This window comes from Pectobacterium sp. 1950-15, from assembly GCF_037136835.1.
Taxonomy (GTDB): domain Bacteria; phylum Pseudomonadota; class Gammaproteobacteria; order Enterobacterales; family Enterobacteriaceae; genus Pectobacterium.
In genome coordinates, this window is the sequence record NZ_JBBBQR010000010.1 from 57672 (window position 1) to 173014 (window position 115343).

Annotated in this window: 101 protein-coding genes and 1 other annotated feature (2 of these 102 cut by a window edge); of the genes, 67 read left to right on the forward strand and 34 right to left on the reverse strand. The window is 52.6% G+C overall.

The window, feature by feature from the left end; translation table 11 throughout:
- Both WCT94_RS12840 and WCT94_RS12845 read right to left on the reverse strand, forming a co-directional pair.
- A protein-coding gene (locus WCT94_RS12840) for a hypothetical protein (RefSeq protein ID WP_336869861.1) crosses the window boundary here: on the reverse strand, positions 1-724 show its 5' portion. Its footprint begins 146 nt before the window's first position; the window shows 724 of its 870 coding nt (coding positions 1-724); it begins with the start codon at positions 722-724; its stop codon lies off the left edge, out of view.
- 86 nt (positions 725-810) lie between these two features.
- A complete protein-coding gene (locus WCT94_RS12845) occupies positions 811-1284 on the reverse strand; it encodes a hypothetical protein (protein WP_336869862.1) in 474 nt (157 codons plus the stop codon).
- 692 nt (positions 1285-1976) lie between these two features.
- On the opposite strand from WCT94_RS12845, the gene WCT94_RS12850 reads away from it, so the two are divergent.
- The 9 genes from WCT94_RS12850 to ahpF all read left to right on the forward strand — a co-directional run bounded on the left by WCT94_RS12850 (position 1977) and on the right by ahpF (position 12291).
- Positions 1977-2444: a hypothetical protein gene (locus WCT94_RS12850; protein ID WP_336869863.1), complete on the forward strand. Its 468-nt coding sequence runs from the start codon at positions 1977-1979 to the stop codon at positions 2442-2444.
- 197 nt (positions 2445-2641) lie between these two features.
- Complete coding sequence (locus WCT94_RS12855) at positions 2642-3394, forward strand: hypothetical protein (protein WP_336869864.1); 753 nt, start codon at positions 2642-2644, stop codon at positions 3392-3394.
- A gap of 55 nt (positions 3395-3449) precedes the next feature.
- The gene (locus WCT94_RS12860) at positions 3450-4151 is read left to right on the forward strand and encodes an ABC transporter ATP-binding protein (protein ID WP_336869865.1); all 702 of its coding nucleotides are present in this window, start codon (positions 3450-3452) and stop codon (positions 4149-4151) included.
- Positions 4144-5382: an ABC transporter permease gene (locus WCT94_RS12865; protein ID WP_336869866.1), complete on the forward strand. Its 1239-nt coding sequence runs from the start codon at positions 4144-4146 to the stop codon at positions 5380-5382. Before WCT94_RS12860 ends, WCT94_RS12865 begins: the two co-directional genes overlap by 8 nt.
- On the forward strand, positions 5375-6841 hold the full coding sequence (locus WCT94_RS12870) for a TolC family protein (RefSeq protein ID WP_336869867.1): 1467 nt from the start codon (positions 5375-5377) through the stop codon (positions 6839-6841). The genes WCT94_RS12865 and WCT94_RS12870 overlap by 8 nt, the downstream gene beginning before the upstream one ends.
- Positions 6834-8099 (forward strand): efflux RND transporter periplasmic adaptor subunit, encoded by a 1266-nt coding sequence (locus WCT94_RS12875; protein WP_336869868.1) that lies wholly within the window; start codon positions 6834-6836, stop codon positions 8097-8099. Before WCT94_RS12870 ends, WCT94_RS12875 begins: the two co-directional genes overlap by 8 nt.
- A 176-nt stretch (positions 8100-8275) precedes the next feature.
- Entirely contained in the window at positions 8276-9925 is a 1650-nt protein-coding gene (locus tag WCT94_RS12880; RefSeq protein ID WP_336869869.1) for a DUF4153 domain-containing protein, read from the forward strand.
- Positions 9926-10035: 110 nt separating this feature from the next.
- Entirely contained in the window at positions 10036-10599 is a 564-nt protein-coding gene (gene ahpC, locus WCT94_RS12885; RefSeq protein ID WP_010287114.1) for an alkyl hydroperoxide reductase subunit C, read from the forward strand.
- A 129-nt stretch (positions 10600-10728) separates the two neighbouring features.
- On the forward strand, positions 10729-12291 hold the full coding sequence (gene ahpF / locus WCT94_RS12890; RefSeq protein ID WP_336869870.1) for an alkyl hydroperoxide reductase subunit F: 1563 nt from the start codon (positions 10729-10731) through the stop codon (positions 12289-12291).
- Between the two features lie 545 nt (positions 12292-12836).
- Here the strand turns inward: ahpF and queG are convergent.
- Entirely contained in the window at positions 12837-13976 is a 1140-nt protein-coding gene (queG, locus tag WCT94_RS12895; RefSeq protein WP_336869872.1) for a tRNA epoxyqueuosine(34) reductase QueG, read from the reverse strand.
- A 170-nt stretch (positions 13977-14146) separates the two neighbouring features.
- On the opposite strand from queG, the gene WCT94_RS12900 reads away from it, so the two are divergent.
- The 12 genes from WCT94_RS12900 to WCT94_RS12955 all read left to right on the forward strand — a co-directional run bounded on the left by WCT94_RS12900 (position 14147) and on the right by WCT94_RS12955 (position 27713).
- Positions 14147-15028 carry a hypothetical protein gene (locus WCT94_RS12900; protein ID WP_336869874.1) on the forward strand — a complete coding sequence of 294 codons (882 nt, stop codon included), beginning with the start codon at positions 14147-14149 and terminating at the stop codon, positions 15026-15028.
- A 92-nt stretch (positions 15029-15120) separates the two neighbouring features.
- The gene (gene nnr, locus WCT94_RS12905) at positions 15121-16653 is read left to right on the forward strand and encodes a bifunctional ADP-dependent NAD(P)H-hydrate dehydratase/NAD(P)H-hydrate epimerase (RefSeq protein ID WP_336869875.1); all 1533 of its coding nucleotides are present in this window, start codon (positions 15121-15123) and stop codon (positions 16651-16653) included.
- Between the two features lie 48 nt (positions 16654-16701).
- Positions 16702-17184, forward strand: a complete 483-nt coding sequence (gene tsaE / locus WCT94_RS12910; protein ID WP_336869876.1) for a tRNA (adenosine(37)-N6)-threonylcarbamoyltransferase complex ATPase subunit type 1 TsaE — start codon at positions 16702-16704, stop codon at positions 17182-17184.
- Positions 17181-18851 carry an N-acetylmuramoyl-L-alanine amidase AmiB gene (amiB, locus tag WCT94_RS12915; RefSeq protein WP_336869877.1) on the forward strand — a complete coding sequence of 557 codons (1671 nt, stop codon included), beginning with the start codon at positions 17181-17183 and terminating at the stop codon, positions 18849-18851. Before tsaE ends, amiB begins: the two co-directional genes overlap by 4 nt.
- 51 nt (positions 18852-18902) lie before the next feature.
- Positions 18903-20912 (forward strand): DNA mismatch repair endonuclease MutL, encoded by a 2010-nt coding sequence (gene mutL / locus WCT94_RS12920; RefSeq protein WP_336869878.1) that lies wholly within the window; start codon positions 18903-18905, stop codon positions 20910-20912.
- A complete protein-coding gene (miaA, locus tag WCT94_RS12925) occupies positions 20905-21846 on the forward strand; it encodes a tRNA (adenosine(37)-N6)-dimethylallyltransferase MiaA (protein WP_336869879.1) in 942 nt (313 codons plus the stop codon). The genes mutL and miaA overlap by 8 nt, the downstream gene beginning before the upstream one ends.
- 112 nt (positions 21847-21958) lie before the next feature.
- The gene (gene hfq, locus WCT94_RS12930) at positions 21959-22258 is read left to right on the forward strand and encodes an RNA chaperone Hfq (RefSeq protein WP_336869880.1); all 300 of its coding nucleotides are present in this window, start codon (positions 21959-21961) and stop codon (positions 22256-22258) included.
- Between the two features lie 94 nt (positions 22259-22352).
- A complete protein-coding gene (gene hflX / locus WCT94_RS12935) occupies positions 22353-23633 on the forward strand; it encodes a ribosome rescue GTPase HflX (RefSeq protein WP_336869881.1) in 1281 nt (426 codons plus the stop codon).
- A gap of 96 nt (positions 23634-23729) precedes the next feature.
- Positions 23730-24992, forward strand: coding sequence for an FtsH protease activity modulator HflK (gene hflK / locus WCT94_RS12940; protein ID WP_180742962.1), 1263 nt, complete (start codon positions 23730-23732; stop codon positions 24990-24992).
- Positions 24993-24995: 3 nt separating this feature from the next.
- Positions 24996-25988 (forward strand): protease modulator HflC, encoded by a 993-nt coding sequence (gene hflC, locus WCT94_RS12945; protein ID WP_336869882.1) that lies wholly within the window; start codon positions 24996-24998, stop codon positions 25986-25988.
- Between the two features lie 126 nt (positions 25989-26114).
- A complete protein-coding gene (locus WCT94_RS12950; protein WP_010285804.1) occupies positions 26115-26315 on the forward strand; it encodes a DUF2065 domain-containing protein in 201 nt (66 codons plus the stop codon).
- Between the two features lie 99 nt (positions 26316-26414).
- Complete coding sequence (locus WCT94_RS12955) at positions 26415-27713, forward strand: adenylosuccinate synthase (protein WP_015841843.1); 1299 nt, start codon at positions 26415-26417, stop codon at positions 27711-27713.
- A 107-nt stretch (positions 27714-27820) separates the two neighbouring features.
- Here WCT94_RS12955 and mpl read toward each other — a convergent pair whose 3' ends face one another.
- Positions 27821-29206, reverse strand: coding sequence for a UDP-N-acetylmuramate:L-alanyl-gamma-D-glutamyl-meso-diaminopimelate ligase (mpl, locus tag WCT94_RS12960; RefSeq protein ID WP_336869883.1), 1386 nt, complete (start codon positions 29204-29206; stop codon positions 27821-27823).
- 169 nt (positions 29207-29375) lie between these two features.
- On the opposite strand from mpl, the gene fbp reads away from it, so the two are divergent.
- Positions 29376-30380 (forward strand): class 1 fructose-bisphosphatase, encoded by a 1005-nt coding sequence (gene fbp, locus WCT94_RS12965; RefSeq protein WP_010285800.1) that lies wholly within the window; start codon positions 29376-29378, stop codon positions 30378-30380.
- 103 nt (positions 30381-30483) lie between these two features.
- On the opposite strand, the gene ruvX is transcribed toward fbp, so the two are convergent.
- The 7 genes from ruvX to metK form a co-directional block, all read right to left on the reverse strand.
- Positions 30484-30903 carry a Holliday junction resolvase RuvX gene (gene ruvX / locus WCT94_RS12970; RefSeq protein ID WP_336869884.1) on the reverse strand — a complete coding sequence of 140 codons (420 nt, stop codon included), beginning with the start codon at positions 30901-30903 and terminating at the stop codon, positions 30484-30486.
- Positions 30903-31466, reverse strand: a complete 564-nt coding sequence (locus WCT94_RS12975; RefSeq protein ID WP_336869885.1) for a YqgE/AlgH family protein — start codon at positions 31464-31466, stop codon at positions 30903-30905. Before WCT94_RS12975 ends, ruvX begins: the two co-directional genes overlap by 1 nt.
- 83 nt (positions 31467-31549) lie before the next feature.
- Entirely contained in the window at positions 31550-32509 is a 960-nt protein-coding gene (gshB, locus tag WCT94_RS12980) for a glutathione synthase (RefSeq protein ID WP_010285797.1), read from the reverse strand.
- Between the two features lie 11 nt (positions 32510-32520).
- The gene (rsmE, locus tag WCT94_RS12985) at positions 32521-33255 is read right to left on the reverse strand and encodes a 16S rRNA (uracil(1498)-N(3))-methyltransferase (protein ID WP_336869886.1); all 735 of its coding nucleotides are present in this window, start codon (positions 33253-33255) and stop codon (positions 32521-32523) included.
- A gap of 117 nt (positions 33256-33372) precedes the next feature.
- Positions 33373-34071 (reverse strand): deoxyribonuclease I, encoded by a 699-nt coding sequence (gene endA / locus WCT94_RS12990; RefSeq protein WP_336869887.1) that lies wholly within the window; start codon positions 34069-34071, stop codon positions 33373-33375.
- 96 nt (positions 34072-34167) lie between these two features.
- Entirely contained in the window at positions 34168-34680 is a 513-nt protein-coding gene (locus WCT94_RS12995; protein ID WP_180742953.1) for a SprT family zinc-dependent metalloprotease, read from the reverse strand.
- 249 nt (positions 34681-34929) lie between these two features.
- Positions 34930-36081 carry a methionine adenosyltransferase gene (gene metK, locus WCT94_RS13000; protein ID WP_336869888.1) on the reverse strand — a complete coding sequence of 384 codons (1152 nt, stop codon included), beginning with the start codon at positions 36079-36081 and terminating at the stop codon, positions 34930-34932.
- Between the two features lie 717 nt (positions 36082-36798).
- Here metK and speA point away from each other — a divergent pair.
- Entirely contained in the window at positions 36799-38781 is a 1983-nt protein-coding gene (speA, locus tag WCT94_RS13005) for a biosynthetic arginine decarboxylase (RefSeq protein WP_336869889.1), read from the forward strand.
- Positions 38782-38840: 59 nt separating this feature from the next.
- Here the strand turns inward: speA and WCT94_RS13010 are convergent, their stop codons facing one another.
- Together WCT94_RS13010 and WCT94_RS13015 are read right to left on the reverse strand one after the other, a co-directional pair.
- Entirely contained in the window at positions 38841-39386 is a 546-nt protein-coding gene (locus WCT94_RS13010) for a helix-turn-helix transcriptional regulator (RefSeq protein ID WP_319849570.1), read from the reverse strand.
- Between the two features lie 678 nt (positions 39387-40064).
- On the reverse strand, positions 40065-40817 hold the full coding sequence (locus tag WCT94_RS13015) for a M48 family metallopeptidase (protein ID WP_336869890.1): 753 nt from the start codon (positions 40815-40817) through the stop codon (positions 40065-40067).
- 409 nt (positions 40818-41226) lie between these two features.
- On the opposite strand from WCT94_RS13015, the gene tkt reads away from it, so the two are divergent.
- The 7 genes from tkt (at position 41227) to WCT94_RS13050 (ending at position 49843) form a co-directional block, all read left to right on the forward strand.
- Positions 41227-43221: a transketolase gene (gene tkt / locus WCT94_RS13020; protein ID WP_336869892.1), complete on the forward strand. Its 1995-nt coding sequence runs from the start codon at positions 41227-41229 to the stop codon at positions 43219-43221.
- 314 nt (positions 43222-43535) lie between these two features.
- The gene (gene epd / locus WCT94_RS13025) at positions 43536-44552 is read left to right on the forward strand and encodes an erythrose-4-phosphate dehydrogenase (RefSeq protein ID WP_319849568.1); all 1017 of its coding nucleotides are present in this window, start codon (positions 43536-43538) and stop codon (positions 44550-44552) included.
- Positions 44553-44624: 72 nt separating this feature from the next.
- Complete coding sequence (gene pgk, locus WCT94_RS13030; RefSeq protein WP_336869893.1) at positions 44625-45788, forward strand: phosphoglycerate kinase; 1164 nt, start codon at positions 44625-44627, stop codon at positions 45786-45788.
- A 139-nt stretch (positions 45789-45927) separates the two neighbouring features.
- Positions 45928-47004: a class II fructose-bisphosphate aldolase gene (fbaA, locus tag WCT94_RS13035; protein WP_336869894.1), complete on the forward strand. Its 1077-nt coding sequence runs from the start codon at positions 45928-45930 to the stop codon at positions 47002-47004.
- A gap of 216 nt (positions 47005-47220) precedes the next feature.
- Positions 47221-48096: a small-conductance mechanosensitive channel MscS gene (mscS, locus tag WCT94_RS13040; protein WP_336869895.1), complete on the forward strand. Its 876-nt coding sequence runs from the start codon at positions 47221-47223 to the stop codon at positions 48094-48096.
- Between the two features lie 205 nt (positions 48097-48301).
- Positions 48302-48916 (forward strand): arginine exporter ArgO, encoded by a 615-nt coding sequence (gene argO / locus WCT94_RS13045; protein ID WP_336869896.1) that lies wholly within the window; start codon positions 48302-48304, stop codon positions 48914-48916.
- 201 nt (positions 48917-49117) lie between these two features.
- The gene (locus WCT94_RS13050) at positions 49118-49843 is read left to right on the forward strand and encodes an oxidative stress defense protein (RefSeq protein WP_336869954.1); all 726 of its coding nucleotides are present in this window, start codon (positions 49118-49120) and stop codon (positions 49841-49843) included.
- A gap of 119 nt (positions 49844-49962) precedes the next feature.
- Here WCT94_RS13050 and WCT94_RS13055 read toward each other — a convergent pair whose 3' ends face one another.
- Positions 49963-50856 (reverse strand): LysR family transcriptional regulator ArgP, encoded by an 894-nt coding sequence (locus WCT94_RS13055; protein ID WP_015841813.1) that lies wholly within the window; start codon positions 50854-50856, stop codon positions 49963-49965.
- A gap of 239 nt (positions 50857-51095) precedes the next feature.
- Between WCT94_RS13055 and rpiA the strand changes: the two genes are divergently transcribed.
- On the forward strand, positions 51096-51755 hold the full coding sequence (gene rpiA, locus WCT94_RS13060) for a ribose-5-phosphate isomerase RpiA (protein ID WP_263058102.1): 660 nt from the start codon (positions 51096-51098) through the stop codon (positions 51753-51755).
- 294 nt (positions 51756-52049) lie between these two features.
- The gene (serA, locus tag WCT94_RS13065) at positions 52050-53282 is read left to right on the forward strand and encodes a phosphoglycerate dehydrogenase (protein ID WP_336869898.1); all 1233 of its coding nucleotides are present in this window, start codon (positions 52050-52052) and stop codon (positions 53280-53282) included.
- Positions 53283-53335: 53 nt separating this feature from the next.
- On the opposite strand, the gene WCT94_RS13070 is transcribed toward serA, so the two are convergent.
- Entirely contained in the window at positions 53336-54337 is a 1002-nt protein-coding gene (locus tag WCT94_RS13070; RefSeq protein WP_336869899.1) for a zinc-binding alcohol dehydrogenase family protein, read from the reverse strand.
- Positions 54338-54464: 127 nt separating this feature from the next.
- Between WCT94_RS13070 and WCT94_RS13075 the strand changes: the two genes are divergently transcribed.
- Together WCT94_RS13075 and WCT94_RS13080 are read left to right on the forward strand one after the other, a co-directional pair.
- Positions 54465-55376 carry a LysR family transcriptional regulator gene (locus WCT94_RS13075; protein ID WP_336869900.1) on the forward strand — a complete coding sequence of 304 codons (912 nt, stop codon included), beginning with the start codon at positions 54465-54467 and terminating at the stop codon, positions 55374-55376.
- A 251-nt stretch (positions 55377-55627) separates the two neighbouring features.
- A complete protein-coding gene (locus tag WCT94_RS13080; protein ID WP_336869902.1) occupies positions 55628-57331 on the forward strand; it encodes a methyl-accepting chemotaxis protein in 1704 nt (567 codons plus the stop codon).
- A gap of 75 nt (positions 57332-57406) precedes the next feature.
- Here WCT94_RS13080 and ettA read toward each other — a convergent pair whose 3' ends face one another.
- Positions 57407-59074: an energy-dependent translational throttle protein EttA gene (gene ettA, locus WCT94_RS13085; RefSeq protein ID WP_336869903.1), complete on the reverse strand. Its 1668-nt coding sequence runs from the start codon at positions 59072-59074 to the stop codon at positions 57407-57409.
- Between the two features lie 367 nt (positions 59075-59441).
- On the opposite strand from ettA, the gene sltY reads away from it, so the two are divergent.
- Positions 59442-61367: a murein transglycosylase gene (gene sltY, locus WCT94_RS13090; RefSeq protein ID WP_442955489.1), complete on the forward strand. Its 1926-nt coding sequence runs from the start codon at positions 59442-59444 to the stop codon at positions 61365-61367.
- Between the two features lie 72 nt (positions 61368-61439).
- The gene (trpR, locus tag WCT94_RS13095) at positions 61440-61787 is read left to right on the forward strand and encodes a trp operon repressor (protein WP_336869905.1); all 348 of its coding nucleotides are present in this window, start codon (positions 61440-61442) and stop codon (positions 61785-61787) included.
- Positions 61788-61790: 3 nt separating this feature from the next.
- Here trpR and yjjX read toward each other — a convergent pair whose 3' ends face one another.
- Positions 61791-62330, reverse strand: coding sequence for an inosine/xanthosine triphosphatase (yjjX, locus tag WCT94_RS13100; RefSeq protein WP_336869906.1), 540 nt, complete (start codon positions 62328-62330; stop codon positions 61791-61793).
- Positions 62331-62380: 50 nt separating this feature from the next.
- Here yjjX and gpmB point away from each other — a divergent pair, with 50 nt between their 5' ends.
- Positions 62381-63031, forward strand: a complete 651-nt coding sequence (gene gpmB, locus WCT94_RS13105) for a 2,3-diphosphoglycerate-dependent phosphoglycerate mutase GpmB (protein ID WP_336869907.1) — start codon at positions 62381-62383, stop codon at positions 63029-63031.
- Here the strand turns inward: gpmB and robA are convergent.
- Complete coding sequence (gene robA, locus WCT94_RS13110) at positions 63020-63907, reverse strand: MDR efflux pump AcrAB transcriptional activator RobA (protein ID WP_336869909.1); 888 nt, start codon at positions 63905-63907, stop codon at positions 63020-63022. The two genes, gpmB and robA, sit on opposite strands and share 12 nt — an antisense overlap.
- Positions 63908-64112: 205 nt before the next feature.
- On the opposite strand from robA, the gene creA reads away from it, so the two are divergent.
- Positions 64113-64595, forward strand: a complete 483-nt coding sequence (gene creA / locus WCT94_RS13115; RefSeq protein WP_225085844.1) for a protein CreA — start codon at positions 64113-64115, stop codon at positions 64593-64595.
- A gap of 63 nt (positions 64596-64658) precedes the next feature.
- Here the strand turns inward: creA and arcA are convergent, their stop codons facing one another.
- Positions 64659-65375, reverse strand: coding sequence for a two-component system response regulator ArcA (arcA, locus tag WCT94_RS13120; protein WP_010300511.1), 717 nt, complete (start codon positions 65373-65375; stop codon positions 64659-64661).
- 765 nt (positions 65376-66140) lie between these two features.
- Between arcA and WCT94_RS13125 the strand changes: the two genes are divergently transcribed.
- The 6 genes from WCT94_RS13125 (at position 66141) to thrC (ending at position 71937) form a co-directional block, all read left to right on the forward strand.
- Positions 66141-66827 carry a tRNA/rRNA methyltransferase gene (locus tag WCT94_RS13125; RefSeq protein ID WP_336869910.1) on the forward strand — a complete coding sequence of 229 codons (687 nt, stop codon included), beginning with the start codon at positions 66141-66143 and terminating at the stop codon, positions 66825-66827.
- A 10-nt stretch (positions 66828-66837) separates the two neighbouring features.
- Positions 66838-66993: a hypothetical protein gene (locus WCT94_RS13130; RefSeq protein WP_336869911.1), complete on the forward strand. Its 156-nt coding sequence runs from the start codon at positions 66838-66840 to the stop codon at positions 66991-66993.
- A 45-nt stretch (positions 66994-67038) separates the two neighbouring features.
- Positions 67039-67107 (forward strand): thr operon leader peptide, encoded by a 69-nt coding sequence (gene thrL, locus WCT94_RS20835; RefSeq protein ID WP_014916714.1) that lies wholly within the window; start codon positions 67039-67041, stop codon positions 67105-67107.
- Positions 67046-67161 (forward strand) — a sequence feature (Thr leader region). (Overlaps the previous gene by 62 nt.)
- Positions 67162-67252: 91 nt before the next feature.
- Positions 67253-69712, forward strand: a complete 2460-nt coding sequence (gene thrA / locus WCT94_RS13135) for a bifunctional aspartate kinase/homoserine dehydrogenase I (protein ID WP_336869912.1) — start codon at positions 67253-67255, stop codon at positions 69710-69712.
- 2 nt (positions 69713-69714) lie between these two features.
- Entirely contained in the window at positions 69715-70644 is a 930-nt protein-coding gene (thrB, locus tag WCT94_RS13140) for a homoserine kinase (RefSeq protein ID WP_010300501.1), read from the forward strand.
- 3 nt (positions 70645-70647) lie between these two features.
- A complete protein-coding gene (thrC, locus tag WCT94_RS13145; RefSeq protein WP_180776748.1) occupies positions 70648-71937 on the forward strand; it encodes a threonine synthase in 1290 nt (429 codons plus the stop codon).
- Between the two features lie 72 nt (positions 71938-72009).
- Here the strand turns inward: thrC and yaaA are convergent, their stop codons facing one another.
- On the reverse strand, positions 72010-72783 hold the full coding sequence (gene yaaA / locus WCT94_RS13150) for a peroxide stress protein YaaA (protein ID WP_336869913.1): 774 nt from the start codon (positions 72781-72783) through the stop codon (positions 72010-72012).
- 302 nt (positions 72784-73085) lie between these two features.
- Here yaaA and tal point away from each other — a divergent pair, with 302 nt between their 5' ends.
- Complete coding sequence (gene tal, locus WCT94_RS13155) at positions 73086-74039, forward strand: transaldolase (RefSeq protein WP_015841794.1); 954 nt, start codon at positions 73086-73088, stop codon at positions 74037-74039.
- A 76-nt stretch (positions 74040-74115) separates the two neighbouring features.
- Here tal and WCT94_RS13160 read toward each other — a convergent pair whose 3' ends face one another.
- A complete protein-coding gene (locus tag WCT94_RS13160) occupies positions 74116-75204 on the reverse strand; it encodes a GGDEF domain-containing protein (protein WP_336869914.1) in 1089 nt (362 codons plus the stop codon).
- Between the two features lie 389 nt (positions 75205-75593).
- Here WCT94_RS13160 and mog point away from each other — a divergent pair, with 389 nt between their 5' ends.
- Entirely contained in the window at positions 75594-76181 is a 588-nt protein-coding gene (gene mog / locus WCT94_RS13165) for a molybdopterin adenylyltransferase (protein WP_180741480.1), read from the forward strand.
- Between the two features lie 120 nt (positions 76182-76301).
- Positions 76302-77639: an MFS transporter gene (locus tag WCT94_RS13170; RefSeq protein WP_336869916.1), complete on the forward strand. Its 1338-nt coding sequence runs from the start codon at positions 76302-76304 to the stop codon at positions 77637-77639.
- Positions 77640-77791: 152 nt separating this feature from the next.
- On the opposite strand, the gene satP is transcribed toward WCT94_RS13170, so the two are convergent.
- Positions 77792-78367, reverse strand: coding sequence for an acetate uptake transporter (satP, locus tag WCT94_RS13175; RefSeq protein WP_336869917.1), 576 nt, complete (start codon positions 78365-78367; stop codon positions 77792-77794).
- A 483-nt stretch (positions 78368-78850) separates the two neighbouring features.
- Between satP and dnaK the strand changes: the two genes are divergently transcribed.
- From dnaK to nhaR, 4 genes are all read left to right on the forward strand, one after another.
- On the forward strand, positions 78851-80758 hold the full coding sequence (gene dnaK, locus WCT94_RS13180; protein ID WP_336869918.1) for a molecular chaperone DnaK: 1908 nt from the start codon (positions 78851-78853) through the stop codon (positions 80756-80758).
- Between the two features lie 107 nt (positions 80759-80865).
- Positions 80866-82002 carry a molecular chaperone DnaJ gene (dnaJ, locus tag WCT94_RS13185; RefSeq protein ID WP_319849424.1) on the forward strand — a complete coding sequence of 379 codons (1137 nt, stop codon included), beginning with the start codon at positions 80866-80868 and terminating at the stop codon, positions 82000-82002.
- A 215-nt stretch (positions 82003-82217) separates the two neighbouring features.
- Positions 82218-83414, forward strand: a complete 1197-nt coding sequence (gene nhaA, locus WCT94_RS13190; protein ID WP_336869919.1) for a Na+/H+ antiporter NhaA — start codon at positions 82218-82220, stop codon at positions 83412-83414.
- 32 nt (positions 83415-83446) lie between these two features.
- Positions 83447-84361, forward strand: coding sequence for a transcriptional activator NhaR (gene nhaR, locus WCT94_RS13195; RefSeq protein WP_336869920.1), 915 nt, complete (start codon positions 83447-83449; stop codon positions 84359-84361).
- A 37-nt stretch (positions 84362-84398) separates the two neighbouring features.
- On the opposite strand, the gene rpsT is transcribed toward nhaR, so the two are convergent.
- Positions 84399-84662: a 30S ribosomal protein S20 gene (gene rpsT, locus WCT94_RS13200; protein ID WP_010681770.1), complete on the reverse strand. Its 264-nt coding sequence runs from the start codon at positions 84660-84662 to the stop codon at positions 84399-84401.
- A gap of 425 nt (positions 84663-85087) precedes the next feature.
- Between rpsT and ribF the strand changes: the two genes are divergently transcribed.
- From ribF to WCT94_RS13250, 10 genes are all read left to right on the forward strand, one after another.
- Positions 85088-86029: a bifunctional riboflavin kinase/FAD synthetase gene (gene ribF / locus WCT94_RS13205; protein WP_319849421.1), complete on the forward strand. Its 942-nt coding sequence runs from the start codon at positions 85088-85090 to the stop codon at positions 86027-86029.
- 31 nt (positions 86030-86060) lie between these two features.
- The gene (gene ileS, locus WCT94_RS13210) at positions 86061-88874 is read left to right on the forward strand and encodes an isoleucine--tRNA ligase (protein ID WP_336869921.1); all 2814 of its coding nucleotides are present in this window, start codon (positions 86061-86063) and stop codon (positions 88872-88874) included.
- Positions 88871-89386 (forward strand): signal peptidase II, encoded by a 516-nt coding sequence (lspA, locus tag WCT94_RS13215; RefSeq protein WP_319849564.1) that lies wholly within the window; start codon positions 88871-88873, stop codon positions 89384-89386. The genes ileS and lspA overlap by 4 nt, the downstream gene beginning before the upstream one ends.
- Positions 89386-89859, forward strand: a complete 474-nt coding sequence (gene fkpB, locus WCT94_RS13220) for an FKBP-type peptidyl-prolyl cis-trans isomerase (RefSeq protein WP_256598989.1) — start codon at positions 89386-89388, stop codon at positions 89857-89859. The genes lspA and fkpB overlap by 1 nt, the downstream gene beginning before the upstream one ends.
- Entirely contained in the window at positions 89840-90790 is a 951-nt protein-coding gene (ispH, locus tag WCT94_RS13225) for a 4-hydroxy-3-methylbut-2-enyl diphosphate reductase (RefSeq protein WP_336869922.1), read from the forward strand. The genes fkpB and ispH overlap by 20 nt, the downstream gene beginning before the upstream one ends.
- A gap of 337 nt (positions 90791-91127) precedes the next feature.
- A complete protein-coding gene (gene dapB, locus WCT94_RS13230; protein WP_336869923.1) occupies positions 91128-91949 on the forward strand; it encodes a 4-hydroxy-tetrahydrodipicolinate reductase in 822 nt (273 codons plus the stop codon).
- A gap of 445 nt (positions 91950-92394) precedes the next feature.
- A complete protein-coding gene (gene carA, locus WCT94_RS13235; RefSeq protein ID WP_039324200.1) occupies positions 92395-93543 on the forward strand; it encodes a glutamine-hydrolyzing carbamoyl-phosphate synthase small subunit in 1149 nt (382 codons plus the stop codon).
- A 14-nt stretch (positions 93544-93557) separates the two neighbouring features.
- Positions 93558-96782, forward strand: coding sequence for a carbamoyl-phosphate synthase large subunit (gene carB, locus WCT94_RS13240; RefSeq protein WP_336869925.1), 3225 nt, complete (start codon positions 93558-93560; stop codon positions 96780-96782).
- 156 nt (positions 96783-96938) lie between these two features.
- Positions 96939-97628: a helix-turn-helix transcriptional regulator gene (locus WCT94_RS13245; RefSeq protein WP_336869926.1), complete on the forward strand. Its 690-nt coding sequence runs from the start codon at positions 96939-96941 to the stop codon at positions 97626-97628.
- Positions 97629-97725: 97 nt separating this feature from the next.
- Entirely contained in the window at positions 97726-98094 is a 369-nt protein-coding gene (locus WCT94_RS13250; protein ID WP_225181921.1) for a VOC family protein, read from the forward strand.
- A 97-nt stretch (positions 98095-98191) separates the two neighbouring features.
- Here the strand turns inward: WCT94_RS13250 and WCT94_RS13255 are convergent, their stop codons facing one another.
- Positions 98192-98806 carry a LysE family transporter gene (locus WCT94_RS13255; RefSeq protein WP_181829350.1) on the reverse strand — a complete coding sequence of 205 codons (615 nt, stop codon included), beginning with the start codon at positions 98804-98806 and terminating at the stop codon, positions 98192-98194.
- A gap of 203 nt (positions 98807-99009) precedes the next feature.
- On the opposite strand from WCT94_RS13255, the gene WCT94_RS13260 reads away from it, so the two are divergent.
- The 3 genes from WCT94_RS13260 to folA all read left to right on the forward strand — a co-directional run bounded on the left by WCT94_RS13260 (position 99010) and on the right by folA (position 100825).
- Positions 99010-99783, forward strand: coding sequence for a threonine/serine exporter family protein (locus WCT94_RS13260; RefSeq protein ID WP_271878972.1), 774 nt, complete (start codon positions 99010-99012; stop codon positions 99781-99783).
- A complete protein-coding gene (locus WCT94_RS13265) occupies positions 99774-100244 on the forward strand; it encodes a threonine/serine exporter (RefSeq protein WP_039483391.1) in 471 nt (156 codons plus the stop codon). Before WCT94_RS13260 ends, WCT94_RS13265 begins: the two co-directional genes overlap by 10 nt.
- Before the next feature lie 98 nt (positions 100245-100342).
- Positions 100343-100825, forward strand: a complete 483-nt coding sequence (folA, locus tag WCT94_RS13270; RefSeq protein WP_010299774.1) for a type 3 dihydrofolate reductase — start codon at positions 100343-100345, stop codon at positions 100823-100825.
- A gap of 87 nt (positions 100826-100912) precedes the next feature.
- On the opposite strand, the gene WCT94_RS13275 is transcribed toward folA, so the two are convergent.
- Positions 100913-101818 carry a LysR family transcriptional regulator gene (locus WCT94_RS13275; RefSeq protein WP_336869928.1) on the reverse strand — a complete coding sequence of 302 codons (906 nt, stop codon included), beginning with the start codon at positions 101816-101818 and terminating at the stop codon, positions 100913-100915.
- A 111-nt stretch (positions 101819-101929) separates the two neighbouring features.
- Here WCT94_RS13275 and WCT94_RS13280 point away from each other — a divergent pair, with 111 nt between their 5' ends.
- Positions 101930-102454: a DMT family transporter gene (locus WCT94_RS13280; protein ID WP_336869929.1), complete on the forward strand. Its 525-nt coding sequence runs from the start codon at positions 101930-101932 to the stop codon at positions 102452-102454.
- A gap of 139 nt (positions 102455-102593) precedes the next feature.
- Positions 102594-102788, forward strand: a complete 195-nt coding sequence (locus WCT94_RS13285) for a hypothetical protein (RefSeq protein ID WP_336869931.1) — start codon at positions 102594-102596, stop codon at positions 102786-102788.
- A 38-nt stretch (positions 102789-102826) separates the two neighbouring features.
- Here WCT94_RS13285 and apaH read toward each other — a convergent pair whose 3' ends face one another.
- From apaH to lptD, 6 genes are all read right to left on the reverse strand, one after another.
- Positions 102827-103684: a bis(5'-nucleosyl)-tetraphosphatase (symmetrical) ApaH gene (apaH, locus tag WCT94_RS13290; RefSeq protein WP_336869932.1), complete on the reverse strand. Its 858-nt coding sequence runs from the start codon at positions 103682-103684 to the stop codon at positions 102827-102829.
- Between the two features lie 2 nt (positions 103685-103686).
- Positions 103687-104064, reverse strand: coding sequence for a Co2+/Mg2+ efflux protein ApaG (gene apaG / locus WCT94_RS13295; RefSeq protein ID WP_180741499.1), 378 nt, complete (start codon positions 104062-104064; stop codon positions 103687-103689).
- Between the two features lie 12 nt (positions 104065-104076).
- Complete coding sequence (rsmA, locus tag WCT94_RS13300) at positions 104077-104895, reverse strand: 16S rRNA (adenine(1518)-N(6)/adenine(1519)-N(6))-dimethyltransferase RsmA (protein ID WP_180741500.1); 819 nt, start codon at positions 104893-104895, stop codon at positions 104077-104079.
- The gene (pdxA, locus tag WCT94_RS13305) at positions 104888-105889 is read right to left on the reverse strand and encodes a 4-hydroxythreonine-4-phosphate dehydrogenase PdxA (protein ID WP_336869933.1); all 1002 of its coding nucleotides are present in this window, start codon (positions 105887-105889) and stop codon (positions 104888-104890) included. Before pdxA ends, rsmA begins: the two co-directional genes overlap by 8 nt.
- The gene (gene surA, locus WCT94_RS13310) at positions 105889-107184 is read right to left on the reverse strand and encodes a peptidylprolyl isomerase SurA (RefSeq protein WP_336869934.1); all 1296 of its coding nucleotides are present in this window, start codon (positions 107182-107184) and stop codon (positions 105889-105891) included. Before surA ends, pdxA begins: the two co-directional genes overlap by 1 nt.
- An 89-nt stretch (positions 107185-107273) precedes the next feature.
- A complete protein-coding gene (gene lptD, locus WCT94_RS13315) occupies positions 107274-109682 on the reverse strand; it encodes an LPS assembly protein LptD (protein ID WP_336869935.1) in 2409 nt (802 codons plus the stop codon).
- A gap of 149 nt (positions 109683-109831) precedes the next feature.
- On the opposite strand from lptD, the gene djlA reads away from it, so the two are divergent.
- Positions 109832-110707 carry a co-chaperone DjlA gene (gene djlA / locus WCT94_RS13320; protein WP_336869936.1) on the forward strand — a complete coding sequence of 292 codons (876 nt, stop codon included), beginning with the start codon at positions 109832-109834 and terminating at the stop codon, positions 110705-110707.
- 81 nt (positions 110708-110788) lie between these two features.
- On the opposite strand, the gene rluA is transcribed toward djlA, so the two are convergent.
- The 3 genes from rluA to WCT94_RS13335 all read right to left on the reverse strand — a co-directional run.
- The gene (gene rluA / locus WCT94_RS13325) at positions 110789-111442 is read right to left on the reverse strand and encodes a bifunctional tRNA pseudouridine(32) synthase/23S rRNA pseudouridine(746) synthase RluA (protein ID WP_336869937.1); all 654 of its coding nucleotides are present in this window, start codon (positions 111440-111442) and stop codon (positions 110789-110791) included.
- A 168-nt stretch (positions 111443-111610) separates the two neighbouring features.
- Entirely contained in the window at positions 111611-114514 is a 2904-nt protein-coding gene (rapA, locus tag WCT94_RS13330) for an RNA polymerase-associated protein RapA (RefSeq protein ID WP_336869938.1), read from the reverse strand.
- Between the two features lie 185 nt (positions 114515-114699).
- A protein-coding gene (locus WCT94_RS13335) for a DNA polymerase II (RefSeq protein WP_336869939.1) crosses the window boundary here: on the reverse strand, positions 114700-115343 show its final stretch. Its footprint extends 1723 nt past the window's final position; the window shows 644 of its 2367 coding nt (coding positions 1724-2367); its start codon lies off the right edge, out of view; its stop codon occupies positions 114700-114702.

Below are 115343 nucleotides of genomic sequence, written 5' to 3' on the forward strand. Positions count from 1 at the left end.
GAAAGTCTGGTTCCTCAGAATGCAATGTAATCTCGCTGGAGGTTTCAATAATGAAGTTTTGATTTCCAGACGGTGTGTAGACAGAGAATTTACCGGAGAAAGGCTGACCTTCATTTACCGTCCCCTGACCGAAATTGTTCACAACTTCTTCTAGAAATTCAAAATTTGTTCGATGATCGAACGAAAAGCCAGGATCGAGTGCATAGCGTAGAAATCCAGAATCCAGTGATGTTTTAGCGATTCCATCACCGGTTAGTATGCGTGCAGCTGTTGCAGTATCCGTTTCGGTAAATTTAAAGGTCTGCATGCGCCCACGGGTATCATACATTCCCCCACTATTGACGTTGGCACTTACGCCCCCAAACATACGATAGTCACCCAGATCTCTCGCCAGAGCGTCCACATACCCCAAGTCTGTTCCTTGTTGTTGAGCCTGAGCATACAACTCGGACAGCATACTGCGATCCTCATTGGTGAGGAAGTTAACAGAGGACATCTGCATCGTAGCTTCGTTTAATTGTGTCTGCACTGACGGAATTGTATCTGTACCACCAAACAAGCGAGACATCATAAGCCCTTTACCACTTATTTGGGCTTGCTTGGTCGATAATATCTCATCCTTCGTGCTATTTACCGTTGTAGGCAAGGGGCGAACTGTTTTTTGGTCATCGCCTGATATATTTTTTATCTGAGCGTATGCCGCTGTGGATGTATTGATAATCATAATGGAAATTACCCCTTGCCTGTTTTTAAAGGAAGCTAGAAATATATCGCTACCGTCAATTATAACGATGTGAATAATTAATTAGGCTAATAAGTATATTCCCAAGTAATGCTCTCTTTTTGTAATGGCTGTAGATTCTCTCCGGGTTTTCCCGTCAGTTTGTGCTGAATTTGAATTCGTATACCGTGGTCAAAACGTAATTCATTGAATTGAGCGGTTGTTCCTGATGTACCTTTAGGGACAATAATACATTTTGTTGGTGATGTCTGATAAGGTAGATAATAACATATGTCGACACTTTCAGTATATGCAGTGGGGTAGGACGCTACGCTATAATTTACCTGGGTCAGCTTCTTAGTTTTGCTCAATGTCCCAGAGGGAAACTTTGTTGCACTCGCATAAAACTGGTTCAACGCAGGGGTACTTGAGCCATCGGAATAAACAAATCTTATTTGTGCTGATAGTGGTGTTTCACTGATACTGCCAGTGGCGGCCATTAAAGGGAACGCTGTTACACTGGCAGCAATTAGTAGGGACAAAGAAACGAATTCCTTCTTCATGATTTCTCCTGGGTATTCTTACGTTTTTTTACTCATTACAGTGCTTTTCTGCATCAGGCATCATGGCGGTATTTTTTGCTATCGATATCAGGATGTCAGTCTCTTGGCAGCCTTGTTATGGGGCAATAAATGTCCAACCATTGTGTTAGCAGATCCGGTACTTTGTTAATGGTTCCTATATGACGATTTCCTTCCAGCCAGTGTATTACTGCGCGGTCGGGGCCCTATACGAAATCCGCATTCACTATCCATTATTAACGGAATAAGAAAAGTAAAATTTAATGTTTATAAAAAATAAATCTAAATGATGAACGCTAAAGTGTGTCGGAATTCGGATTCAATTTTTGAATTGGTGTTGCTTTTTAATAATGTGATCGAGAAATTATTATTTTGATCATTGTTTTTTCTGTGTGTTTTTATTTGTTGTGGTTAGTTTTTATTCCTGCTAAGAATTTATGATGTCGACGGATTTATATGGAAATAAATTAAAGTTTTTTCCACCTTTGCCGTTAAATTTCACCACAAAGGTTAACGTTGTTTTTTAGCGATCCTCTGAAGTTATGGTGGGGGAAATAATATTACGTCGCCACTGGAATGGATTTGTGGCGCAGATTCAAGGTCTGTGCCGCATCTGAGCTGGGCGGATGTTCCGTCATACAAGCAAAAAACATTAACACATGGAGAAAAGTGCGATGACTTTTAAAAAGGTGCTTCTGGCTAGTATTGTGACTTCTATGTTTGCTGCTGGAGCTGCTTACGCGGGGCCTCCAGTGACTGTGACTTTCAAAAACTTGGGCAACGAAACCGCGACATACAAAGTTATTACTAACAATGAAGTCAGTACTAACGCCAGCGCCAGCCCCAAACCTGCTACGACTGTTCCTGCTAAGGGGTCTGATATTTATCGGGTTCAGAATGTCATCAGCCCTGATGCTAATGCAGCAATTGTTCGTTATACCATGGGTAGTAAAACGTGCGTATTCGGTACTACCTTCGTAAATACCATCATTCCTGGTGGCCTTTTCAATCCTGGCGGCCCTAAAAAGGCGCCAAAATGGAATAAATCAGCTGAGGGAAGCGGTGGGGCTGTCTGTACTGCAACGATTACTTCGCAGAGTTTATCCACATATGCGTGGAATGTTGAATTCACAATGAAATAATCAGCAGGCGATGTATTTTTGTTGATAGGCGAGAGGTCATGCTTTGTATAAAACCTGTCGCTAGCGCTATTGTTATGTATGTCATGGGGACGTCATGTGTCATTGACGTCCCTTTTTTTGACTTGCTCAGCTTTGCTGGTATAGCAGCGCGGTATGTTCAATGTCATTGCATCGCTGCTTTTAAATAGGGGCAGATTATGGAAAAAATAAATTCACTTGATGCTGTATCCAGCCGCTATATCCCGGCCAATACGGTTGGAAAAAGCGCTGTTGATGCAACGACTGTGGCATCGGTTCAAGAGAATAATGCAACAGCGACGAACAATGAGAGCACTCAGGTATCCGCACTCGCTCGTCAGTTAAGCGACGCTGCTGTTCGGGCTGCCGCCCGAGATGCAGGAACCGATCGTGATGGTTTAGGCGATATCGCCAGATCGGTCACTGAGAAGCTGTTAGGCGCGAGCTATGATATGAACAAAGCTGCTCACGATGCCGAAGTGCCTAAAACAGAAGACCCCGATTTATTAGCTCGGGCCAAACAAGCGACCAGCTTCGTGAATGGTGATGGTGTAAACCCGTTCAGGGGAATGTCCCGCGAGCAGTTAGCGTTGATCGCCTACGATGAAAGTGGTGATTTCACCGTCAATGAAAGACGTGCGGCCTGGTTGGAGTCTTATGATCAAGAGCAGCAGTGGAAGCGTGCCGCGATCGCCAAAATGGATGAGGAGTATAACCGAACTGGACAAGTCTCTTCTGGTACATTGTCAGAGATTCTAAAGCATTACAAATCCTTACCAGCAATTGAAGAAGCACAATTGCCCAAAGGATACGATACGCAACTATTGTCTCAGATTCAAGCTTCGGAAAGCGATGGCTTACCTCAGAGCGTAAAGGACTTGCAAGTATTTCTGGATCGTATGACGGAGAGTTTGGCTTTTCCTAAAGCATAAACAGTAGGATAATCCGATTCATGTGATGCTCTAGGGGATCGGCAAAGAGGCAAGGATGTCTGATGCAAGAATAACGGATCTGATCTGTTTACAAGGTATTTCACACACCTACAGTATCGGTGCTTCCTCTCAATCGGTGCTGCACAATATTTCACTGTCTATTCCTACCGGGCAAAGCTGCGCGATTGTGGGCGCATCGGGTTCCGGTAAAAGCACTTTGCTTAACATCATCGGCTTGCTCGATCAGCCTGTCTCGGGGCGTTTATTGCTCGCAGGGCAGGATATGTCTCAGGCAAGTGCTGATGAACGTGCGATCGTGCGTAATCAGGTCATTGGCTTTGTCTTCCAGAGTTTTAATTTACTGCCGCGCCTGGATGCGTTGGATAACGTTGCGCTTCCTCTGACCTACCGCGGCGTCTCGCGTCAGGTCGCTCGCCAAGCCGCACAGATACAGCTGGCGCGCGTCGGGCTTGCAGAGCGAACCCACCATCGGCCTGCCGACCTGTCTGGTGGTCAACGTCAGCGGGTGGCTATTGCGCGTGCGCTGGTCGGTGAACCTGCACTTCTGCTGGCGGATGAGCCGACCGGTAATCTCGACAGCCAAACGGCTGACGACATCATCACGCTCTTGCTGGCATTGAACCGCGAACAGGGGACGACGCTGGTGATGGTGACGCATGACGAAGGTATGGCCTGCCGTATGGCCCGGCGCATTCATGTGCAGGACGGCCGAATCCACGAGGCGAACCATGTCTGATCCTCGCTCACGGATGGAAGCGGGGCAAGGCCACTATGGTCCTTCGCTACAACAACGTCTGCTTGAGCCATTGAACAGCCTTATTCTTCTGGGACGGCGTGCCGTTCTGGCCCTCCTTGGGATTGCCGTGGGCTGCGGATCTGTTGTCGCTTTGCTGAATATCGGGCACAACGCGGAAGCCGAAGCCATGGGCGTATTCAGAGGGATGGGCAGCGACCTGCTGGTGGCCACCGTGCAGAATCGGCTAGGTAGCCATGCTACCGACTCGGCTCCGGCAGATTTGGATATCCCGGTTTTGCGACAACACCTACCTGATATTAAGGCGGCAACCGCATTAATTGTTACCTCCACCGAAGCGCGGCTGCGCGGGCGTTCACTGAGTACCATGGTGGTGGGCAGCCGAGCTGAATTGTCGGACGTTTTAGGGCTGACGCTCGCGCAGGGCCGCTACCTGAGTGATTTCGATGAGCAAAGTACCTATATCGTGTTGGGGGCGAATGTTGCGGAACAATGGGCATCGCAGGGGGGCATCGCTGCCTTGGGTGAACGCGTGCAGGTGGGAGGATACCTGTTTGAGATCGTCGGAATCCTTCAGCCGCAGGGGCACAACCCTCTGGTTCCCGTCTCGGTTGATGACTCTATCCTGATGCCGATCTCCGGTATGCGGCGTGTCATGCCTGCCCCACAAATCATCAGCGTGATTGCACGTAACCACAACAGCGATACGCTGATGCAAACAGGCTCACAGTTAAAGGATTATTTGGTCGCTCTGATGCCGAAGCTTGATATCGATGTGCAAATCCCACAGCAGCTACTGGAGGGAATGGCACAGCAGTCGCGGATGTTTTCATGGCTGCTGGCGGGGCTGGGGGGGATTTCCCTGCTGGTAGGCGGGGTTGGGGTGATGAATGTCATGGTGATGAATGTGTCTGAACGACGCCGTGAAATTGGTGTTCGTATGGCGCTGGGCGCGCGGCCGCGCGATATTGCGGGTTTGTTTTTGCTGGAGGCCGTTGTGCTATCCGCCTGCGGAGCTCTGATCGGGGCGGTGTGTGGTATCGCGGCGGCGTGGCTGTTTGTCTTTTTTTCAGACTGGTCAGCCTTTTCACTTTCGGCATTGTCACTTCCTCTCGGCATTGGCAGTTCATTGGCGATTGGCCTGTTTTTTGGGCTTAACCCTGCGATGAGCGCCGCGCGGCTTGAACCTGTACAGGCGCTACGCGATGCGTAAATCTATCCTGTGTTTACTGTTTTTGTTTTCTGCTCATGAAGGATATGCGGAAACGGCGTTGAATCCTTCTCAGGCGACGCGACAGGGGCAGGCGACAGTCAGTACGTCGCTGAATGCACAAACGATCGATCTCACGCTGAGTGATGCCATTTATCTTGGCTTGCGCGACAATCGTGCGATCCGTAGCGCCTATCTGGATCGTATCGCGCAGAAATTTGATCTTCGGGTCGCGGAGGATCGTTTTACCCCCAAGCTGTCGCTGACGGGCAGCTACCTTTCCAACCGTAACCAAAGCGATCGTTACCGGCAGGGCAATCTGACGCCGACATCAACTCTGCTCACGCCGTATGGCACCCGCTTCAGCCTCGGCTGGACCTACCGCCACACGCAGGCTGATAACGCCGGGTTGTCGCGTAACGATGGTGCCAACATTACGGTGATTCAACCTTTGCTGCGCGGCGCAGGTAAAGACGTCACGACCGCGCCGGTTCACATTGCGCGGCTGTCTGAGCAATTAAATCGTCTGGCGCTGAAATCCACCGTTTCACAGACGATTACGCAGATTATTGCTGCCTATCGGGAGGTGTTGCGCTCGCAGGAGCAACTGCAAATCGCGCGTGATGCGCTGGCGCGTGCGCGCCAGCTGGTAGACGTTAACCGTGCAATGATTGCCGCCGGGCGCATGGCCGAATTTGAAATTGTGCAAACCGAAGCTGAAGTGGCCACGCAGGAACTGGCGCATGAAGAAGCCAGAAACCAGCTGGATACCGCTCGCCTTGCGCTGTTGCAACTTCTGGCACTGGATTTAAATACGCTGATTGTGGCAACGGATGCCATGCAGGCACAGCGCGTTGATGTTAACGCCGCACAGGCGCTGAAGCAGGCCGAAGCCTCCCGACCGGCCTATCTGGCGCAGATTATCGCCAATGAGCAGGCGGCGCTCGGTCTGGCGGTTGCACGTAACGATCGCCTATGGGATGTCTCGCTGATTGGGGGCGCGAGCCAGGTGCGCGATCGTGCAGCACAGAGCAGTACCTCACGTACCTGGGAGAATTATGTTGGCGTTCAGGTGGAGATCCCTATCGGCGATCTGAGTACCCGTCAGGCGGAGGTTCAGGCGCGAGTGAATGTGCGTAACCAGCATATTCAGCTGGATGAAGTCAGGCAGCAGCTTGAACGCGATGTCACCAATGCGGTGCGTGATATCGGTACGCGCTGGCGGCAGTTTGAGATTTCCCAGCGTGCGCGGGATTTGTCGCGCCGCAAGCTGGAGATTGAACGAGAAAAGCTCACGGTTGGGCGTTCCAGTAACTTTCAGGTGCTGAGCTTTGAGAACGATTTACGCAACGCTGAAAATGCCCGTCTCAATGCACTGATCGGCTATCTCAATGCGCAGGCTGAACTGGATGAGACGCTGGGCACCACATTACAAAGCTGGGATATCGCACTCAATGATTAGGCATCACTTTCTGTCTCGCCTGCGTCGGCGTCACTTTAGGGTACTGCTGCTGATCGTCGCGTTTGGCATGCTCATCTGGCTGCTGGCAGGGCGTACGAGCGAGCAGGAAAACGCGCCTCAGGGGCAATGGTTTCCCGTTCAGCCCCAGTTGCTGGAAAATCAGCTCGGGCTGGTTGGACGCATCCAGGCCGCGATGCAGACCACGCTGGCAGCGCCTTTTGAAGGTGTTATCCGTGAGGTGCTGGCACGCGAGGGACAACGCGTCGAAGAAGGGCAAACATTACTGATACTGGATCCCGGACAAATTGAGATTCAGCTGCGTCAGGCTCAGGCCGAAGTGCTCAAGACACAGCGTGAGGTACAATCACTCAGACAGTGGGAACAAAGCACAGAGGTGTCGCGAGCGCGGCGCACATTAAGCTCAGCCCGGTCAACGTTTAGCAATACGCAAGCCAATCTTCGGGACACACAGGCGCTGTTCGAACGCGGCATCGTCGCGCGTATGGAAGTTGACACGCTGAAGCAGCAAATTCGTTCACAGGAACAGGACGTGATTGCGGCGCAAGAAGAGCTGCGAACGGTGCTGGCGCGGGGGAACGGCGAGGATCGCAAGATTGCAGAGATGGAACTGACGAATGCACAGGTGCGCTATCAGGCGCTGGCTGCGCAGGTTGAACGGCAAATCGTCAAGGCACCGTTTAGCGGTGTTGTCGTTCGACCTGCTACGCCTGATAACGGCAAGCCTGTGGTCATCCAACCTGGTTCGCTGGTCAGCCAGGGGACGCCGCTGTTTGGGGTCATTGCTCAGGAGCGTTTTCAGGTGGTGACTCGGGTAGAAGAGACCGACCTGCATCAGCTGCAAGAAGGCATGGTGGTTAATGTGACCGGGGATGGCTTTGCCGGACAAACGCTGACAGGCAAGGTCGCGTCGATTGATATGCAGGCTGATGCGGCCGATATGTCAGGCAGTGGCGCGTACTATAATGTGGTGGTATCACTCGATACGCCGTTAGCGGACTTAAGGCAAAATATTCGTCTGGGGATGAGCGCGCGGCTGGCTATTATTGTCTATCGTAACGAGCAGGGCATCGCGGTGCCTGCACAGGCGGTGCGTACTGACGAGAATGGCCGTGCCTATGTAATTTACCGTCCCACCGCTGACGCTTCGCCAAAGAAAATCAACGTGACGCTGGGGAAAACCGTGGCGCAGGGCGTAGAAATCGCCGGGCTGGAAGCGGGCGAGGTGCAGATTCCTTAGTCACTTATTTGAGTATGGTCAGCCATGAGAAAGGCACTACGGACACCACGTTAGCATTGAATGCTATACGTGTTTCACCAAATATCTGAAGGATACGAGCACCCAGAACCGCGGACTGCGGTAATTCGATGCTAAAGTAGATGGCTCATTTATTTGTATCGCTAAAAGGATTTGCCATGCCTGTCAGTTCCCCATCGTTAAGGTTTTATCTGGTTATTGGCCTGCTCCAGGGGCTTTTATTTGTCGCTGTGCAGGAAATGAAAAGCGGCATTCTTCAAACGATGTTGATCACAATGGCGGCGGTTGGCGGAATCAGTCTGCAATTGCTGGAGCGCACGCTCTTGGTGAATAAGACGTGGCTTTGGGCCGGCGTGCTGACTGTACTGATGACGGCGATTAGCGGTTGGGTTCTTTATGACGGCGGGGGAAACTACCTGCCTGATTCCTGGCTACTGTCTGGCATCCTACTCGGTTATATCAGCTGCACTTTCATGCGCAGTTGGTCAACACGTGAAGGGCGATGGCCATCCTATAAAGCACTCTGTAAAGATGCCTGGAGCAATATTTTTACTGTATTGATGGCTTTGCTATTAGTCCTGGTGGTTGTGTTGCTGCTCGTACTGTGCGGCATGCTGTTCAATATGTTGGGTTTTCGGCTGGTGAGTAAAGTACTTAGCCATCATCGATTTTATATGCTGTTCTTACCGATGGTGTTTTCTGTCGGTATTTATATCGGAATGACCAAAGAAGCGGTAGTCGTGCTGCTGCGTGGGATTCTGCTGTCGGCTTGCCGCTTCCTGCTGCCGTTTAGTGCGCTGATTACCGTAGTTTTCACCCTGACGCTGCCTTTTAGCGGTTTGGAGCCGATATGGAATACCGGCCGCTCTACCGTCATTCTGCTATGCCTGATGGGCGTAAACCTCTTTTTGATTAACTGTGCCTCTCAGGATGATAACGAAGGCCACGCTTATCCGGCGGTGTTACGCGGGTTGGTCAGTGCCAGCGTGCTGTGCCTGCCAGTCTTGGTTGCATTGGCGGGCTATTCCAGTTGGCTGCGTATCGAGCAGTATGGTCTGACACCTTTCCGTTTTCAGTCGATCTTCGTGGTGGCGATTGCGATGCTTTACAGTCTGGCGATGGTGTGGGCCGTCATCCGCCGTTCTGGCGTCTGGTTGGGGCATTTGCGTATGAGCAATCCGCTGCTCGCTGCCGTCATCTGTGTTTTGGTGATATTGCTACATACGCCGTTGTTAAATCCAGAAGCGTTTAGCGCGAAAAATCAGGTTCAGCGCTTGCTTAGTGGGAAAACGCCGATTGATGAATTTGATCTGTGGGCGCTGCGTGATGAGTTAGGAACGGCGGGCAGGCAGCAATTTAACTGGCTGGCCGCAGAATTGAAGCACGACCGGATACTTGACGCGACAGGGCGTCAGGTGCTGCTCGAGCGGCTGGAAGGTCGCCCCGCGAAAGTGCTCCCTGTTCAGGTCGAGTGGGTGGGGCCGCTGGAAGACGGAGTCGAAAGCATGTTGCAGGGCGATAATCTGGGTAATCAATGCAGAGAAATCCCTTGCCTGCTCTTTACTATTGATTTGACAGGCGACGGTCATAACGAAGTGCTCGTTTTCCCCAGAGTAGGCTGGGGGAATGGTGGGAAGATCCTCGCCCGTGATGAAAAGGGACAGTGGCAGATTGCGGCCAGGATGTTTGGCGCGATAGGGACGGAAAAACTGGTCGCTCTGGTGAAAGATGGCAAGGTTGAAGCCGTTTCCCCACGCTTCAAGACGGTCAGGATCGGTGACCAGAATATGGAGATTACCTATCCCTGATTTTACATTACGTTAGGTATTGCTTATTGATTCGATAAAGACAACGGATTGGTGATAGCGATCACGTTTCTGTACTTTAGCCACATGCGAAAACACATGAGGATAAAGTGATGTCAGTAATCAATACCCAAGTTAAACCATTCAAAAACATGGCTTTCAAAGACGGTCAATTCATCGAAGTGACTGAGAAGAACATCGAAGGCAAATGGAGCGTGTTCTTCTTCTATCCGGCCGACTTTACATTTGTCTGCCCGACCGAACTGGGTGATGTCGCTGACTACTACGACGAATTCCAACAGCGTGGCGTGGAAATCTACTCTGTTTCCACCGACACCCACTTCACGCACAAAGCGTGGCACAGCAGTTCTGAAACCATCGGCAAAATCAAATACACCATGATCGGTGACCCAACCGGTCAGCTGACGCGTAACTTTGAAAACATGCGCGAAGCAGAAGGTCTGGCCGATCGCGGTACGTTCATCGTTGACCCACAGGGCATCATCCAGGCGGTAGAAATCACGGCGGAAGGTATTGGCCGTGATGCATCTGACCTGCTGCGTAAAGTGAAAGCGGCTCAGTACGTGGCTTCTCACCCAGGCGAAGTCTGCCCGGCCAAGTGGAAAGAAGGCGAGGCTACACTGGCTCCGTCTCTGGATCTGGTTGGCAAAATCTAAGCTAACACCTCGGAAAACATAGCTGTTTTTATCGGGTGCGTTGCACCCGATTTTTCTGGCCCGGTTTTTTGGGGCCAGCACCCCGCACGACTTTGTCTTTGTACCCACTTGCCTAATTAAGGACGACCAATGCTCGACAATACGATGAAAGTCCAGTTGAAAGCCTATCTGGAAAAATTAACCAAACCTGTTGAGTTGATTGCGACTCTGGATGACTCCGCTAAATCTGCTGAAGTCAGAACCTTGCTGACTGAAATCGCTGAGCTGTCCGAACGGGTAAGTTTTGTTGAAAAGAATGAGTTGGCAGTACGTAAGCCTTCATTCCTGATTACCAATCCAGATTCCCAAAGCGGCCCGCGTTTTGCCGGTGCGCCAATGGGACACGAATTTACCTCCCTGATTCTGGCGTTATTGCAGGTGGGCGGTCATCCGTCGAAAGAAGCGAAAGAATTACTCGATCAAATCCGCCATCTTGACGGTGCGTTCCACTTTGAAACGTATTACTCGCTCTCCTGCCACAACTGCCCGGACGTGGTGCAGGCACTGAATTTAATGGCAGTGTTAAATCCGAATATTACCCATACCGCGATTGACGGCGGTGTGTTTCAGGATGAGATTCAAAGCCGTAATGTCATGGGCGTTCCCACCGTTTTCCTGAACGGCGAACACTTCAGCCAAGGGCGGACGAGCCTGGCTGAGATTGTGACTAAAATCGATACTGGTGCGGGCGCTAAACAGGTTGAGAAGCTGAACCAGCGTGACGTCTATGATGTGTTAATCATCGGTAGCGGCCCGGCGGGCGCAGCCGCGGCGGTCTATTCGGCGCGTAAAGGCATTCGTACCGGTTTGGTCGGCGAGCGCTTTGGCGGTCAGGTACTGGATACCGTCGATATCGAAAACTATATTTCCGTTCCGAAAACGGAAGGTGCCAAACTGGCGACCGCGCTGAAGAGCCATGTTGATGACTATGATGTCGATGTGATCGACGCGCAGAGCGCAGAAGCCTTAATTCCTGGCGGCGAACCGGGTAAACCGCATCAGGTGATTACCGTATCCGGTGCGACGCTGAAAGCGCGTAGCGTGATCATTGCGACCGGCGCACGCTGGAGAAACATGAATGTACCCGGCGAAGATCAGTACCGTACGCGGGGCGTAACGTACTGTCCACACTGTGATGGCCCGCTGTTTAAAGGCAAACATGTTGCGGTGATCGGCGGCGGGAACTCCGGTGTAGAAGCCGCTATCGATCTGGCTGGCGTAGTGAAACACGTGACGCTGCTTGAGTTTGCTCCGGAACTGAAAGCGGATTCTGTATTGCAGGATAAAGTGCGTAGCCTGCCGAACGTTGACATCATTCTGAATGCGCAAACCACAGAAGTGAAAGGCGATGGACAGAAGGTGACGGGGCTGAGCTACAAAGATCGTCTTACCGATACGGTGCACGATTTAGCACTGGAAGGGATCTTCGTGCAGATTGGCCTGCTGCCTAACACCCACTGGCTGGAAGGGACGGTAGCCAGAAACCGTATTGGCGAAATTGAGATCGATGCCAAGTGCGAAACCAGTGTGAAAGGTGTCTTTGCTGCCGGCGACTGTACGACGGTACCGTACAAGCAGATCATCATCGCGACGGGTGAAGGCGCAAAAGCATCCTTGAGCGCGTTTGACTACCTGATTAGAACCCGCGCATAACATCGATTCGTGGGAAAGGGGGGCGACGCTGCTGTCACCGTCCCAATTCTTTGAGACGATCTTAATGCTCCGCGCGGCGATGCCTCATAAAAAGGTGTCGCCGCGCTTTTTGTTTTCGATCGTAAAATCTTCCTTTTGATCATAAAACGCCCCTTTTGATCGTAAAAAGTAGATCTCAGCCCTTGCCAAGGGACGATAAGAAATTCATAATGCTGGCCGCTCTGTGCTATTGCACGTTTTTGCTGTCTACACAGCATCGTATTTCGAGCGTTAGTGTTGCCTCAGTCCACATCATTTTTTATCAGTTAATACAAAAAATCATATTCTTCTTAACAGACTTATCCACAGGCTGTTTGTTGGTTATTTATTAATCACGCTATGTTATTGATAAAATACTGTAGAGTATCTTATTGATATTTATTCATAAATTTTACTTATAAAACGTTATAACGATCGCTTGTACTTTTTGTGACAGTTGATTGGCAACGGTTTTTTTTATTTATTCACAGCGCGTGCGACAAACTGATGACAACGGTTTGCGCGACTCACGCATCGCGCGGTAATCCTTTCTCTACTGCACGAATAAGTCGTTTTTTCTGTGTAGACTGGACGTCAATTTCCACTGACGCACGGCGTTCTAACTGCTGACGCATCGCCCAGTGGATATGTTCATCCAACAATCCGCTTTCACCCAGACGAGCTTGCAGGGCCAGCACGATACTATCCTGATAGGGGGCATTTCCCAGTGCGACGGCAATATTGCGTAGCCAGCGGAGATGACCGATGCGCCTGATCGGTGACCCTTCCGTAATCCGCAGAAATTTCTCTTCATTCCAGCCGAATAGCGCCAACAGCTCCGGCGTATGCAGTGCAGCACGCGGGCTGAAATCGGCTTCGTCGGTGAGCTGCGAAAACCGATTCCACGGGCAAATAAGCTGACAGTCATCGCAGCCGTAGATGCGATTGCCCATTAGCGGACGAAATTCTTCAGGAATCGGGCCTTCCAATTCGATAGTCAGATAGGAAATACAACGGCGGGCATCGACGGTATAAGGTGCGACAATTGCGCCTGTTGGGCAGGTGGTCATACAGGCGACACAGCGGCCGCACTGTTCTTCCTGCGGCCGATCGACGGGCAGGGGTAAATCGATCAGCAGCTCGCCGAGAAAGAACCAGGAACCAGCCTCTCTGTTCAGAATTAGTGAGTGTTTACCAACCCAACCAAGCCCGGCTTTCGCGGCCAACGGGCGTTCCATGATAGGAGCGGAATCGACAAAGGGGCGAAAATTCAGTTCACCGCAGTATTCCTGAATCCGATCGCCGAGCTTTTTCAACCGCTGGCGTAACAACTTGTGGTAATCGCGGCCCAGCGCATAGCGGCTAACGTAGCCGAGCTCCGGATTCTTTAAGGTACTGGCGAATGCGGCTTTGGCGGGCAGGTAATTCATACGAACACTAATGACGCGCAGTGTACCGGGCAGCAGCTCATGTGGACGCGCCCGCAGCATGCCATGGCGCGCCATCCAATCCATTTCTCCGTGGTATTGCTTATCCAGCCAGTCCTGAAGCCGAGGCTCTTCTGCGGACAAATCGGTGTCGCAGATGCCGACCTGCTGGAATCCCAATGCCTGTCCCCATTGCTTGATGTGTTGCGCTAATTCGTTGAGATCGTAGGGGTATGACATGGGGAACCGTAAAATGTACTGTATTACCCCGATTTTACCATAACGTTTAGATATCGTTGTTGAACAGAACTGTATTGTCGATAAAAAGAACAGATAAAGACTTTGAGGCGGTCGTCGATAATTTTAGACGATAGCAAATAAAAACGTATGAATATCTCTGGGAGCACCTCATGGAAATGACACCATTGGTTTCTTATCGCACCACTGTTCACGGCTTAGATCTCCACATTGATGTTAACCAGCGGCAGGCTGCGCAAATGACTACGGTTGCGTCATCGAAGCCGATTACCTTTGAACATGTGCAAATCAGTCAGGAAGGCCGGGATCAGTTACAAGACTCTATTATATCCCAGCCTGTTCGCCGTTTTTTTTCCTCTGATATCGATAATGCATTGTCACAGGCCTTAGCCGAACAGCCTGAGCAGGTGTCTCAGGCGGTTTATCGTATCATTGATGAAAATTTCATGAATAGCTCAGCGGTAAGTGGAGAGCAGCGTCAAGCTTCGTTAGCGCTGGGACTTTCTCAGGCTGCTTATCTCGCCGAACACTATATCAATGACGATCGGAAGCAATCCTTTCTGGATACGATGAAGCAAATTGCGGCGATTTCGCAGACGCAGACAACGGACGAAACAGGCAATGTCTCTTATTACACTCCTCCTTCCTATATACCTGGAACGACGGAATATAAGGTGGACTGGGTAGAAATCATGAAGGAAAAAGAACCGAAGCGTTATGAGAGGTATCAGGAAGCGATGGCGTCCGGTGACACGGTAAAAGGGTTAGAAGAGTTTATTAGCTTCGCCAAAACTGCTGCCATTAAACATTCTGATTGGGGACGGGAGTATCAGGATAACGCTGCCAGAAAAGTTAACGATCTGAAGCAGGCAGAAATAAGCAATCCATTTGCCAATATTGATTTGTCCACCTCATCTGGCTTTATGTCGAACGCGCTTGATGTATTGAAAAGCGTTTTTAATGCACAAACGCAGCAATACTCGGTAAAGCGGCTCGAACAATTCTTTGCTTCGCTACCTGAGATTTCTCGCTAATAGGCCCTGATCGTCTGCCCGTTCTCTCTGGCGAACCGGGGCAGACCTTGCTAACTTGAAATGCATGTTCCATGTCATTGATGGAGAACAACATGCATCACGCCACTGAGTCTCATCGGCTCGATACGGCAGAAACCACATTGCCTGATTCGGTGTTTTACGCCGACTGGGTGCGCCGCGAAGAAGCCAGAGCGGCGCGCGAGTCAGGACTTTCGCTGTGGGTGCTCATGCAGCGTGCGGGAGACGCGGCATTTCAGGTGGCGCGCCAATGCTATCCCTCGGCTCGACGCTGGCGGGTTCTGGCTGGACACGGCAATAACGGCGGTGATGGATATGTGGTCGCCAGTTTGGCGCGAGCTGCGGGCATTGACGTGGATGTTGTTGCCTGCACCAGCGACAAGCCGCTGCCCGATGACGCCCGCCTTGCCCGCCAGCGCTGGCTGGAGCAGGGCGGGTGTGTTCAGGATGTGAATGCGCAGGATGCTGCTTCGCCGTGGCCGGAAGGGATCGATCTCATCGTTGATGGTCTGCTCGGCACCGGGCTTTCCGCTGCACCGCGCGCACCCTATGCCGCATTAATGACACAGGCGAATGCCTATCCCGCCCCTATCGTTTCACTGGATATTCCCTCTGGATTGCATGCCGAAACCGGCGCTTGTGCTGGCGTTGCGATCTGCGCGGCGCAGACGGTGACGTTTATCGCGTTGAAACCGGGGTTACTGACGGGCCGTGCGCGTGAGCAGGTTGGGACATTACATTACCACTCGTTAGGCTTACAGAGATGGCTAGACGACCAAACTGCGCCGATACGGCGACTGACCGCGGCGCAGCTTGCCAAATGGTTGTCTCCTCGACCGGCCGGACAGCATAAAGGCGATAACGGCAGACTGCTGGTAGTGGGCGGCAATGCTGGCTTGGGCGGCGCGGTATTGATGGCCGCCGATGCAGCGTTACACAGCGGCGCAGGCTTAGTGCGAGTACTTACTCACAAACAGTATCAATCGGCGTTTCTCACGGCCCGACCTGAATTAATGGTGCAGGAACTGACGACAGATACCCTGCGGCAGGGGCTGGAATGGGCGGATGTCGTCGTGATTGGACCCGGTTTAGGACAGGATGAATGGGGTAAAAATGCGCTGCGTCTGGCAGAAAATTGTAACAAACCCATGTTATGGGATGCGGATGCGCTTAACCTGCTGGCAATCAATCCGCATAAGCGGCAGAATCGCGTGCTGACACCTCACCCCGGCGAGGCGGCGCGTTTACTGAATTGCCGTGTCTCTGATATTGAAAGTGATCGCTTACTTGCAGCGACAAGGTTGGCAAAACGCTATGGTGGCGTTGTCGTGTTAAAAGGGGCGGGAACGGTCATCGTCAGCGAGCGGGACGAGGTTGCCATTGCTGATGTGGGTAACCCCGGTATGGCGACAGGTGGTATGGGTGATGTGCTGTCAGGTATTGTCGGCGGTTTGCTGGCACAAAAGCTCTCGCTGTATGATGCGGCTTGTGCAGGGTGTGTTGTACACGGTGCGGCGGCCGATTGGTTGGCGGCCCGACGCGGCACCCGGGGTATGCTGGCAACCGACTTACTGCCTGTGCTGTTCCGGTATGTTAATCCGAGCTGATGTTTTTAGAGCCGATGTTTTTAGGACTTATGTTGTTAGAACAATAGAATGAAAAAAATAGTCTTACTTCTGCCGGATGAGGCAGCCACTATCTCGTTAGGCACGGCGCTGGCGCAAGCCTGTGACGGCGCTTGTGTTATCCACCTTTATGGCGATCTTGGCGCGGGGAAAACGACGTTTAGTCGCGGGTTCCTACAGGCGCGTGGTCACCAGGGCAATGTCAAAAGCCCCACTTATACGCTGGTAGAGCCTTATGCGTTATCGCCGCTGGCGGTCTACCACTTTGATCTCTATCGACTGGCCGACCCGGAAGAGTTGGAGTTTATGGGGATCCGTGATTATTTAACGCAGGATGCCATTTGTCTGATTGAATGGCCGCAACAGGGTGCAGGCGTGCTGCCCGATGCGGATATCGAACTGCATTTGCGCTATCAGGATCAGGGCCGACAGGCTGAACTGTCCGCTGTCTCTGCGGTGGGAGACGCGATGTTGCAACGTTTTTCTCTTCAGCCAGGAACAACAGAATCATGATGAGTCGTATGGTTACGCTGTTCATCGGCGTGTGGCTGTTGCTGGCGGGGTCGGCGTGGGCCGCTAATCTGTCGGACATTAAGGTGGACAACGCCTCAGGCCAGGCCACGGTGCGCCTGAGCTTTAGCGGTCAGCCTATTTATGCTTTTTTCCCACTCAGTAACCCTGCCAGAGTGGTGATTGATATTCGTCAGACTGGCGTCATTCAGGGATTGCCGCTGGATTTCAGCGGGCAAAATCTGATTAAGCGTGTGCGCACCAGCAATGCGCAGGACGCACAAAGCCTGCGTTTGGTGCTGGATTTGACTCAGGCGGCTAAAACGCGAGCGGTGACGCAAAAAGAAGGATCGGGTTACGTTGTGGTTTTCACCATCACGGGTGATAAAGCAAAAACGGTGCAAGCCTCAGCGCCTCCGGCTTCACGGCAGCAGAATAGCGCACCGGTAGAACCCGCCAAAAATCCGTTTACCAACAAGCCGACTGTGGCCGTCAATAGCAGTTCGTCATCAGCCCGCGTGCCAGCCCGGCAGGGGAATGAACGCGTTGTGGTGGCGATTGATGCCGGTCACGGCGGGCAGGATCCTGGTGCGATTGGCACGAACGGGCTGCGGGAGAAAAATGTCACTATTGCTATCGCCCGTAAGCTACAAGTCTTACTGAATAACGATCCCGCTTTTAAAGGTGTGCTGACGCGTGACGGCGACTACTTTATTTCTGTCATGGGGCGTTCGGACGTGGCGCGTAAGCAGGGCGCGAACCTGTTAGTGTCGATTCACGCAGATGCGGCGCCGAACCGTAATGCCAAAGGCGCGTCCGTTTGGGTGCTGTCCAACCGCCGTGCGAACAGTGAAATGGCAAACTGGCTGGAACAGCATGAGAAGCAATCTGAACTGCTGGGCGGGGCTGGCGATCTGTTAGCGAACAGCAGTGCCGATCCTTACCTGAGTCAGGCGGTACTGGATCTGCAATTTGGTCACTCTCAGCGGGTCGGGTATGACGTGGCAACCAAGGTACTGCGTGAACTCCAGCGCGTCGGGGGGCTGCATAAACGACGTCCTGAGCACGCCAGTTTAGGGGTGTTGCGCTCGCCGGATATTCCCTCTCTACTTGTGGAAACCGGATTTATCACCAATGTTTCGGAAGAGCGGCTGTTGGGGAGTAACGATTATCAGGAAAAAATCGCCAATGCGATTTATCAGGGGCTGAGGGGGTACTTCCAGACGCACCCGATGCAATCTCTCCCAAAGCAGGAAAGCCGCCCACTACAGTCGGCGGCAAATGATACCGCAACGTCAAGTGATAACGTCAGCGCGGCAAAGGCGACTGCGGGCAGCACGCGTCATACCGTTGCACGCGGTGAAACACTTTCTTCCATTGCCCGGAGTTATGGCGTCAGCCTCGCGGCCATGCGTGACGTGAATAAGCTGAACAAGGATATCGTCTGGGTTGGACAACGCCTGAATATTCCGGCGACAGGGACGAAACAGACGGCATCATCCCCAGCGCCCAAAAAGGCAGCGCCGGTGAAGCATAAGGTCGTAAAGGGTGATAGCCTAAGTGCGATCGCTGCCCGCTACGGTGTCAGCATGAAAGATATCCAGCAAGCGAATAATATGCGTTCCGGCACGGTACAACTGGGGCAAACGCTGATTATTCCGTCCGCCTGATGCTTCATACTGACGATGTCGATAGATTGAAGATTGTAAGAGGGATACGCCATGCCGATTCAGGTGTTGCCACCGCAGTTGGCTAACCAGATCGCCGCCGGAGAAGTGGTTGAGCGTCCGGCTTCGGTCGTGAAGGAGCTGGTGGAAAACAGTCTGGATGCAGGGGCAACCCGGATTGATATCGACATCGAGCGCGGTGGTGCGAAGCTGATTCGTATTCGTGACAACGGTTCGGGCATCGGAAAGGATGAATTAACGCTCGCGCTGGCGCGTCATGCGACCAGCAAAATTGCGACGCTCGACGATCTGGAAGCGATCGTCAGCATGGGCTTTCGCGGCGAAGCGCTGGCGAGTATCAGTTCTGTCTCCCGTTTAACCCTGACATCACGCACCGCCGAACAATCCGAAGCCTGGCAGGCCTACGCCGAAGGGCGTGATATGGCGGTGACGGTCAAACCTGCGGCTCATCCTGTGGGCACCACGCTGGAAGTGTTGGATCTGTTTTATAACACGCCTGCCCGCCGTAAATTTATGCGTACCGAAAAAACCGAATTCACGCATATTGATGAGGTGGTGCGCCGTATTGCGCTGGCGCGTTTCGATGTCGCCATTACGTTGCATCATAACGGTAAGCTGATGCGGCAGTACCGTGCGGCACCGGATAAAAGCCAGTATGAACGCCGGTTGGGCAGCATCTGCGGGGCGACCTTCCTGCAGCATGCGCTGGCGGTGTCCTGGCAACACGGCGATCTCACTATTCATGGCTGGGTGGCCGATCCGGTTGGCGCGAAACAGCTGCCTGATATGCAGTATTGCTACGTGAACCAGCGCATGATGCGCGATCGGCTCATCAACCATGCCATCCGACAGGCTTATCAGGATCAGCTCAGTGACGATCAGCAACCCGCCTATGTGCTGTATCTGGAGATCGACCCGCATCAGGTTGATGTGAATGTGCATCCTGCCAAGCATGAGGTTCGGTTCCATCAGGCTCGGCTGGTGCATGACTTTATCTATCAGGCGGTGATGTCCGTTCTGCAACAAGCATCTGCACCGGGGCTTGGCATGACGGAGCCGGAGACCGGGAAACCCGTGCAATGGCAGCAGGAAAATCGTCCCGCCGCCGGCGAAAACCATTTTGCTCAGCCGTCGCGTACCGATAACTCGCCGTCGTATGGCGGGAAAACGCCGCGTGCGGGCCATGCCGGTCAGGCGAGAGACACAGCCTATTCCGGCTATCAACCGGAACATCCGTACCAGAAAAAGCAGGGCGATCTGTATAAGACGCTGCTGCAACCGGCGGATAACGCGGCAAGTGCGCCAATCCCGTCTGGCGAGCGCGTTTCTGTACCGCCGAATCGCATTATGCCGCCAGATGCGTCGGTGCCGTCGGCAGCATCACATGATTCCCCTCCACATCGAACCGCGCCGGACACGGCCGTCAGTAATAATAAGTCACGCGCGCCCGTTGAGTCGCCGCTGGAAAGCCAATCGAATGGCTTTGGCCGAGTATTGACGGTTTATCCGCCGTGCTACGCGCTGCTGGAGTACCATAAGGGGCTGGCGATGCTGTCGCTTTCCGTTGCTGAGCGCTATCTGAAAGCGGTGCAGCTGACGCCGTCGGAAGAGGGGCTGCGGGCGCAGCCGTTGCTGATTCCGCAGCGCCTGACGTTGAGTAAATCTGAGCTGAGCGTGTTGTCTGCACATCACGCTTTGCTGGCGCGTTTTGGTATTGATGTACTTGTTGAGTCACAGCGTGCGACGCTGCGGGCTGTACCTTTACCATTGCGCCAACAAAATTTACAAAACTTGATCTCCGAACTGATAGGCTATCTGGCCAACTATCAGACGGTTGAGACGCAGCAGGTGGAACCTGGTGAATTAGCATCGTGGATGGCAACGCGATTGCAGAGTGATCAGGAAAGCTGGAGCCATTCTCAGGCCATACAATTACTGGCGGATGTCGAGCGGCTTTGTCCGCAGTTGGCGAAAGCGCCGCCGTCTGAACTTTTATATATGATGGACATCCATGATGCCATCAAGGCTTTAAAGCATGAGTGATGTAGAAAAAGCGTCGTTGCCGCCCGCCATTTTTATCATGGGGCCAACGGCGTCAGGAAAAACGGCATTGGCAATGGCGTTACGAGAATATTTGCCGGTAGAGTTGATTAGCGTAGATTCCGCCCTCATCTATAAAGGCATGGATATCGGGACAGCAAAACCGAGTGCGGAAGAGCTTGCACAGGCACCGCATCGGTTAATCGACATTCTCGATCCGGCGGAATCCTATTCTGCGGCCGATTTTCGCCGCGATGCGCTACGTGAGATGGCAGACATTACCGCTGCCGGGCGCATTCCCCTCCTGGTTGGGGGGACGATGCTGTATTTCAAGGCGCTGCTGGAGGGGCTTTCTCCTCTGCCGCCAGCCGATGCTGCCGTGCGCCAGCGTATTGAAGAACAGGCAAAAGAAATCGGCTGGGAAGCGATGCATCGGCAGCTCAGTGAGATCGATCCGGTAGCAGCAATTCGGATTCATCCAAATGATCCACAGAGACTCTCGCGAGCACTGGAAGTTTTTTTCGTTTCAGGTAACACTTTAACTGAACTGACAAAAACGTCTGGCGACGCGCTGCCCTATCAGGTTCATCAGTTTGCTATCGCCCCGGCGACGCGTGAATTGTTGCATCAGCGAATTGAACAGCGTTTTCACCAGATGTTGGCGGCGGATTTTGAGAGAGAAGCCCGGTTATTATTTGCCCGGCAGGACCTTCATACGGATATGCCCTCTATTCGTTGCGTTGGTTATCGCCAGATGTGGTCATATTTATCCGGTGAAATTGATTACGATGAAATGGTTTATCGGGGAATTTGTGCGACGCGTCAGCTCGCGAAGCGGCAAATGACCTGGCTACGCGGTTGGGATGATGTCTGCTGGCTGGATAGCGAAAAACCAACTGAAGCACTGAACAAGGTAATAGAGGTTGTTAGTGCATAGGTTGAGTGATTGTGTACAATCGGTGAGTCTCAGCGTGCAAGTTTTTTACACCGTTATTTTAGAGCCGTAGGGCTCTTTGTTACAAACAACATACAAATAAGGAAAATATAGAATGGCTAAGGGGCAATCTTTGCAAGATCCGTTCTTGAACGCTTTGCGTCGTGAACGTGTTCCGGTTTCGATTTATTTGGTGAACGGTATTAAGCTGCAAGGTCAGATCGAATCTTTCGATCAGTTCGTGATTTTGTTGAAAAACACGGTAAGTCAGATGGTTTATAAGCACGCCATCTCTACAGTTGTTCCCTCTCGTCCTGTATCTCACCATAGCAACAATCCAGGCGGCGGCAGCAATTATCACAGTAACAACACGGCGGCTTCGCAGCAGTCGCAGGAAGCTGATGACGCCGAATAAGGCGTATTGTCAATTCACCACGGCGCGGGAGAGCTGGATGCATCGCTCGGCTCCTTCGCTGTGGTGTTTTTTGCTCGTTTAAGAGGTTACTCGCTTGTTTGACCGTTATGAATCAGGTGAACGGGCCATATTAGTTCATATTTTTTTCTCGCAAGATAGAGATACTGACGATCTGCTGGAGTTTGAATCTCTGGTTTCTTCTGCCGGTATTGAATCCTTGCAGGTGGTTACTGGTAGCCGTAAGGCGCCTCACCCCAAGTATTTTGTCGGGGAAGGTAAAGCCGAAGAAATTGCCCAGGCAGTAAAAGAAACTGGCGCGTTTGTCGTGCTGTTTGATCATGCGTTGACGCCTGCTCAGGAACGTAATCTGGAGCGTTTGTGTGAGTGCCGGGTGATCGATCGTACCGGACTGATTTTAGATATTTTTGCCCAGCGTGCGCGTACTCACGAGGGGAAATTACAGGTAGAACTGGCACAGTTGCGCCACCTCGCGACCCGATTGGTTCGCGGTTGGACGCACCTTGAGCGCCAGAAAGGCGGTATCGGTTTGCGTGGCCCGGGTGAAACCCAGCTTGAAACCGACCGTCGTTTATTGCGTAACCGTATCACTCAGATACTGTCGCGTCTTGAACGGGTAGAAAAACAGCGTGAACAGGGGCGGCGGTCGCGGGTTCGCGCCGATGTCCCCACCGTTTCGCTGGTGGGCTATACCAACGCGGGTAAATCCACGCTGTTTAACAAGATTACATCGGCGGGCGTCTATGCCGCCGATCAGTTATTTGCCACACTGGATCCAACATTGCGCCGCATTGAAGTGGATGATGTCGGTGATACAGTGCTGGCGGATACCGTAGGTTTTATCCGGCAGTTGCCCCATGATTTGGTGGCTGCGTTTAAGGCTACACTACAGGAAACACGTCAGGCCTCGCTGCTGTTGCACGTTGTTGATGCCGCCGATCCTCGTCTCGACGAGAACATCGAGGCGGTTAATGACGTACTGGCGGAAATCGAGGCGGATGAAATACCTGCGCTGTTGGTAATGAACAAGATTGATATGCTGGATGATTTCGTTCCGCGTATCGATCGCAACGAAGAGAATCTACCGGTACGGGTCTGGCTTTCAGCACAGACTGGTGACGGTATTCCGTTGCTATTTCAGGCATTGACTGAGCGGCTTTCCGGGGAAATCGCACAATATACCTTGCATCTTCCCCCGCAGGCAGGACGCTTGCGTAGTCGTTTTTACCAGCTTCAGGCAATAGAAAAAGAATGGATTGAAGAGGATGGGCAAATTGGTCTGGTTATTCGTATGCCGATTGCTGACTGGCGCCGCCTCTGCAAAAAAGAGCAGGAACTGATGGACTATATTGTCTGATTTGACTGGCAAAAACAGTCTGAGCGGTGAAATAGTCTGACGGACTCTGGGATATTGAACCTGAAGAACACCTATCATAAAGAATGGAGCTAAAACATGGCGTGGAATCAGCCCGGTAATAACGGACAAGACCGCGACCCGTGGGGGAGCAGCAGCAATAATGGCGGCAACTCTGGCGGAAATAACAATAAAGGTGGCCGAGATCAGGGGCCGCCGGATCTGGACGACATCTTCCGTAAACTGAGCAAAAAACTCAGCGATCTGGGTGGCGGAAAAGGTTCTGGCTCAAGCAACAGCGGAAATTCTGGCGGCCCAGCACTGGGTGGCCGGATCGTCGGTATCGCTGCCGTCGCTGCGGTTGTCATCTGGGCTGCTACGGGTTTCTATACCATTAAAGAAGCGGAGCGCGGTGTCGTCACGCGCTTTGGTAAATTTAGCCATTTGGTTGGGCCAGGTCTGAACTGGAAACCGACCTTCATCGACTCTGTTCGCGCTGTGAACGTCGAGTCGGTGCGTGAACTGGCGACGTCGGGCGTGATGTTGACGTCAGATGAGAACGTCGTGCGCGTTGAAATGAACGTGCAATATCGTGTCACGCAGCCAGAACAATATCTGTTCAGCGTAACCAATGCGGATGACAGCCTGCGTCAGGCAACTGACAGCGCGCTGCGCGGCGTTATTGGTAAGTACACGATGGACAAAATTTTGACCGAAGGCCGTACCATTGTGCGTACGGATACTCAGCGTGTACTGGAAGAAACCGTTCGTCCGTACAACATGGGTATCACACTGCTGGACGTCAACTTCCAGACCGCGCGTCCGCCAGAAGAAGTGAAGGCCGCGTTTGATGATGCGATTGCCGCTCGTGAAAACGAACAGCAATATATTCGTGAAGCGGAAGCCTACGCGAACGAAGTGCAGCCGCGTGCTAACGGTCAGGCTCAGCGTATTCTGGAAGAGTCTCGCGCTTATAAAACCCGTACCGTTCTGGAAGCTCAGGGTGAGGTTGCCCGTTTTGCCAGAGTTTTACCGGAATATAAAGCCGCGCCAGAAATCACCCGCGAGCGTCTGTATATCGAAACAATGGAACGCGTGCTGAGCCATACCCGTAAAGTGCTGGTCAATGACAAGGGGGGCAACCTGATGGTGCTGCCGTTGGATCAGATGCTGCGTGGACAAGGCGGTGAAAATACGCAAAGCAACAGCAATAACAGCAGCGCTAGCCCACTGCGTCTGCCCACTGGTAGCAGCGGTGCAGCGAATAGCAACCAGACGCGCAGCAGTAACAATGGAAATATCATGGATCAGCGCAGAGCAAATGCGCAGCGTGATGACTTCACTCGAGTAGGGAGAGAATAATCGATGCGTAAGCCCTTACTATTTATCCTGATCCTGGTACTGATGGTGGTCTATGCGTCACTGTTTGTGGTGCAGGAAGGCCAGCGCGGCATTGTGATGCGTTTTGGCAAAGTATTGCGTGATGACGAGAACAAGCCGCTGATTTATGCACCGGGATTGCAGTTCAAGATTCCGTTTATCGACTCAGTGAAAATGCTGGATGCGCGTATCCAGACGATGGAAAACCAGGCTGACCGCTTTATCACTAAAGAGCAGAAAGACCTGATTGTCGATTCCTACCTGAAATGGCGTATCAGCGATTTCAGCCGTTACTATCTGGCAACGGGCGGCGGCGACATCTCTCAGGCTGAAGTGCTGCTGAAACGTAAGTTCAGTGACCGTCTGCGTTCTGAGATTGGTCGTCTGGATGTGAAAGGGATTGTTACCGACTCGCGTGGTCAACTGATGTCTGACGTGCGTGAAGCGCTGAATACCGGTACGGGTGAAACCACCGAAGCCGATAATGCGATTGCTTCTGCTGCTGCGCGCGTTGAGAAAGAAACGACGGGCAACGAGCCTCACATCAACCCTAACAGCATGGCTGCACTGGGGATTGAGGTTATCGATGTGCGAATTAAGCAAATCAACCTGCCAACGGAAGTCTCTGACGCGATTTACCAACGTATGCGTGCAGAGCGTGAAGCAGTAGCGCGTCGTCACCGTTCACAGGGTCAGGAAGAAGCTGAAAAGCTGAAAGCGGCGGCAGACTATGAAGTCACCCGTACGCTGGCTGAAGCGGAACGTCAGGGACGTATTACCCGTGGTGAAGGGGATGCCGAAGCGGCGAAACTGTTTGCTAACGCCTTCAGTGAAGATCCAGACTTCTACGCTTTCGTTCGTAGCCTGCGTGCGTATGAAAACAGCTTCAGTAATAATCAGGACGTGATGGTTCTCAGCCCGGATAGCGACTTCTTCCGCTACATGAAGTCACCGGACAGCGTGGTACCACGCCGCTGATAGTCATTAACTGACGTCTTTCATCAAGCCCGGGTTCTTTCTCGGGCTTTTTTTTGCCATTTTCTGGCAGAGAGATATTCAAGGGTTTGCTCCTGCACGAATCTGATGCGGAGAAAAGGGGTTGTTATGAATTCAACAATTTGGTTGGCGCTTGGGCTGGTTTTGGTGCTTGAAGGGCTGGGGCCTCTGCTGTTTCCCCGTCTCTGGCGGCGTATGATTTTGGGTATCGCGCAGCTGCCGGATACTATTTTGCGCCGTTTTGGCGGCGGAATAGTTGTTGCAGGGTGCGTGATCTACTACATGTTGCGTAGCCGGATGGGCGGCTAGAATTACGCGGAAAAATGTGCGCAATCGTGTGCTAAAAGTACTGAAAGCATCCAAATGAGATGTTAGAATCCTTTTTTAAGCAACCTGGTGATTCTTGAAATGGGTAAGAACGTCGTCGTACTGGGCACCCAATGGGGTGACGAAGGTAAAGGCAAGGTCGTTGACCTGCTGACTGAACGGGCTAAATATGTTGTGCGCTATCAGGGTGGTCACAACGCTGGCCACACGCTGGTTATCAACGGTGAAAAAACCGTCCTTCATTTAATTCCTTCTGGCATTCTGCGTGAAAATGTTGTCAGCATCATCGGTAACGGTGTTGTGCTGGCGCCTGACGCACTGATGAAAGAAATGACGGAGCTTGAAGCGCGTGGCGTCCCGGTACGCGAACGTCTGCTGCTTTCTGAAGCTTGTCCGTTAATCCTGCCTTATCACGTCGCGTTGGATAACGCCCGTGAGAAAGCGCGTGGTGCGAAAGCAATTGGTACGACTGGCCGCGGTATCGGCCCAGCGTATGAAGATAAAGTTGCTCGCCGTGGTCTGCGCGTTGGCGATCTGTTTGATAAAGAAACGTTTGCCGTCAAACTGAAAGAGATCGTCGAATACCATAACTTCCAGCTGGTTAACTACTACAAAGCTGATGCTGTCGACTACCAGAAAGTGCTGGACGATGTGCTGGCGATTGCCGACATCCTGACAGCGATGGTCGTTGATGTTTCCGATCTGCTGTACAAAGCGCACCTGCGTGGCGATTTCGTCATGTTTGAAGGCGCACAGGGTACGCTACTGGATATCGACCACGGTACTTATCCGTACGTGACCTCCTCGAATACCACTGCGGGTGGCGTTGCTACCGGTTCTGGTCTGGGTCCACGCTATGTCGATTACGTACTGGGTATCGTTAAAGCTTATTCTACCCGTGTGGGCGCAGGTCCATTCCCGACTGAGCTGTTTGAAGAAGTCGGTGAGCACCTGTCTCAGAAAGGTAACGAGTTTGGCGCGACCACGGGTCGCCGTCGTCGTACCGGCTGGCTGGATGCGGTTGCCGTGCGTCGTGCAGTACAGATCAACTCGCTTTCTGGCTTCTGCCTGACCAAGCTGGATGTTCTGGACGGCCTGAAAGAGATTAAAATCTGCGTAGGCTATCGTTTGCCGAATGGCACCGAAGTGGATACCACTCCGCTGGCTGCTGAAGGCTGGGAAGGTCTTGAGCCGATCTACGAAACGATGCCAGGTTGGTCTGAAAGCACGTTTGGCGTGAAAGATCACAGCAAACTGCCGCAGGCTGCACTGAACTACATCAAACGTATCGAAGAAGTCACCGGTGTGCCGATTGATATTATTTCCACCGGCCCAGATCGTAGCGAAACGATGGTGTTGCGCGATCCGTTCGACGCTTAATTTCGTCCCTTAACGGGTGATACGAATATGAAAAAGGACGGGATTCCCGTCCTTTTTGCTATCTGTAAGTTAACCGTCGTTGTGTGAACGACGACGGTTTCTACCTGTTATTCCTTGGCTTCTTCCGCTTTCTGCGCTTTCTTTTTCAGACCATCCAATAGCTTATTGTGGATGTTGCTGAATCCACCGTTGCTCATCACCAGAATATGGTCGCCTGGCTGTGCGGTCTTGACGATGTTTTCTACCAACGTGTCAATATCTGCACTCCAGTGAGCAGGCTGTACGCAGGCTTCCGCGACTTCTACGACCTGCCATGGAATATGGGCCGGCTGGAAGAGGAAAACTTCATCAGCACGGCCTAATGACGGCGCCAGCTCATTCCTGCACATCCCCAATTTCATGGTGTTGGAACGGGGTTCAAGCACAGCCAAGATACGCGCTGTGCCGCCAACCTTGCTGCGTAGCGCCGACAGCGTCGCCAGAATCGCGGTGGGGTGGTGTGCAAAGTCGTCATAAACTGCGACGCCATGCTCTGTACCGCGTAATTCCAGACGGCGACGTGCGTTGATAAAACCGCCCAGCGCGCGGCAGGCATCTGCGGGCAGCACGCCGACATGATGTGCTGCGGCAATCGCCATCAGCCCGTTATGCATGTTGTGTTCACCCACCAGCTTCCAGTGGACTTCACCGACGAGTTCATTGTTCAGGTAAACCTGATATTGGCTGGCATCAATCGACACTTTCTGTGCCCGCCACGCGCCTTCTTCGCCAACCAGTTCCTGCTCACTCCAGCATCCCATTCCCATCACCTGTTTGAGGTTAAGGTCGTTGGTTGGCAGGATGATTTTCCCGCTGCCCGGCACCAGCCGCACAAGATGGTGGAACTGTTTTTGAATGGCTTTCAGATCGTCAAAGATGTCGGCGTGATCGAACTCAAGGTTGTTAAGCACCAGCGTTCTGGGGCAGTAATGTACGAATTTGGAGCGTTTGTCGAAAAATGCACAGTCATATTCATCGGCTTCGAGCACCATGAACGGGCTGTCACCCAAGCGAGCGGAAACGGTAAAGTTGCCGGGAACGCCACCGATCACAAAGCCGGGCTGGTAGCCGCAATCTTCCAGAATCCAGGTGACCATCCCTGCCGTGGTGGTTTTGCCATGTGTACCCGCAACGGCAATCACCCAGCGATCGCGTAATACATGATCATGCAGCCACTGTGGACCGGAAACATAAGGTAATCCCTGTTCCAGTACGGCTTCGACGCACGGGTTTCCACGCGTCATCGCATTGCCGATGATGACCAAATCAGGTGCCGGGGTAAGCTGTGCCGGATCGTAGCCCTGAATTAGCGTGATTCCCTGCTCTTCAAGTAAGGTACTCATGGGGGGATAAACATTTGCATCTGAGCCCGTGACGTCATGCCCCAGTGAACGAGCAAGCAGGGCAAGGCCACCCATAAAGGTGCCGCAGATACCTAAAATATGAATACGCATACATTTTCCATCTTCACAGTGAGTCTGCGTCACATTCTAACGCTATGAATCCGCCATAAGAAATGGATTTGACTAGGTACTCACTTTCTCTTTGGGCTACACTGCATGCGCAAACGTTGGCGGTGCAGAAATGAAACCGCTTTTCATCCGTAGATTCTGGAATAGTGTTATGAAAACGTTAGGCGAATTTATCGTCGAAAAACAGCACGATTTCTCTCACGCCACAGGTGAGCTTACCGCGCTGCTGTCTGCTATTAAACTGGGTGCCAAGATTATTCACCGTGATATCAATAAAGCGGGTCTGGTTGATATTCTGGGTGCCAGCGGCATTTCTAATGTCCAGGGCGAAGTACAGATGAAGCTCGATCTGTATGCCAATGAGAAACTGAAAGCGGCATTAAAAGCACGTGGTGAAGTGGCAGGTATCGCCTCCGAAGAAGAAGACGAAATTGTTATCTTTGAAGGTGATAAGGCGGAAAATGCCAAGTATGTGGTTCTGATGGACCCGCTGGACGGCTCGTCGAATATTGATGTGAACGTCTCTGTCGGTACGATTTTCTCTATTTATCGCCGTATTACGCCGCTGGGAACCTCCGTCACGGAAGCGGACTTCTTGCAGCCGGGTAGCCAGCAGGTTGCTGCGGGTTACATCGTTTACGGTTCTTCAACCATGCTGGTGTACACCACGGGTCACGGCGTTCACGCTTTTACCTACGATCCATCACTCGGCGTATTCTGTCTCTCGCATGAAAAAGTTTGCTTCCCAGAAAAAGGGAATATGTATTCCATCAACGAAGGGAACTACATCAAGTTTCCTGTCGGCGTGAAGAAATACATCAAATACTGTCAGGAGCAGGATGAAGAGACGCAGCGTCCTTATACGTCGCGTTATATCGGCTCACTGGTTGCAGATTTCCACCGTAACCTGCTGAAAGGCGGAATCTACCTGTATCCAAGCACGGCGAGCTATCCGAAAGGCAAACTGCGTTTGCTGTACGAATGCAACCCGATGGCGTTTCTGGCGGAGCAGGCAGGCGGTAAAGCTAGCGACGGTAAAAACCGTATTCTGGATATCACGCCAGAGAAACTGCACCAGCGCTCACCGTTCTTTGTGGGAACGGAATCCATGGTTGATGACGTGGAACGTTTCATCCGTGAATTCCCCGATGCCTAATTAACGCTGTCCCGTGTTGGTGGATTATCTGCCAACGCGGGATAACGGCTTATGGCGTGCTGCCCAGTACGCCATTTTTGTGGCTCGCCACAACCCGCATTTTTTAGTGTTGTGCCTCGAACCAGCTTTCCAGAATAATCACCGCAGAAGCCGCATCTACGCTCCCTTTATCCAGCGCTTTAAAGCCGCCACGTTCGAAGAGATCCGCGCGCGCTTCCACCGTACTCAAGCGTTCATCGTGTAGCGCAATCGCGACGCCAAAACGGCCATGCAGCCGGTTGGCAAATTTCCGCGCCCGTGCCGTCAGCGGCTGTTCGGTGCCGTCCATATTGAGCGGTAAGCCAACGACGACCAGGTCGGGCTGCCATTCTGACAGCAGTTTCTCCACTTTTTGCCAGTCTGGAATCCCTTCCTGCGCTTTGAATGAGGTCAGCGGCCGCGCCGTACCAGTAATCTCCTGACCGATGGCGACACCGATACTTTTTGTCCCAAAATCAAAGGCAAGAATGGTTCTGCTGCTCATCAGGCATGTCCCGCTTCTGTGGAGATATTATGAATATCGATACCCAGCTTTCTGGCCGCGGCACGCCAGCGTTCGGCAATGGGCGTATTGAACAGAATGTCTTTATCGGCTGGCGTGGTCAGCCAGGCATTTTCTAACAGTTCTTCTTCCAACTGACCGTTCTCCCAGGCGGAATAGCCTAAGGCGACCAGCGTATTTTTCGGCTGATTAGGCGTACCCAACGTTTCCAGCACGTCTTTTGACGTGGTGATCATTGTGTCTTCAGAAATACTGATGCTGGAACCAAAGCCGGGGCAGGGCGTATGCAGGATAAAACCACGGTCGTCCGCCAGTGGGCCGCCTATGAAGACGGGTTTATCTAATCGGATCGCAGGATCGCGCGGTGTCGGATCTATTTTTAGCTTTTTCAGCACATTTTCCACGGAAAACTGATCCATCGGTTTATTGATGATCAGCCCCATGGCTCCGTCTTCATTATGTTCGCAGATATAGACCACCGAACGTTTAAATACAGAGTCCTGTAGTGCTGGCATAGCAATGAGGAAGTGATGCTGTAAATTCATTATGTATTTTTATCGATATCCGTCAGCGTTGGAGAAACGGCCCGTATTGCGCGGGCCGGGTGGTGTGTCAGATGTTTCTGGTATTAGCGGGTACGTGCAGCCAGACGTTTTTCAATCGCGTCCATCAGCATGCCGGTGATGGAAACATCCGGGTAGGCCGCTTCGATTTCACGCACGCAGGTCGGGCTGGTGACGTTAATTTCTGTCAGACGGTCGCCAATGATGTCCAGACCGACGAAAATCAGGCCTTTAGCTTTTAACGTTGGAGCGACGTCACGGGCGATTTTCCAGTCGCTTTCGGTCAGTGGACGGGCTTCACCACGACCACCGGCTGCCAGATTGCCGCGTGTCTCACCGCTTTTCGGGATTCGCGCCAGACAGTAAGGAACAGGTTCGCCATCGACGACCAGAACGCGTTTGTCGCCATCTTTAATCGCAGGCAGGTAGTTTTGCGCCATACAGTAGCGGGTTGCGTGTTCGGTCAGCGTTTCGATGATGACCGAGACGTTGGCGTCATCCTGCTTCAAACGGAAAATAGACGCACCGCCCATGCCGTCTAGTGGCTTGAGAATGACGTCGCCGTGTTTTTCATGGAACTGGCGCAGCTTGTCCGCACGACGTGTAACGAGCGTATCGGGGGTCAGGTGCGGGAACCAGGCGGTGAACAACTTCTCGTTGCAGTCACGCAGGCTTTGCGGTTTGTTGACGATCAGTGTGCCTTTCTCTTCCGCGCGTTCCAGAATATAGGTGGCGTAGATGAACTCCGTATCGAACGGTGGATCTTTACGCATCAGCACCACGTCCAACTCTTCCAGCGCAATGTCCTGCTCGCCGGAGAAATCGTACCAGCCATCGTAATCGTACTGGACGCTCAGGCGACGCGTTGTGGCACGGGCAACGCCCGCGTGCATATAGAGATCGTTCATCTCCATGTAATGCAGTTCCCAACCACGGCGCTGTGCTTCCAGCAACATGGCAAAGCTGGTGTCTTTCTTGATATTGATGGTGTCAATCGGGTCCATCACGATACCGAGTTTGATCATTCTTTTCTCCTTTACCCCAAATCGCCGAAACGTACCTGTAAGGCGGTCATGGCGGTGAGTGCAGTGGTTTCTGTGCGCAAGACGCGTGGCCCCAACAGGATATCAGTGAATCCGTGTTCTGAGGTCATGGTAATTTCATTGGCGGTGAGCCCGCCTTCCGGGCCGATCAGCAGCCTGACCCGTTCTACGGGCAGAGGCAGCGTATTGATACTTTGTGTGGCGCGTGGGTGCAGATTTAATTTCAATGCATTGTCTTGTTCCGCACACCAGGCTTCCAGCGTCATCGCCGGTCGCACCTGCGGCACACAGTTGCGGCCGGATTGTTCGCAGGCGGCAATCGCAATTTTCTGCCACTGGCTAATTTTTTTCTCCATACGCTCGGCATCCAGTTTTACGCCACAGCGTTCAGAAAGTAGCGGGGTAATCACATTGACGCCCAGCTCGATGGATTTCTGGATAGTAAATTCCATCTTTTCGCCGCGTGACATCACCTGTCCCAGATGTAAATGTAGGGGCGATTCTTTATTTTCCAACTTACCTGCTGTGAAGCGAACGCGCACACTCTTTTTGCCTGCCGCGATGATTTCCGCATCAAAGACATGATTGCTGCCATCAAACAGCTGCAATGCCTGGCCCGTATTCATGCGTAACACGCGACCAACATGGTTGGCGGCGTCGTCGCTCAGTTCGGCTTCACCGCCGTTAAGAGGGAGCGTCTCGGGATGAAAAATGCGTGGTACTCGCATGCTGAATTCAGACCTTTGAATGAAATTAATCGGCACAAGAACGCCAGAAATAGGTAAAACCACCGTCATCTGACGGCGGTTTTACTGGAAACAGATTCGCTATAGTAGGTAGACGAACTAGCGCTGGCAAGCCTGTTGAACGTAGGGATTTGGGTTTCCCTGTTTTGCGGCGATGCGCTGATTGCGGGTACATTCCCACTGCGTGACCGGATACTGCTTATCCCAGGCTTCGAACAGCTGAGTTTGCTGACTGGACAGGCGTAACTGATAGCGGTCACGCATGTAGAAATAGGTACGGGCGATCTGGCCACGGGCACGAGCAGGCGGTTCTGCCAGATTGTTTTGAAAATCAATCTTCATCTCGCATTGGCCGTACTGGGATGCCCCCCCGTTCCACTGCCCATACATGGCATTGCCGCGATCGCCGTTGACCTCGCCGATAGCGGGCTGCAGGTTGTGCAAATCGGTTTCCATCTCACGGTAGACGGGGTCGCTGCTACAGTTTTTTCTGCCGCCATCCTGCCAGCACTGGCGCTGGTGGCCGAACTGCCAGGCCGGTACAACGTGTTCCCACTCGATACGGCTGGCACGTTGTTCATTTTTTCTGACCTGATAGCCGCAGGATTCAAGATCGGGGGTGCCTTTTTTGCCCTGCCACGTAATTTTGCAGCCGCAGTAGAACGAACCCGGCGCATCCCGGTTAATGTCAACAGCGGCGGCTTTTGCCTGCGAAAAATTATTGATGTTCTGACCTAACACGGCAGCCGAAAACAGACCCGCGCCAACGGCGGAGATAGCGAGAATTTTGCGTAGCATATTCCAAATAATCCACAGGCTGTAAAGTTGGCAGACTACCGGATGTCTCGTCGGCAGGCAAATGCAAAAGCAGTTTTTAAAACTGGAAATTCCCTTTTAAATAGAACTTTTTACATCATGACGTAAGGTTTTTCCGCAACGACGGCAGCGATATTCTGTTTCGCCGCGCAGCACCCGATTGTGCCGGCGGATTGTCAGTTCATGCCGTTGACAATCGCACAGGTAAGTGAAGGTTTTCCCCTGCACGGATTGCACTGCAAACCGATGCGTGCGTTTTGCCGGAACATGCAGGACGCTTTCCATCATCCAGCGCCATTCTTTGCCATGCGGCGCGACGCGGCCAAAGCGCGCGTAAACCAGCAGATGAGCCAGTTCATGAGGAACTACCTCATCGATAAAAGCCTGCTGATTTTCCTGCAATAAGACGGGATTCAGCCGAATTTCCCAGTGTTGCAGCCAGGCCGTGCCTGCCGTAGCGCCGCGTTGCTGGTAATTCACCGTGGGTTCAGTGTAGTCCGTCTGCAAAGTGAGGTTGGCCTGCTGCAATTTATCACGCAGGCAGCGCATCACAGCCTGATGGCTGGCAATCGGAATTCGGGGAGTGTTCATTGCTGTGAGCATAAATTGAGTGGCAGGGAGACGCAATAGGTGAAGCGGAGGGAAATGTGGAGGAGCCCGGAATGAAAGACGGCGGATTTTCATTCGCCGTCTTATACCCGTCATACTTCAAGCTGCATGTGTGTTGGCTTTCCTCGCTCACCCCAGTCACTTACTGGTGTAAGCTCCTGGGGATTCGCTGTGTCGCCGCCTTCATGCAACTCGAATTATTTAGGATATAGTCTTTGTTGCATTACTGGATTACAGACCTGCAGCTTCGCGCAGCTCTGCGGCTTTGTCCGTTTTTTCCCATGGGAAATGTTCGCGGCCAAAGTGACCATAGGCTGCGGTTTCCTGATAAATCGGATGCAGCAGATCCAGCATCTGGATTAAGCCGTAAGGACGCAGATCGAAGAATTCGCGCACCAGCAGCGTCAGTTGCTCGGTAGACACTTTCTCTGTGCCGAAGGTTTCGATCATGATAGAGGTGGGTTCTGCCACGCCGATAGCGTAGGACACCTGAATTTCGCAGCGATCGGCCAGGCCTGCCGCGACGATATTCTTGGCAACATAGCGTGCGGCGTAGGCTGCAGAACGGTCTACTTTAGACGGATCTTTACCTGAGAATGCACCGCCGCCGTGACGCGCCGCGCCGCCGTAGGTATCAACGATGATTTTACGACCGGTCAGGCCGCAGTCACCCATTGGGCCGCCGATAACAAAGCGTCCGGTTGGATTGATGAAATATTTGGTATTGGCAGACAGCCACTCGGCAGGCAGAACCGGTTTGATGATCTCTTCCATCACCGCTTCATGCAGATCTTTCTGGCTGATGTCTTCTGAATGCTGGGTAGACAGTACCACGGCATCGATGCCGGCAATCTTGCCATCGTCGTACAGGAACGTAACCTGACTTTTCGCATCCGGACGCAGCCACGGCAGTGAACCGTTTTTACGCACTTCTGACTGACGCTGAACCAGACGGTGCGCGTAAGTCACGGGAGCGGGCATCAGTACGTCGGTTTCGTTGGTCGCGTAGCCGAACATCAATCCCTGATCGCCTGCACCTTGTTCCAGCGGATCGCTGCGGTCAACGCCCTGGTTGATGTCGGGAGACTGCTTACCAATCGCGCTCAGTACGGCACAAGAATTGGCATCAAAGCCCATTTCAGAATTGACATAACCGATATCACGCACGGTACGACGGGTAATTTCTTCGATGTCGACCCAGGCACTGGTGGTAATTTCACCACCGACTAACACCATGCCGGTCTTTACATAAGTCTCACAAGCGACACGCGCTTTTGGGTCTTGCTCCAGAATGGCGTCGAGAACCGCATCAGAAATCTGGTCAGCAATTTTATCAGGATGTCCTTCAGAGACTGACTCGGACGTAAAAAGGTGTTTAGCCATGAGTTTCTTTACCTTCAAATCAAAGCCGTTAAGCAGCGTATCAGTTAATCGGTATAGACGGATTAACATCTGGATGGCTATTCTAGGTCACCTTTTAGTCTCAGTGCCAGTAGTTTTTCGCATTAGCTCGCCATCGTCCTTTTATCATCGGCCATTTTTTCTTTTACAAGAGATGACTGGTGGTAATTTTCATTTTGCTTTTCCAGCAGCATGTCGGTATAAACGGCGATCTGTAGCGGTAGGGTGTACGCCGCGACATGGTGAATTTCTTATTGATAGCTGACCGCATAGCCTGCGGCGCACGTGGAGGTGGTAGGATTAATGATCCGTTGTTTACTGAGTATATTGCGTTCGCAATATGTCCCTTTTGACGCTACCGCGTCAGCGACTCAACCCTTCTTTTCCGTTTCTCGACGTTGCCTGTCTTTAAATTCGACACAGGACTCCAGGGCTGGTTAATCTGCCTGTTATTCTTTCTGCCAGAAGTGTTTAGTGCCTTTCTGGTCACGTTCGCCCGGTGGTTTTCACAACGAGTTTTATCGACCCGTAACACGGAGCCTGACAACGTGTTTTACACTAATAAGAGTAATAAAGTGACGGCATACTGCACTACGCCGGTTTTTTCACTGTCGAGGCCGCATGTTGCAGGTATGCTCATGTGGGCTGTTTATTCAGGTACTGATGTGATCAGCAGTCTAGAAAAAGAAGAGGTTCGTTATGTCTGACGACATGATTCATCACGGCTCGTCAGCGACGGGTAAACATGAAAATTTGCGCTCTATGCAGGAGGTTGCCATGAATGACCGTAATGCCAGCGAAATGCTTCGTACCTACAATATTGCCTGGTGGGGCAATAATTACTATGACGTCAATGAGCTTGGTCACATTAGCGTGTGCCCGGATCCTGACGTACCAGAAGCTCGCGTCGATCTGGCCAGACTGGTCAAAGATATGCAGAGGGATCACCATCAGCGCCTGCCTGCGCTGTTCTGCTTTCCGCAAATTCTTCAGCATCGCCTGCGTTCTATTAACGCTGCGTTTAAACAGGCTCGCGAATCCTTTGGCTATGAAGGTGGTTACTTTCTGGTTTATCCGATCAAGGTCAACCAGCATCGCCGCGTCATTGAGTCACTGGCTAATTCCGGAGAACCGTTAGGGCTGGAAGCGGGTTCAAAAGCCGAGCTGATGGCAGTTCTGGGTCATGCCGGCATGACGCGTACCGTGATTGTGTGTAACGGCTATAAAGATCGTGAATACATCCGTCTGGCACTGATCGGCGAAAAGCTGGGCCACAAGGTGTATCTGGTCATCGAGAAGATGTCCGAAATCCGTCTGGTGCTGGAAGAGGCCGAGCGTTTGAATGTGGTGCCACGTCTTGGCGTCCGCGCTCGTCTGGCTTCTCAGGGATCGGGCAAATGGCAATCCAGCGGCGGCGAGAAATCCAAGTTTGGCTTGGCGGCGATTCAGGTGCTGCAACTGGTTGAGATGCTGCGTGAAGCCGGGAAGCTGGATAGCCTGCAACTGCTGCATTTCCATCTGGGCTCCCAGTTGGCAAATATCCGTGACATCGCGACGGGCGTGCGTGAATCCGCGCGTTTTTATGTCGAACTGCATAAGCTGGGCGTGAATATCCAGTGCTTTGACGTCGGTGGCGGCTTAGGCGTGGATTATGAAGGCACGCGCTCTCAGTCCGATTGTTCAGTGAACTATGGCCTGAACGAGTACGCCAACAACGTGATTTGGGGTATCGGCGATGCCTGTAACGAGCACGGGTTGCCGCATCCGACGGTGATCACCGAATCCGGCCGTGCGGTAACCGCGCACCATACCGTGTTGGTTTCCAATATCATCGGGGTGGAACGCAACGAGTTCAGTGAACCGACCGAGCCGGAAGAAGATGCGCCGCGCGCGCTGGAGAGCCTGTGGTCGACCTGGAAGGAAATCAAGCAGCCAGGAAAACGCCGTTCGCTGCGTGAGTGGTTGCACGACAGCCAGATGGATTTGCACGATGTACATACCCAGTACACGCACGGCATGTTGGATCTGACACAGCGTGCCAAAGCGGAGCAACTTTATCTGAGCATCTGCCAGATGATTCAGCAGCAGTTGGATCCGAGCAACCGCGCGCACCGGCCGGTGATTGATGAATTACAGGAACGCATGGCTGACAAGCTGTATGTCAACTTCTCGCTGTTCCAATCCATGCCGGACGCGTGGGGTATCGATCAGCTGTTCCCGGTACTGCCGCTGGAAGGGCTGGATAAACCGCCTGAGCGTCGTGCTGTGCTGCTGGACATCACCTGTGATTCTGATGGCACGATCGATCATTATGTCGATGGCGACGGCATTGCGACTACGATGCCAATGCCGCCTTACGATCCAGAAAATCCGCCGCTGCTGGGCTTCTTTATGGTTGGCGCCTATCAGGAAATTCTGGGGAACATGCATAACCTGTTCGGTGATACATCGACCGTTGACGTATTTGTCTTCCAGGACGGAACCGTTGAGATTGAAGAATCTGACGAAGGGAATACGGTTGCTGACATGCTGGAATATGTGCAGCTTGACCCTGAAGTGCTGATGACCCGCTTCCGCGATCAGGTTAAAGAAACCGATCTGGATGCTGAACTTCAGGCGCAGTTCATGGAAGAGTTTGAATCTGGGCTGTACGGCTATACTTATTTGGAAGATGAAGAATAAGTGTGACTGACGAAGTAAAAGGGGATGCGAGCGCGCATCCCCTTTTTTTCGGCTATCGATCAGATAAGCGAATTACTTATATTGATATCGGTTGCTGGTTTGGGAAGGGAATCAAATTCTTCAATGACGCTGTCTTTGAAGATAATCTTAGCAATTAGCAGTAAAGAGTTTTTATCCTGAACACCATATTTATTCAGTAATCGTGATTTGCTGTTCAGTACTGATTTCTTATTTAATCCGATGATATCGGCAATCGCTTCCGCCGTGTAGCCCGCACACCAGTGTTGGAATACGGCATATTCAGACTTTGACAACCTGACGGGACTGAATAAACGGCGATCGTGAAGGTGGACGAAATCGAGTAATTTATAAAAAGAATCGATGGCAGCTGACTTTGAAATAAGAATCGTTTTTTCGTCAATACACACAGGAGGGTGATTGGGGGAATTATTGATGATAACGAATGACGACGCCATATTATAAAAGTGAGTTCTTATCGACTCATAGTATTCCTCAAAGCCTTCGCTGCTACCGTCAATGATGAAAATACATTTTTTCTTGCCTTGCTGCAGCGTAAACCGGTTGACGGGTTTTATCGAGAGCATAGGGATACTGGATAGGATTTCCCGTAATCCTACCGTGGTAAAATTGCATTTACTGAAAATTCTCACATCCATGATTTTTAACACATATGAGTTTATTGTCTGAAGGTGGCCACAAACCAATAATTGCCGCTGATGTTATCCAGTTATTAAGAAATCGCGATCCTGAAATGCCGTTAAATCGCTAAAAGGTGGAGCCTCTAGAGAAACCTGCGGAAGAGACAACAGGGTTTATCATGTATCTATATGATCGAACTGGAAAAAATTTTATTGGTTTAACATAGTATGCTTGATTTACTGGTTTATTTCTATCTTTAAATACAGGGGGTTACCCCAAGATTCCTGCTGATTGAGACGTAGGTCTCTGTTCTAATCGTAGTTGCCTGTTTGTCGGTATGCCGCCGCATTCGTGGATTACAGCTTTTCCGCGTCTGGAAATCCACTGAGTGCCGTTTCTTAAAAAGAGAACGAGAAATTAGCGCGATTGAAAATAGCTATCTATTTATTATCGATTAATTCTTAAATCCTATCATCATGACGATGGCAAGATTAAAGATGGCAGTTGCATGACAGCTTACAGCGAATACGACGGGGATGATAGTGGTCGGATGACTAGCGGGCAATTGAGATTTTTTCAATTGCCCGCGGTGGGCCTGCTTTGTGAGTCATCAGAACGCGGGGTTACTTCTCGGCAGCAATCCGTTCACGGATGTGTTTGGCGCGCCCTTCAGATGAAGGGTGAGAATCAAACATGCTGCTCTCATGGCCCGCATCAAGTTTGGCGAGTTTCTCAAAGCTGCTTGCCAATCCTTCCCGATTGATGCCGCGTTTCTTCAGCAAATCAAAGGAGTAATCATCGGCCTGCGTTTCCTGCGTTTGAGAGAACTGGGAATTAACCAGTTTTTCGCCCAAATCGGCTAACTGAGATTCTGACAAGGACTGTGCGACACCGCCCGCAGAGGCGATGGCAGTACGAGCGGCAGTCGCAGCATAGGCAACCTGCATCGCTTTACGCGTGTGCCCCAGCGCAACGTGGCCCATTTCGTGTCCGAGAACGCCTTCCACTTCATTGTCGTTCATCATGTCCATCAGACCGCTGTACACCCGGATACAGCCGTTAGCCATTGCCCAGGCGTTAACGTCTTTTGTCAGATAAACCTTGTAGTTGGCTGGTGTACCGTTGATGTCATGACCCAGCGCATCTGCAATTTTATTCAGGCGCTGTGTGTACTTGCTGTCGGCAGGGGCAATTTTTGCCTCTTTGTCCATTTGCTCACAGGACTGATTGCTGAGTGCTTTAACATCAGCATCGCTGAGCGTTGCCGCCTGAAACGCCTGTGCGCCAGATTGCATTAAGGTATTGGTGTTTAAGTTCTGGCAGCCAGTCAGCAAGGTTGCTACACACAGCGCCAGTACAGAAGAACGAATAGCCATAAAAATCATCTCCATACGATTAATGTTTATTTTTTTAATACCAAAAAACGGCTTTAAGGTACCCGAAAACGACATTGATAAATAGATCGGAAAATCTGATTTGTATGCCTTCCGATACCTCGTCGACGATGAGTTTTTGTTTTGGTGCGTTCCAAAAAGGCGCGGTTGATAAAGGTGAACCTACTAGAAAACATGGCGTATGGCGCTGTAATCAACTGCCTAATTGGCAAAAGAACCGCCATTGATTCGTCAGCCGATAAATCCCTGTTTTTTGCTCACGGTTCCATGTGCATTCCCTCTGCTTTTCATGTACATTTGTAATCATATTTATTTTGTCATTCTTGTTTAACTTATTGATTTTATTAGTTTTACAGGAAAGGCAGTCGTTCAATCCGATCTGGAGTCAAGCATGTCCTCTCGTAAAGAACTTGCCAATGCTATCCGCGCGCTGAGCATGGATGGGGTGCAGAAAGCCAAATCCGGTCACCCGGGTGCACCGATGGGCATGGCCGATATCGCCGAAGTCCTGTGGCGCGATTACCTCAACCACAATCCGGCCAACCCCAACTGGGCCAACCGTGACCGCTTCGTGCTGTCCAACGGCCACGCGTCCATGCTGATTTACAGCCTGCTGCATCTCTCCGGCTACGACCTGCCGATTGAAGAACTGAAGAACTTCCGCCAGCTGCACTCCAAAACCCCGGGCCACCCGGAATACGGCTACACCGCTGGCGTCGAAACCACCACCGGCCCGCTGGGTCAGGGGATTGCCAACGCGGTCGGGATGGCAATTGCCGAGCGCACGCTGGCGGCGCAATTCAACCGCCCAGGTCACGAGATTGTCGACCATCACACCTACGCCTTCCTCGGTGACGGCTGCATGATGGAAGGGATTTCCCACGAAGTCTGCTCGCTGGCCGGCACCATGAAGCTCGGCAAGCTGACCGCGTTTTACGATGACAACGGCATCTCCATCGACGGCCACGTTGAAGGCTGGTTTACCGACGATACCGCCGCCCGTTTTGAAGCCTACGGCTGGCACGTGGTGCGGGGCGTGGACGGCCACGATGCGGACGCCATCAAACGCGCCATCGGCGAAGCCCAACAGGTGACCGACAAGCCGTCGCTGCTGATGTGCAAAACCGTGATTGGTTTCGGCTCACCAAACAAGGCGGGTACGCACGATTCCCACGGTGCACCGCTGGGCGATGCAGAAGTGGCGGCCTCCCGCAAACAGCTGGGCTGGACCCACGCGCCGTTTGAGATTCCTGCTGATATCTATGCTGCCTGGGATGCGAAACCGGCCGGTCAGCGTAAGGAAGCGGCCTGGAACGAGGCGTTTGCCGCCTACGCCAGCGCGTACCCGGAACTGGCTGCCGAATTCACACGCCGCACCGGCGGTGAACTGCCGGCCAGTTGGCAGGCGGACGCCCAGAAATTTATCGAAGACCTGCAGGCCAATCCGGCGAAAATCGCCAGCCGCAAAGCCTCACAGAACGCGCTGGAAGCCTACGGCAAACTGCTGCCGGAATTCCTGGGCGGCTCAGCCGACCTGGCACCGAGCAACCTGACCATCTGGTCCGGCTCGGTCTCGCTGGATAAAGACCACGCGGGCAATTACATCCACTACGGCGTGCGCGAATTCGGCATGACGGCGATTGCCAACGGGATTGCGCTGCACGGTGGCTTTGTGCCGTACACCGCGACCTTCCTGATGTTCGTGGAATATGCGCGTAATGCCGTGCGTATGGCCGCGCTGATGAAAATCCGCAGCATCTACGTTTACACCCACGACTCCATCGGTCTGGGCGAAGACGGCCCGACGCACCAGCCGGTTGAACAGCTGGCCAGCCTGCGCGTGACGCCGAACATGAGCAACTGGCGTCCGGCGGACCAGGTGGAAACGGCGGTGGCGTGGAAATACGCCATTGAGCGTCAGGACGGCCCGACGTCACTCATCCTGTCCCGTCAGAATCTGGCGCAGCAGCCACGTACCGCTGAGCAATTGGCGAACGTGGCAAAAGGCGGCTACGTGCTGAAAGACAGCGACGGCCAGCCGGAGCTTATCCTGATTGCCACCGGCTCTGAAGTCGAGCTGGCTGTCGGGGCGTATGACAAGCTGACTGCCGCCGGCCGCAAGGTGCGCGTGGTGTCGATGCCGTCAACGGATGCGTTCGACAAGCAGGATGCAGCCTACCGTGAAGCGGTGCTGCCGAAAGCCGTATCGGCACGCGTGGCGATTGAAGCGGGTATCGCGGACTACTGGTTCAAGTACGTGGGTCTGAACGGCGCGATTGTCGGCATGACGAGCTTCGGCGAATCGGCACCGGCGGAGCTGCTGTTTGAAGAGTTCGGCTTCACCGTCGATAACGTGGTGGAAAAAGCGCAGGCGCTGCTGAAGTAATCACGCCGCGTTAACCCCGATATGAGAAGCCGTCAGCTAACGCTGACGGCTTTTTTTCATCTTGAATTTAACGTCCCTCTTGATGCGCGTTGTCTGTCTCTCAGATATGGTTTTTTCATTTTTATGACGCAGGTCACTCTTCTGGCGTGTGCCAGACGAGAATATTTCTTTTATGCGTTAATTCGTTTATTCTAGCTGAAGCGTTTCAGTTGTTGTGCTAACGGCGTTTAGTCAGGGGTTCTCTGGTGTCTAAGAAGGGTATATCCTATGTGCTGGGTAACCCTGCCATGACACAAGGAACCACAAAGAACGCCATGACGATCCGTATTGCGATAAACGGTTTTGGCCGCATCGGCCGCAGTGTTTTACGTGCATTGTATGAATCAGGTCGCCGAGCTGAGATTGCCGTTGTGGCGATTAACGAGCTGGCAAGCGCGGAAGGCATGGCGCATTTGCTCAAGTATGATTCCAGCCACGGCCGTTTTTCGTGGGATGTGCGTCAGGAGTGCGATCAGCTTTATATTGGCGATGACTGTATTCGCCTGTTGCATCAGGTAGAAATTCAGCAGTTGCCCTGGCGAGAACTCGGTGTTGATATCGTGCTGGATTGCAGCGGTGTCTACGGCAGCCGGGAAGATGGGGAAGCCCATCTGGCGGCAGGCGCAAAGAAAGTGCTGTTTTCTCATCCGGGAACGACGGATCTGGATGCCACGGTGGTGTTTGGTGTCAATCACCATCAGTTGGAGCATGGGCATCGTATTGTTTCCAATGCGTCCTGTACGACCAACTGCATTATCCCAGTGATCAAATTACTGGATGATGCCTTCGGTATCGAAAATGGTACGGTGACGACAATTCACTCATCCATGAACGATCAACCGGTGATCGATGCTTATCATCACGACCTGCGGCGTACACGAGCCGCCAGCCAGTCGATCATTCCGGTAGATACCAAACTGTCGGCGGGGATCACCCGTATTTTTCCACAGTTTGTCGATCGTTTTGAGGCGATCTCGGTGCGGGTGCCGACGATTAACGTCACGGCAATTGACCTGAGCGTTAGCGTCAGGAAAGCCGTAAACGTGAATGAAATTAATGCACTATTGCAAAAATCAGCGCATGAGTCGTTTCGTGGTATAGTTGATTATACTGAATTGCCATTAGTGTCAGCTGATTTTAACCACGATCCGCACAGTGCCATTGTTGACGGCACGCAGACACGGGTCAGTGGTCAGCATCTGATTAAAACATTGGTCTGGTGCGATAACGAATGGGGCTTTGCCAACCGGATGTTGGATACAACACGGGCGATGGCAGCCTGCGGTTTCTAGTACGACGGTGGCGATCAGGGGTCGCTATCTCGCTCAAGCAACTTTAAAAGAGAATCAACAAGAGGATTCACCATGTCTGTAATTAAGATGACCGATCTGGATCTGGCTGGTAAACGTGTTCTTATTCGTGCGGATCTGAACGTACCAGTAAAAGAAGGGAAAGTGACGTCTGATGCGCGCATCCGTGCCTCTCTGCCGACCATCGAAATCGCGCTGAAACAAGGCGCTCGCGTTATGGTCACTTCCCACCTGGGACGTCCGACCGAAGGCGAATACAACGAAGAATTTTCTCTGCTGCCTGTTGTGGACTACCTGAAAGAGAAACTGTCTTCTCCTGTACGTCTGGCGAAAGACTATCTTGATGGTGTTGATGTCGCCGAAGGCGAGCTGGTTGTACTGGAAAACGTTCGCTTTAACAAAGGCGAGAAGAAAGACGACGAAGTCCTGTCCAAGAAATACGCGGCGCTGTGCGATGTGTTCGTAATGGACGCATTCGGTACTGCACACCGTGCGCAGGCTTCCACTCACGGCGTGGGTAAATTTGCGCCTATCGCCTGTGCGGGCCCGCTGCTGTCTGGTGAACTGGAAGCGCTGGGTAAAGCATTGAGCGAACCAGCACGCCCGATGGTCGCTATTGTGGGTGGTTCTAAAGTCTCCACTAAACTGACCGTACTGGATTCCCTGTCTAAAATCGCCGATCAACTGATCGTCGGTGGCGGTATCGCCAACACCTTCGTTGCCGCACAAGGCCACAACGTGGGTAAATCCCTGTACGAAGCTGACCTGATTCCTGAAGCGAAAAAGCTGCTGGAAACCTGTGATATTCCTGTACCGAGCGATGTGCGTGTCGCGTCAGAATTCTCTGAAACTGCAACCGCAACGCTGAAGTCTGTTACGGCAATCAAAGACGAAGAGCAGATTCTGGATCTGGGTGATGTTTCCGCTGAGCGTCTGGCTGAAATTCTGAAGAATGCCAAGACCATCCTGTGGAATGGCCCGGTTGGCGTCTTCGAATTCCCGAATTTCCGTAAAGGAACCGAGACCATTGCCCGTGCGATCGCGGATAGCGAAGCATTCTCTATCGCAGGCGGCGGCGATACGCTGGCTGCGATCGATCTGTTTGGTATTGCTGACAAAATCTCCTACATTTCTACCGGTGGTGGTGCATTCCTGGAATTCGTTGAAGGGAAAAAACTGCCAGCAGTGGTTATGCTGGAAGAACGCGCCAAGCAGTAATTTAAGGTAAGGGCTGCTTTTTTTTCCCTTTCCTGTGGTTGTCTCGGCATGCCGTTATGCAATAGCGTGTCGAGACAGCCTGTCGATTTAACATCGATCTCTCTAACCCCTCCACGGCCAACGAAACGGGACACGTAACATGTCTAAAATTTTTGATTTCGTAAAACCCGGTGTCATCACTGGTGATGACGTTCAGAAAGTTTTCGCAGTAGCAAAAGAAAACCAATTCGCTTTGCCAGCAGTGAACTGTGTCGGTACCGACTCAATCAATGCTGTGCTGGAAGCCGCAGCCAAAGTGCGCGCACCGGTCATTGTTCAGTTCTCTAACGGCGGCGCAGCATTCACCGCAGGTAAAGGTCTGAAAGCGGAAGGTCAGCAGGCGGCAATTTTGGGTGCGATTTCTGGCGCTCATCATGTGCATCAAATGGCTGAACATTACGGTATTCCGGTAATTCTGCACACTGACCACTGCGCGAAGAAACTGCTGCCGTGGATTGATGGCCTGCTGGACGCGGGTGAAAAACACTTTGCTGCTACTGGCAAACCGCTGTTCTCTTCTCACATGATCGACCTGTCTGAAGAGTCTCTGGAAGAGAACATCGAGATCTGCTCTAAATATTTGGCGCGTATGGCCAAAATCGACATGACTCTGGAAATCGAACTGGGTTGTACTGGTGGTGAAGAAGACGGTGTGGATAACAGCCACATGGACGCTTCTGCTCTGTACACCCAGCCAGAAGACGTTGACTACGCGTACACTAAACTGAACGCGATCAGCCCACGTTTCACCATCGCTGCCTCTTTCGGTAACGTGCATGGCGTCTACAAGCCAGGCAACGTGAAGCTGACCCCAACCATCCTGCGTGATTCTCAGGAATATGTTTCCAAGAAACATAACCTGCCGCACAACAGCCTGGACTTCGTGTTCCACGGTGGTTCTGGTTCCAGCGCTCAGGAAATCAAAGATTCCGTCAGCTACGGCGTAGTGAAAATGAACATCGATACCGACACCCAGTGGGCAACGTGGGAAGGTATCCTGAAATACTACAAAGAAAACGAAGCGTATCTGCAAGGTCAACTGGGCAACCCGAAAGGCGAAGATCAGCCGAACAAGAAATACTATGACCCGCGTGTGTGGCTGCGTGCCGCTCAGGTGAGCATGGTGGCGCGTCTGGAACAAGCCTTCAAAGAGCTGAACGCTGTTGATGTACTGTAAGTAAGACGACCTCAACATCGTTTTATGCTAAGGCTCCTACGGGAGCCTTAATTTTTGGGGCTTTCTTACTCGTCTCTGGTCGCTCTGTTTGCGCGGTCTGGCATACCTATCCGTATTCACCACGCCTTCACAATCTATCCATTACCCTCGCTTAATGTTGCGGTTTCAGTTGTGGACGTTATGCTTTCCCAGTGATTAAAAAACAGGAGTTTTCAAATGGAAGAACTTAATACGGGGTTGGATCAGGCAGGGGACTGGTTGGTGACACACCAGAGCCTGTTTTTGCAGTATGCCGTGAATATCGTCGCAGCATTAGTGATCCTCATCGTTGGTCTGGTGATCGCTCGGATCGTTTCCGGCACCATCAATAAGCTGATGATTAACCGTTCTATCGATTCAACCGTGGCAGATTTCCTGTCTGCGCTGGTGCGCTATGGCATTATCGCGTTCACGCTGATTGCGGTATTGAGTCGGGTTGGTGTACAGACGGCATCGGTGATTGCTGTGTTGGGTGCGGCGGGCTTGGCTGTTGGTCTGGCATTACAGGGGTCGTTAGCCAACTTTGCTGCGGGCGTCTTGCTGGTGATTTTCCGGCCTTTCCGTACCGGTGAATGGGTGGACTTAGGCGGCGTGTCTGGTTCGGTCACACAGGTACAGATCTTCTCGACGACACTGCGTACCTCTGACGGCAAAATTATCGTGGTGCCGAATGGCAAAATCATTGCTGGTAACATCATCAACAGTTCACGTGAGCCAGATCGCCGTACCGAAATTATTGTCGGCGTAGCTTATGATGCCGACATCGACGTAGTGAAAAAGCTGCTGGGCGATATTGTCGCGGCGGATGAACGTATCCAGCACGACAGGGGCGTCACGATCCGTCTGAATGAAATGGCAGCGTCATCGCTGAATTTTGTGGTATGGGTGTGGACAACCAACGGCAACGCACAGGCGGTGTATTGGGATCTGCTGGAAAGCTTTAAACGCGTGCTGGATGAGCACCGTATTGGCATTCCTTATCCGCAAATGGACGTGCATCTGCATAACGTACCATCTGTAGGCGTACCACCCGTAGCGAAACAGCCAGAATAAACTCGCTGACATACGCACCCCAATAGGCACCATGCCCTGACATTGGCATGGTGCATCGTCAGAAATCGCCTTCTCATTCAACCTCGCTTTACCTGTCTTCAGTACATTAGCTTAGCTAATGTAGCGTTAGAATATTCAATTTCACTTATTTCATCGGCTTCCATAAACTCCTCCGCGATAACAACAAACGGGGTAGGAGAGAAGTATGTGGGCGGTGTATTTACAGGGCGTTCTGTTGGGAGCGGCGATGATTTTGCCTTTGGGGCCGCAGAATGCGTTTGTGATGAATCAGGGAATTCGCCGGCAGTATCACCTGATGGTGGCGCTGTTATGTGCTTTGAGCGATATGGTGTTGATTACCGCCGGTATTTTTGGCGGCAGCGCATTGCTCAGTCAGTCTTCGCTGTTGCTGGCGGCAGTAACCTGGGGCGGCGTTGCGTTCCTGCTCTGGTTCGGCTGGGGAGCGATGAAAACGGCCTTCAGCAAAAATATTACGCTCGCCAGCGCCGAGGTGATGAAACAAAGCCGTTGGCGCATTATTGCTACCATGCTGGCCGTGACCTGGCTGAATCCGCACGTCTATCTGGATACCTTTGTGGTGCTGGGGAGTCTGGGGAGCCAGTTTGCTGATGATGCCCGGAGCTGGTTTGCGCTGGGGACGATGACCGCGTCTTTCACCTGGTTCTTTGCGCTGGCGCTCTTGGCTGCCTGGCTGGCACCGTGGCTGAATACGCCTCGGGTACAGCGGGTTATCAACTTTTTTGTCGGCGTGGTGATGTGGGGCATTGCCTTACAGCTGGCGCGTCACGGCTGGCAATAATGGTTGGAAATAAATGACATCACCTTACGCTACGTTTCAGAAATTCACCTATATTGTGTGGAGTTAGTAATGCGTTATGTTGGTCGGTGAAGCAGTCCGTCTTGTTTCTTTCATTCTGGAAGATACCGTGTTGGCACAGACAATCTGCCAGCGGCATACGTGACGAAACATAAGTAAGGAGAGAGTGTGAAGCGAGGTATGATGAAGCTAAATGCACTGGCGCTGGCCGCTGCGGTAGGATTGGGCGGTATATCGATGGCCGCTCAGGCTGCGGAACTGCCGGATGGTCCGCATATCGTGACGTCAGGGACATCCAGCGTAGATGCGACGCCGGATATTGCACGTCTGGCGATTGAAGTCAGTGTGTCATCGAAGGATGCGGCGGAAGCGAAAAAGCAGGTCGATGCCCGTGTTGCACAATATTTTGATTTTCTGGGTAAAAATGGCATTGAGAAAAAAGATATTAATGCCGCCAATTTACGCACACAGCCAGAATATGACTATCTGAAAACGGGCGGTTCGGTGCTGAAAGGCTATCGTGCCGTGCGTCAGGTGGAAGTGACGCTGCGCCAGTTAGACAAACTGAATGAACTGCTGGATGGGGCGTTGAAATCGGGGCTGAATGAGATTCGCACGGTAGAATTAGGCGTTGCCAATCCAGAAGCCTATCGTGATGAAGCGCGTAAGAAAGCCATTGAGCAGGCGACGAGTCAGGCCGCCGCGCTGGCGCAGGGCTTTAACGCCAAGCTGGGGCCGATTTACAGCGTTCGTTACCACGTTGCCAACTATCAGCCGATGCCAATGGCGCGAATGTTTAAAACGGCAGACGCGGCCGTGCAAAGCGAAGCGGCGCAAACCTATGAACAACAAACCATTCACTTTGACGATCAGGTGGATGTCGTGTTTGAGCTACAGCGTACGCCGTAGCGAGAACCTTAAGCCATTGTGGTGTAAACCGTGATGAAAACAACAGGCCTGCTTAGTCAGGCCTGTTGTTCTTTATCATGACTTCAGTATCACTACTTCAATCTCATCTTCTCAGTACGTTATGACTGCCGCAGTACCTGATGGCCGTGTGCGAGCAGGGCGTCCGTCACTTTTCTCATCATCCGGCTTTCCGGCGCAAAGCGGTGCCAGTAGAGCATCCGACGCTGAAACAGCCCCGGCGTCAGATCGACTAACTCGTTATTGGCCAGTTCTTTCTCGATTTGCAGATGCGGGATCATGCAGCAGGTCGTACCTTGTCGAGCCAGTTGTACAAAGGCTTCTGATGAATTCACGATGTGGCAGGGAACGCTACCCGGCGATAAATCAAAGTTTTGCTGTAAAAAAGCCTGATGCATATCATCCAGATGGTCGAAGGCGACCGCAGGTGCGCGCAGCAGCGCCGAACGCGTCACGCCATTGGGAAAATAGCGGGCGGCAAAGGTCGGAGAGGCCACAAACAGATAATCCAGTGCGCCCAGTTTATCCACCAGACAGCTCGGCAGCGGCTGGGACTGAATACTCACCGCGCCCACCACTTCACCCCGGCGCAGCCTTTCCTGCGTGCGCGTTTCATCTTCTACCTGCAAGTTAAGGCGAATCGGTGAATCGACCAGCACTGGCTGTAATGCGGGCAGCAGCCAGGTTGCCAGACTGTCGGCGTTCACCGCCAGTGACAGCAGCAGCGGGATATCGCTGTTGGTTTCATTGCCCAGCCACTCTTCTTCCAGCAGCTCAACCTGATGCAGCAGCGCCAGCAGTTTCTGCCCTTGTTCCGTCGGGCGAGGGGGAATGGTTCTGACCAAAAGCGGCTGGCCGAACAGATTTTCCAGCTGTTTGATACGCTGCGAAACGGCAGATTGGGTAATACACAATTTTTGGGCGGCGCGCTCAAAACCACGCTCGCGGATGACGGCATCCAGAGCCTGAAGCGTTCGATAGTCCGGGCGTTTCATGAAAGTCAAAATCCTCTGAATGAGTCTGTTTTTTTCACTATGCCACATTTTGCTGCTTTGCCATGCAGAAATCTTATTTTGGCTGTTGTGCGCAATCACGATTCAGCAGGGTAGGTGTGGAACGAGGCGCATGAAATAATGCATCGGCGGTGAAGTGAATTTGCACGCTTTCCCCAACGAGCATGTTCTATAATACGCACACGTTTTCGTATATCGATTCTACAGGCCAGAAGCAGATTATGACGCAAGATGAACTGAAAAAAGCAGTGGGATGGGCAGCGCTAGACTATGTCCGCCCAGACACCATTGTGGGAGTAGGAACCGGATCGACGGCAGCACACTTTATTGATGCGCTGGGTTCGATAAAACATCAAATCAAAGGCGCGGTTTCCAGCTCGGATGCCTCAACGGAAAAGCTGAAAAGTCTGGGTATCCCCGTTTTTGACGCCAATGAAGTCGATTCGCTGGATGTTTATGTCGATGGTGCGGATGAGATCAACGGCCACATGCAGATGATTAAAGGCGGTGGTGCAGCGCTGACCCGCGAGAAAATCATTTCGGCACTGTCGCGCCAGTTCATTTGCATTGTTGATGCCTCCAAGCAGGTTGATGTTCTGGGTAAATTCCCGCTGCCGGTTGAAGTGATTCCGATGGCGCGGTCCTACGTGGCTCGCGAGCTGGCGAAGCTGGGCGGGCAGCCGGTCTACCGTCAGGGCGTCGTGACGGATAACGGCAACGTCATTCTGGATGTGCACAACCTGAATATCATGGATGCGGTCGCAGTAGAAAACCACATCAATGGTATCCCCGGCGTCGTAACCGTCGGACTGTTCGCCAACCGCGGCGCGGATGTCGCATTAGTCGGCACGGCTGATGGGGTAAAAACCGTCGTTAAATGAGTGCGAGATCGTTCTGACGTGGTGAACGTCCACGTCAGAAATTTTTTAGCTAAAAAAATCTATTTAGTTAACGGCTCATTTTTGGTACTTAATATCACATTTTCTTATTTTATTTATCGTCGATATGGCGATGCACATCTTTGGCAATATTTTTTGCCATAAATCAGGCGCGCCTTTCTGTGGCGTGATTCGGGCGAAGCAATCGTTTGTATTGCTGACTGCGTAATTTTTGTTATGTTGGCAGAGGCTATTGAGCACTCTGTCACATTTGAAGTCTGAAAATAAGGTCGGGAAATGGCAAAGGTATCACTGGAAAAAGACAAGATTAAGTTTCTGTTAGTGGAAGGCGTGCACCAGAGCGCGCTGGATAACCTGCGTGCAGCCGGTTACACCAACATCGAGTTCCATAAGGGCGCGCTGGATCCTGAGGAGTTGAAAGCCTCCATCCGCGATGCGCACTTTGTGGGTATCCGCTCGCGTACCCATCTGACAGAAGAGATTTTTGCTGCTGCGGAAAAACTGATCGCGGTAGGGTGTTTCTGTATCGGGACTAATCAGGTTGATCTGTCGGCCGCGACCAAACGCGGTATCCCAGTATTTAACGCACCGTTTTCCAATACCCGATCCGTGGCAGAAATGGTGATCGGCGAAATGCTGCTGATGCTGCGCGGTATCCCGGCGGCGAACGCGAAAGCGCACCGTGGTATCTGGCACAAACTGGCTGTGGGCTCGTTTGAAGCGCGCGGCAAAAAGCTGGGGATCATCGGCTACGGCCATATCGGTACGCAGTTGGGTATTCTGGCTGAAAGCCTGGGTATGCACGTTTATTTCTATGATATCGAAAGCAAACTGCCGCTGGGTAATGCTCAGCAGGTGCGCCACCTGTCCGACCTGCTGAATATGAGCGATGTGGTGAGCCTGCACGTGCCGGAAAATGACAGCACGCAGAATATGATGGGTGCGGAAGAGCTGGCGCTGATGAAGCCGGGTTCCATCCTGATTAACGCTGCCCGCGGTACGGTAGTCGATATTCCGGCACTGTGTGAAGCGCTGAGCAGCAAGCATCTGTCCGGTGCGGCCATTGACGTATTCCCGCAAGAGCCGGCAACTAACAGCGATCCGTTCCTGTCGCCGCTGTGCGAATTTGACAACGTGCTGCTGACGCCGCACATCGGTGGTTCTACGCAAGAAGCGCAGGAAAATATCGGTGATGAAGTGGCTGGCAAACTGGCGAAATACTCAGACAACGGTTCTACGCTGTCTGCGGTGAATTTCCCGGAAGTCTCGCTGCCTGTTCATGGCGCACGCGCCAGCCGCCTGCTGCACATCCATGAAAACCGTCCTGGCATCATTACCAAAATTAACCAGATCTTTGCTGAGCAGGGCATTAACATTGCCGCGCAGTATCTGCAAACGACACCTGAAATTGGTTATGTGGTGATTGATGTCGAAACTGATGGCGCGCAAACGGCGCTGCAACTGATGAAGGCGATTCCTGGCACCATTCGTGCTCGTCTGCTGTTCTGATTCGTTTTAATCAGTGAATAAACAACCAGCCCCTTTTGGGGCTGGTTGCGTTATTACAGCGCGATGACGATCTTGCCGCGCATATGTCCTTCCAGCACTTTACCGTGAGCCTGCTTCAGCGTGCTTACTGTTAACCCTTGCAACGTTTCGCTGGCGGTTCCCTGAAGTTTCCCTGTATCCACCAGCTGTGCGACTTCGTGCAAAATGTTCCCCTGTTCGGCGATATCCGGTGTGGTGAACATGCTGCGGGTAAACATGAGTTCCCAGTGCAGCGCTGCGCTTTTGAGTTTCAGCGCCGTTTGGTCGAGCGGGTTTTTGTTTTCCACGATGGTGCAAATGTGGCCCATTGGCGCGATCAGTTTACTGATGGCATCCCAGTGCCCGTCCGTGTCGTTCAGGCAGAAAATGTAATCGACCTGTTTGATCCCTTCTTTTTCCAGAGACTCGACCAGATTGCGGTAATCTACGACCTTATGTGCACCGCGTTGGCGGCACCACTCTGCCGAGTCAGGCTGCGACGCGGTAGCGATAATGTTCACTGAACTGCGCAGCGCGGCCAGAGAAATCGCGAGGGAGCCTACGCCGCCCGCACCACCGATAATCAACAGCGTTTTCTCGCTGTCGGCCTGCTGTATTTTCAGGTGTTCGAACAATCCTTCCCATGCGGTCAGTGCCGTGAGCGGCAGTGCGGCTGCGGCTGCCCAGTCCAGAGACACGGGCTTACGCGCAACGATACGTGAATCAATCAACTGATGGGTGGTGTTGCTGCCGGGGCGGGTAATATCGCCGGCGTACCAGACTTCATCGCCTACCTGAATGTCGCTCACGGTGCTGCCGGTTTTCAGCACGATACCACTGGCATCCCAGCCGAGAATTCGGGGCTGCTGTAATCCATTCTGACGTAATCCGGCATGCACCTTGGTATCCACGGGATTGACGGAAATGGCTTTTACGCCGACCAACAGATCGTATTCGCCGGGCTCGGGGATGTCCTGAGTGATGGCAATGAAGTTTTCTGGTTGTTGTGGATCAACGGCTATCGCATGAGCGGTCATGGTCTGTTCCTCAGTATTTTCAGAATGCGGTCTTGTGAATAATTGAATAGAACCAAGTGTAGAACACGGCGATAGGGCTGATAAGATGGACAATAAATAATGCAGTGTTCGTCTAGGGTGAACAATTATGTTTAAACAATTGCAGGATATGGCGCTGTTTGCGCTGGTGGCCGAGTGTGGCAGTTTCACACAAGCGGCGCGAAAGGCAGGGCTGGCGAAATCCAGCCTGAGCCTGCGCATTAGCCAGCTTGAACAGCAGATTGGCCTGCGGCTGTTGAACCGAACGACGCGCCAGCTCAATCTGACGTTTGCGGGTGAGCGTTATCTGATTCACTGTCAGGAGATGCTGCAAGCCAGCGAGCGTGCCGATCTCGCCATACAGCGCTTGCGTGATAATCCCAGCGGGCGGCTGCGTATCACCAGCCCGGCGGGATTCGGTTCCACGCTGCTGGCACGGCTTACGGCCGAGTTTCAGCAGCGCTTTCCTGCAGTATCGCTGGATGTGCTGATTTCAGATGCGGTGATCGATCTGGTACAGGAAGGGTTTGATGTCGCTTTTCGTACCGGGAAACCGCACGATTCTTCACTGATCGGGCGTTCGCTTGGGCAAACCCCCCGCTATTTGCTGGCATCGCCTGACTATCTGGCGCGGCATCCGGCATTGCTCCACCCACAGCAGCTCCAACAGCACCGCTGTATCGCACATCATGCCTGGACGGAGTGGCTCCTTCATCGCGGTTCGGAACTTTATCGCTGGTTACTGCCCGAGGCGCATATCACCGATAACCTGCTTTACGCCCGCGAGTGCGCCATTGCGGGGGCTGGTATTACGCTATTGCCGGATTTTCTCTGTCTGGATGACGCGGTGTCCGGGAAATTGGTCAGGGTTTTATCGGATTGGCAGGCGGAAGCTAACGAGCTTTATCTGGTGTATCCCAGCCGTAAGCTGAATTCGCCCGCGTTAGCGTGTTTTATCGACTTTGTTTTACAACATAGTGCGTTGGATGATTACTCAACGTTTTTGAAAAAGCAGCCGTGATACCGTCTCTACAATATTTTTGTTTCATTTTTATTTGGATCTTTTGATTTTTATTGAAACGTGATTTCTATCAACTTATTTTAGGTACGTTTTAGATTGAAAATGCCGATAACAATGTTGGTTCCTTTTGACTTTTTTATGAAAGGTGTGGTCCTGCGTGGCGTTATTGTCACAGTGCTATCTGGACTCTGTCGTACCTGTAATGGCAGAGATAATGTATACCAGTGATGGTGAAAATGAGAATGCAACCGATGTCTATTCAAAAAGAGAAGTTGAGTTACATCAACAATATACGTCTCGTTTCGTTATTTATTACTCTTTTTTCAATTATCCTGATTTTATTTGCGCTTTCTATTGGCACAGCGAGTTATTTTTTAAAACAGAGTAATGATTCACTCGATAAAGCGAATGAATTGTCTGATATCCGTGCCGGTATCAGCAGCAGCCTCGATCAGCTACGCGTAGCCAGGCTGCTGCTTATTCAGGCTGGTGCAGCAAACCGTATTAGCGATCATGAGGTGTTTAAATCCGCGTCAGATCAGGCCGCAGGTCGAGTCAGAGCCTCGCAGAAGCGTCTGGATGAATACCTCGCGCGTCCAGATAAACTGGAGAGTGAAAGCGCGCTGGATAGCGAGATTCTTAAGGCGTACGCCGACTACCGTGATAACGCGATTCTGGCTATGCAGAAGGCGACAAATGACGGGGAGTTTGAAGATACGATTACGCTGGAAAGTACGCTGGCCCGTCAGTTAGATGAAGCGTTCAGTGTTCCAGTGCGTAAGAAAGTCACTGAGCTGACAAAAGCCGCGCAGGATATCAATCTACAAGCAGAACAGAATGCTAAACTGGGTTACTGGATGATGGCGGGCTCATTTGTCCTGTCGATCATTATGGCGATCATGGCCTACATCATGGTGCGCAATGTGATCCTCGCGCCAATCAACAGACTGGTTGAGCGTATTCAGAAGATTGCCGCAGGCGATCTGACGCAGCCACCGATGGTGATGGGGCGTAATGAAATCGGCATTCTGGGGACGAATATCCAGAACATGCAGGCGGAGCTGACGGATACGGTGACGATCGTGCGCGAAGGTGCAGATTCAATCTATCAGGGATCGTCAGAAATTACGGCGGGTAACGTCGATCTTTCCTCGCGTACCGAGCAGCAAGCGGCCGCGCTGGAGGAAACCGCAGCGAGCATGGAACAGTTGACCGCAACGGTGAAACAGAACTCTGACAATGCTCATCACGCCAGCCAGTTGGCAAAAAATGCTTCTGAAAAAGCGGAGAAGGGCGGGCAAATTGTGCAAGGCGTGGTGGACACCATGCAGGACATTTCTACAAGCTCAAAACGCATTTCCGAGATCACTTCCGTTATTAACAGCATCGCCTTCCAGACCAACATTCTGGCGCTGAACGCCGCGGTAGAAGCCGCGCGTGCGGGTGAGCAAGGACGTGGTTTTGCTGTGGTGGCAGGTGAAGTCCGTAATTTGGCGCAGCGCAGCGCACAGGCCGCGAAAGAGATTGAAGGGCTGATTGGCGAATCGAGCCGGCTGGTGGAAACGGGGTCTGGGCTTGTATCTCAGGCGGGCACAACCATGGGTGAGATTGTGCGTGCGGTTGTCAGTGTGACTGACATCATGGGGGAAATTGCTTCCGCTTCTGACGAACAGAGCCGTGGTATTGGGCAGGTTAGTCAGGCCGTGTCTGAAATGGACAGCGCGACGCAGCAGAATGCGGCATTGGTGCAGGAAGCGTCGGCTGCCGCGGTGTCACTTGAAGAACAGGCTGCGCGTCTGACGCAGGCTGTCGCGGTATTTAAGCTGGCTGGTGTGGCTCAGAGACTGAAATCGTCATTGCCAAAAGCGGCGCCGCAACCGCGTTTAGCGCCAGCGATGGCGATTGCCGGAAGTAGTAGCAAAGGCAGCGATAATCAAAACTGGGAAACGTTCTGATTCCCGATAGATGAAGCATGATAGAAAAAAATGGCCCGCATTGCGGGCCATTCGTTTATGACGTTCGACGACAGCTTACTTAGCGATCTTCTTGTATTTGATGCGGTGTGGTTCCAGCGCATCGGCACCCAGCGTACGCTTTTTGTATTCTTCGTATTCGGTAAAGTTACCTTCGAAGAATTCCACTTTACCTTCATCCTGATAATCCAGAATGTGTGTTGCGATACGGTCTAGGAACCAACGGTCATGCGAGATCACCATGGCACAGCCAGGGAATTCCAGCAGGGCGTTTTCCAGCGCGCGCAGGGTTTCGATATCCAGGTCGTTGGTCGGTTCATCGAGCAGCAGCACGTTGCCGCCGACCTGCAACAGCTTCGCCAGATGCAGACGACCGCGTTCACCACCGGACAGCTCGCCAACGCGTTTGCCTTGATCAACCCCTTTGAAGTTGAAACGGCCAACGTACGCGCGGCTTGGCATCTCGGTGTTGCCGATACGCATGATGTCCTGTCCGCCGGACACTTCTTCCCAGACGGTTTTGCTGTTGTCCATCGCGTCACGGAACTGGTCAACTGACGCCAGTTTCACCGTTTCACCCAGCTCGATCGTGCCGCCATCCGGCTGTTCCTGACCAGACATCATACGGAACAGCGTCGATTTACCGGCACCGTTCGGGCCGATAATACCGACAATCGCGCCTTTTGGTACGGAGAAAGACAGCCCGTCGATGAGCTGACGTTCGCCGTAGGACTTGCTGAGGTTGGTGACTTCCACCACTTTATCGCCGAGGCGAGCACCTGGTGGGATAAACAGTTCGTTGGTTTCGTTACGTTTCTGGTATTCCGTGTTGTTCAGCTCTTCAAAGCGTGCCAGACGGGCCTTACCTTTGGACTGACGGCCTTTGGCGCCTTGACGCACCCACTCCAGCTCTTTCTCAATGGATTTACGGCGTGCCGCTTCCTGAGACGCTTCCTGTGCCAGACGCTGATCTTTCTGCTCCAGCCAGGAAGAGTAGTTGCCTTCCCACGGAATCCCTTCTCCACGGTCCAGCTCCAGAATCCAGCCCGCTACGTTATCGAGGAAGTAACGGTCGTGGGTAATTGCTACCACGGTGCCCTCGAAGTCGTGCAGGAAGCGTTCCAGCCAGGCGACAGACTCGGCATCCAGGTGGTTGGTTGGTTCGTCGAGCAGCAGCATGTCCGGCTTTTCCAGCAGCAGACGGCACAGGGCCACGCGGCGACGTTCCCCCCCGGACAGGTTGGCGATTTTCGCATCCCACTCTGGCAAGCGCAGCGCATCGGCAGCGCGCTCCAACTGGTTATTCAGATTATGGCCGTCATGCGCCTGAATGATTTCTTCCAGCTTGCCTTGCTCGGCAGCCAGTTTATCGAAATCTGCATCTGGGTCGGCATACAGTGCATAAACTTCATCAAGACGCTTCAGCGCGGTCACGACTTCAGACACCGCTTCTTCTACGGATTCACGTACGGTGTGCTCCGTATTTAACTGCGGTTCCTGCGGCAAGTAGCCGATTTTGATTCCAGGTTGTGGGCGAGCTTCGCCCTCGATGTCCGTATCAATGCCAGCCATAATACGCAACAGCGTTGATTTACCGGCTCCGTTCAGACCCAGCACGCCGATCTTGGCACCGGGGAAAAAACTGAGGGAGATGTTTTTCAGAATGTGACGCTTCGGCGGTACGACCTTACCGACGCGATGCATGGTATAAACATATTGAGCCACGTTGCGACTTCGCCTCTCTCTTATCTCTATGATTTGTCACCATAAGCGGGTGACCATGTGTAGCACGATGCTACTTAATACTACATCGCTGCTAAGGCCATACCCTGGCAGCGGATCGATTATTCTAAGTGCATTACTTTGAATATGAAGTGTAGCGGGTTTCAGCCCGCGATCCCAGCTATCCGGCGATTTGCCATGGCCGATCTGAGAGGTCAGTCCGCCTGATGAATTTCAGAATCGGTTTGCGGATCGACGTATCGTTGTCTGGCATGATGTGCCACACTGGATCTGCCCGATAGGATAGGGGTATCGATACGATGAAGGATGCCGATAGCAAGTTCGATAACGGATGAGGTTAATGCAGGTGATGAAAGCGGGTCATTGGTGGTACGCCGTTGCGGCGATATGTCTGGCTGGGGTCTCCGGCCACGTGCTGGCGGATTCTCTGGACGAACAGCGTCAGCGCTATCAGCAGGTTAAGCAAGCATGGGACAGCAACCAAATGGACACGGTAGCGCAGCTGATGCCGACGCTGCGCAGTTACCCGCTTTATCCTTATCTTGAATACCGTTCGCTCACGCAGGACCTGAGCCAGGTCAGCGCGACGCAGGTGAGGCAGTTTATGGCAACGCATCCGACGCTGCCACCCGCCCGTAATCTCAATACCAGCTTTGTGAATGAACTGGCGCGTCGTCAGGACTGGATCGGGCTGCTGGCATTTAGCCCGCAGCCGCCGAAGCCGGTCAGCGCCCGCTGTAACTTTTATTATGCCCAGTGGGCCACTGGGCAGCGTCAGGGCGTGTGGGAAGCCACGCGTGATATCTGGCTGACCGGGCGCTCGCTCCCTGCGGTGTGCGATAAACTCTTCTCGGTCTGGCAGCAGGCGGGTGAACAGACGCCGCTGACGACGCTGGAACGTGCGCGTCTGGCGATGGATGAAGGCAGCAGCAGTCTGGTGAGTTACCTCATCAAGCAGTTACCTGACGATTATAAAACGATGGGTGATGCACTGCTCAAACTCCAGAACGATCCAAATTCGCTGGAGAGCTTCGCTCGTACCGTCGGGCCAACGGATTTCACCCGGAAAGTCACGCTGTCGGCCTTTACGCGTACAGCGCGTCAGGATGCCGATAATGCCCGTTCGATGCTGCCGGTCATTGTCCGTTTGCAGAAAATGAGCGCAGCAGAGCGTCAGGAGATGGAAGAAACCATTGCCTGGCGGTTAATGGGCAACGATGCTACGTCAGAGCAGGCGCAGTGGCGGGATGGTGTGGTACGGCGGAGTACGTCGACCACCTTGCTGGAACGTCGCGTACGCATGGCGCTAGGCGCAGGCGATCGTCAGGGGCTAACGAGCTGGATGGCGCGCTTACCGGCGGAGGCGTTACAGAAAGATGAATGGCGTTACTGGCGCGCGGTGGTGCTGTTGGATCAGGGCAAGCGTCAGGAAGGTGAGACGCTATTACGCAGCCTGATGCAGGAGCGCGGGTTCTACCCTATGGCGGCAGCGCAGAAGCTCAACGAGCGCTACCCGATTACTATCATGACGGCGGTGAAGCCGGATCCTTCCTTGTCCCAGCTACCGGAAGTCGCCCGCGTGCGGGAATTGATGTTTTGGCAGATGGATAATCTGGCGCGCAGCGAGTGGGTCGGGCTGGTAGCTAACCGCAGCAAACCGCAGCAGGAAGCGCTGGCTCGCTATGCGTTTGAACAGCGCTGGGCGGATTTGAGCGTGCAGGCAACGATTGTCGCGAAGCTGTGGGATCATCTGGAAGAGCGTTTCCCGCTGGCCTGGAATGACGAATTCCGCCGTGAAACGCAGGGGAAAGGCATTAGCCAAAGCTATGCGATGGCGATCGCTCGTCAGGAGAGCGCCTGGAACCCGAAAGCGCGTTCTCCGGTTGGCGCATCAGGCTTGATGCAGTTGATGCCCGCGACGGCGCAGCATACTGCCAAAATGAGCAATATCACGTTCTATACGAACAGCAGCCAGCTGTTCGATCCTGAGACCAATATTCTGTTGGGAACGAGCTATTTGGAGTACGTGTATCAGACATTTGGCCGTAACCGGATTCTGTCCTCCGCGGCTTATAATGCAGGGCCGTCGCGGGTGAATACCTGGCTGAGAAACAGCGCCGGGCGCATTGATCCCGTTGCGTTTATCGAAAGCATTCCGTTCTCGGAAACTCGGGGATACGTGAAAAATGTGCTGGCCTATGACGTCTTCTATCGCTATTTCCTTCACCAGCCAGCCAATGTGCTGACGGATGCGGAATGGCAGCGGCGTTATTGAGACGCGGCGTTGCGATCGTTGCCTGAAATTGTGTTATGCTGCCGTACTAGTTAAATAGTATGGCAGCCCGTTATGACTCCGTTATCGCTTATCGACCCGGCACTTTCTGAACAAGACAATGAGCACTGGTTGCGCTTTGTTGCGCTATTGCAGCAGTCTATTGCGGAAGATCTGCAATTGCCGTTGCTTCAACTGCTACTGACGCCGGACGAGCGTACTGCGTTGGGAACGCGGGTGAGAATTGTGCAGGAACTGATGCGGGGTGAAATGAGTCAGCGTGAGCTGAAAAGCGAGTTAGGTGCAGGGATTGCGACCATCACGCGCGGTTCAAATAGCCTGAAAGCCGCGCCCCCCGCGTTAAAAAGCTGGCTGGAAGCGCAGTTGCTGTCGGCAGATAAACCGTTGGGTGACGACGCGTAACCGTTACGGTTTTGCGGCGTGAACGGGAATCTGGTAAATCGGGTTATGGAACGGTACCAGTGCCAGCAGCAGTGCCTGATGATATACGCTGGTACGCGACAGTTTGCCGTCGGTGAAGACGCCGATGGCACCACCTTTATGTTTAATATTCTGAACGCCCGTCAAACGTTCCATTTCATCACCTAATTCCCGCCCTTCACGGATACCATGTAATATACTTTCTGGAAGAACCAGGCTTGCAGAGCGTGATTCACCACGCAGGTGGGTGTTTTCGATCACCATCCAGGCGAACGTCATGCTTTCTTCAATGCCCGCTTCGACACCGACCCAAAAATCGGCTTCCGGCCGCACCTGGCGTGCCATCATGACGCGGTTTCTGGCGCCAGTACGGGTTTCGATAGAACCAAGAGGTTGACGCGGGACGCCGCTATCGACGTCAACGCCTTCGATGCGGCAGCTTTCTGCACCAAAGACATCGGTGAATGCCAGAGTAATAGCCTTAATCTTTGCCGGGTTGGTAGTTGCAGCAACAACGTGATACATAACAGTTTCGTACCTTTAGTTAATTTGACGCAGTATAACGGAAAATAACCATGTTACAGGTATATCTTGTTCGCCACGGCGAAACAGAATGGAATGTGGCTCGACGTATTCAAGGTCAATCGGACAGTGCGCTGACGCCAAGAGGTGAGCAACAGGCACAGCAAGTTGCTGAACGAATCAGGACGTTAGGGATTACGCATATTTTTACCAGCGATCTCGGAAGAACGCGTCAGACGACAGAAATCATCGCTAAATCTTGTGGTAATTGCCAGATAATCCTGGAGCCTGGGTTACGTGAATTGAACATGGGCGTATTGGAAGCGCGCGATCTGGATTCGCTGACCGCCCAGGAAGAAGGGTGGCGCAAGGGGCTGGTGGATGGCACGCCCGATGGCCGCATCCCGGAAGGTGAATCGATGAATGATGTCGCATTGCGCATGCATGGCGTTCTGGAGCGCTGTCTGGCGTTGCCAGCAGGAAGCCGTCCTCTGCTGGTGAGCCACGGGATGGCGCTGGGCTGCCTGCTGAGTACGGTTCTGGGGCTACCCGCGTCGGCTGAGCGGCGCCTGCGCCTGCGCAACTGCTCCCTGTCGCGCATCGATTATCAGCAAAGCCCGTGGCTGGCACCGGGATGGGTGGTGGAAACGGCCGGAGATATCTCGCATCTGGATATTCCGGCACTGGATGAGCTACAGCGCTGAGAGCGGCTCTGGGTGCTGGATGGGGATCAAATACTCGCAGCGGATGATCGCGGGTATTTCCCCGTCTGTATCACGGCTGGGGTGAAAACGCTCGGCGTCGAACCCTTTGCGGCGTGTGAGCTGGAAGGTCGGCAAACAGGTGTCATACAGCGTGATGATGAAGTCTTGCAGCTCGTCGTTTGGCCCTTCAAAAACAAACATCGCGTAATCGCCGCCCGGTAGCGTAATGGGTTCGCCCGTGTGGACATCATCCGGCAGGTACTGTGGCTCCAGCGCGGTGGTGTAGAGCACTTCGTGCTCGTCGTCTTTCTCTTTGCTCGGCCGTGAATGATGCAGCCCGTAAAGCACAGGGGGAACGGAGCAGGTTTCGCCTAAAAACTGGCGCCAATAGTGGACGCGAATTTCCGTACGGAAGTTGCAAATCTGCTCCAGACGGCAGTTATAGGTTTGCGTTAGCCCAAGCAACTGCGTTTCTGGCAGAGTGATAAACTGCGGTTGTGGCAGAGTAAACGCGCCGAGCCGGATCGGCGGACGAATGCCGAAAGTATTCCAATTATCGGAACGACGATAAGACGCGGGCGTTTGGGTAAACTGCTTTTTGAACGCGCGGGTAAAAGTCTGTTGTGAATCAAAACGGTATTGCAGAGCAATATCAAGGATAGGGCGGCTGGTCAGACAAAGTGCCACCGCCGCCTTGGTCAATCTCCGCGCTCGGATATATGAACCAATGGCATGGCCTGTCACGTCTTTGAACATTCTTTGCAGATGCCACTTGGAATAACCCGCTTTCGCCGCCACATTATCCAGTGATAGCGGCTGGTCGAGATGGCTTTCCAGCCAGTTAAGCAAGTCACGTATGATACCGGCTTGATCCATAATCTTCCTCATCAAACACATTGGGCGCGAGCGTATTGAGATCCCGCATCATAGCAATATTTTCACTTTGGTACTGCCGAAGATTTTTGAAAATATTCCGCAGGTAATTTGGATAAGGAGGATTGCGATAGTGGTTTATTTTGTACATCCTCTTTTTAATTGTGGTTATTAATCGTTTGTTATGAATTGTCACAGGGCCTGAAATATGAACATAAAGCGCATCATGGGAGCGGGTCTGTTATTGCTATCCACCGCTGGCGTCGTCAGTGCGGAAGAGGTCGGGTCTGTCGATACCGCCTTTAAACTGTTGGGGCCGGATCATAAGATCGTGGTGGAAGCGTTTGACGACCCGGATGTTTCAAACGTGACCTGCTACATTAGCCGAGCCAAAACGGGCGGAATCAAGGGCGGATTAGGGTTGGCGGAAGACACATCGGACGCTGCCATTTCCTGCCAGCAGGTTGGGCCGATTACACTGTCCGATAAAATCAAAAACGGCGGTGACCGTGGATCCGTGGTATTCCAGAAAAGAACATCGCTGGTTTTCAAGAAATTGCAGGTTGTTCGATTTTACGACCAAAAGCGCAATGCGCTGATCTATCTCGCTTACTCCGATCGCTTAGTCGATGGTTCGCCGAAAAATGCGTTAAGCGCGGTGCCGGTTATGCCGTGGGCAAAGAGTGAATAACGTGCGGTAATGCGGTAAGAAGGGAAAACAGCCGGAACGGATGTCTGTTCCGGCTGAGAGGGATTAATTTTCCAGGTCGCCGCAGAAGCGGTAGCCTTCGCCGTGGATCGTCGCGATGATTTCCGGCGTATCTGCAGTAGATTCAAAGTGCTTGCGGATACGGCGGATGGTGACGTCAACGGTACGGTCGTGTGGCTTAAGCTCACGGCCGGTCATTTTCTTCAGCAGTTCCGCGCGAGACTGAATCTTGCCCGGGTTTTCGCAGAAGTGCAGCATGGCGCGGAATTCACTGCGCGGCAGCTTGTATTGTTCACCCGCCGGGCTAATTAGAGAACGACTATTGATGTCCAGTTCCCAGCCGTTGAAGCGGTAGCTTTCCACCAGACGGCGCTCTTCAGTGCCGCTGCCAAGATTCATGGTGCGTGACAGCAGGTTACGCGCGCGGATCGTCAATTCACGTGGGTTGAACGGTTTGGTGATGTAGTCATCCGCACCGATTTCCAGACCGAGGATCTTATCGACTTCATTATCGCGGCCGGTGAGGAACATCAAGGCAACGGTGGCTTGCTCGCGCAGTTCACGTGCCAGCAACAGGCCGTTCTTTCCTGGCAGGTTGATGTCCATGATCACCAGATTGATGTCATTCTCGGACAAAATGTGGTGCATTTCTGCGCCATCAGTGGCTTCGTGAACAACGTATCCTTCCGCCTCAAAAATGCTTTTGAGGGTATTACGAGTTACTAGCTCGTCTTCAACAATAAGAATGTGCGGCGTCTGCATGTTTGCTACCTAAAATTGCCAACTTAAATTATAGAAATCGGAAGTACAGAAGTCGCTGTCATACCCTGCTGGCCCGCTGGCTACAACGCCAGTTATTCCGGGTATTTCCCTGGAGCTTATCGAGGTAAACTACGCTCTCGCTCAACATCAGACTCAAGTACGTAAAGGCGTTACTGGTGTTCATTCTCTACCCGCTTAGAGGTACTGCTAGCGGATGAGCGTGGCGCTAATTTAACTGCGCTCAAAGTGGCGCACAGTTTAACCTTATTAACAGCAACATAACAGTAAGCACGGATTTTGCCTGCTGATAAATCTACGGTTCTGTTGACATATATCAAATTTCATTTTAGCACGTTAACTATTTTGTGATAAACACTTATAGGATTGCCAGTTTACGTCACAATTTAGCACTTTTTATGAACGATTTAGCATAGCAAATGCCAATAATCATAATTGGCGCTACACATACGGCAGTAGTTTTATAACTTATTGAAATAAAATAATTTACCTTATTTTTCTTAGGGTTTTCTCTTCCTGCCCCTTTTTTGGACTCTCCGATGTTTCCTACCGAATGCTGGGTTGATACCGGAAATTTTGTTGGCTTATTGTTAACTTTTAACTGTAACGATCAACATGCTGTGGTTATCAACGAATAGCACTTATTTATCAATCGTTATCAGTGAATAGCTAGCGATGACGCCGCTGTTTTATTTGACGGCTGGTGGAGACAGTGGCAGAACGCACGTAACCCATACTGAGGAGTTTATGCAGTTTCATATTATTTTGGTTGAGCCCGCTCGGGCAGAGAATGTAGGGGCGGCAGCCCGTGCGATGAAAACAATGGGATTCAGCAGCTTGCGTATTGTCGGTAGCACTGCACATCAAGAACCGGCAGCTCGTTGGGTAGCGCACGGCTCGGGAGACATTCTGGATAACGTACAGGTGTTTGCCACGCTGGCTGAAGCACTGGCGGATGTCGACTTTACGGTCGCGACCACCGCGCGCAGCCGGGCTAAGTATCGTTATTACTGCACGCCAGCTGAACTGACTGGCGTATTGCAGGAGAAGGTGCAATGGATGGCTTCTGCGGCACTGGTGTTTGGTCGGGAAGATGTTGGCCTGACGAATGAAGAACTCGAATTGGCGGATGTGTTGACCGGCGTGCCGATGAAAGCGGATTACCCTTCACTGAATCTTGGTCAGGCGGTGATGGTGTACTGTTACCAACTGGCTGAACTGATGGACGTCAAATCGGAAGCGGTGCAGCCCGCTGTGGCGGGGCAATTGTCGGCATTGCACGATCGTTTGGATCGGCTACTGGTGAATTTGGCGGTTGAGGATGATGAAAAACTGCGAGACTGGCTGCATCAGCGGCTGGGGCGTTTAGAGCAGCGCGATACGGCGATGCTCCATCGGCTGCTACACGATATTGAAAAAAACCTGCCGAAATAAGATAGCAAAGATGGCTTTATTGGCAGTCGAACATTTTGAAACGGGAACTTTGGCAATTATTCATCTGGTGTATTCCCGTTTCGGCAGTGGGTTTAGCGGTAGACATTTTTCGTTCTACGAGAAGAAAAAAAAGAAATCCGTTGACTTCAAAGGGCGATTGGCCTAACTAATAGGGCAGATAACTCTACTTTTAATGAGATTCGATTTTAGCATGCGCACTATCAGCCTGATCACCACGATTATTACCATCACCGATACAACCAGTAACGGTGCGGGCTGACGCATATAAAGATTCCAGAAAAAGCCCGCACCGAACAGTGCGGGCTTTTTTTTTACGGCAGGTTATCCCTCAGCGCCGCCTGCAAGCGGCATACAAAAAACGCTTCCGGCGTTTGGTTGGCAGAAATTCAGGAGAACAGATAAAAATGCGAGTGTTGAAATTTGGCGGGACTTCAGTAGCAAATGCGGAGCGTTTTGCGCGCGTTGCCGACATTATCGAAAACAACGCGCGCCAGGGACAGGTGGCTACCGTATTGTCCGCTCCGGCGAAAATTACCAACCATCTGGTTGCCATGATTGAGAAAACCGTCGCCGGACAAGATATCCTGCCTCATTTGAATGACGCCGAAACAATCTTTTCTTCGCTGCTGCAAGGCCTTGCCGAATCTCAACCCGGCTTTGATCATGCCCGCCTGAAGGCATTCGTGGATCAGGAATTTGCACAGCTGAAACACGTTCTGCATGGCATCGCGCTGCTGGGCCAGTGTCCTGACAGCGTGAACGCCGCGATTATCTGCCGAGGGGAAAAACTGTCTATCGCCATCATGGAAGCGGTCTTTCAGGCACGCGGCTATGGGGTCTCCGTTATCAATCCGGTCGAGAAGCTGCTGGCGCAGGGACACTATCTTGAATCTACCGTGGATATCACGGAGTCGACTCGCCGTATCGCCGAAAGCGCCATTCCGAAGGATCATGTCATCCTGATGGCGGGCTTTACGGCCGGTAACGACAAAGGCGAACTGGTGGTGCTGGGCCGCAACGGTTCAGACTATTCCGCTGCGGTACTGGCCGCGTGTTTGCGTGCGGACTGCTGTGAGATCTGGACTGATGTAGACGGTGTTTATACCTGCGATCCGCGTCAGGTGCCGGACGCTCGATTATTGAAATCGATGTCCTATCAGGAGGCGATGGAGCTGTCCTATTTCGGCGCCAAAGTCCTCCACCCTCGCACCATCGCTCCTATCGCTCAGTTCCAAATTCCCTGCCTTATCAAAAACACCGAAAACCCTCAGGCTCCCGGTACGCTCATCGGCATGGACAGCTCGGATACGCAGTATCCGGTGAAAGGGATTACCAACCTGAACAACATGGCGATGATCAACGTATCCGGCCCCGGCATGAAAGGCATGGTTGGCATGGCGGCACGCGTGTTTGCTGCGATGTCACGTGCGGGTATTTCGGTCGTGCTGATCACGCAGTCGTCTTCTGAGTACAGCATCAGCTTCTGCGTATCACAAAACGAGCTGGCGCGTGCCAGAAAAACGCTGGAAGACGAATTCTATCTGGAACTGAAAGAAGGCGTGCTGGAGCCGCTGGATGTAATGGAACGTCTGGCGATCCTCTCTGTTGTTGGTGATGGCATGCGTACGCTGCGCGGCCTGTCTGCGCGTCTGTTCTCTGCGCTGGCGACGGCCAATATCAATATCGTAGCTATCGCGCAGGGGTCCTCCGAACGATCTATCTCCGTCGTGGTAAACAACGATGTGGCGACCACCGGCGTGCGCGTGGCTCACCAGATGCTGTTTAACACCGATCAAGTGATCGATGTGTTTGTGATCGGCGTCGGCGGCGTGGGTGGCGCGCTGCTGGAGCAGATTCACCGTCAGCAACCGTGGCTGAAAGACAAGCATATCGACCTGCGTGTGTGTGGGATCGCGAACTCCAAAGCCATGCTGACCAATATTAACGGCGTTTCGATGGATAACTGGCGCGAAGAGTTGGCGAAAGCCCGCGAGCCGTTCAATCTGGGCCGTCTGATTCGTCTGGTGAAAGAGTATCACCTGCTGAATCCGGTTATCGTTGACTGTACGTCGAATCAGGCGGTGGCCGATCAGTACGTGGATTTCCTGGCCGACGGCTTCCACGTGGTGACCCCAAACAAGAAAGCCAACACCGGGTCGATGAATTATTATCACCAACTGCGCAGTGCTGCGGCGAAATCCCGCCGTCGTTTCCTGTATGACACGAACGTTGGTGCAGGCCTGCCGGTGATTGAGAACCTGCAAAACTTGCTGAATGCGGGTGATGAGCTGATTCGCTTTACCGGTATTCTCTCTGGCTCGCTGTCCTTTATTTTCGGTAAACTCGATGAAGGCATGTCGCTGTCGGCAGCGACTACGCAGGCGAAAGAGAAAGGTTATACCGAACCCGATCCGCGCGACGATCTGTCCGGTATGGACGTGGCGCGTAAGCTGCTGATTCTGGCGCGTGAAGCGGGTTATCAGTTGGAACTGGGCGATATCGAGGTGGAATCTGTTCTGCCTGCCAGCTTCGATGCCTCCGGCGACGTTGCCAGCTTCATGCAGCGTCTGCCGTCGGTAGACGATGAGTTCGCCAGCCGTGTTGCACAAGCGCGCGATGAAGGTAAAGTGTTGCGCTATGTCGGCGTCATTGAAGAAGGCCGCTGCAAGGTCAAGATCAGCGCCGTTGGCGGCAACGATCCGCTGTTTAAAGTCAAAGATGGTGAGAATGCGCTGGCATTCTACAGCCGTTATTATCAGCCACTGCCGCTCGTGTTGCGCGGTTATGGCGCGGGTAACGATGTTACCGCTGCTGGTGTGTTCGCAGATCTGCTGCGCACCTTGTCATGGAAGTTGGGAGCATAATTATGGTTAAGGTGTATGCACCTGCATCAATCGGTAACGTCAGCGTTGGGTTTGATGTACTGGGTGCGGCCGTTTCACCCGTAGACGGTTCATTGCTGGGCGATTGCGTCTCTGTCGAGGCGGCCGATCTGTTCAGCCTGCGTAATGAAGGGCGTTTTGTTAGCAAACTGCCGGACAACCCGAAAGAAAACATTGTGTACCAATGTTGGGAGCTTTTCTGTCAGGAAATTGGCAAAACCGTGCCGGTGGCGATGACGCTCGAAAAGAATATGCCGATTGGCTCAGGGCTGGGTTCCAGCGCCTGTTCTGTCGTCGCCGGGCTGATGGCGATGAATGAATTTTGCGGCAAGCCGCTGGATGATACCCGCCTGCTGACGCTGATGGGCGAGTTGGAAGGGCGCATTTCCGGTAGCGTTCACTACGATAATGTGGCTCCGTGTTTCCTCGGCGGCGTCCAACTGATGCTGGAAGAAAACGGCATTATCAGCCAGCCGGTGCCATCGTTTGACGACTGGCTGTGGGTCATGGCGTATCCGGGGATTAAAGTCTCTACTGCAGAAGCGCGCGCGATTCTGCCTGCGCAATATCGTCGTCAGGATTGCATCAGCCACGGCCGTTATCTGGCCGGTTTTATCCACGCTTGCCATACCGGACAGGCTGCGCTGGCGGCGAAACTGATGAAGGATGTCATCGCGGAACCTTATCGTACGAAACTGCTGCCCGGCTTTGCTGCCGCTCGTCAGGCTGCTGAAGATATCGGGGCGCTGGCCTGTGGTATTTCCGGCTCTGGCCCGACGTTATTCTCCGTTTGCAACGACATGGCGAGCGCACAGCGCTTGGCCGACTGGCTGCGGGATAACTATTTGCAGAACGATGAAGGTTTTGTTCATATTTGCCGTCTTGATACGACTGGCGCACGACAACTGGGATAACGCATGAAACTGTACAACCTTAAAGATCATAACGAGCAGGTCAGCTTTGCTCAGGCTATCAAGCAAGGGCTGGGTAGCCAGCAAGGGCTGTTCTTCCCGCTGGATCTGCCGGAGTTTGAGCGCACCGAAATCGACGCGCTGCTGGATCTGGATTTCGTTACCCGTAGCAGCCGTATTCTGTCTGCGTATATCGGCGATGAAATTGCGGCTGAAACCGTGTTCGAGCGCGTAAAAGCGGCCTTTGCGTTCCCGGCACCCGTTGCGCCGGTAGCGGAAGATATCGCCGCGCTGGAACTGTTCCACGGCCCGACGCTGGCCTTTAAAGACTTCGGCGGCCGCTTTATGGCGCAAATGCTGACGGAAGTGTCTGGCGACGAAAAAATTACCATTCTGACGGCGACCTCTGGCGACACCGGTGCAGCCGTGGCGCATGCCTTCTACGGTCTGGAAAATGTCCGCGTTGTGATTTTGTATCCGCAGGGCAAGATCAGTCCGCTGCAGGAAAAACTGTTCTGTACGCTGGGTGGTAACATTCACACCATCGCGGTCGACAGTGATTTTGATGCCTGTCAGGCATTGGTGAAAAAGGCGTTTGATGATGAAGAACTGAAAAAGGCGATTGGCCTGAACTCGGCAAACTCCATCAATATCAGCCGCCTGCTGGCGCAAATTTGCTACTACTTTGAAGCGGTTGCACAATTGCCGCAGGAAGCGCGTAATCAGCTGGTGGTTTCTGTACCGAGCGGTAACTTCGGCGATCTGACTGCCGGTCTGCTGGCAAAATCGCTGGGGCTGCCGATTAAGCGCTTCATCGCTGCGACCAACGCCAATGACACCGTGCCGCGTTTCCTGAGCAGTGGAAATTGGGAGCCGAATAAAACGGTGGCAACCTTATCCAACGCGATGGACGTGAGCCAGCCGAACAACTGGCCGCGTGTGGAAGAGCTGTTCCGTCGTAAAAACTGGCAGTTGAAAACGCTGGGCTTTGGCGCGGTGAGCGATGAGACCACGAAAGAAACCATGCATGAGCTGGATGCGTTAGGCTATGTTTCTGAGCCGCACGCGGCGATTGCTTATCGTTTGTTGCGCGATCAACTGCAAGCTGGCGAGTTCGGCCTGTTCCTGGGGACGGCGCACCCGGCGAAATTCAAGGAAAGCGTAGAAGCCATTCTGGGCAAAGAACTGGATCTGCCGGAAGCGCTGGCTGAGCGTGCCGATCTGGATCTGCTGTCGCACCACTTCCCGGATGATTTCGCGAAGCTGCGTGAATTCCTGATGTCGCTGCCGAAGTAATTTTGTTGTAACGGATAGCGATAAAGACTGAAAGGTAAGGGCGGAAAATTCCGCCCTTTTTACGTTTTCGGCTTACTGTTCGTGGCGTTTAAATACCAGTTCATCAGCCGAAGAGTCCGCAGCCTCGAAAAAGTAACCTTCCAGATTGAATGCTTTCAACTGCTCTGGCTGAGTCAGGCGGTTTTGAATAATGAAACGACTCATCAGACCGCGCGCTTTCTTGGCGTAGAAACTGATCACCTTGAACTTACCGTTTTTCTCATCCAGGAAAACGGGTTTGATCAGGCGGGCATTAAGCTTTTTCGGTTTAACGGCTTTGAAATATTCGTCCGATGCCAGATTAACCAACACATCGTCGCCTTGATCGCGCAGCGCCTGATTCAGTTTTTCCGTAATGGTGTCGCCCCAGAAACTGTAGAGATCTTTACCGACTTTATTTTCCAGCTTGGTGCCCATTTCCAGCCGATACGGCCGCATCAAGTCCAGCGGGCGCAATACGCCATACAGGCCTGACAGCATACGCAGATGCTGCTGAGCGAAATCGAAATCATCCTCGTTGAAATCTTCTGCGGCCAATCCGGTATAGACGTCACCCTTAAATGCCAGCAGCGCCTGACGTGCGTTCTCCGGTGTGAAATCTGGGTGCCACTCGCTAAAGCGGCCTGCGTTCAGGTCAGCCAGTTTATCGCTGATGCTCATCAGCGAGGCGATCTGTGCCGGCGTCAGTTTTTTACATACATCAATCAACTGGCTGGAATAGTCCAGAAGTTCCGGCTGGGTATAACGCGTCGTTGCCAAAGGACTGGTGTAGTCGAGCGTTTTTGCGGGTGAAATAGTAATAAGCATGCGCCATGTCCTGTCGGTCTGATTTGAGATGGTCCTACTATAGCAAGAACGCCGTAAGAAAACGGCGATAGCTATAATACGCCTTGTCTTTTACGTTCGAGCGCGTTTGGAAAGGGGAATCACCAGCGTGCAATCGTCGTTGCAAGGGGGCGTGGGAAAAGGCTGGCTTGCGCGGGAAAGTTCGCGTGTTATTATCAGATTTCGGCGCAAAACAGATGGCCACCCGATTAGATAATAAGTCGATTCATATACGAGCTATTTTCATTCACGAGCACCACGTATAAACAACGAGACATGCCAACATGACGGATAAACTGACTTCCCTACGCCAATTGACCACGGTTGTAGCTGATACCGGCGATATTGCGGCAATGAAACTGTACCAACCGCAAGATGCGACCACCAACCCTTCACTGATTCTGAACGCGGCGCAAATTCCTGAATACCGCAAGCTGATCGACGAGGCGATTGCCTGGGCGCGCGAGCAGAGCAGCGATCGCAAACAGCAGGTCGTTGATGCGACGGACAAACTGGCGGTCAACATTGGTCTCGAAATTTTAAAATTGATCCCCGGCCGCATCTCCACAGAAGTGGATGCACGTTTGTCTTATGACACTGAAGCCAGCGTGGCGAAAGCAAAACACCTGATCAAACTGTACAACGACGCAGGCATTAGCAACGAGCGTATCCTGATTAAACTGGCGTCAACCTGGCAGGGTATCCGTGCGGCGGAGCAACTGGAAAAAGAAGGCATTAACTGTAACCTGACGCTGCTGTTCTCCTTTGCGCAGGCGCGTGCCTGTGCTGAAGCGGGCGTATTCCTGATTTCACCGTTCGTTGGCCGTATTCTTGACTGGTACAAAGCTAATGGCGATAAGAAAGAATTCGCGCCGCACGAAGATCCAGGTGTAGTGTCCGTTAGCGAAATCTATGACTACTACAAAGAGCACGGCTATGAAACCGTCGTGATGGGCGCGAGCTTCCGTAACGTTGGTGAGATTCTGGAACTGGCTGGGTGTGATCGCCTGACGATCGCACCTGCACTGTTGAAAGAGCTGTCAGAAAGCGAAGGCGAAGTGGTTCGCAAACTGTCTTATGCTGGTGAAGTGAAAGTTCGTCCGGCGAAAATGACGGAAGCGGAATTCTACTGGCAGCACAATCAAGACCCAATGGCGATTGATAAACTGGCCGATGGGATCCGTAAATTTGCTATCGACCAGGAAAAACTGGAAAAGATGATTGCAGATTTACTGTAAGCATTCTGCTGATAAAAATAGCCGGGATTCCCGGCTATTTTTTTGTCTGCGCGCTGGCATTTTGGAAGGAGGAAGTCTATTTCGCCGTCGCGTTACGGGTTTTCTTCGCGATATAAAGATTATCATCGGCCCGCTTCATCACCTCGCTGAGGTCTTCTCCAGCGATATAGTATTCAACCAGCCCAATACTGACCGTCAGCCTGATTTTCCCTGCTGCGGTTTCACAAGGCGTATCGCTAATACGCTCTCTCGCTTTATCCACGATGGTGTACGCATCGTCTAATCCGGTATTTGGAAACACGATTGCAAATTCATCGCCGCCAATACGGCCAAAAATATCTTCGCGACGAAATGATTTTTTGAAAGTATCGGCAACAAACTTCAGCGCCTCGTCACCGACGCCGTGACCAAAGCTATCATTCACGTACTTAAAGTAGTCGATGTCGATCAGAATGACGCTGACGGGTCGCTTGGTCAGATTGGCGACACTAAAGGCTTTATTGGTCGCCAGAAAGAACGCATCTCGCCGTAAATAACCGGTGAGGTCGTCATAGCGTGCGATGATCGGCAATTCCACCAAATATTTTTTCGTCAGTAGGGACATCAGGCTGCCTAAAATAGCGAAGAGCAGCACACTACCTGCAACAATGAGAAGCGAAGATAAAGAAGACAGCGTCTGGATAAAGGATGGTTGTGGGTTTTCTGAGGTTGTTCTTATCCAAATACCCAGTAATTCATCGGTTGGCGACAGAATAGGGAAAATAATCGTCAGGGTGCCTTTACCCGCATAATCTCCGATAGAAGGCAGTTTATTTTGGCAGGTGCGAATAACCGCCATATCGTTGAAGTTGAGATCAGAAGAAGAGAGCTTGTTTATGCACTCGCTACGCGAATCTCGCGTGTTAAAGGCAAAGGTTCTGGTTCGTGAAGACAAATAAGTGCCGGATTGCCGAATCATATCGCTTTCGGCTACTTCACCGCTATTGGTGTAGGAGCCGTAGGTTTTGATCGCGGTATCGAGATTGATCCGTTCTGTTTTCCAGGTCGATTTGTTGGCTTCATGCATAATAATGATGGTGAGGATAAAGGAAATCGCCCCAAACAGGAAAAAGGCATACGCCGGATGGGCAAAAAGTTTAAGTATCTTATACTTAAGATCGTTCATGGCGACTTCCTTGATAGGGCTTTTTTACTTATTGTGATACGAAAGAAGTGCTTTAATTTTATCATATTATTTGATTTAACGTGATGCTCTGTCGTGGTAGATACCACCCTCTTCTCCTTAATCTATCGGCCTATTTCATCCGCTCTTAATGGGTAAGCGATCTTTTTTATGCGCCTGCTATTCTTAAATTTTAATTGCGAAACGGTATTATTAATTTAATTCATTTCTTTCTCTTTTTTGAGACGCTATTTAGTAGCTATTATCAAATACTGTATTGCACTCGGAGTGAAATAACGGACGCAGTGTGAATTTCCTCATAAGAGCTAATTGTTTGCTAAAAGCGTTCAATATCCTGATAAAATTGGTGTTTTATTTAGACTGAGGTGCTTATGAACGTATTGCGTATTGGTTTGGTCTCCGTATCTGACCGCGCTTCCAACGGGGTTTATCAGGATAAAGGCATCCCAGAACTGGAATCCTGGCTCCGTAGCGCCCTAACCACGCCTTTTGCAGTGGAAACCCGACTGGTGCCTGATGAACAGCCGATGATTGAACAAACGCTGTGTGAATTGGTTGATGAACGCGGCTGTCATCTGGTGCTGACGACCGGAGGAACGGGGCCTGCACGTCGTGATGTCACACCGGATGCCACGTTGGCCGTTGCCGATCGAGAAATGCCGGGGTTTGGCGAGCAAATGCGGCAGATCAGCCTGCGCTTTGTTCCTACCGCGATTCTCTCTCGCCAGGTGGGTGTGCTGCGTAAACAGGCACTGATTCTCAATCTGCCAGGGCAACCTAAGTCGATTAAGGAAACACTGGAAGGTTTAAAAGACGCTGATGGCAAGGTGATTGTGGCCGGTATTTTTGCCAGCGTACCGTATTGTATCCAACTGCTGGAAGGCCCTTACATCGAGACCAATCCCGATGTAGTAGCAGCTTTTCGCCCTAAAAATGCCGTGCGCGAAATAAAAGACTGAAGTTAGGCGATTTGAAACATAAGATTCAGCTTTACTGGTGTATAAAAATTTTGCCGCTATAGTAATTTCTACTTTACACACTGTGGTGGATTTTTTCACTCTGGCAATGCACGGTATCTTATGACTCAGGATCAACACGCCGATCCTCGCCGGTTGAACCGGCAGGACTATAAAACGCTGTCTCTGGCTGCGCTGGGTGGCGCGTTAGAGTTTTATGATTTTATTATTTTCGTCTTCTTTGCTGCCGTGATTGGCGATCTCTTCTTCCCGCCGGATATTCCTGAATGGCTGCGGCAGGTACAGACGTTCGGTATTTTCGCCGCAGGCTATCTGGCCCGTCCGCTTGGGGGCATCATCATGGCCCACTTTGGTGATAAGAGCGGACGTAAGAGAATGTTCAGCCTCAGTATATTGCTGATGGCGCTACCGACGCTGGCAATGGGCCTGCTGCCGACCTATGAAGCCATTGGTATTGCTGCGCCGCTGCTGCTGCTGTTGATGCGCGTGCTGCAAGGGGCTGCAATCGGTGGGGAAGTCCCCGGTGCGTGGGTCTTCGTTGCGGAACACGTGCCTCGTGCCCGCATCGGTTTTGCTTGCGGTACGCTGACCGCCGGGCTGACGATGGGAATTCTGCTGGGTTCGCTGATCGCGACGTTACTGAATACGGTGCTTACGCCGGAGCAGATGTCTGACGGCGGCTGGCGCTTGCCGTTCTTCATCGGTGGGGTCTTCGGCCTGGTTGCCATGTATCTGCGCCGCTGGTTGCAGGAAACGCCTATTTTTATGGAAATGCAGGCACAGAAAAAGCTGGCGGAAGAGCTGCCGCTGAAATCTGTTGTCTTAAATCATAAACGTGCGGTTGTGGTTTCCATGCTGCTGACCTGGCTACTGTCTGCGTGCATCGTCGTGGTTATTCTGATGGCACCGACTTACCTGCAAAAAGTCCATGGGATTCCTGCCGCGCTGGCGTTGCAGGCGAACTGTTTGGCAACGATTGCATTGATGGTGGGCTGCGTCGGTGCGGGGCTGCTGGTCGACCGCTTTGGTGCCAGCAAGCTGTTCATGGTGGGGAGCCTGTCGCTGGCCGCCTGTAGCTGGTTCTTTTACAGCTCGGCAGCAAGCAGTACGACGCTGCTCTTTGTCAGCTATGCGATTGTGGGGCTCAGCGTTGGCGTGGTGGGCGGCGTGCCGTATGTCATGGTGCGGGCGTTTCCGGCTGCGGTGCGGTTCTCGGGGATTTCTTTTTCTTACAACGTTTCCTATGCCATTTTCGGTGGCCTGACGCCCGTCTTTGTCACGCTGATTATGAAAGCAACGCCGCTGGCACCGGCATTCTATGTTCTGACGCTAGCTGCGGTAGGGCTGCTGCTGGGGATTTATTTGCAGCGCGATCTGGATGCCGATTCGCATGCTTTGGCCGATAGCGATGCGCACGATCGGTCGCCTGTTGAGGTTTAAGCGTACTTTATCGTTATCGAAAACATAGCGTTATCAAGAACGCGTCATCAAAAACAAACGGGCCCTGTCAGGTTGACAGGGCCCGTTTGCATTTAGCGCGGCGACTGCTTACAGGTGCGCTTATCGCATCGGTACTGGGATGGCGTCAGAACTTAGTGAGACGCGCCACATGAACCAATTGGCAGGACGCTGCGGCCAAACTTCTCGTTCAGCACTTCAGCCATGGCCAGATAAATCGCGCTCGCGCCACAGATGATGCCTTCGTAACCCGCGAAGGTCAGCAGGGCGTGGTTGCCGGTAAAGTTACCTACGGCCAGCAGAGCAAACAGTACGGTCAGGCTACCGAAGACAAATTGCAGTGCACGGTTGGTACCGAATGTACCGAAGAACATAAACAGTGTGAAGATGCCCCACAGGCCAAGGAACACGCCAAGGAACTGAGCGTCGCTGGCTTCCGCCAGACCCATTTTCGGCAGCACGAGAATGGCAACCAGCGTCAGCCAGAATGCGCCATAAGACGTGAATGCGGTCACGCCAAATGTATTGCCTTTTTTATATTCCAGCAGACCGGCCAGAATCTGGGCGATGCCGCCGTAGAAAATACCCATGCTGAGAATGATGGAAGAAAGTGGGAAAAAGCCTGCGTTGTGCAGGTTCAACAGAATAGTGGTCATCCCGAAGCCCATCAGTCCTAATGGACCAGGATTTGCCAACGTGTTCGTGCTCATAAATCCTCTGCAATAACAGATTATTAATAGTCCCTTCGCGTCGGGCGCGGCATTAAGGTTAGCGAATGCGCCAATCACGTTGGGATAGGTGTCGTTTAGGTGTTATTGCCCGCCATTATGTAGGGAAATGTCCCCATTTTTGCAGCGAGCGCGGCATCATATCGGGCGTTGGGAACGGACACAACATGGGGAAGGCAGAATAGTTTGATCGTACGAGGGATAAAGGTCATTTTTTTTCATCTTCCCCCCTTGATGATAGAAATGTTGGCCCCATCTTATTTCCAACCGAAACAGTTTGACCTGCCGCGAAGGCGTGTGTCGGGCCGTTACATCGGTGGTTAGCATGAAAATGAAACGTGTGCTGCTGATGAAAAACGAGGGTGTGTCGTTGGAAAACGAGAAATCTTGTTGAAAAATGACATTTCGCCCGCACAGTAGGTTTAACCACCACACCGAATATGACTTTTTAGTGGAGATGTTTAGATGGGTAAGATTATTGGTATCGACCTGGGTACAACCAACTCTTGTGTCGCGATTATTGACGGTACTCAGGTAAAAGTACTGGAAAATAGCGAAGGCGATCGCACCACGCCTTCAATCATTGCTTATACGCAAGATGGTGAAACTCTGGTTGGCCAACCGGCTAAACGTCAGGCAGTGACCAACCCTAAAAATACACTGTTTGCTATCAAGCGCCTGATTGGCCGTCGTTTCAAAGACGAAGAAGTTCAGCGCGATGCCAACATCATGCCGTACAAAATTATCGCGGCAGATAATGGCGATGCATGGCTGGAAGTGAAAGATCAGAAAATGGCTCCGCCGCAGATTTCAGCTGAAGTGCTGAAAAAAATGAAGAAAACGGCAGAAGACTATCTGGGTGAGACGATCACCGAAGCGGTTATCACCGTACCGGCTTACTTCAACGATGCGCAGCGTCAGGCGACTAAAGATGCCGGCCGTATCGCGGGTCTGGAAGTCAAACGTATCATCAACGAACCGACTGCGGCAGCGCTGGCTTACGGTCTGGATAAAGAAGTCGGCAACCGTACTATCGCGGTTTACGACCTGGGCGGCGGTACGTTCGATATTTCCATCATCGAAATCGACGAAGTTGATGGCGAAAAAACCTTTGAAGTGCTGGCGACCAACGGTGATACCCACCTGGGTGGTGAAGACTTCGATAGCCGCATGATCAACTATCTGGTTGACGAATTTAAGAAAGAGCAAGGTTTCGACCTGCGCAATGACCCGCTGGCGATGCAGCGTCTGAAAGAAGCGGCAGAAAAAGCCAAGATCGAGCTGTCTTCTGCTCAGCAGACCGACGTTAACCTGCCGTACATCACGGCGGATGCTACAGGTCCTAAGCACCTGAACATCAAAGTGACCCGTGCGAAACTGGAGTCACTGGTAGAAGAGCTGGTTAACCGTTCTCTGGAGCCGCTGAAAGTGGCGTTGAAGGATGCTGGCCTGTCCGTTTCTGAAATTCAGGACGTGATTCTGGTTGGTGGTCAGACGCGTATGCCTCTGGTACAGAAGAAAGTCGCTGACTTCTTCGGTAAAGAGCCGCGTAAAGACGTGAACCCAGACGAAGCCGTTGCTATCGGTGCTGCGGTTCAGGGCGGCGTTCTGTCTGGTGACGTGAAAGACGTTCTGCTGCTGGACGTAACCCCGTTGTCTCTGGGTATCGAAACCATGGGCGGCGTGATGACTGCGCTGATCGCTAAGAACACCACGATCCCGACGAAACACAGTCAGGTGTTCTCAACGGCGGAAGACAACCAGTCTGCGGTAACGATTCATGTTCTGCAGGGTGAGCGTAAGCGTGCGCATGATAACAAATCTCTGGGTCAGTTTAACCTGGATGGTATTCAGGCTGCACCGCGCGGTATGCCGCAGATCGAAGTGACTTTCGACATCGACGCCGACGGTATCCTGCACGTTTCTGCGAAAGACAAAAACAGCGGTCGCGAGCAGAAAATTACTATCAAAGCCTCTTCTGGTCTGAACGAAGAAGAAATCCAGAAAATGGTACGTGACGCGGAAGCGAACGCTGAAGCTGACCGTAAGTTTGAAGAGCTGGTTCAGGTACGCAACCAGGGCGACCACCTGCTGCACAGCACGCGTAAGCAGTTGGAAGAAGCAGGCGATAAACTGGCCGCTGACGATAAAGCTGCTATTGACGATGCACTGAAAGCGCTGGAAAGCGCGCTGAAAGGCGAAGACAAAGCAGAAATCGAAGCGAAAATGCAGGCGCTGGTTCAGGTTTCCGGCAAGCTGCTGGAAGCTTCTCAGCCACAGCAAGGCCATGAAGGTGCCGCTGATGATGCCTCTGCTCGTCGCGACGACGATGTCGTTGATGCTGAGTTTGAAGAAGTAAAAGATAAAAAGTAATCGCCCTTGAGCGGGCGCAGTAGCAGCCACAAGGCTATTGCTGGCAATCAGCACGGGCGTCGAGGAAACTCTGCGCCCGTGCACGCATGTTGAGGGCAGGAAAAGAAATGGCGAAGCAAGATTATTACGAAAGCCTGGGCGTTGCTAAAAGCGCGGATGAGCGCGAAATAAAGAAGGCCTACAAGCGTCTGGCGATGAAGTACCACCCCGATCGCAATCCGGGTGATAGCGAGGCAGAAGCCAAGTTCAAAGAGATCAAAGAAGCCTACGAGATCCTTACCGACTCGCAAAAACGCGCTGCCTACGACCAGTACGGTCATGCGGCGTTTGAGCAAGGTGGTATGGGCGGAGGCGGCGGTGGCTTTGGCGGCGGCGGTGCCGATTTTGGTGATATTTTTGGCGACGTGTTCGGGGACATTTTTGGCGGTGGCCGCCGTCAGCGCGCGAGCCGTGGATCCGATTTACGCTACAACATGGAGTTGACGCTGGAAGAGGCGGTACGTGGCGTCACCAAAGAGATCCGTATTCCCGCACTGGAAGAGTGTGACGTGTGCCACGGCAGCGGTGCGAAGCCGGGTAGCTCTCCGATCACCTGTCCAACCTGTCATGGTAATGGTCAGGTTCAGATGCGTCAGGGCTTCTTTACCGTACAGCAGGCGTGTCCACACTGTCATGGTCGCGGTAAGATCATTAAAGATCCGTGCGTCAAATGCCACGGTCATGGCCGCGTAGAGAAGAGCAAAACGCTGTCGGTGAAAATTCCTGCGGGCGTGGACACGGGCGACCGTATCCGTTTGTCCGGTGAAGGCGAAGCGGGCGAGCACGGCGCGCCGTCAGGGGATTTGTACGTTCAGGTGCAGGTTAAAGCGCACCCGATCTTCCAGCGTGAAGAAAATAACCTGTACTGCGAAGTGCCGATCAACTTTGCGATGGCAGCATTAGGCGGCGAGATTGAAGTTCCGACGCTGGATGGCCGCGTGAAGCTGAAAGTGCCTGCGGAAACGCAAACCGGCAAACTGTTCCGTATGCGTGGCAAAGGCGTGAAATCGGTACGTGGCGGTGCGCAGGGCGATCTGCTGTGCCGCGTGGTTGTGGAAACGCCAGTTAACCTGAACGAGCGTCAGAGACAGCTACTGCAAGAACTCGATGAGAGTTTCGGCGGCCCGTCTGGTGAAAGAAACAGCCCGCGTTCGAAAAGCTTTTTCGATGGCGTGAAGAAATTCTTCGACGATTTGACACGCTAATGGCTTATCGTTAACGCGTAATCAAAAGACCGGTGGGGTAAACCCGCCGGTTTTTTTATGACTTCCTCTAAAATGCCCCTCACTTAATAGATCGATTTTTACGATGTTTATGCCAGTTTTAATCTGCTTTTAACGAGTAGTCAGATTGCGTAGTCTTGCTGGCAAGAAAGCGGACGTACGGTATTTATGTTCGTGTCTGATGGGAGATTACGTCAATGATAACAATGATTCGCCGCTTTATTCAGTTGGATGCGGCGGCTGGTGTGATGTTAATGATGGCGACGCTGCTGGCGCTCACGTTTGCCAATTGGTCTGTTACTGCCGCTGGCTATCAACAGTTCCTGATGATGCCGGTGGAAATGCGATTTGGCGCGCTGGAAATCAATAAGAACCTATTGCTGTGGATTAACGATGGCCTGATGGCGATTTTCTTCCTGCTGATTGGTTTGGAAGTGAAGCGCGAATTAGTCGAAGGTTCGTTAGCCAGCCGTCAACAGGCAATGTTGCCACTGGCGGCGGCGGTAGGCGGAATGATTTTTCCCGCCTTGCTGTTTCTGCTTTTCAACGCAAAGGATGAGGTCACACGCGCTGGCTGGGCGATTCCCGCTGCGACGGATATTGCGTTCGCCATTGGCGTGCTGACGCTATTGGGCAAGCGCGTGCCCGCAGGATTAAAAGTCTTCCTGCTGGCGTTGGCGATCATTGACGATCTGGGAGCGATCCTGATCATTGCCCTGTTTTATACGCAGCAGATCTTCTGGCCTGCGCTGGGCGGCGCGGTGTTGGCGGTTGCCGCGCTGGCCTATTTGAACAGGCAACAGGTCAGGAAAACATCCGCCTATTTACTGGTGGGGATGGTCCTGTGGGTCTGTATCCTGAAATGTGGCGTTCATGCGACGCTGGCTGGGGTGATCGTCGGATTCTTTATTCCCTTGCGTACGTCCGACGGAGAAACGTCTCCGGCAACCACGCTGGAACACGGTTTACAAACGTGGGTCGCGTTTCTGATTATCCCGCTGTTTGCCTTCGCTAACGCAGGCATTGTGTTACAGGGAATTGTGCTGGAAAAACTGTTCTCCCCTTTGAGTCTGGGTATCGCCGCCGGGCTGCTGATTGGTAAACCGCTGGGTATTACCTTGCTCAGTTGGCTAACCATACGACTGGGCTACGCTCGTCTACCTGCTGGCGTTGGATTTAGCCAGATTGTGGCGGTGTCCGTGCTGTGTGGTATCGGTTTTACCATGTCGATATTCATTACGCTGCTGGCCTTTTCCGGTGGCGATGCGGAATTGATTACCTATGCCAAGCTGGGAATCTTGCTGGCATCGGGGCTGGCGGCGCTGCTCGGCTATCTGGCACTGCGCGGGGTGTTGCCTACGCTGGACAAGGCGGTGCAGCCGTGTAAGGGTTGATGCTATGCCGGAGGCGCGAAGAGGGGGCGGGTGTGTCTCATTTGAATTTTAATCATCTCTATTATTTCTGGCAGGTTTATAAGTCTGGCTCCGTTGCCGGTGCGGCAGAGACGCTGTTCTTAACGCCGCAGACTATTACCGGGCAGATCAAATGCCTGGAAGAGCGTCTGCAAGGCAAGCTCTTCAAGCGCAAGGGACGGGGGTTGGAACCGACAGAGCTGGGGCAGCTTGTTTTTCGCTATGCGGATAGCATGTTCCAGCTCAGCCAAGAAATGTTGGATATTGTGAACTACCGCAAAGAATCGAACCTGCTATTCGATGTCGGTGTGGCAGACGCATTGTCCAAACGGCTGGTGAGCAGGGTGCTGGAAACGGTCGTGACGGAACAGGAGCATATCCATTTGCGCTGTTTTGAGTCGACGCACGAAATGCTGCTGGAGCAGTTGAGTCAGCATAAGCTGGATATGATTTTGTCGGACTGTCCGGTGGATTCAACGCAGCAGGAAGGGCTATTTTCAATCAAGCTGGGCGAGTGTGGCGTAAGCTTTTACTGTAAACGTCCTCAGCCCGAAGATGCTTTCCCTGCCTGCCTTGAACAACGTAAATTACTGATTCCAGGACGGCGAACCATGCTGGGACGGAAACTGCTGAACTGGTTTACTGCGCAGAATATTCAGGTAAACATTTTGGGTGAATTTGATGATGCAGCGTTGATGACTGCCTTCGGCATTAATAATGAGGCGATTTTCGTTGCGCCATCGCTGTATGCCAATGAGATTTACCAGCAGGGCGACATCGTCGAGATCGGCAGGATCGAGAACATTCAGGACGAGTATTATGCGATTTTTGCGGCCAGAATGATCCAGCATCCGGCGGTGCAGCGCGTGTGTAACGCGGATTTTTCGGCGCTCTTCAGTGATACTACGGATGCAAAAAAACCGGCCTGAGCCGGTTTTTTCTTAGCAACAACACGCAGGTGCGTGATTATTGCATGGCGTTGATGCGCGCAACCAGATTGGATTTATGACGTGCAGCTTTGTTCTTGTGGATCAGGCCTTTACCAGCCTGGCGATCCACGATCGGTTGCATGTCATTAAACGCTTTCTGTGCCGCTTCTTTATCGCCAGTCGCGATCGCCGCGTATACTTTCTTGATGAAAGTACGCATCATAGAGCGACGGCTTGCGTTATGCTTACGGCGCTTCTCAGATTGTACGGCGCGTTTCTTAGCTGATTTGATATTAGCCAAGGTCCAACTCCCAAATATATTCAATCGAGGACAATTCAAAGGCCGTGGAATATGCTCGTTTAGCCTTCGTTTGTCAATGGATTTGTGCAAATAAGCGTCGTTTGTACGTCGACACTTGTTACGTTGTGATGGCGCAGGATTTTAGCAGCTTCACGCGGTGGAATACAGCCTTTCGCATCATAAATTCATCCTGAATTCGATAAAACCCTGTCTGTCATCGGTAAAGTCGGATTGTACAGGGCATCCGCTATCTGGATATTCTGCGTCTGGGCGTCATCCATCGATGATTCCGCTAAAAAACGTGCAAATACCGGCACGATTTACAGGGTGGCTGCAAAAGGCGCGAATCGCGGGTTAACCTTACTCGCTGTACAAGGTATAATCCGCCGATTTCCATAATATTAACCCTTTGTTCTGGGCCAGCCATGCAGCTAATTCGCGGTATACACAATCTTCGAGCACACCATTACGGCTGTGTGCTCACTATTGGTAATTTTGACGGCGTGCACCTCGGACACCAAATGCTGCTTGAACGACTGAAGCAGGAAGGACGCGCTCGTGGGCTGCCGGTGATGGTGATGATTTTTGAACCACAGCCGCTGGAACTCTTCGCTGCGGAAAAAGCGCCTGCCCGTTTGACGCGTCTGCGTGACAAGGTGAAATATCTGGCGCAGGCTGGCGTGGACTATCTGCTGTGCGTCAGATTCGATGCGCGTTTTGCCGCCAATGATGCCGAGACGTTCGTTTCTTCTCTGCTGGTGAAGAAATTGGGCGTGAAGTTTCTGGTTGTGGGGGATGACTTCCGCTTCGGGGCTGGTCGTCAGGGAGATTTCCTGTTATTACAGAAGGCTGGACGTGAGTCGGGATTTGATGTCATCAGCACCGATTCGTTCTGTAATGGTGGTAAACGGGTTAGCAGCACTGCCGTGCGGGAAGCGCTCAGTCGTGATGAGCTTGAGCTGGCGGAAAGCCTGCTGGGCCATCCTTACAGCATTTCCGGACGTGTGGAGCATGGCAAAGAATTGGGGCGAACCATCGGGTTCCCTACCGCCAATCTGCCGCTGAAACGTCAGGTTTCCCCTGTCAGCGGCGTGTATGCCGTCAGCGTTTATGGGCTGGGGCAAGAACCGCTGCCGGGCGTCGCCAATATTGGCACGCGTCCGACCGTAAACGGTGACAAACGCCAGCAGCTTGAAGTGCATTTGCTGGACGTGGCGATGAACCTCTATGGTCGTCATATTGAAGTCGTACTGCGTAAAAAGATCCGTAATGAACAGCGTTTTGCTTCGCTCGATGCGTTAAAACAGCAAATCGCCGATGATGTGGTGACAGCCCGGACGTTCTTCGGGTTAAAGACACCGGTTTAATTTTTCTAGCCGAAACGAAATCGAGAATCTAATGAGTGACTATAAGACTACCCTGAACTTGCCGGAAACAGGGTTCCCGATGCGTGGCGATCTGGCCAAGCGCGAACCTGACATGCTGAAACGTTGGTATGAACAGGATCTGTACGGGATTATTCGCAATGCGAAGAAGGGAAAGAAGACCTTCATTCTGCACGATGGCCCTCCATACGCGAACGGCAGTATTCACATTGGTCACTCAGTTAACAAGATTCTGAAAGATATTATCGTTAAATCGAAAGGCCTGTCTGGCTACGATTCTCCTTATGTGCCGGGCTGGGACTGCCACGGTCTGCCGATTGAACTGAAAGTAGAACAGCTGATCGGTAAGCCGGGTGAGAAAGTCAGCGCGGCAGAATTCCGTGCAGAATGCCGTAAATATGCGGCAGAGCAGGTTGCCGGACAGAAAGCTGACTTTATTCGTCTCGGCGTGCTGGGCGACTGGGATCGCCCCTATCTGACGATGGATTTCAAAACCGAAGCGAACATCATTCGTGCGCTGGGTCGCATCATTGAAAACGGCCACCTGCATAAGGGTGCGAAGCCAGTTCACTGGTGTGCGGACTGTGGTTCCGCGCTGGCGGAAGCGGAAGTCGAATATTACGACAAAACCTCTCCATCCATTGATGTGGCGTTCAACGCCAGCGATGTCGCGGCGGTATTAGCTAAATTTGGCGTGAGTAGCGTAGACGGCCCTGTTTCGCTGGTGATCTGGACGACGACGCCGTGGACGCTGCCGGCAAACCGTGCGATTTCACTGAATGCGGAATTCGATTATCAACTGGTGCAAATTGACGGTCAGGCGTTGATTCTGGCGGCCGATCTGGTTGAAAGCGTGATGAAGCGCGCAGGTGTGACCCAGTGGATCGTTCTGGGCGACTGTAAAGGCGCCGATCTTGAGCTGCTGCGTTTCAAACACCCGTTCCTGAGCTTCGACGTACCGGCTATTCTGGGCGAGCACGTGACGCTGGATGCGGGTACCGGTGCGGTGCATACCGCCGGTGGTCACGGCCCTGACGACTATGTGATTAGCCAAAAATACAATCTGGAAATCGCTAACCCGGTTGGGCCGAATGGCTGCTACCTGAGCGGCACCTATCCTGAACTGGACGGCAAATTCGTTTTCAAAGCCAACGATCTGATCGTTGAAATCCTGCGTGAAAAAGGCATGTTGCTGCACGTAGAGAAATTACAACACAGCTACCCGTGCTGCTGGCGTCATAAGTCGCCGATCATTTTCCGTGCCACGCCACAATGGTTTGTCAGCATGGATCAGAAAGGCCTGCGTAAGCAGTCGCTGTCTGAAATCAAAGGCGTGCAGTGGATCCCGGATTGGGGTCAGGCGCGTATCGAAGCGATGGTCGCCAACCGTCCTGACTGGTGTATCTCCCGTCAGCGTACCTGGGGCGTGCCGATGTCGCTGTTCGTTCATAAAGAGACGGAAGAGCTGCATCCGCTCACCGCTGAGCTGATTGAAGCGGTGGCGAAACGTGTTGAAGCCGACGGCATTCAGGCATGGTGGGATCTCGATCCGGCCGATGTACTAGGCGCAGACGCTGACAACTACGTCAAAGTGCCGGACACGCTGGATGTGTGGTTCGATTCTGGATCGACGCACGCGTCTGTCGTGGATGTACGCCCTGAATTCGGCGGCCACGCGGCGGATATGTATCTGGAAGGGTCTGACCAACATCGCGGCTGGTTCATGTCTTCCCTGATGATCTCTACGGCGATCAAAGGCAAAGCCCCTTACCGGCAGGTACTGACTCACGGTTTTACCGTGGATGGTCAGGGCCGCAAAATGTCCAAGTCGATCGGGAATACCGTGAGTCCGCAGGACGTGATGAATAAGCTGGGTGCTGATATTCTGCGTCTGTGGATCGGTTCAACAGATTACTCCGGTGAAATCGCCGTATCTGATGAGATCCTGAAGCGTTCTGCCGATGCCTATCGCCGTATCCGTAACACCGCGCGTTTCCTGCTGGCGAACCTGAATGGGTTCGATCCACAGCAACATATGGTGAAACCAGAAGATATGGTCGTGCTGGATCGCTGGGCGGTCGGCTGTGCGAAAGCGGCGCAGGAAGAGATCCTCGAAGCGTATGAAAGCTATGATTTCCATCGTGTCGTACAACGCCTGATGCAGTTCTGCTCGATCGAAATGGGTTCATTCTATCTGGACATCATTAAAGATCGTCAGTACACGGCCAAAGGCGATAGCGTTGCGCGCCGTAGCTGCCAGACCGCGCTGTACCATATCTCTGAAGCACTGGTTCGCTGGATGGCGCCGATTATGTCCTTCACTGCGGATGAGATCTGGAACTACCTGCCGGGCGAGCGTGCACAGTACGTCTTTACCGAAGAGTGGTATGACGGTCTGTTCTCGCTGGATAGCGCAGAAACCATGAACGATTCGTTCTGGGCGGATGTCCTGAAAGTGCGTAGCGAAGTGAACAAAGTCATTGAGCAGGCGCGTAATGACAAGCGCATCGGCGGATCGCTGGAAGCCTCCGTTACGCTGTATGCCGATGCCAATCTGGCGGGCAAGCTGAACCAGCTGCGTCAGGAACTGCACTTCGCGCTGTTGACGTCAAAAGCGCTGGTAGAACGTTATGAAAATGCGCCGGATAGCGCGCAGGCAACGGAACTCACCGGACTGAAAATTGCCTTAAGTGAGGCAGAAGGGCACAAGTGTCCACGCTGCTGGCATTACGAGACGGATATCGGTAGCAATGCCGATCATCCTGAAGTGTGTGGTCGCTGTGCGACTAACGTGGGCGGTAACGGCGAAGAGCGTAAATTTGTCTGATGAATAAAATCTGTTCGAGTGGACTGCGCTGGCTCTGGCTGGCGGTGCTGGTTTTAGTTATCGATCTTGGCAGCAAGCAGTGGATCCTTGCCCACTTTGCGCTGGGGGATACGGTGCCAGTGATGCCTTCTCTGAATCTGCATTACGCCCGTAACTACGGCGCAGCATTCAGCTTCCTGGCGGATAAAGGCGGCTGGCAACGCTGGTTCTTTGCTGGTATCGCGATTGCTATCGTGGTTGCGCTGCTGGTGATGATGTACCGTGGCAGCGTCAAACACAGGCTGAATAACATTGCGTATTCGCTGATTATCGGCGGTGCGCTGGGCAATCTGTTTGACCGGACGTGGCATGGGTTTGTCGTCGATTTCATCGATTTCTATGTCGGTGACTGGCACTTTGCCACGTTTAACCTGGCCGATACCGCCATTTGTATTGGTGCGGCGCTCATCGTACTGGAAGGGTTTTTCAGTACGCATGATGATACTGATACCGTTAAGCAAAAGGGTCACTGATGTCCGAGACTGTGCAGCACAACAGCGCGCTGCTGGTGCATTTTATTCTCACGCTGGAGGATGGCTCCACGGCCGAGTCTACGCGTGAGCGCGGCAAGCCAGCGCTGTTCCGCCTTGGCGATAGCAGCCTATCTGACGCGCTGGAACAAAATCTGTTGGGATTGAAACGTGGTGATAAACGCAAGTTTACGCTGCCGCCGGAGTCGGCCTTTGGGCCGACCAATCCGAACCTAATCCAGTTCTTCTTGCGTCGTGATTTCGCTCAGACCGGCGTGCCGGATGTTGGCACCATCATGCTGTTCAGCGGCGTTGCCGGGAATGATATGCCGGGGATTATCCGCGATGTGACCGAGGAATCGGTTACCGTGGATTTCAATCATCCTCTGTCCGGTCAGGCGATTACCTTCGATCTTGAAGTGCTGGATATCGATCCCGTACAACAGGAGGTGTCCCATGCAGATCCTGCTGGCTAATCCACGCGGCTTTTGTGCCGGTGTCGATCGTGCTATCAGCATTGTGGAGCGTGCGCTGGAGCTATTTGGTACGCCGATCTACGTCCGTCATGAAGTGGTACATAACCGCTATGTGGTTAACGGGTTACGCGAACGTGGTGCCATTTTTATTGAGCAGATTGAAGACGTGCCGGACGGCGCGATTCTGATTTTCTCGGCACATGGCGTTTCGCAAGCGGTACGCAATGAAGCAAAAAGCCGTGACCTGACGGTATTCGATGCGACCTGCCCGCTGGTAACCAAAGTGCATATGGAAGTGGCCAGAGCCAGTAAGAAAGGCGTAGAAGCGATTCTTATCGGGCATGCCGGACACCCTGAAGTTGAAGGGACGATGGGGCAGTACAGCAATGCGGATGGTGGCATGTATCTGGTGGAATCCCCCGAGGATGTCTGGCAGTTACAGGTAAAAGATGAAAGCAACCTGTGCTTTATGACGCAAACCACGCTTTCTGTTGATGATACCTATGCGGTGATTGATGCGTTGCGTGAGCGTTTCCCGCAGATCGTCGGCCCGCGTAAAGATGATATCTGTTATGCCACGACCAATCGTCAGGAAGCCGTTCGCCATTTGTCAGATAAGGCGGATGTCGTGTTTGTTGTGGGCTCTAAAAATTCCTCAAACTCCAACCGTCTTGCTGAATTGGCACAGAGAGCGGGGAAAGCGGCTTATCTGATTGATTCAGCTGAAGATATCCAGGAGTCATGGGTAGAGGGCGCTGCGCATGTTGGGGTAACCGCAGGCGCATCCGCACCGGATATCCTGGTACAACAGGTGATTCAACGCCTGAAAGCATTAGGCGGCAAGGTTGCCGTTGAAATGCAGGGGCGCGAAGAAAATATCGTCTTTGAAGTGCCGAAAGAGCTGCGTGTTGAAGTCAAACAGGTCGATTAGCGCTGTTTCTGCGATAGGGCTTCGGCTCTATCGCTGTTATTCCCCTCCGTTTTCTCCCCCTGTATTCCCTCATGAAAATGTTAATGCATAAAAATGAATTTTTATGCGTTATGCCATATGGTTTATTTTTGACCTTCCCTGCATGTCTTCAAACGCTTCACGGTTTTTCATCGCTTCCAGACGCGATTCTGCCGCCTGTGATGAGACAGTTTTGCTGATTTTCTGCGGCTTCAAACAGTATTTTCTAATCTGGTGGTAAATCCGCTGGCGATAGTGCGCAGTGCCCGTTAACCTGATGTTATTTTTATGTCGTCAGGATCAAAAAGAGAGAGACATTATGAAGGATTCATCCATCCGTATTGCTGTTGTAGGCGCGGGCGGCCGTATGGGACGCCAACTGATTCAGGCCATCGAGCAAATGGACGGCGTGGTATTGGGCGCGGCGCTGGAACGTTCTGGTTCGTCTCTGATAGGCAGCGATGCCGGTGAACTCGCCGGGTTGGGTAAAAGCGGTATTACCGTGAATGAAAGCCTGGATGCCGTGCAGAATGATTTCGATATCTTGATCGACTTCACGCGCCCGGAAGGCACCTTAGCGCATCTGGCATTTTGCCATCAGCACCGTAAGGGCATGATTATTGGGACAACGGGCTTTGATGACGCAGGAAAGGCGGCGATTAAGCAGGCCGCACAAGATATCGGGATTGTGTTTGCAGCGAACTTCAGCGTCGGCGTTAATGTCATGCTGAAGCTGCTGGAAAAAGCGGCCAAGGTCATGGGCGACTATACTGATATTGAAATCATCGAAGCACACCATCGCCACAAAGTGGATGCGCCGTCTGGCACCGCGCTGGCGATGGGCGAAGCGATTGCCGATGCGCTGGGACGCGATCTGAAGTCTTGTGCCGTGTATGCGCGTGAAGGTCATACCGGTGAGCGCGATCCGAAAAGCATTGGTTTTGCGACCGTGCGGGCGGGTGACATTGTTGGTGAACATACGGCGATGTTTGCGGATATTGGCGAGCGCGTTGAGATTACCCACAAGGCATCCAGCCGCATGACGTTTGCCAATGGTGCGGTAAGGGCTGCAATCTGGATTCGTTCGAAAGAAAACGGTCTTTTTGATATGAAAGATGTGCTTTCTCTGGATGATTTATAGTTTTTAATTTTTTATAAAAAATCATATGTTACTGATAAAGGTGATTATTTTTACTATCACCTTTATTTTTAAGCTTTTAGTTTGAATTTTTTATTATCACTTGTTTTTATCTGTTTTTTATTCGATTTTTTAGCGGCGATACTTCCCCTTTACTCCTGAAATGCCCTTTGCTGGCGATTTGTTATCCTTATTTTAACGATGTTGCCTCGCAACCGTTTACTTACCTAAGTTGATGTGGTTTTTTACGTCAGTGGATGGCTATTTATTTCGGAAAGCATAAAAATAAGAGAAAAAAAGCGGTTTGGGTAGACAATCAGGAAGACCATCATTAAAATGCGCCCAATTTGCCAAAAATTGGCCTTACAGGTAGTTTTTGCATTGATTTAGTGGCTCGAATCTGAATTAATATGCAAATAACGTGATTTTTTATTCCTTGGAGGGTGTTTTGATTAAGTCAGCGCTATTGGTTCTGGAAGACGGAACCCAATTCCACGGTCGGGCCATTGGGGCAGAAGGGTCGGCAGTGGGGGAAGTGGTCTTCAATACGTCGATGACCGGTTATCAAGAAATCCTTACTGATCCTTCCTATTCCCGCCAGATTGTCACTCTCACTTATCCCCATATCGGTAATGTCGGCGCCAATGCCAACGATGAAGAATCCCCCTCTGTACAGGCTCAAGGTCTGGTTATTCGCGATTTACCTCTGATTGCCAGCAACTACCGTAGTGAAGAAAGCCTGTCTGAATACCTCAAACGCAACAACATCGTCGCCATTGCTGATATCGATACCCGTAAACTGACCCGTCTGCTGCGTGAAAAAGGCGCGCAGAATGGCTGCATCATCGCGGGCGATGCGCCGGATGCCGCTGTTGCGCTGGAGAAAGCGAAAGCGTTCCCAGGGCTGAAGGGAATGGACTTGGCAAAAGAAGTGACGACGGCAGAAAGCTACAGCTGGTTACAGGGAAGCTGGACGCTGGAAGGCGAATTGCCTGCGGCGAAAAACGAAAGCGAACTGCCTTACCACGTTGTGGCTTATGACTACGGTGTGAAACGCAACATTTTGCGTATGCTGGTGGATCGCGGCTGCCGCCTGACGGTCGTTCCGGCGCAGACACCTGCCGAAGATGTGCTGAAACTGAATCCAGACGGCATTTTCCTTTCTAACGGCCCGGGCGACCCAGAGCCGTGTGACTACGCGATTCGCGCGATTAAAACCTTCCTGGAAACGGATATTCCGGTATTCGGTATCTGCCTGGGTCACCAACTGCTGGCGCTGGCGAGCGGTGCGAAGACCATCAAAATGAAGCTGGGTCACCACGGCGGTAACCATCCGGTAAAAGATCTGGATAACAACTGCGTGATGATCACCGCACAGAACCACGGCTTTGCGGTTGATGAAGATAATCTGCCTGACACGCTGCGCGTTACGCATAAATCCCTGTTTGACCACACGGTCCAAGGGATTCACCGCACGGATAAGCCAGCGTTCAGCTTCCAGGGGCACCCAGAAGCGAGCCCAGGCCCGCATGATGCTGCGCCACTGTTCGACCACTTTATTGACTTGATTCAGACTTACCGTTCTTCAGCTAAATAATCAGGAGCGAGAAAATGCCAAAACGTACAGATATTAAAAGCATCCTGATTCTGGGCGCAGGCCCGATTGTTATCGGCCAGGCGTGTGAGTTTGACTACTCGGGTGCACAAGCCTGTAAAGCACTGCGCGAAGAGGGCTACCGCGTTATTCTGGTGAACTCTAACCCGGCAACCATCATGACCGACCCGGAAATGGCCGATGCGACCTACATCGAGCCGATTCACTGGGAAGTGGTGCGTAAAATCATTGAAAAAGAGCGTCCAGACGCGGTGCTGCCAACGATGGGCGGCCAGACCGCGCTGAACTGCGCGCTGGAGCTGGAACGTCAGGGCGTGCTGGCGGAGTTCGGCGTCACCATGATTGGTGCAACGGCGGATGCGATTGATAAAGCAGAAGATCGTCGTCGTTTTGACGTCGCGATGAAGAAGATCGGTCTGGACACGGCGCGTTCTGGTATCGCACACACGATGGAAGAAGCACTGGCTGTGGCGGCTGACGTTGGCTTCCCGTGCATCATCCGTCCTTCCTTCACCATGGGCGGCACCGGCGGCGGTATCGCTTACAACCGCGAAGAGTTTGAAGAGATCTGCGAACGCGGTCTGGATCTTTCACCAACCAAAGAGCTGCTGATTGATGAATCGCTGATCGGTTGGAAAGAGTATGAGATGGAAGTGGTGCGTGATAAGAACGACAACTGCATCATCGTCTGCTCCATCGAAAACTTCGATGCTATGGGGATCCACACGGGTGACTCCATCACCGTCGCACCGGCACAAACGCTGACCGATAAAGAATATCAAATCATGCGTAACGCCTCGATGGCGGTACTGCGTGAAATCGGTGTAGAAACTGGCGGTTCCAACGTTCAGTTCTCGGTGAACCCGAAAACTGGCCGTCTGATCGTGATTGAAATGAACCCGCGCGTATCGCGTTCTTCCGCGCTGGCGTCTAAAGCTACGGGTTTCCCGATTGCGAAAATCGCGGCCAAACTGGCGGTGGGTTACACGCTTGATGAACTGATGAATGACATTACTGGTGGCCGTACGCCAGCGTCCTTCGAGCCAGCCATTGACTACGTTGTTACCAAGATTCCACGTTTCAACTTCGAAAAATTCGCGGGTGCCAATGACCGTCTGACCACGCAGATGAAATCTGTGGGTGAAGTGATGGCGATTGGTCGCACACAGCAGGAATCTCTGCAGAAAGCGCTGCGCGGGCTGGAAGTCGGCGCAACGGGCTTCGATCCGAAAGTGGATTTAGATGACCCTGAAGCGCTGACCAAAATTCGCCGCGAGCTGAAAGATGCCGGCGCAGAGCGTATCTGGTACATCGCCGATGCCTTCCGCGCAGGGATGTCTGTCGATGGCGTGTTTAACCTGACCAACGTTGACCGCTGGTTCCTGGTGCAGATTGAAGAGCTGGTGCGTCTGGAAGAGCAGGTCGCAGAGAAAGGTGCAACCGCATTGGATGCCGAATTCCTGCGTACGCTGAAGCGTAAAGGCTTTGCTGATGCGCGTCTGGCTAAACTGGCTGGCGTGGCGGAAAGCGAAATTCGCAAACTGCGCGATAAATTTAACCTGCATCCGGTATATAAGCGCGTCGACACCTGTGCGGCAGAATTCGCCACCGATACTGCTTACATGTACTCCACGTATGAAGAAGAGTGTGAAGCCAACCCGACTCAGGATCGTGACAAAATCATCGTGCTGGGTGGCGGGCCTAACCGTATCGGTCAGGGGATCGAATTTGACTACTGCTGCGTCCACGCTTCGCTGGCGCTGCGTGAAGATGGCTATGAAACCATCATGGTCAACTGCAACCCGGAAACCGTTTCAACAGACTACGATACCTCTGACCGTCTGTACTTCGAGCCGGTAACGTTTGAAGACGTGCTGGAAATTGTCCGTATCGAGAAGCCAAAAGGCGTGATCGTGCAGTACGGTGGCCAGACGCCGCTGAAACTGGCGCGTGCGCTGGAAGCGGCAGGTGTGCCGGTTATCGGTACCAGCCCCGATGCGATTGACCGTGCAGAAGACCGCGAGCGGTTCCAACAGGCTGTTAATCGTCTGGGGCTGAAGCAGCCTGCTAACGCCACGGTAGCGACGATTGAACAGGCGGTAGAAAAAGCGCGTGGCATTGGCTACCCGCTGGTTGTGCGTCCTTCTTATGTTCTGGGCGGCCGCGCGATGGAAATCGTGTATGACGAAATTGACCTGCGTCGCTACTTCCAGACCGCCGTTAGCGTGTCCAACGATGCGCCTGTTCTGTTAGACCGTTTCCTTGACGATGCCATCGAAGTCGATGTCGATGCGATCTGTGACGGCGAACGCGTGCTGATTGGCGGCATCATGGAGCACATCGAGCAGGCAGGGGTTCACTCCGGTGACTCGGCATGTTCACTGCCAGCCTACACGCTGAGCAAAGAGATTCAGGACGTGATGCGTCAGCAGGTTGAAAAACTGGCGTTTGAACTCTGCGTTCGCGGCCTGATGAACGTGCAGTTCGCGGTGAAGGATAACGAAGTTTATCTGATTGAAGTGAACCCACGTGCCGCGCGTACCGTACCGTTTGTCTCGAAAGCGACGGGTGTTCCGTTGGCGAAAGTCGCGGCACGCGTGATGGCAGGCAAAACGCTGGCTGAGCAGGGCGTCACGAAAGAAATTATCCCGCCGTACTACTCGGTGAAAGAAGTGGTGCTGCCGTTCAACAAATTCCCTGGCGTTGACCCGATTCTGGGGCCAGAAATGCGTTCGACCGGTGAAGTGATGGGCGTTGGCCGCACGTTTGCTGAAGCGTTTGCCAAGGCGATGCTGGGTAGTAGCTCGCACATGAAGAAAACCGGACGTGCGCTGCTGTCGGTACGTGAAGGCGATAAGGCTCGCGTGGTGGATCTGGCGGCCAAGCTGCTGAAGCACGGTTTTGAACTCGATGCGACGCACGGCACGGCAATTGAACTGGGTGAAGCAGGCATTAATCCACGTCTGGTGAACAAGGTGCATGAAGGTCGTCCGCACATTCAGGACCGCATCAAGAACGGCGAGTACACCTACATCGTCAACACCACCGCAGGGCGTCAGGCGATTGAAGATTCCAAGCTGATTCGCCGTAGCGCGCTGCAATACAAGGTGCATTACGACACGACGCTGAACGGTGGTTTCGCCACGGCAATGTCGTTGACGGCCGATCCGACGGAGAAGGTGACTTCCGTGCAGGAAATGCATGCGATGATTAAAGGCTGATTGACCGACCTCGATAGGCAGTAAGCCGATAAGAAAAAGCCAGCGTTGGCAACAGCGCTGGCTTTTTTGTATTTTTGTGTAGCCTGAAATCCTCTGCCACTCGGTTTTGAGGCAGGTATTGAGTAAGTTTCCTATGCCTGAAATCAGGGTGAGATGATGTCCAGAACGCAGCGTTTGCTTGAGCTTTTACAGATATTACGCCATCACCGCTTTCCCGTAACAGGAGCGTATTTGGCGGAAAAGTTAAGTGTGAGCCAGAGAACGGTCTATCGTGATATTGCCACGCTACAGTTGCAGGGAGCGCATATTGAGGGTGAGGCGGGATTAGGTTATATCCTGCGCCCAGGGTTCATTCTGCCCCCTCTGATGTTTTCAGAAGAGGAAATTGAAGCATTAGTGTTGGGTTCGCGCTGGGTCGTCCGAAGAACCGATGAGCGTTTGGCGGGGGCAGCTCGTAATGCATTGATGAAGATTGCCGCGGTATTACCACCAGAGTTGCGTAACGCGCTTGATTCTTCAGGACTATTAGTGGGTAAAGCGGAATTTACTCCCGCTGTTGCTATCGACTTATCAGCCTTACGTTACGCTATTCGGGCAGAACGTCGTACGGAGATTGCTTATTGTGACCTGCAGGGTAATGAGTCTCTCCGAACTATCTGGCCGTTTGCATTGGGATTTTTCGATCAAACGCATGTGATTGCCGCCTGGTGCGAACGCCGTCAGCAGTTTCGTCACTTCAGGGCTGAACGCATCCGTAGTATGACGGTGTTGGAGCAGCGTTATCCTCGTCGTCGCCAGCAGTTATTAAAAGAATGGCATGAAAAAGAGGACATTCCTCAGCAGTAATGGCTACTGACAGAAATTGACATCAGTGCGTACTACGATGCATTCAGGCAAGCAGAAGCCTTCTGCTTATTACCCACCTGATTACAGGGAGTCTCTGATGAACGCACCAAATTTTATTATTTTATATGTGGAAGATGCCGTTACCAGCGAACGTTTCTATCGTGAACTGTTTGATTTTCAGCCTGTTGAGAAGTCGGAAAACTTTGCCATGTTTGCCTTTGACTCAGGGCTGTTATTGGGGTTGTGGTCTAAGCATGAGGTTAAACCGCTAACCCAACTGGCGGGCGGTGGTAGCGAATTAGCCATTCGTGTCGAGAGTGAGGTCGCACTGAACGCGATTTATGAAAACTGGAAGGCACGGGATATGACTATCGCTCAGGATATCACCCAGATGGATTTTGGCCTGACATTCGTAGCACTCGATCCCGATCACCATCGGTTACGTGTTTATTATGCCAGCTACTAAGCTAGCGTCAGGATAAGAACATAACCCCTTCGGTGAAAATCGAGGGGGTTTTTATCTCAATCCAGACGGCGACAGGCGAGCAAGCCTGGTGACAATCTCACCCCAGTGCCACCTTGATGCCCAATGCGATCAATACCGTTCCTAGCAGCTTATCCACCAGTTTTTGCACTTTAGCCAACCCACGCCGCACGGGTTCGCTTTGGAAAAGCACCACTAACAGCGGCCACCAGACGGCAGATAGCAGCAAGATAATCATGGCGTACCACAGCTTTTCACCGATGCCGGAGTGAATATTCAAAACCTGCGTGAACATCGCCAGAAAGAACAGTGTAGCCTTTGGATTAAGCAGGTTGCAGAGGTAACCTTGCAGGAACGCTTTTTTCAGACTGACGCTTTGTTGCACCAGGTTCGATACGTCCATCTTGCTGCCACCGCGCGCGAATAACGCTTGAATACCGATCCAGATCAGATAGGCGGCGCCTGCATATTTCAGTACATTAAACAGCCACGGTGTGGTGGTGATGACGACAGCGAGCCCGGCGACGCAGTACGCCATATGCGTTGCCACACCGCAGACTACGCCGAACGCGGTCATCAGCGCGGCGACGCGCGGGTAACGCGCGGCATTCCTGATGACGAGGAAAAAGTCGGGGCCGGGAGAGATCATTCCCAGCGTGGCGATGGTCGCGACAAACAGCGATGTTTCTAACATGATCATTCCTGAGCGTGAAAATAGTCAATGCGTTTGAAATGATAGCGCCAGAATAATGAATTCGCATCACACTTATTGGTTATTCGGCGGCGATATGTTAACAATTGTCCTTTAATTTTTTGTGGTTAATTTCAGGGGCGGGTTGAGATAACAACATGGTCAGTGAATGTGAGAACCGTGAATTACTCAGTAATACAAAACGGATGGGTGAAGCGCCACAGCAGCGGGAAATAACCCGGCTGTGCATCCAGTGTGCGCTGCTGCTGTTACAGCATGGTGCGGAGAGTATGGTCGTGGAACAGCTATCGTCGCGGCTGGGTATGGCTCTGGGCGCTGATAGCGTCGAGAGTTCAATCTCGGCAAACTCGATTGTCCTGACCACTATCATGCAAGGGCATTGCCTGACGTCGACACGTAAAAATGTGGACCGTGGCATTAATATGCACGTCGTCATTGAAGTTCAGCATGCGGTCATCATGGCCGAGCATAAATTGCTGGATGTGGCGGGTGTGGAAAAGCGTCTGGGGAATATCAAACCCTTGCGCTACCCGCGCTGGCTGATGGTTTCCGTTGTGGCGCTCTCCTGCGGCTGCTTCAGCCGTTTGAACGGCGGCGGGTGGGACGCGTTTATCGTCACGCTGATTGCTAGCGGTCTGGCAATGTACGTCCGGCAGGTTTTTACAGCGCGACATCTGAATCCGTTGATTAACTTCTGCATTACGGCATTTGTCGCGACGTCGGCATCCGGGCTGTTAATGCGTTTACCCACTTTTTCTCAAACCTCGACGGTGGCGATGGCGGCGAGCGTGCTGCTGCTGGTTCCCGGTTTTCCGCTGATTAACGCCGTAGCGGATATGTTTAAAGGCCACGTGAATACCGGTCTGGCGCGCTGGACGGTCGCGAGTTTACTGACGCTGGCAACCTGTATTGGCGTGGTGATGGCGATGTCGCTGTGGGGGTTACGCGGATGGGCTTAAGTTTACTGTGGGCACTCTTGCAGGATATGGTGCTGGCGGCGGTCCCTGCGCTGGGCTTTGCGATGGTCTTCAACGTACCGCTGAAAGTGCTGCCTTACTGTGCGCTGTTGGGCGGCGTCGGGCACGGCGTACGGTTTCTGGCGATACATTTCGGTATGAATATTGAGTGGGCGTCGTTTCTGGCGGCAATCCTGATTGGCATCATCGGTATTCGCTGGTCACGCTGGCTGCTGGCGCACCCGAAAGTCTTCACCGTAGCGGCTGTGATCCCGATGTTTCCCGGTATTTCCGCCTACACGGCGATGATTTCGGTGGTGGAAATCTCGCATCTTGGCTACAGCGAAGCGCTGATGAACGTCATGATGACCAACTTCCTGAAGGCCAGTTTTATCGTTGGTGCGCTCTCTATCGGCCTGTCTTTACCGGGAATCTGGCTCTACCGCAAACGACCAGGAGTATAAAACTCTTATATTACGTTTCGGTCTCGTATCTATATCGACGAGCGAAAGGGCTTTCCGTATAGTGTCAGCAATTTTCTGACCTACAGGGTTTTTTCACCATGGTTATTAGTTTGATTGCTGCACTGGCAGTGGATCGCGTGATTGGCATGGAAAACGCGATGCCGTGGCATTTGCCCGCCGATCTGGCGTGGTTTAAGCGTAATACGCTGAATAAGCCGATTATTATGGGGCGTAATACTTTTCGTTCTATCGGTCAGCCGCTGCCCGGCCGACTGAACATTGTCGTCAGCAATCATCCCGGTGATGACGATCGTGTAACCTGGGTCTCTTCGCTGGACGCTGCGCTGGCGGCGGCAGGTGACGTTGAGGAAGTGATGGTGATTGGCGGCGGTAGTATTTATCAGCAAATGCTGGCGCAGGCCAATCGTCTCTACCTGACGCACATTGATGCTGAAGTGGAAGGCGATACGCATTTCCCTGACTACGAGCCGGATGAATGGCAGTCTGTTTTCAGCGAATTCCATGATGCTGACGAGCGTAACTCACACAGTTACTGCTTCGAAATTCTGGAACGTCGCTAAGCGCGCTTTCCTGCAAGAGCGCTGTCGACATACGATGCTCGCCAAACCCGCCTTGTGCGGGTTTTTTCGTTTTCTGACCCGGTGTTTTTAATTTGCCGCCTGACAACTTTCCCAAATGGCTTGTCTCAGCCAGCGATGCGCAGGATCGCTCTCGCGTCGCGTGTGCCATACCTGCTGGAAGGCAAAGTCGGGTATCGTGAATGGGGGCGAAAAAATGTGCAAGTCGGGCGTATTAACCCGCGCCATGCTACGCAGCGCGGCAGTTAAAATCAGATCAGTTCCGGCAATGAGGTTGATGGCGGCATGCCAGTGGGGCAGCGTTAGCACCACATTACGCGACAGGCCGCTTGCAGCCAGCGTGTTGTCAACTTCATTGGCAGAATCAGGATGCATGGTGACCAGAACATGCGGCCGCTCCAGCCACGCCTCAAGCGACAGCGTACCGTTTTCTGGCAGTGTGGCATGGTCGGCCAGACAGGCAAACTGCTCTTCAAAGAGAAGCTCGGCGTGCACCTCGGGTGGGCGTGTGGGGAAAACACCGAGACCTAAGTCGATTTCTCCATCGATCAACTGTGCCAGCATCATTTCACGACCGGCATGACTGACGGCCAGCGAAATGCCGGGTGCCTGCGCGCGCAGATGCTGCATGAGCGTTGGCAAGACGGCATTCGTACCGTAATCGGAGAGCGCTAAACGGAAATGCCGCGTGGTATGGCGCGGATCGAACTGCGGTGTCTGGATGAGCCCGTTCAACTGATCCAGCGCCTGTTCCAGCGGATCGAGTAGCGCCTGAGCGCGGGTCGTCAGCGTCAGGCCAACTTCACGCCGGACTAGCAGCGGATCGTTAAAAATCTGGCGAAGCTGTGATAGTGAATGGCTGACGGCAGGCTGACTGCGGTGCAGACGCAGTGCTGCCCGCGTGACGTGTTTTTCCGTCAACAGCGCATGCAGCGTTAACAGCAGATTCATATCGATACGCCGCAAATCATCCATTCTATGCATACCTTAATTATAAATTACGAATTTCCATCAGTGTAATGGATAGGAGAGTATTGGAACATCCCAATTACGTTGTGAACTTTATAGTGTGAGCCAGGGGGTTCCATGTCGTTATTCTCTTCTTTTTCTCTCTCATTACTGCTGCCGCTGGGTATTGCTGTGCTTGCCGGGAGCATTGTGCCTTTTCAGGCTGCCAGCAATGCGGCGCTGGGGCGCGCGTTAGGTCATCCACTGTGGGCCACGCTGGTCTCACTGCTGGTCAGTATTTGTGTACTGTTACCGATCCTGTTTGCAGCCAGGATACCGACGCCTACGGTCGGTCCCGCTTTGCAGGGGCCGTGGTGGATTTGGCTGGGTGGCGTTGCGGGCGTCGCTTATATCACCGCCGCGTTATTGCTGACGCCAAAGCTCGGTGCCTCAGGCTTTATTGTCTGTGTGATTGCTGGTCAGGTGGTGGCATCGCTGATTATCGATCATTTTGGCTTGATGGGGCTGGCGGTGAAGCCTGCAACGCTGGGGCGGATAGCAGGCGTCGCGTTAATCGTGATGGGGATGCTGGTGGTGCAATACTCTGCGGCTTCTCCGCCGCTGGCAAAACCTGCTGTTGCAACCCATAAGCAACCACAATGAGAGAGACTCTCCATTTTTTAGCCGGAATGGGTCACATTTCCGTCATCTATCATCGCTAGTATGACAACGAGTAGCGGCTTTCGTCGTTAAATTGAGATGTCGTTAAGCCGCTGTGTTTGATAGATAGGAGACAGTAAGCATGACGAATAGAAACAGTAATCTGAATACTGACCGCCTGAGCGATCCACGCCGCCGAGAATTACCATCAGGCAACGTAGAAGCCGTTGGTCTGGCCGGATTTCTTGGCGGCGGTATCTGGTCGATTCCCGCCGAGGAGTCAGCTGCACCACCGTCCGAAAAGGTTCAGTCTGGGACGGCCTTCCCCTTTCTGTAACGGTGGTGCGCTGTACATGAGCGTATGAATCCGCCCGTTCAGAGCGCGATATCACCAGAAGATTCGGTATTTGATGAAGTGCTTGATGAAAGTGACGACTGCGTGAAATAGCGCTTATCGTCCCAACGCAGCATAGTCAGCTCCCCCCCCCAACAGCACCCGGTATCCAGCGCGTAAATATTTTCCGGTGTGCCTTTCCCTTCCAGCGATGCCCAGTGACCGAAGGCAATAGCATATTCCCCGGCAACCTGACTTGGCAGCTCAAACCACGGTTTTAGCAGAGAAGGGGCCTGAGTCGGTGGCTCTTTACAGAGCATATCCAGTTGCCCGCCGGAGAAGCAGTAGCGCATACGGGTAAATACGTTGGTGCTAAAGCGTAGACGTGCCAGGCCGCTAAGTTCCGGGCTCCAGTGATTCGGCATATCGCCATACATCGCATCGAGGAAAAGCGGATAGCTGTCGCTGCTCAGGATCGATTCGACTTCTCGAGCGCACATCTGTGCAGTGGGGAGATCCCACTGCGGCGTGATGCCCGCATGCGCCATCACCAGCTTCAGATCGTCATCGACCTGTAGGATCGGCTGGCGGCGTAGCCAGTTGATGAGCTCGTCTGCGTCCGGTGCGGTGAGGAGATCGCTGATACGATCTTTCGGTTTGTTGCGGCTGATGCCAGCATAAACGGCCAACAGGTGCAGGTCGTGGTTGCCGAGCACCATGCGAACAGCAGGACCGAGAGAGCGAACGAAGCGCAGAACCTGAAGCGAATCCGGGCCGCGTGCGACTAAATCGCCGGTTAACCACAGCGTATCTTGCTCCGGATTAAAGGAAACTTGCGCCAATAGCGCTTTGAGTTCAACTAAACAGCCGTGAACATCGCCAACTAAATAGGTAGACATAATTAATGTATCAGTGAAGGGATAGCCAGACGGAAAACGGGGATGGAAACCTGAAACGCGTTACCCTGATGGTCAGTCATATGGTAGTGGCCTTCCATTGTACCGAGGGGCGTTTCTATAACGGCACCGCTGGTATATTGGAATTCGCTGCCAGGGTGGATAATCGGCTGTTCGCCGACCACGCCTTCACCCTGAACTTCAGTCTGTCGGCCGTTACCGTTGGTGATCAGCCAATAACGCCCCAAAAGCTGGACTTCATGACGCCCCAGATTGCGAACCGTAATCGTGTAAGCAAACACGAAACGTTCTTCATCAGGCTCCGATTGTGATTCCACGTAGAAGCTCTGAACCTGTACACAAACACGGGGCGCATTAATCATGATGAACTCCAGTTATTCCTGTTTTGCCGGATGCTCACTTAACCAGTTAGCCAATCGGCAATATTGCTCAACGGACACATTCTCTGCGCGGCTGGTGGCATCGATCCCCAGTTCAGCGAGCACGTCTGGGGTGAACAGATTGCCCAGACTGTTACGCAGTGTCTTACGGCGCTGGTTAAATGCTTCCGTCGTGATGCGGCTTAGCACGCGAATGTCGCTGACCGGGTAGGGGATCTCGGCATGAGGCACGAGTCGCACTACGGCGGAATCAACTTTAGGTGCGGGCTTGAAGGCCTCTGGCGGCACTTCAAGCACCGGAATCACCTGACAATAATACTGCGCCATAACGCTCAGGCGTCCGAACGCTTTGCTGTTCGGCCCTGCAACCAAACGGTTAACCACTTCTTTCTGCAACATAAAGTGCATGTCGCGGATAGATTGAGTATAGCTGAACAGGTGGAACATCAGCGGTGTGGAAATATTATACGGCAGGTTGCCAAAAACGCGCAGCGGTTGGCCGGCTTGCTCAGCGAGCGCGGCGAAATCGATCGTCATGGCATCTTGCTGAATAATTGTCAGCTTATCTTTCAGCGTCGGATGTGTTTCCAACCGCGCGGCCAGATCCCTGTCCAGCTCAATAACGGTGAAACGATCCATCCGTTCGCCGACAGGCGCGGTCAGTGCACCGAGGCCGGGGCCGATCTCTACGACTGCCTGTCCTGGCTGAGGGTGAATAGCCGAGACGATGCTATCGATCACGAAGTGATCGTTTAAAAAGTTTTGCCCAAAACGTTTACGGGCGAAGTGACCTTGGTGTACGCGATTATTCATTACTGTGTTTTATCATTTTAATGGCAAGATTTAATGCCGTGATGAAGCTGCCGGGGTCGGCACTGCCCGTTGCGGCCAGCTCAAGTGCTGTTCCGTGGTCAACTGATGTGCGAATAAAGGGTAACCCCAGCGTGATATTAACGGCGCGCCCGAAGCCCTGATATTTCAGAACCGGGAGCCCTTGATCGTGGTACATCGCCAACACGGCGTCAGCGTGTTGCAGATATTTGGGCTGGAAAAGGGTGTCCGCAGGCAGCGGCCCAACCAGCGTGATACCCTGCTGCCGCAGTTCATCCAGCGCCGGATTAATCACATCCAGCTCTTCACGGCCCATATGGCCGCCTTCACCGGCATGAGGGTTCAATCCACAAACATAAATCTGCGGTTGAACGATGCCGAATTTTGTCTGCAAATCATGGTGCAAAATCGTGATGACTTCGTGCAGGCTCTGGCGGGTAATAGCCGCAGAAACGGCGGCAAGCGGCAGATGCGTGGTGGCTAAGGCAACACGCAGTTCTTCCGTCGCCAGCATCATAACAACACGGTCACAGCCGCTGCGCTCGGCGAAAAATTCAGTGTGTCCGCTGAATGGAACACCAGCATCGTTGATAATGCCTTTATGTACCGGGCCAGTAATCAGCGCGGCGAATTCACCGTTCAGACAGCCGTCGCAAGCACGAGCCAATGTCTCAACGACATAAGCGCTGTTAGCGACATTCAATTGGCTGGCAATGACGGTTGCCGATGTGGCGATCGGCAGGATAGTGAGGCTACCTGCCTGTTGTGGCTGTGCGGGCTGGCCGGGTTGATAGTCGCGCAATGTCAGCGGCATAGACAGCTGCAATGCGCGACTCAATAACAGGTCAGGATCCGCACAGATGACCAGCTCCACAGGCCAGGCCTGTTGAGCCAGAGCAACCACCAGATCGGGGCCAATCCCGGCGGGTTCGCCGGGGGTGATCACAACGCGTGGTGTATTGCTCTCAGTCTGCATTAGTTAGTGGCGCCATTAATCACTTTGACATACGCCGATGCACGCTGTTCCTGCATCCAGGTTTGTGCTTCTTCGGCGAATTTACGGTTAAAGATCATACGGTAAGCCTGCTCTTTTTGTGCCGCGTCGGTTTTATCCACCTGACGGGTATCCAGCAACTGAATTAGATGCCAGCCAAAAGAGGAATGGACAGGCTGACTGATTTCGCCTTTCTTCAGTTTCAACAACGCATCGCGGAAGGCCGGATCGTACATATCTGGAGAAGCCCAGCCAAGGTCGCCGCCCTGATTCGCTGAACCAGGATCCTGAGAAAGCAGTTTGGCTTGTGCGGCGAAATCGGTGCTGCCGTTTTTGATCTGCTGTGCCACTTCGGCCAGTTTGGCTTGCGCCTGACTGTCCGTCATGACGACAGACGGTTTGATCAGAATATGGCGAGCATGGGTTTCGGTTACCGATATGCTTTTGTTACCGCCGCGAATATCGTTCACTTTCAGAATGTGGAAACCTACGCCGGAACGGATCGGACCGACGATTTGGCCTTTCTGCGCCTGAGTTAAGCGCTCGGCAAACAGCGTTGGGATCTCTTGCAGTTTACCCCAGCCCATCTGGCCGCCTTTCAGCGCCTGAGAGTCAGCCGAATAGGTGATGGCCAACTTACCAAAATCTGCGCCTTCACTGATTTGTTTCACCAGCGACGTTGCCAGATTTTCCGCCTCATCAACCTGCTGCTGAGTCGGGTTTTCCGGTAATGGGATCAGAATGTGGCTCAGGTTCAGCTCATCGTTTTCACCGGTCTGGTTGGCGATCTGCTTAGCCAGCGTATCGACTTCCTGCGGCAGTACGGTAACGCGACGACGAACTTCGTTGTTACGCACTTCCGAGATCAGCATCTCTTTGCGAATCTGGTTACGGTAGGTGTTGTAGTTCAGGCCTTCATAAGCCAGCTGGCTTTTTAGCTGGTCCAGAGACATCCGGTTCTGAGCGGCAATATTGGTAATTGCCTGATTCAGTTGCTCATCCGTCACCTGGATACCCATCTTCTGCGCCATTTGCAAAATGATGTTATCCATGATTAAACGGTCAGTAATCTGATGGCGCAACGTGGCGTCATCAGGCAACTGTTGCCCGGCCTGCTGGGCGTTCAGTTTTACCGACTGCAAAAGACTGTTTACATCACTTTCCAACACGACGCTGTTGTCGACCACTGCTGCGACTTTATCAACCACCTGTGGTGCTGCGAACGCGGTAGAGGCACTCAGTGCCAATCCGAGAATAAGCGTTCTCCAGTTCTTCATACCTTTCCCATTATTTCATCCGCAAGGCGGGTTAAAAGTTCCAACGTTTCAGTGAGACAGCCTGCTTGCTACTAACACTCTGGGTGACATCAGAATGCGCGCTGGTAAGGCAGAATACCTGAGCGCAACATTTTTTCAGAACCCAGACTGTAATTACTGCTTAAACCACGTAATTCGATATTAAACGACACTTTGTTGTCGTATTCGCTGCTGCGGCTGACGCTGTTCCAGTCGGTAATTTTACGTTCATAACCGACGCTCACGGCCCAACAGCAGGTATTGTACTGTAAGCCAATAAGCTGGTTCGCCGGCTGATTGGCCTTGGTGTCGTAATAATAAGCACCCACCACGGCCCAACGCTCGACAATCGGCCAGCTCGCGGTGATACCGACCTGCGAGATACCTTGCTGGAAGCCAGGGTTCGTGACATTAGGGATCATGTCTCGAATATATTCTGGGCTCGCGTAACGATAATTCAGCTGCACCAGACGTTCCGCATCACGACGGTATTCTAACACGGCGTCGCCCAGCGCGACTTCGTTCAGACGATTGTCATACTGCAGACCTCCGCGAACACCCCATCTGTCATCGATTCTCAGGAAGGAGTCACCGGCCCACACCTGGCTCCCGTTGTTATCGCTTTTATCGAGCGACGTGTTGCGGTCACCCGTGCGTGGGCGATCAAAGTAATAGATTTGACCAATAGAAGCGTTAAAACGTTCAACCAACGCATCATCATAAATACGCGTGGTGACACCGGTCACAAGCTGATTTGCGGACGCGATGCGGTCCAGACCGCTGTAACTGCGATCGCGGAACAGGCCTGAATAGTCGGTCTGCATCAGCGTGGAGTCATAGGTATGGATGCTGCTCTGATCGCGATAAGGGACATACAAGTACTGCGCGCGAGGTTCCAGCGTCTGGGTATAAGCCTGAGACCAGTCCATTTCGCGCTCAAAGACCATCTTGCCATCGATTTTATATTGTGGCATCACCCGATTCACCGAGTCTTTCAGTGCATTTTTTGAATCTTGTATTTCTTGAGTGCTACTTGGTGTCGCACGATAGCGATCCAGATTGTCCTGTTGATAATGCGTCGCCAATAGCTTGGCTTCGGTATTCAGGCTGGCCCAACGGTTTGCTAACGGCAGATTCAACGTTGGTTCAACGTGCAGACGAGTCGCTTCTGGTCGATTGTTGTTGACGTTGGTAAATTTTACCGCCTGACCATAAAGGTGCATATCAACCGGGCCGATATCATTCTGGTAATAATTGATATCGAGCTGCGGCTCAGCACGATAGACATCGCGGTTGGTCGCATTGGAAAAGACCTGAAACTGTTTGGTGGACACCGTGGCGTTCCAGTTTTGGTTCGCGTAACCCGCACTGAATTTTTGGGTAACGTAGCCATCGGTGGTTGACCCGTAATTCGAGCTCAGATCGGTGAAGTAGCGGTCGTCGCTGACTTTTGTGTAGTCCGCGTTAAAACGCCACACCTGATCCATCACGCCGCTGTGACCCCAATGGAACAGCCAGCGGGTGTCGTTATCGTCCTGTGGGGAGACTTTAGCGTATTCATTGTCGCTGGGCAGCCAGTCGAACTGAATGACACCAAGGCCCGGCGTGGTCAGGTAGCGGAATTCGTTCTGCCACTGCATACCACGTTTAGTTTGCAGATGCGGTGTGATTGTGGCGTCAAAATTAGGCGCGATGTTCCAGTAATAGGGCGTTAGCAGTTCAAAACCATTGCTGCTGCCATATTGCGCATTAGGGATCAGGAAGCCAGAGCGTCGTTTATCGCCGATAGGAAGCTGCAAATACGGGCTATAGAACACAGGTACGCCAGCAATCTTGAAACGCGCGTTCCAGATTTCAGCAACCTGCTCTTCTCTGTCTTGAATCACTTCCGAACCGACGACACTCCAGCTATTATCTCCCGGCAGACAGGAAGTGAAGGAGCCGTTTTCCAGAATGGTGTAGCGATTGCTGTCACGCATTTTCATTTTGTCGGCGGAACCACGCCCTTGACGGCCCACCATCTGATAGTCGCCTTCATAGACGTCGGTATCTTTGGTGTTTAGGTTGGCCCAGGCTTTAGGGCCTTTCAGGATAACCTGATTGTCGTCGTAGTGGACATTCCCCGTCGCGGTAATGGTTCGCGTGGGCGTGCTACCCTGTGTTGCCGGATCCAACTGGTTCAGCTCCACCTGCTCGGCAGTCATGACACTGTTGCCCTGCTGGATGTTAACATTACCGGTGAATTTGGCGCTGTCTGGGTAGTTGGCTTCGGTTTTATCGGCCTGAATATTGACCGGCAGCTGATTGGGATCGCCAGTAACCAGCGGTCTGTTGTACGTAGGTACACCCAGCATGCACTGTTCAGCGAGATCGGCCAGCGCGTGCTGGCTGTAAAGCGCCGACCAAACCAGAGTGGCCAGCAGAGTTGGGAAACTTTTTTTCATACGCAGTATCAGGTGTTCCGTCATCAGGGGCATCATGCCGGCAAACGGTCAGAGACTATATCACTCGTTAGCGTTGCGCCAGTGTTAAATCCCCACCGCCTATACGCACCGCCGTTAGGTGCAAAGATAAATGACAGGTATGATAAAGCAATTTTTGGCTGACGGCATGAGGATTTGAGGAGTATATGCGGTATTGGGGAAAGTTGCTGGGGTTAGCGCTGGGAATCGTCTCAAGCGCTGGCATCTGGGGAATGATCATGGGCTTACTGATGGGGCATTGGATTGACAAAGCCCGGGCATCGCGTCGCCGTGATTATTTTTCGGCTCAGTCTACCCGCCAGTCATTGTTCTTTCTCACGACCTTTCAAGCCATGGGGCACCTGACCAAATCCAAAGGCCGGGTGACTGAGGCCGATATCAAGATCGCGACCAAAATGATGGATCGCCTTGAGCTGTTTGGTGAGGCCAGAACCGCGGCTCAGAGGGCTTTCCGCGAAGGAAAGGCCGGTCATTTCCCTCTGCGCATAAAATTACGCAAGCTGCGTGATGCCTGTCTGGGACGCTTTGATTTAATTAAGATGTTTCTGGAAATCCAGCTTCAGGTCGCATTTGTTGATGGCGTTTTGCACCCGAATGAGCGACGCGTGTTGTACGTGATTGCCGATGAGCTGGGCGTGACGCGCGAGCAGTTTGAGTTTTTCCTGCGAAATATGGAAGGTACCTCGGGGCAACAGTCTCGGCAGAATCAGTCACGACAGAACGGTAAATCACATCAGCGTCGTAATAATGGCTATTCCAACGGCCACTCTTATGGCGGTCAGCGTCCTGCGTCACCACCGCGCGGGCTAACAGTCGAAAGCGCCTGTCGTACGCTGGGTGTGCGTAGCAGCGATGATGCTGCAACGATTAAGCGCGCCTACCGTAAACTCATGAGTGAGCATCATCCCGATAAGCTGGTCGCCAAGAAACTTTCGCCAAGGATGATGGAGATGGCCAAGCGAAAAGCGCAGGATATTCAGGCAGCCTATGAACTGTTGAAAAGCGCGAATCAGACAAAATAATCCGCATCTTCCCCTTCTTGTTACTTCCCCGTTTTACCGCGCTACCAAATCCGATTTGCAAATGCCGTCGGCGCGTTTGCCTTAGAAATCCGCTTCGCAACGAAAGTGCATCGGGGTATTGAAAGCTGGGTGCGTGATAGCCAGTTCTTGTGCGTGTAATAACAGGCGGGGCGCCATTGCTTTAGCATCAGGATGGGCATAAAAGCCATCGCCGAGGATAGGGTGGCCCAGCGCGAGCAGATGGACGCGCAGTTGGTGGGATCGGCCGGTAATCGGCATCAGCTTGACGCGCGTCGTACCGTCATCGTCGCGTGAGAGTACCTGATATTCCGTCTGTGCCGCTTTGCCTGTTTCAAAACAGACTTTCTGTTTTGGGCGGTTCGGCCAGTCGCAGATCAGCGGAAGATCGATGATGCCTTCATCCTGCTCCATATGCCCCCAGACGCGGGCAAGGTAGGATTTCTTCGGTTCGCGCTCGCGAAACTGGCGCTTTAATTCACGCTCGGCGGCTTTTGTGAGTGCGACGGCAATGACGCCGCTGGTCGCCATGTCCAGACGATGAACGGATTCGGCCGTTGGGTAGTCAGCCTGAATGCGGCTCATGACGCTGTCTTTGTGTTCTGGCGCACGGCCGGGAACCGACAGCAGACCGCTGGGTTTATTCACCACCATGATGTGCTGATCCTGGTAAAGAATATGCAACCAGGGATCGGTAGGCGGATTATAGGGTTCCATCGGAGCACCTTCAGGCAACATATAATGTGTGATATTAGGGAGAACACGGGGATGAGGTTCCCGCAGGGAGACCTCGCCCCGTGGTATGCCCGTGTATCTCGGTTTTGCAAACAACGTGTCTTTATAACAGCGGTATGAGGTTTATGCCTATACCGCTGTCGGAAACGTTTACTGGTGTGTCACCACAACCAGACGGATAGCATCCAGACGCCAGTTGGCCTCATGGAGATTACTCAGCACCTGCTCACGCTGATTTTCCAGCGCAGTCAGCTCATCTTCACGAATGTTAGGGTTGACGGCTTTCAGCGCTTCCAGACGCTCCAGCTCGCGGCGCAATTGCAGGTCAGCCTGCTCCTGGGCTTCGGTAATGAGCTGGCGTGCCTGCGTTTCGACTAATGCTTCCGCCTGTTGCAGCATCGCGTGAACGTCGGCCTGTACCGCATTTACCAGCTTGCTGGACGTATGACGGTTTACCGCGTTGAGCTGGCGGTTGAAGCTCTCAAACTCAACCTGTGCTGCCAGATTGGTCCCTTTACGATCCATGAGCAGGCGAACCGGCGTTGGCGGCAGGAAACGGGTCAGTTGCAGGTGCTTAGGCGCTTGTGCTTCGACAACGTAAACCAGCTCAGCCAGCAGCGTGCCGACCGGCAGGGCTTTATTTTTCAGCAGCGACACCGCACAGCTTCCGGTATCGCCGGACAGCACCAGATCGAGCCCGTTACGGATGAGCGGGTGCTCCCAACTGATAAACTGCGCATCCTCGCGGGAAAGTGCCTGATCGCGATCGAAAGTGATCGTGCAGCCATCCTGCGGCAGGCCAGGGAAATCCGGCACCAGCATATGATCGGATGGCGTCAGGACGATCAGGTTATCGCTGCGATCTTCCTGATTGATGCCAACAATATCAAACAGGTTCAGCGCGAATGTCACCAGATTGACGTCATTATCCTGTTCGGCAATGGCCTGCGCCAACTGCTGGGCCTGCTCGCCACCGTTAGAATGCATTTCCAGCAGACGATCGCGGCCTTGTTCAAGCTGCTGTTTCAGGTTGTCGTGCTGTTGGCGGCAGGTGTGAATAAATTCATCCAGTCCTTGCTGTTCACCAACGGTCGTCAGTCGCTCGATCAGCTGTGCATGGTGCGCATCATAGATGGTGCGGCCTGTCGGGCAGGTGTGCTCAAACGCATCCAACCCTTCGTGATACCAGCGTACCAGCATGGCCTGCGCGGTATTTTCCAGATACGGCACCAGAATCTGAATTTCTTTTGCCTGCCCGATACGATCCAGACGGCCGATACGCTGTTCCAGCAGGTCGGGGTTGAACGGCAAATCGAACATCACCAAATGGCTGGCAAACTGGAAGTTGCGGCCTTCGGAGCCGATCTCTGAACAGATCAGCACCTGTGCGCCTTCTTCTTCGGAAGCAAAATAGGCGGCAGCGCGGTCACGTTCCAGAATCGACAGCCCTTCATGGAAGACGGCGGCGCGGATCGCTTCACGCGTACGCAGCACTTGCTCCAGCTGTAGCGCCGTGGCGGCCTGCGCACAGATCACCAGCACTTTTTCATCACGATTGGCGGTCAGGTAGTTCAGTAACCATTCCACGCGCGGGTCGAAGTTCCACCAGGTGGCATCGTCCCCTTCGAGCTGTTGATAAATTTGTTCCGGGTACAGCATGTCGCGGGCGCGAACTTCCAGCGTCTTATTCGCGTTCATAATGCCGGACACTTTAATGGCCGTTTGGTACTGTGACGGCAGCGGCAGGCGGATTTGATGCAGGATACGCTGCGGGAAACCTTTAACTCCCTGACGCGTGTTACGGAACAACACGCGGCTGGTGCCGTGACGATCCATCAGCATGGCGATCAGTTCCTGACGCGCTTTCTGATTGTCATCGCTGTCGCTATTGATGGCTTTCAGCAGCGGCTCGATATCCTGTTCGCCCAGCAGATCGCTCAGTGCATTCAGTTCAGCCGTCTGGGCTTTTTCGCCCGCTAACAGTAGCGTGACGGCATCGGCGACCGGACGGTACTGCTGCTGTTCGGCGACGAACTCCTGATAGTCGTGGAAACGGTTGGGATCGAGCAGGCGTAAACGTGCAAAGTGGCTCTGCTGACCAAGCTGTTCCGGCGTCGCGGTTAACAGCAGAACGGCCGGTGTAGCGCGTGCCAGCGTTTCAATAGCCTGATATTCCGGGCTGGGGCTTTCTTCGCTCCAGACCAGATGGTGGGCTTCATCCACCACCAGCAGATCCCAGTCGGCGTTGACGAGCTGCGCAAAGCGCTGGGCGCTGCGCTGCACAAATCCCAGTGAGCAAATAACGAGCTGTTCGGTTTCAAACGGGTTGCTGCTGTCCAGCTTGGCTTCGGCATAGCGCTCGTCGTCAAACAGTGAGAACAGCAAGTTAAAGCGGCGCAGCATTTCGACCAGCCACTGATGTTGCAGGGTTTCCGGTACGATAATCAGCACGCGACTGGCACGGCCCGCCAACAACTGCTGGTGGATGATCATACCGGCTTCAATGGTTTTTCCCAGACCGACTTCGTCTGCCAGTAAAACGCGTGGCGCATGACGCTGGCCGACTTCATAAGCGATATGAAGCTGATGCGGGATGAGGCTGGCACGCATGCCGCGTAAACCGACCTGTTGCTGTAGCGCCTGCTCGTTCTGGTGTTTGCGGGCTCGGTAGCGCAGGGCAAAGCGATCCATACGATCGATCTGTCCAGCGAACAGGCGATCTTGCGGTTTATTGAACGTCAGTTTGCTGTCCAGAAAGACTTCACGCAGTTCCGCCGACGTTTCATCGTCCAGGCGTTGGCCGCAATACACCAGCAACCCTTTTTCTTCTCGCACGTCATCAACTTTGAGCTGCCAGCCTTCATGGCTGGTGACGGTGTCGCCGGGGTTGAACATCACGCGGGTGATGGGGGCGTCGCTGCGGGAATAAAGTCGGTTTTCACCGCTGGCAGGGAAAAGCAGCGTTATCATACGCGTATCGACGGCAACAACCGTTCCCAGTCCAAGTTCGCTTTCCGTATCGCTGATCCAGCGCTGACCAAGTGTAAAAGGCATAAATTCTTAGCTCGATTTTCGTCTGTGTCGGGGGAATGTCTGATTACATTATCGGGTGCCGATAATGCTGCTGATGCAAATTCAGAAAGGGCGTTATGGTAATGGATGACGGTGCGTTCGTCACCCCTCAAACTTGCTGTACCGCGAATTAACACCTTTCGTTAAAAAACATGAATACGCGTCATTTAAAACAGACCCATCTGGCCTGTTACCAGTGTAGCAAAATCATCATGCAGGAAAGGAAGAATGGCGTCCGCGACTGGCTGGAGCTGGCGTTCGACATAATGCTGATAATCCAGCGGTGAATGCCGGGTTTCCAGCGGTTCGGGGCCGTTGACGGTCATCACATAGCTGATCCAGCCGCCGTTTTGGTATTGCAGCGGTCGGCCTTGCTGGCGGTTATAGTCATCGGCGATTTTTGCGGCTCTGGCGTGGGGCGGCACGTTGCGCTGGTAGTCATCGAGTCGGCGACGTAGCCGTTTGCGATAGATCAGCAGATCGTCGAACTCCCCGTTCAGGGTGCGATCGACATAATCCCGCAGCCACTCTTGATAAGGCTGCTGCTGAAAAATCAGCAGATAGAGCTGCTGCTGAAACTGTTGCGCCAACGGTGTCCAGTCGGTCCGCACGGTTTCCAGCCCTTTGAATACCATTTTTTCGCCTTGTGGCGTGTCGATTAGCCCGGCGTAGCGCTTTTTGCTGCCTTGCTCGGCACCGCGAATGGTGGGCATCAGAAAGCGGCGAAAGTGCGTTTCAAACTCCAATTCCAGCGCGCTGGTTAACTGCAAAGTGTCTTGCAGGTGCTGTGTCCACCATTGATTAACGTGCT

Excerpts from the sequence above, each read along its gene's own strand:
- WCT94_RS12845 (WP_336869862.1), bottom strand. The coding sequence starts at position 1,284 with ATGAAGAAGGAATTCGTTTCTTTGTCCCTACTAATTGCTGCCAGTGTA.
- WCT94_RS12850 (WP_336869863.1), top strand. The coding sequence starts at position 1,977 with ATGACTTTTAAAAAGGTGCTTCTGGCTAGTATTGTGACTTCTATGTTT.
- WCT94_RS12855 (WP_336869864.1), top strand. The coding sequence starts at position 2,642 with ATGGAAAAAATAAATTCACTTGATGCTGTATCCAGCCGCTATATCCCG.
- WCT94_RS12860 (WP_336869865.1), top strand. The coding sequence starts at position 3,450 with ATGTCTGATGCAAGAATAACGGATCTGATCTGTTTACAAGGTATTTCA.
- WCT94_RS12865 (WP_336869866.1), top strand. The coding sequence starts at position 4,144 with ATGTCTGATCCTCGCTCACGGATGGAAGCGGGGCAAGGCCACTATGGT.
- WCT94_RS12870 (WP_336869867.1), top strand. The coding sequence starts at position 5,375 with ATGCGTAAATCTATCCTGTGTTTACTGTTTTTGTTTTCTGCTCATGAA.
- WCT94_RS12875 (WP_336869868.1), top strand. The coding sequence starts at position 6,834 with ATGATTAGGCATCACTTTCTGTCTCGCCTGCGTCGGCGTCACTTTAGG.
- WCT94_RS12880 (WP_336869869.1), top strand. The coding sequence starts at position 8,276 with ATGCCTGTCAGTTCCCCATCGTTAAGGTTTTATCTGGTTATTGGCCTG.
- ahpC (WP_010287114.1), top strand. The coding sequence starts at position 10,036 with ATGTCAGTAATCAATACCCAAGTTAAACCATTCAAAAACATGGCTTTC.
- ahpF (WP_336869870.1), top strand. The coding sequence starts at position 10,729 with ATGCTCGACAATACGATGAAAGTCCAGTTGAAAGCCTATCTGGAAAAA.
- queG (WP_336869872.1), bottom strand. The coding sequence starts at position 13,976 with ATGTCATACCCCTACGATCTCAACGAATTAGCGCAACACATCAAGCAA.
- WCT94_RS12900 (WP_336869874.1), top strand. The coding sequence starts at position 14,147 with ATGGAAATGACACCATTGGTTTCTTATCGCACCACTGTTCACGGCTTA.
- nnr (WP_336869875.1), top strand. The coding sequence starts at position 15,121 with ATGCATCACGCCACTGAGTCTCATCGGCTCGATACGGCAGAAACCACA.
- tsaE (WP_336869876.1), top strand. The coding sequence starts at position 16,702 with ATGAAAAAAATAGTCTTACTTCTGCCGGATGAGGCAGCCACTATCTCG.
- amiB (WP_336869877.1), top strand. The coding sequence starts at position 17,181 with ATGATGAGTCGTATGGTTACGCTGTTCATCGGCGTGTGGCTGTTGCTG.
- mutL (WP_336869878.1), top strand. The coding sequence starts at position 18,903 with ATGCCGATTCAGGTGTTGCCACCGCAGTTGGCTAACCAGATCGCCGCC.
- miaA (WP_336869879.1), top strand. The coding sequence starts at position 20,905 with ATGAGTGATGTAGAAAAAGCGTCGTTGCCGCCCGCCATTTTTATCATG.
- hfq (WP_336869880.1), top strand. The coding sequence starts at position 21,959 with ATGGCTAAGGGGCAATCTTTGCAAGATCCGTTCTTGAACGCTTTGCGT.
- hflK (WP_180742962.1), top strand. The coding sequence starts at position 23,730 with ATGGCGTGGAATCAGCCCGGTAATAACGGACAAGACCGCGACCCGTGG.
- hflC (WP_336869882.1), top strand. The coding sequence starts at position 24,996 with ATGCGTAAGCCCTTACTATTTATCCTGATCCTGGTACTGATGGTGGTC.
- WCT94_RS12950 (WP_010285804.1), top strand. The coding sequence starts at position 26,115 with ATGAATTCAACAATTTGGTTGGCGCTTGGGCTGGTTTTGGTGCTTGAA.
- WCT94_RS12955 (WP_015841843.1), top strand. The coding sequence starts at position 26,415 with ATGGGTAAGAACGTCGTCGTACTGGGCACCCAATGGGGTGACGAAGGT.
- mpl (WP_336869883.1), bottom strand. The coding sequence starts at position 29,206 with ATGCGTATTCATATTTTAGGTATCTGCGGCACCTTTATGGGTGGCCTT.
- fbp (WP_010285800.1), top strand. The coding sequence starts at position 29,376 with ATGAAAACGTTAGGCGAATTTATCGTCGAAAAACAGCACGATTTCTCT.
- ruvX (WP_336869884.1), bottom strand. The coding sequence starts at position 30,903 with ATGAGCAGCAGAACCATTCTTGCCTTTGATTTTGGGACAAAAAGTATC.
- WCT94_RS12975 (WP_336869885.1), bottom strand. The coding sequence starts at position 31,466 with ATGAATTTACAGCATCACTTCCTCATTGCTATGCCAGCACTACAGGAC.
- gshB (WP_010285797.1), bottom strand. The coding sequence starts at position 32,509 with ATGATCAAACTCGGTATCGTGATGGACCCGATTGACACCATCAATATC.
- rsmE (WP_336869886.1), bottom strand. The coding sequence starts at position 33,255 with ATGCGAGTACCACGCATTTTTCATCCCGAGACGCTCCCTCTTAACGGC.
- endA (WP_336869887.1), bottom strand. The coding sequence starts at position 34,071 with ATGCTACGCAAAATTCTCGCTATCTCCGCCGTTGGCGCGGGTCTGTTT.
- WCT94_RS12995 (WP_180742953.1), bottom strand. The coding sequence starts at position 34,680 with ATGAACACTCCCCGAATTCCGATTGCCAGCCATCAGGCTGTGATGCGC.
- metK (WP_336869888.1), bottom strand. The coding sequence starts at position 36,081 with ATGGCTAAACACCTTTTTACGTCCGAGTCAGTCTCTGAAGGACATCCT.
- speA (WP_336869889.1), top strand. The coding sequence starts at position 36,799 with ATGTCTGACGACATGATTCATCACGGCTCGTCAGCGACGGGTAAACAT.
- WCT94_RS13010 (WP_319849570.1), bottom strand. The coding sequence starts at position 39,386 with ATGCTCTCGATAAAACCCGTCAACCGGTTTACGCTGCAGCAAGGCAAG.
- WCT94_RS13015 (WP_336869890.1), bottom strand. The coding sequence starts at position 40,817 with ATGGCTATTCGTTCTTCTGTACTGGCGCTGTGTGTAGCAACCTTGCTG.
- tkt (WP_336869892.1), top strand. The coding sequence starts at position 41,227 with ATGTCCTCTCGTAAAGAACTTGCCAATGCTATCCGCGCGCTGAGCATG.
- epd (WP_319849568.1), top strand. The coding sequence starts at position 43,536 with ATGACGATCCGTATTGCGATAAACGGTTTTGGCCGCATCGGCCGCAGT.
- pgk (WP_336869893.1), top strand. The coding sequence starts at position 44,625 with ATGTCTGTAATTAAGATGACCGATCTGGATCTGGCTGGTAAACGTGTT.
- fbaA (WP_336869894.1), top strand. The coding sequence starts at position 45,928 with ATGTCTAAAATTTTTGATTTCGTAAAACCCGGTGTCATCACTGGTGAT.
- mscS (WP_336869895.1), top strand. The coding sequence starts at position 47,221 with ATGGAAGAACTTAATACGGGGTTGGATCAGGCAGGGGACTGGTTGGTG.
- argO (WP_336869896.1), top strand. The coding sequence starts at position 48,302 with ATGTGGGCGGTGTATTTACAGGGCGTTCTGTTGGGAGCGGCGATGATT.
- WCT94_RS13050 (WP_336869954.1), top strand. The coding sequence starts at position 49,118 with ATGAAGCTAAATGCACTGGCGCTGGCCGCTGCGGTAGGATTGGGCGGT.
- WCT94_RS13055 (WP_015841813.1), bottom strand. The coding sequence starts at position 50,856 with ATGAAACGCCCGGACTATCGAACGCTTCAGGCTCTGGATGCCGTCATC.
- rpiA (WP_263058102.1), top strand. The coding sequence starts at position 51,096 with ATGACGCAAGATGAACTGAAAAAAGCAGTGGGATGGGCAGCGCTAGAC.
- serA (WP_336869898.1), top strand. The coding sequence starts at position 52,050 with ATGGCAAAGGTATCACTGGAAAAAGACAAGATTAAGTTTCTGTTAGTG.
- WCT94_RS13070 (WP_336869899.1), bottom strand. The coding sequence starts at position 54,337 with ATGACCGCTCATGCGATAGCCGTTGATCCACAACAACCAGAAAACTTC.
- WCT94_RS13075 (WP_336869900.1), top strand. The coding sequence starts at position 54,465 with ATGTTTAAACAATTGCAGGATATGGCGCTGTTTGCGCTGGTGGCCGAG.
- WCT94_RS13080 (WP_336869902.1), top strand. The coding sequence starts at position 55,628 with ATGTCTATTCAAAAAGAGAAGTTGAGTTACATCAACAATATACGTCTC.
- sltY (WP_442955489.1), top strand. The coding sequence starts at position 59,442 with ATGAAAGCGGGTCATTGGTGGTACGCCGTTGCGGCGATATGTCTGGCT.
- trpR (WP_336869905.1), top strand. The coding sequence starts at position 61,440 with ATGACTCCGTTATCGCTTATCGACCCGGCACTTTCTGAACAAGACAAT.
- yjjX (WP_336869906.1), bottom strand. The coding sequence starts at position 62,330 with ATGTATCACGTTGTTGCTGCAACTACCAACCCGGCAAAGATTAAGGCT.
- gpmB (WP_336869907.1), top strand. The coding sequence starts at position 62,381 with ATGTTACAGGTATATCTTGTTCGCCACGGCGAAACAGAATGGAATGTG.
- robA (WP_336869909.1), bottom strand. The coding sequence starts at position 63,907 with ATGGATCAAGCCGGTATCATACGTGACTTGCTTAACTGGCTGGAAAGC.
- creA (WP_225085844.1), top strand. The coding sequence starts at position 64,113 with ATGAACATAAAGCGCATCATGGGAGCGGGTCTGTTATTGCTATCCACC.
- arcA (WP_010300511.1), bottom strand. The coding sequence starts at position 65,375 with ATGCAGACGCCGCACATTCTTATTGTTGAAGACGAGCTAGTAACTCGT.
- WCT94_RS13125 (WP_336869910.1), top strand. The coding sequence starts at position 66,141 with ATGCAGTTTCATATTATTTTGGTTGAGCCCGCTCGGGCAGAGAATGTA.
- WCT94_RS13130 (WP_336869911.1), top strand. The coding sequence starts at position 66,838 with ATGGCTTTATTGGCAGTCGAACATTTTGAAACGGGAACTTTGGCAATT.
- thrA (WP_336869912.1), top strand. The coding sequence starts at position 67,253 with ATGCGAGTGTTGAAATTTGGCGGGACTTCAGTAGCAAATGCGGAGCGT.
- thrB (WP_010300501.1), top strand. The coding sequence starts at position 69,715 with ATGGTTAAGGTGTATGCACCTGCATCAATCGGTAACGTCAGCGTTGGG.
- thrC (WP_180776748.1), top strand. The coding sequence starts at position 70,648 with ATGAAACTGTACAACCTTAAAGATCATAACGAGCAGGTCAGCTTTGCT.
- yaaA (WP_336869913.1), bottom strand. The coding sequence starts at position 72,783 with ATGCTTATTACTATTTCACCCGCAAAAACGCTCGACTACACCAGTCCT.
- tal (WP_015841794.1), top strand. The coding sequence starts at position 73,086 with ATGACGGATAAACTGACTTCCCTACGCCAATTGACCACGGTTGTAGCT.
- WCT94_RS13160 (WP_336869914.1), bottom strand. The coding sequence starts at position 75,204 with ATGAACGATCTTAAGTATAAGATACTTAAACTTTTTGCCCATCCGGCG.
- mog (WP_180741480.1), top strand. The coding sequence starts at position 75,594 with ATGAACGTATTGCGTATTGGTTTGGTCTCCGTATCTGACCGCGCTTCC.
- WCT94_RS13170 (WP_336869916.1), top strand. The coding sequence starts at position 76,302 with ATGACTCAGGATCAACACGCCGATCCTCGCCGGTTGAACCGGCAGGAC.
- satP (WP_336869917.1), bottom strand. The coding sequence starts at position 78,367 with ATGAGCACGAACACGTTGGCAAATCCTGGTCCATTAGGACTGATGGGC.
- dnaK (WP_336869918.1), top strand. The coding sequence starts at position 78,851 with ATGGGTAAGATTATTGGTATCGACCTGGGTACAACCAACTCTTGTGTC.
- dnaJ (WP_319849424.1), top strand. The coding sequence starts at position 80,866 with ATGGCGAAGCAAGATTATTACGAAAGCCTGGGCGTTGCTAAAAGCGCG.
- nhaA (WP_336869919.1), top strand. The coding sequence starts at position 82,218 with ATGATAACAATGATTCGCCGCTTTATTCAGTTGGATGCGGCGGCTGGT.
- ribF (WP_319849421.1), top strand. The coding sequence starts at position 85,088 with ATGCAGCTAATTCGCGGTATACACAATCTTCGAGCACACCATTACGGC.
- ileS (WP_336869921.1), top strand. The coding sequence starts at position 86,061 with ATGAGTGACTATAAGACTACCCTGAACTTGCCGGAAACAGGGTTCCCG.
- fkpB (WP_256598989.1), top strand. The coding sequence starts at position 89,386 with ATGTCCGAGACTGTGCAGCACAACAGCGCGCTGCTGGTGCATTTTATT.
- ispH (WP_336869922.1), top strand. The coding sequence starts at position 89,840 with ATGCAGATCCTGCTGGCTAATCCACGCGGCTTTTGTGCCGGTGTCGAT.
- dapB (WP_336869923.1), top strand. The coding sequence starts at position 91,128 with ATGAAGGATTCATCCATCCGTATTGCTGTTGTAGGCGCGGGCGGCCGT.
- carB (WP_336869925.1), top strand. The coding sequence starts at position 93,558 with ATGCCAAAACGTACAGATATTAAAAGCATCCTGATTCTGGGCGCAGGC.
- WCT94_RS13245 (WP_336869926.1), top strand. The coding sequence starts at position 96,939 with ATGTCCAGAACGCAGCGTTTGCTTGAGCTTTTACAGATATTACGCCAT.
- WCT94_RS13250 (WP_225181921.1), top strand. The coding sequence starts at position 97,726 with ATGAACGCACCAAATTTTATTATTTTATATGTGGAAGATGCCGTTACC.
- WCT94_RS13255 (WP_181829350.1), bottom strand. The coding sequence starts at position 98,806 with ATGTTAGAAACATCGCTGTTTGTCGCGACCATCGCCACGCTGGGAATG.
- WCT94_RS13260 (WP_271878972.1), top strand. The coding sequence starts at position 99,010 with ATGGGTGAAGCGCCACAGCAGCGGGAAATAACCCGGCTGTGCATCCAG.
- WCT94_RS13265 (WP_039483391.1), top strand. The coding sequence starts at position 99,774 with ATGGGCTTAAGTTTACTGTGGGCACTCTTGCAGGATATGGTGCTGGCG.
- folA (WP_010299774.1), top strand. The coding sequence starts at position 100,343 with ATGGTTATTAGTTTGATTGCTGCACTGGCAGTGGATCGCGTGATTGGC.
- WCT94_RS13275 (WP_336869928.1), bottom strand. The coding sequence starts at position 101,818 with ATGGATGATTTGCGGCGTATCGATATGAATCTGCTGTTAACGCTGCAT.
- WCT94_RS13280 (WP_336869929.1), top strand. The coding sequence starts at position 101,930 with ATGTCGTTATTCTCTTCTTTTTCTCTCTCATTACTGCTGCCGCTGGGT.
- WCT94_RS13285 (WP_336869931.1), top strand. The coding sequence starts at position 102,594 with ATGACGAATAGAAACAGTAATCTGAATACTGACCGCCTGAGCGATCCA.
- apaH (WP_336869932.1), bottom strand. The coding sequence starts at position 103,684 with ATGTCTACCTATTTAGTTGGCGATGTTCACGGCTGTTTAGTTGAACTC.
- apaG (WP_180741499.1), bottom strand. The coding sequence starts at position 104,064 with ATGATTAATGCGCCCCGTGTTTGTGTACAGGTTCAGAGCTTCTACGTG.
- rsmA (WP_180741500.1), bottom strand. The coding sequence starts at position 104,895 with ATGAATAATCGCGTACACCAAGGTCACTTCGCCCGTAAACGTTTTGGG.
- pdxA (WP_336869933.1), bottom strand. The coding sequence starts at position 105,889 with ATGCAGACTGAGAGCAATACACCACGCGTTGTGATCACCCCCGGCGAA.
- surA (WP_336869934.1), bottom strand. The coding sequence starts at position 107,184 with ATGAAGAACTGGAGAACGCTTATTCTCGGATTGGCACTGAGTGCCTCT.
- lptD (WP_336869935.1), bottom strand. The coding sequence starts at position 109,682 with ATGATGCCCCTGATGACGGAACACCTGATACTGCGTATGAAAAAAAGT.
- djlA (WP_336869936.1), top strand. The coding sequence starts at position 109,832 with ATGCGGTATTGGGGAAAGTTGCTGGGGTTAGCGCTGGGAATCGTCTCA.
- rluA (WP_336869937.1), bottom strand. The coding sequence starts at position 111,442 with ATGGAACCCTATAATCCGCCTACCGATCCCTGGTTGCATATTCTTTAC.
- rapA (WP_336869938.1), bottom strand. The coding sequence starts at position 114,514 with ATGCCTTTTACACTTGGTCAGCGCTGGATCAGCGATACGGAAAGCGAA.